Below are 111766 nucleotides of genomic sequence, written 5' to 3'. Positions count from 1 at the left end.
CGCGGGAACGAGTAGCCGTCGATGTAGGCCGTCTCGTCGATCTCGCGCGGAATGCCGCTCATGAAGCCTTCGAGAATCCACACCGCCAGCGGCACGTTGAACAGCAGGTGCGCCAGTGCCACACCCAGGTGCGTATCCATGAGGCCGACGGTGCTGTACAGCTGGAAGAACGGCAGCAGGAACACCGCGGGCGGCGTCATGCGGTTGGTCAGCAGCCAGAAGAACACGTGCTTGTCGCCCAGGAACGAATAGCGCGAGAACGCATAGGCCGCCGGCAGCGCCACGGTGAGCGAGATCACCGTGTTGATCGCCACGTAGATCAGGCTGTTGATGTAGCCCGAGTACCACGACTCGTCGGTGAAGATGCGCGCGTAGTTGGCCCAGGTGAGCTCGTTCGGGAAGAACGAGAAGCTCGACAAAATTTCCTCGTTCGTTTTGAAGCTCATATTGACCATCCAGTAGATGGGCAACAGCGCGAACAGGATGTACAGCAGCAAGAAGATGCTGCGCTTGTGGAAGCGTTTCTCGTTCATTGTTCTTTCTCCACCTCTTGCGTGCCCACGCGCTGCATCCAGTTGTAGAGCACGAAGCAGAACAGCAGGATGATCAGGAAATAGATCAGCGAGAACGCCGCCGCCGGCCCGAGGTCGAACTGCCCCACGGCCTTCTGCGTGAGGTACTGGCTCAGGAAGGTGGTCGCGTTGCCCGGTCCGCCGCCCGTCAGCACGAAGGGCTCGGTGTAGATCATGAAGCTGTCCATGAAGCGCAGCAGCACCGCGATCATCAGCACGCCGCGCATCTTGGGCAGCTGGATGTAGCGGAACACCGCGAACTTGCTGGCGCCGTCGATGCGCGCGGCCTGGTAGTAGGCATCGGGAATCGAGCGCAGGCCGGCGTAGCAGAGCAAGGCGACCAGCGGTGTCCAGTGCCACACGTCCATCACCAGCACCGTGAGCCAGGCGTCGGTCGCGCTGCCCGTGTAGTTGTATTCGATGCCCATGACCTGCAGCGCATGGCCCAGGAGGCCAATGTCGGCGCGACCGTAGATCTGCCAGATGGTGCCCACCACGTTCCACGGAATGAGCAGCGACAGCGCCACCACCACCAGCACCGCGGACGACTTCCAGCCGGTGGCCGGCATCGACAGCGCGAGCGCGATGCCCAGCGGAATTTCCACCAGCAGCACCGACAGCGAGAAGCCCAGCTGGCGCCACAGCGCCTGGTGCAGCTCGTCGTCGCGCATCACGGCGGCGAACCATTCGGTGCCGACGAACACGCGCCGCTCGGGCGAGATGATGTCCTGCACCGAGTAATTGACCACCGTCATCAGCGGCACGATGGCCGAGAAGGCCACGCAGATCAGCACGGGCAGCACGAGCCACCACGCCTTCTGGTTGATCGGCTTGTTGGTTGGGTTCATGCCACCAGTTCCTCGTCCTTGTAGTAGCAGGTGTGGGTGTCGAGCACCCGCAGCCACACCGTGTCGCCCACCGAGGGCGGCTGTTCGTCCGAATGCATGCGCACCTTGACCACGCCGCCGTCGACTTCGGCGCTGAGCATCGCGTGCGTTCCGACGTCCTGCACCTGCTTCACCACCGCCGGCACGGCACCCGCCGCGCCCGCGTTCGACAGGCGCAGGTACTCGGGCCGGATGCCGATCTTGAGCGCGCCGGGCGGCAGCTCGCGCGTGGGCACCAGCGGCGTGCCGGCCACTTCGAGCGCACCGTTGGCGCTGTGGGCCGACAAAAAGTTCATGCCCGGCGAGCCGATGAAGTGGCCGACGAAGGTGTGGGCCGGCCGCTCGAACAGCGCCTCGGCGCTGCCCACCTGCACGGCCTTGCCGCGCGTCATGACCACCACCTCTTCAGCGAAGGTCAGCGCCTCGACCTGGTCGTGCGTCACGTAGATCAGCGTGAGCTTGAGCTCGCGGTGGATCTGCTTGAGCTTGCGGCGCAGCTGCCACTTCAGGTGCGGATCGATCACGGTGAGCGGTTCGTCGAACAGCACCGCCGACACGTCGCTGCGCACCAGGCCGCGGCCCAGCGAGATCTTCTGCTTGGCGTCGGCCGCCAGGCCCGCGGCGCGCTGGTTGAGCTGGCCGCTCATGTCGAGCATTTCAGCGATCTCGCCGACGCGCTTCTTGATCTGGTCTTCGGGCACCTTGCGGTTGCGCAGCGGGAACGCGAGGTTCTCGGCCACGGTCATGGTGTCGTAGATCACCGGGAACTGGAACACCTGCGCGATGTTGCGTTCCTGCGGCGTGGCGCGCGTCATGTCGCGGCCGTCGAAGCTCACGCTGCCCTGCGAGGGCACGAGCAGGCCCGAGATGATGTTGAGCATGGTCGTCTTGCCGCAGCCCGAGGGGCCGAGCAAGGCATACGCGCCGCCGTCGCGGAAGCTCATCTTCAGCGGGAGCAGCGCGTAGTCGCTGTCCTGCGTGGGGTTGGGGCGGTAGGCGTGGGCCAGGTCGAGATCGATGCGTGCCATCTCAAGCTCCTTTGCGCCATGCCGGCGCCAGTGCCAGCTTTTCGCTGGCGTCGAACACATAGGCCTGCGATGCGCTGAAGTACAGCGTGATCGAAGCGCCCAGCTCGAAGCGGTGCACACCGGTGAGCTGCGCCACCAGTTCGCCCACCGCGGTCTCGACGTGCACGAAGGTGTCGGAGCCCGAAATCTCGGCCAGCTCCACCTTGCCGGGCAAGGCGATGTCGCCCTCCCCTGCGTCGACATTCAATGCGCTCGCGCGCAGGCCGACCGTGACCGCGCCCGAGGTGCTCTCGGGCAGGGCCAGCGCCAGCGCCGGGCCGCCCGCCAGTTGCACGCGGCCGGCTGCCGCCGTGCCCGCCAGCAGGTTCATCGGCGGATCGCTGAAGGCGCGCGCCACGCGCAGCGACTGCGGCGCGTGGAACACCTCGGCGGTCGGGCCGTACTGCAGCAGCTCGCCGGCGTCCATCACGGCCGTGTAGCCGCCCAGCAGCAGCGCTTCGCCGGGTTCGGTGGTGGCATAGATGACGGTCGAGTCGCCGGTGGCGAAGAGCTGCGTGAGTTCTTCGCGCAGGCCTTCGCGCAGCTTGTAGTCGAGGTTGACCAGCGGCTCGTCGAGCAGCATGAGCGGTGCGTTCTTGGCGAGCGCGCGCGCCAGCGCCACGCGCTGCTGCTGGCCGCCCGACAGCTCGGCCGGCAGGCGGTCCAGGAACATGCCGATGTGCAGCTTGTCGGCCAGCGCCCTCACGCGCGCATCGATGTTCGATTCGCCGCGCAGCTTCAGCGGCGAGGCGATGTTGTCGAACACCTTAAGCGAGGGGTAGTTGATGAACTGCTGGTAGACCATCGCGACATTGCGCTCGCGCACCGGCGTGCCGGTGACGTCCTTGCCGTCGACCAGCACACGCCCGGTGCTGGGCGTGTCGAGCCCGGCCATGAGGCGCATCAGGCTGGTCTTGCCGGCCTGCGTGGCGCCGAGCAGCACGGTCACCGCGCCGCTTTTCGGCGCAATGCTCTGCTCGTAGAGCCAGGTTTGCGCGCCGACCTTCTTGGTGACGCGCTCCAGAGTCAGCTGCATCAGCTCACCTCCACTTCCACTGCGTTGTTGTCTTTTGCATGGGCCTGCAGCCAGATCGCCACCTGCTCGCGCTCGGCGGGCGTGTAGTGCAGGCCGAGCTTGGTGCGGCGCCAGAGCACGTCGTCCGAGCTCACGGCCCATTCGCGCGCCTGCAAAAAGCGCAGCTCGCGCTCGTACAGGCCGGGCGCCACCTCGGCGCCCATGTCGGCCAGCGACTGCGCCTCGCCGATCAGTTCGGCCACGCGCGCGCCGTAGCCGCGCGCCAGCCGCAGCGCGACCTGGGTGTCGAGCCAGGGGTACTTCGCCTGCACGGCCGCCACGAAGCGGGCGAAGTCGTCGTCGGGGCGCTTGGGGGCGCCGATCCAGGCCGACAAATCGCCGCCGGCCAGGAAGGCACCGTCGGTCCAGGCCGGGCGCTGCGCGCTCGACTGGCCCAGCATCTTGCCGACCTCGTCGGCCGCGTCTTCGGCCAGCTTGCGGAAGGTGGTGATCTTGCCGCCCCACACCGACAGCAGCGGCGCGGCGGTGGTGTTCGACTCGAGCAGGTAGTCGCGCGTGACGGCCGAGGGGTCGCCCGAGGCGTCGTCCAGCAGCGGGCGCACGCCCGAGTAGGTCCAGACCACGTCGGCCGGCACGATGGCCTTGTCGAAGTAGCGGCTGGCCTGGGTGCACAGGTAGTCGATCTCTTCCTGCGCGATGCGCGCGGCGCCGGGGTCGTCGCCGCTGATCTCGATGTCGGTGGTGCCGATCAGCGTGAACGCGCCCTGGTAGGGGATGGCGAAGATGATCCGCTTGTCGGGGTTCTGGAAGATGTAGGCGTGGTCGTGGTCGAACAGGCGCGGCACGATGATGTGGCTGCCCTTCACGAGCCGCAGGCTCTTGGTGGCCAGCGCTTCGCCGCGCGCCGACTGGGCCACGCCGCGCAGGAAGGATTCGGCCCACGGGCCGGCCGCGTTCACCACGGCGCGCGCACGCACGGTGCGGTGCGCGCCGTCGGGGCCTTCGAGCGTGGCGACCCAGCCGTCGGCGCCGCGCTGCGCATGGATGCAGCGCGTGCGCGTGAGCACCTGGGCGCCCTTGGCGCGCGCGTCGATGGCGTTGAGCACCACCAGCCGCGCGTCGTCGACCCAGCCGTCGGAGTACACGAAGCCGCGCTTGTACTGCGCCTTCAGCGGCGCGCCGGCCGGGTGCTGTCGCAGGTCGATGCCGCGCGACGGCGGCAGCACCTCGCGTTTGGCGAGGTGGTCGTACATGAACAGGCCGATGCGGATCATCCAGGCCGGGCGCATCGAGGGGTCGTGCGGCATCACGAAGCGCAGCGGCCACATGATGTGCGGCGCGCTCTTGAGCAGCACTTCGCGCTCCTGCAGCGCCTTGCGCACCAGCGAGAACTCGTAGTACTCCAGGTAGCGCAGCCCGCCGTGGATCAGCTTGGTGGACGACGACGAGGTGTGCGAGGCCAGGTCGTCCTTCTCGCACAGCACGACGCGCCAGCCCCGGCCGGCCAGGTCGCGCGCAATGCCGCACCCGTTGATGCCGCCGCCGACGATCAGCACATCGCATTCGGTGGCCGGCTCGGCCGCTGGAGAGGAGAAATCGCTCACAGGATGGGGGTCCGTAGGTTCGTGACTTTTGTCAGCAAAGGCCGAGATTGTATTTTCGAGTTTTTTCATTTGGATTCCTTTTGGCGCGATTTTCCTCCGAGTTTTCCCTTACTCGGATTCGTTTTCTTTCGTTTTAAAGTGACGCGACCTGTACCCTCGACCCCAGTCTTTCCGCTTTCCACGACGCCTCTGTGAACTCCAACCCGCGCCAGATCAACCTCCTCGACACCGTGCGCGCGCGCGGTTCGGTCACCGTCGAACAGCTCGCCGACATGCTGGGCGTCACGCTGCAGACCGTGCGGCGCGACGTGCAGCGGCTGGCCGATGCGGGCTTGCTCACGCGTTTCCACGGCGGCGTGCGCGTGCCCAGCTCGACCACCGAGAACATCGGCTACCAGCAGCGCGAAACGCTCAATGCCGACGGCAAAGCGCGCATTGCGCGCCGCGTGGCCGAGCTGGTGCCCAACGACTGTTCGCTGATCCTGAACATCGGCACCACCACCGAGGCCATCGCCAAGGCGCTGATGCGCCACACGGGCCTGCGCGTGATCACCAACAACCTGAACGTGGCGACCATCCTGAGCGGCAACACGGCCTGCGAGGTGATCGTGGCCGGCGGCTCGGTGCGCCCGCGCGACCGCGCCGTGGTGGGCGAGGCCACCATCGACTTCATCCGCCAGTTCAAGGTCGACATCGCGCTCATCGGCGTGTCGAGCATCGAGGCCGACGGCTCGCTGCGCGACTTCGACCTGCGCGAGGTGAAGGTCGCGCAGACCATCATTGCCCAGGCGCGCGAGGTGTGGCTGGCGGCCGACGCGAGCAAGTTCAACCGGCCGGCCATGATCCAGCTGGGCACGCTCTCGCAGATCGACCGCCTGTTCACCGACGCCGCGCCGCCGCCGCCCTTCCCCGACCTGCTGCATGCCGCGCAGGTGCGGCTGGAAATCGCACGCGACGCATGAGCGCCGCCCGTATTTCTCCCTCCCCTTCCGGGGGAGGGTCGGGGTGGGGGCACGACGGCCTCGGCCCCTGCGCAGCGCTCGTTGGACGCTGCCCCCATCCCCGCCTTCCCCCGGAAGGGGAAGGAGCAAGACCAGAGGAACACGCCCCATGACCACCTACCTGCTCGCCCTCGACCAGGGCACCTCCAGCTCGCGCAGCATCGTGTTCGACCGCGAAGGCCGCATCGTCGCCATCGCGCAGAAGGAACTCACGCAGATCTACCCGCAGCCGGGCTGGGTCGAGCACGACCCGATGGAAATCTGGCGCAGCCAGCTGGCCACCGCGCGCGAAGTGCTGGCCAAGGCGAAGCTGCAGCCCGCCGACATCCACGCCATCGGCATCACCAACCAGCGCGAGACCACCGTGCTGTGGAACCGCACCACCGGCCAGCCGGTGCACCACGCCATCGTCTGGCAGGACCGCCGCGCCGAACCGCTGTGCGCGCAACTGCGCGAACAGGGCCTGAGCGACACCATCCGCGAGAAGACCGGGCTCGTCATCGACGCCTACTTCTCGGGCACCAAGCTGCGCTGGCTGCTGGACCACGTGCCCGGCGCGCGCGCCCAGGCCGAACGCGGCGAACTCGCTTTCGGCACGGTCGACAGCTGGCTCATGTGGCAGCTCACCGGTGGCAAGGTGCACGTGACCGACGTGAGCAACGCCTCGCGCACCATGCTCTTCAACGTGCACACGAACGAATGGGACGCCGACCTGCTGAAGGCGCTGGACATCCCCGCCGCGCTGATGCCGAAGGTGCAGCCCTCGAGCTCGCACTTTGCCGACACCGACGCCGCGCTGCTGGGCCACGCGCTGCCCATCGGCGGCGTGGCCGGCGACCAGCAGAGCGCCCTCTTCGGCCAGGCCTGCTTCGAGGCCGGCATGGCCAAGAACACCTACGGCACCGGCTGCTTCCTGCTGATGCACACGGGCGGCGCGTTCCAGCCCTCGCACAACGGCCTGCTGGTGACCAGCGCCGCGCAGGTCGACGCGACCCCGCAGTACGCGATGGAAGGCAGCGTGTTCGTCGGCGGCGCCGTGGTGCAGTGGCTGCGCGACGGCCTCAAGGCCATCAAGGGCAGCGCCGAAGTGCAGTCGCTCGCCGAGAGCGTGCCCGACGCGGGCGGCGTGATGATGGTGCCGGCCTTCACCGGCCTGGGCGCGCCCTACTGGGACGCGGACGCGCGCGGCACGATCACCGGGCTCACGCGCGGCACCACGGTCGCGCACATCGCGCGCGCGGCGCTGGAAAGCATCGCGTACCAAAGTGCCGCGCTGCTGCAGGCCATGAGCCGCGACGCGGTCGCCGCGGGCGGCAAGCCCGTGGCCGAGTTGCGCGTGGACGGCGGTGCGAGCGTGAACGACCTGCTGATGCAGTTCCAGGCCGACCTGCTGGGCATTCCGGTGGTGCGGCCCGAGGTGGTCGAGACCACCGCGCTGGGCGCGGCCTACCTGGCGGGGCTGTCAACGGGCGTCTACACCGACGCGCGCCAGCTCTCGAAGCTGTGGAAGATCGAGCGCCGCTTCATGCCCACCATGGGCCGCGCGCAGGCCGAGGAATCGATGGCGCGCTGGGAGCGCGCGGTGCGCCAGGCGACCGCGACCTGAGCGCCCTCGGGTTCACCAGCCCCAGAGGGAGCGCTTCAGCACCCAGCCGGTGGCGCCGCCTTCGTGGCGCACCTTCACCCAGTCGCCGCGGCGCTCGAGGGTGCGCAGCACGTCGCCGTACACGGCCTTCTTCACGACCGGGCTGCGCGCGCCGGGCGCGCGGCGCAGCTGCGCGGTCTTCGCCTTCACGACGTGGTGCGGCGTCTTGCTCGTCATCGAGCGGAAGACCCAGGCCTTGTCGTTCTCGAAGTCGGTGACCCGCAGCCAGTCGCCCTTGCGGCCGATCACGCGCAGCGGATAGCCCCGGCTCACTGTCCAGTGCGCCTCGGCGCGCTGGCTGGGGGCGGTGCGCATGTTCAGGGTCTTGACCGCGACACTGACCATCTGCGGCTGCGCGGCAAAGGCGGACGGCAGCACCATCCACGAGAAGAAGAATGCGAGCAGGAGCGCGGGCAGTCGGCGGCTGAATCGGGCCATGGGGCGAGGGTTCCTTTCGAGAAGACACGGGAGGTCCGGCAAACGCCGGTCGAAGCCCCCTCTGGGACGCTGAGCGCCGATAAGTTCCGCCGGGATATCCCTGAGGCGTGCCCCAAAGACCCCGCCAGGGTCGGGACACTGAACGCGTTGCCGCAGGGTGCGGGGCAGAATTCGCCCGCCTTTCGACTCCCCCACGCCGCGTTTGACACATCCTCACATCGACGCCCCGCGTCCCACCGCCAGCGCCCTGCTGGCTTGCGGCGTGGTCGGCGCCACGCTGCTGGCACTGATCGCCCTGGGCCACGACGGCCGCCGCATCGCCCAGCTCGCGGTGCTCGCCGCGCCGCCCGTGCTCTGGCTGCTGTGGCCGCTGCACAGCGCACGCCTGCGGCGCTGGCGCACGGCGCTGGTGTGGCTCTGGGTCATGGGCTTCGGCCTGGACGCCGTGGTCCGCGCCTACCTGCTCGACACCTACCAGGCCGCGCCCGACAGCGCCATGGTGCTGGGCGCGGCGGCCAACACCAACGCACGAGAAAGCGCCGAGTACCTCAGCATGCACTGGCGCTCCGCCGTCGTCTGGTCGGCCGCACTCGCGGCGGCAGGCGTGGTGGCGGGCCTGTTCGCGCGACGTGGCGCCGCGGCGCCACGTGCGCGGCGGCCGTTCTGGGTGCGCTCGCTGCTGCTGCTGATCCTGCTCGCGGCCTGCGTGGCCTATGTGAGCAAGCCCTGGCGCCGGCTGCACCCGGTCGTCTTCTGGACCCAGTGGTCGCAGTCGCTGCAGGACCAGCGCGCCGCCTGGGCCGGCCAGGAAAAAACCCGCGATGCGCAGATGGCCCAGGCGCGGCAGATCGCACCGGTGCTCTCGCGCGAAGGGCCGTCGACGGTGGTGCTGGTCATCACCGACAGCATCAACCGCGACAACATGGGCCTGTACGGCTACGGCCGCCCGACCACGCCGCGCCTGCAGGCGCACAAGGCCCAGGAAGGCGACCGCATGGCCGTGCTGCGCAACGCGTGGTCGGTCGACGCGAGCACCCTGCCCGCGCTGCGCAACATGTTCCATTTCGGGCAGCCGGCGAATGGAAACGGAAACGGCGACAGCCCGCCCCACCTGCTCGCCCTGGCACGCGCCGCCGGCTACAAGGTCTGGTGGATCAGCAACCACGACGACCTGGCCATCGAGCAGGAGCACGCGCGCTATGCCGACGTGGTCGACATGGTGAACCGCACGCCGGGCCGCGCCAGCGCCTCGCTCGACGGCGAGATCCTCGACTGCGTGCAGGAAGCCTTTGCCGACACGAGCAGCGAGCGCAAGCTCATCGTGGTCCACCTGATGGGCGCACACCCGCACTACAGCCTGCGCTTTCCCGAGAACGCCAACCCCTTCGACGACAACGTCGATGCCATCGAGACCGGCCTCGTGAAGGACGGTCGCTCGGCCTGGGTGCGGCACTTCCGCCAGCAATACGACGCCGCGCTGCTGTACCACGACTTCGTGGTGTCGGAGCTGCTGCAGCAGACCCTCAGCACGGGCCGCCCCGAGGACTACCGCGCCTGGATGTACCTGTCGGACCACGGCCAGGAAGTCGGGCACGGCAGCGACCGCGCAGGCCACAGCCCCGCGACCGCCTCGGGCTACCGCATCCCGGCCATCGTCTGGCGCAACCGCGAGCCGCTGCCCACCGGCGCCGCCACGCAGCAGCCCTTCCGCGCGGACTGGGCGGGCTGGAGCCTCATGGACCTGCTGGGCATCCGCTGGAGCGGGCAGAAGGCGCAGCGCAATGTGCTGGGCGACAGCTATGAGTGGCAAGCGCCGGAGATTCCGGTGGCTGTCGAGTCGTTCTCGAAGTAGATGCAGCTGAAGGTCAGCGATCGGCCACCGGCCGCACCGCATGGGTGGCCTCGGCCGCCTCGTTCTGGCCGATCCACGCATTGCTGAAGTCCACGGCGTAGAAGTGCTGCGCGGCCTCGCTGCCCGAGCCCGACCAGAACTTGCGCAGCGGCGTGTCGGGAAAGCGTGCGCTGTCGATGGTGGGAACGGAGGTTTCGCGGGCGCACCATCGTGGCACGTTGACGGGCTCCTTTTCGGGGCTCAGCTCGAGCGTGAACTGCTCGTCGACCAGGCCGTGGTCGCAACGCCGCAGCGCCGCCAACTCCACGATGGTCGGCAACCGCCATTGCGAGATGCCTTCATGGCCCTTGGCGTTGAGCGCCTGCACGCGCTCCTGCGCGTCCATCAGGCTCAGGGCTTCAGCCTCGCCGACACAACGACCACCCTGCCAGGTCTGCCCCAACGCGCAGCGCAGCCAGCGCAATCCCGTGGCGGCATCGACGACGACGGCCGTCGATGCCTGCGCCGAGGCTTGTTCTTTCGGTGACCCGGCCTGGTCGCAGCCGGCGAGCAGCACGACGGCCGCCAGGGCGGCGGCCATCCACTTGCCATCGTTGGCAAGCATTGATTTCTTCTTCATGGAACTCCCTGCGGTCAGCAATTTGGATCGAGATCGAACTCGAATGCTACCGCCCGCCATGCGAGGTCCTGGGGCCTCGATGGGCCCGCAGGACTCGGTGCCTTGTCAGTGCGCCGGCACCAGGAAGTCCTGGCTGATGCGCCCGCCCAACTCGTTCACGCGGTCGAGGAACTGCGTGAGATAGGCGTGCAGGCCCGTCGCCAGGATCTCGTCGACGCGCGCGTACTGCAGGTCGGCCAGCAGCTTGCCGGCGCGGCGCTGCGTTTCGGCGCTCTGCTCGTTCTGCACCTTCGCCAGGTTGGCGACCACCTCGGCCAGGCTCGCGTGCAGCGAGCGCGGCATGTCGGCGCGAAGAATCAGCAGCTCGGCCACGCGCTCGGGCTTGATCACGTCGCGGTAGACCTTGCGGTACACCTCGAAGGCCGAGACGCTGCGCAGGATCGCGCTCCAGTGATAGAAGTCGTACTCCTGGTCTTCCTCGGTGGCAGCACCGAAGAATTCGCTGTTGAGCGCATGGAACTTCACGTCGACCAGGCGCGCCGTGTTGTCGGCACGCTCCAAAAAGGTGCCCAGGCGCGAGAAGTAGAACGCCTCATCTTGGAGCATCGTGCCCAGCGTGACGCCGCGCGACAGGTGCGAGCGGAACTTGACCCACTCGAAGAACTGGCCCGGGTCGCGCTCAAAATCGCCGGCGCGCAGCATGCGGTTCACCTCGAGCCAGGTGGTGTTCTGCGTTTCCCAGGCTTCGGTGGTGAGCGCGCCGCGCACGGCACGCGCGTTCTCGCGCGCGGCCTTCAGGCAGGAGACGATCGACGACGGATTGCTCTCGTCCTTGACCATGAACTCCATGACTTCGTTGGGCGCGATGTGGTCGTACTTGTCGTTGTACAGCGGCAGCAGCTCGCTGATCGAGAGCACGCCCTGCCAGCCGTACTTGGCGACCTCGGCCGACTGCGGCAGCAGCGAGGTCTGGTAATTGACGTCGAGCATGCGCGCCGTGTTCTCGGCACGCTCGGTGTAGCGCGACATCCAGTAGAGGTGGTCTGCGGTGCGGGACAGCATCGTGGGTTCTCCTACTGCGATTGGCTTTGCGACTGCGTGGCCGCCTTCGGCTTGGCCGTGCGGTCCGCTTCGAGAATCCAGGTGTCCTTGGTGCCGCCGCCCTGCGACGAGTTGACCACCAGCGACCCTTCCTTGAGTGCCACGCGCGTGAGGCCGCCGGGCACCATCTGCACCTCGCTGCCCGAGAGCACGAAGGGACGCAGGTCGATGTGGCGCGGCGCGATGCCGGCGTCGACGAAGGTCGGCGAGGTCGACAGGCTCAGCGTGGGCTGGGCGATGTAGCCGTCGGGCTTGGCGATGACGGCCTTCTTGAAATCCTCGATCTCGGCCTGCGTGGCGGCCGGGCCGATGAGCATGCCGTAGCCGCCGGCGCCGTGCACCTCCTTGACGACCAGGTCCTTCATGTTGTCGAGCGTGTACTGCAGCTCGTCCTTGTTGCGGCACATGTAGGTGGGCACGTTCTTCAGGATCGGCTTCTCGCCGAGGTAGAACTCGATCATCTTCGGCACGTAGGGGTAGATCGACTTGTCGTCGGCCACGCCGGTGCCCACGGCATTGCAGATCACGACGTTGCCCGCGCGGTACGCGCGCATGAGGCCCGCGCAGCCGAGGGTGGAGGTCGGGCGGAACACGTCGGGGTCGAGGAAGTCGTCGTCGACGCGGCGGTAGATCACGTCGACCCGCACCGGGCCGCGCGTGGTGCGCATGTAGACGAAGTCGTCCTTCACGAACAGGTCTTGGCCTTCGACCAGCTCCACGCCCATCTGCTGGGCCAGGAAGGCATGCTCGAAGTAGGCGCTGTTGTACATGCCGGGCGTGAGCACCACCACCGTGGGCTCGGCCGTGGCCGGCGGCGCGCTGGCGCGCAGCGTTTCGAGCAGCAGGTCGGGGTAATGGGCGACCGGCGCGATGCGGTTCTGGTTGAACAGCTCCGGGAAGAGCCGCATCATCATCTTGCGGTTCTCGAGCATGTAGCTCACGCCGCTGGGCACGCGCAGGTTGTCTTCGAGCACGTAGTACTCGCCGTTGCCCTGGGCATCGGGGGCGCGCACGATGTCGATGCCCGAGATGTTCGAGTAGACGTTGTGCGGCACGTTCACGCCCATCATTTCGGGACGGAACTGGGCGTTGTTCAGGATCTGCTCGGCCGGAATGATGCCGGCCTTGATGATGTCCTGGTCGTGGTACACGTCGTACAGGAAGCGGTTGAGCGCCGTGACACGCTGCACCAGCCCCTTTTCCATGCTCTCCCACTCGTGGGAGGGAATGATCCGGGGCAGCAGGTCGAACGGGATCAGCCGCTCGGTGCCGGAGCCGTCCTCGTCCTTGGCGCCATACACCGCGAAGGTGATGCCGACCCGGCGGAAAATCATTTCCGCCTCTTCACGCCGCGATCGCATCACCTCACCGGGTTGCTTCGCAAGCCATTGGTCGTAGCGCTTGTAGTGCTGTCGGATTGCAGCGCCCGCATAGGGGAGCTGCTCATACATCTCGTCGAATTTGTGCATGGAACGACCAATCTCCTTGAGCCATAGCTTAGCAAGTTCAAGGCCAGTAGAAGCCCTAGGTTTGGGCGCAATGCGAGGGCATTTCGCGTTTCGGACCTTCAAGGCATGCGGTGGCGCCAGTAGCGCAGGTCGTGCGCGCGTTCACACTTCAGCTCGGCGGGCAGCTGGCTTGCCCAATGGGCGGCGCCGCAGCGCGGGCTGTCGACCACCTGCACACCGCGCTCGACGTAGCGCGCCACCACCTCGGGCGCCGGGTGGCCGAAGCGGCTGCGGTAGCCGGCCTGGACGAGGGCAATGCGTGGGCGCACGGCGTCGAGCAACGCCTCGCTCGACGAAGTCTTGCTGCCATGGTGCGGCACCAGCAGCAGGTCGGCCTGCAGCCCAGTGGTTCGTGACACCAGCGCGGCCTCCTGCAGCCGCTCGATGTCGCCGGCCAGCAGCACCGTGGCCCGGCCGTTGCCGATGCGCAGCACGCACGACACGGCATTGGGCCGCGTGAAGCCGAGGTAGTCGCTGTCGAAGGGAAACAGCACCTCGAAGTCGACGCCGTCCCAGCGCCACCGCTGCCCGGCCTCGCAGCGGCGCGCGGGGCGCAGCGCCTGCAGTGGATGCCCGGCCTCGATGGAACTCAGCAGCGCCGCCTGCGGCTGCATGGCGAGCACGGCGGGCGCGCCGCCGGTGTGGTCGATGTCGCGATGGCTCAGCAACAGCAGGTCGAGCCGCTCGCCCCGCGCGCGCAGCAGCGGCACGAGCACGCGGTGGCCCGCGTCGCTGTCGAGCCCGTAGCGCGGGCCGGCGTCGTAGAGCAGGCTGTGCGTGGCGGTGCGCACGAGCACCGCGTTGCCCTGCCCGATGTCGGCGGCGAGCAGGTCGAACTCGCCCACGGCGGGCCGCGCCGGCTGCCACAGCAGCACCGGCAACAGCAGCGGCAGGCCGAGCGCGCGCATCGACCACGGCAGGCGCATCGCCAGCAGCACACCGCCCACCACGCCGCCCGCGGCCAGCCACGGCGGCGGCGCGGCCATCGACAGCGTGGCGAACGGCAGGCCGGCGAGCGCCTGCAGCAACGAGGCGAACAGCTTCACCGCACCGGCCGCCACATCCCACAGCGGCGGCACCGCCACGCCGAGCATCGCCAGCGGCGTGATCACCAGCGTCACCCACGGGATCGCGATCGCATTGGCCACGAGCCCGACGGCCGACACCTGCTGGAACAGCAGCAGGCTCAGCGGCGCGAGCGCCAGCGTGATGGTCCATTGCTCGCGGAAGAAGCGGCCCAGTCGGGTGAGCGCGCCCACCCGCCCCTCGCCCGGCACAGCCGTGGCGGAGGCGAACAGCACCGCCACCGCCACGAAGCTGAGCCAGAAGCCGGCCTGCAGCAGCGCCCACGGGTCGGCGGCCACCACGACCGCCGCCGTCAGCAGCCAGACGTGCGGCCACGGCCAGCGCCGGCCGGTCAGGCGCAGCAGCGCCACGGCCGCAAGCATCCAGACCGTGCGTTGCGAGGGCACGCCCCAGCCGCTGAAGAGCGCGTAGAGCGCGGCCAGCAGCACGCCGCCCGCGAGCGCGGCCTGTTGCGCGGGCAGCCGCAGCATGAGCCGGCTGCTGCGCCGCCAGAGCGCGCCGACGACATGCGCCGCAAACCAAGCGAACAAGGTGATGTGCAGGCCCGAGATCGACATCAGATGCGCCACACCGGTGGCGCGGAACACGTCCCAGTCGGCGCGGTCGATGGCGCCCTGGTCGCCTGTGACGAGCGCGGCGATCACGCCGGCCTGGCGCCGGTCGTCCACGCGGGCGAAGACCGCATCGCGCACGGCTTCGCGCGCCCGCTCGATCGGGTGCAGCCAAGTGGTGCCCATCAGTTGCGGCGCAGGGTCGCGTGCGCCAACTCGCACATGGCCCTGCGCATGCACGCCCTGCTCCCACGCCCACAGCTCGCTGTCGAAGCCATGCGGATTGAGGTTGCCGTGCGGCGCGCGCAGGCGCACGGTCAGTTGCCAGCGCTGGCCGGCGTGCACCTCGCCCACGGTGCGTGCGACGGATGCGCGACGTTCGGCGGGCTGCTCCCACATCCCGCTGTATTCGCCGTACCAGGCGAGTGCGATGCGCGGTGGCACCGTCGGCGGTGCCTCATCGCGCGAGGCCTCGGCCCATTGCGCCGTCTCCACGTCGAAACGGAAGCGCGTTCCGATCTCGCCGGGTTGCGGCATCTGCGAGACCACGCCCGTGAGCCGCAGGTCGCGCCCTTCCAGTTGCGGCTCCAGCGCCCCGTTTGCATAAGCCGTCGCGCGCCATCCGGCGAGCCCCGCGCCGGCCATCGCACCGCAGGCCAGCGACAGCACCAGCACGATCGGCCGAGGCCCACGCCATCGCCACAACAGCCATCCGCCGCCGAGCCCCGCGAGCAACAACGCGACGTAAACGCCTGCGTGCCACAGCAGCGGCTGGCGCAACTGCAAGGCCGCGCCGAGCAGCGTGCCGCCGAGCACAACGAAGGCCCCCGCCCCACCCGCGACCGCCTCGGACGCACGCCGCGACTGCCCTCCCCACACCCCGGAATCCATGATGCAAACCCTCCCCCAACCCACGCTCGATGGCGCGTTAATTGCTTGGCAACTGGGCTAGTATGCGTCTCACCAGAGACATCTTTTCGATGCAACCTCGCTGCACTGCACGCCCCTACGCATGTCCATCCACGCCGCACTCCACCACGTCACCCACTACACATACGACCGCCTGGTGCAGTTGGGCCCGCAAGTCGTGCGACTGCGCCCCGCGCCCCATTGCCGCAGCAATGTGATCTCGTACTCGCTGCGGGTCGAACCGGCCGAGCACTTCGTCAACTGGATGCAGGACCCGTTCGCCAACTACCAGGCGCGGCTCGTGTTCCCCGAAAAAACGCGCGAGTTCAAGGTCACGGTCGACCTCGTGGTCGAGATGGCGGTCTACAACCCCTTCGACTTCTTTCTCGAGCCGCAGGCCGAGAACTTCCCCTTCAAGTACACGGCCTCGCAGGCCGAAGAGCTGGCGCCCTACCTCGTGGCCGATCCGGTCACGCCGCTGCTGGAGGCGTATCTCGACAAGGTCGACCGCAAGGAGCAGCGCACCATCGACTTCCTGGTCGGCCTGAACCAGCAGGTGCAGCAGGACGTCAACTACCTCATCCGCATGGAGCCCGGCGTGCAGACGCCGGAAGAAACGCTCACCAACGGCAGCGGCTCCTGCCGCGACTCGGGCTGGCTGCTGGTGCAGCTGCTGCGCCACATGGGCCTGGCCGCGCGCTTCGTCTCGGGCTACCTGATCCAGCTCACGCCCGACGTAAAAGCGCTCGACGGCCCGAGCGGCACCACGGTCGACTTCACCGACCTGCACGCCTGGTGCGAGGTGTTCCTGCCGGGCGCCGGCTGGATCGGCCTGGACGCCACCTCGGGCCTCATGGCCGGCGAAGGCCACATCCCGCTGGCCTGCACGCCCACGCCGTCGAGCGCCGCGCCCATCGAGGGCGGCGTCGACGAATCCGAGGTCGAGTTCAGCCACGAGATGACGGTCACGCGCATCTACGAATCGCCGCGCGTCACCAAGCCCTACACCGAAGAACAATGGGCCGAGGTGATCGCGCTCGGCGACGCCGTCGATGCGCGCCTGACAGCCGGCGACGTGCGCCTCACGATGGGCGGCGAGCCGACCTACGTGGCCACCGGCGACCGCGACGCGGCCGAATGGAACACCGACGCGCTCGGCCCCACCAAGCGCGGCTACGCCACCGAGCTCGTGCACAAGCTGCGCGCCGAGTACGGCCAGGGCGGCTTCCTGCATTTCGGCCAGGGCAAGTGGTACCCGGGCGAGCAACTGCCGCGCTGGGCGCTGTCGATCTTCTGGCGCGCCGACGGCCAGACGCTGTGGCACGACCCCGAGCTGTTCGCCGACGAACGCTTTCCCACCCACTACACGAGCGAGGACGCGCGCCGCTTCACCACCGTGCTGGCGCACAAGCTGGGCCTCACCGAGCGCTACATCCAGCCCGGCTACGAGGACACCTACTACTACCTGTGGCGCGAACGCCGCCTGCCGGTGAACGTCGACCCCTTCGACTCCAAGCTCGACGACGAACTCGAACGCGTGCGCCTGCGCCGCGTCTTCACGCAGAAGCTCGATGCGGTCATCGGCTACATGTTGCCCATCGAGCCCGGCAACGCCAACGGCGACGCGCCCGCGCTCGCCGGCCCCGGCTGGAAGACCGGCCCGTGGTTCCTGCGCGACGACCGCCTGTTCCTGATCCCGGGCGATTCGCCCATGGGCTACCGCCTGCCGCTCGACTCGCAGCCGTGGGCCAGCAAGGGCGACTACCCCTACCTCATCGAGCGCGACCCGACCGCGCCGCGCGCCGCGTTGCCCAGCGCGTCCGACTACCGCGCGCGCTATGCCGCTCCGGTCGCTGGCGCCGACCTGGGCGAGGTGCCCTACACCTTCGGCGCGCCGCCCGTGGTGCCCGCGTCGCTGCGCATGCAAAGCCCCGGCGATGCAGCGAAGGGCGATGCAGCCGCTGCGGCTGATGCCGCCACACCCGCCACGCGCCAGCCGCTGCGCGGCGAATCGGCCCACTGGGTCACGCGCACCGCGCTGTGCGTCGAAGTGCGCGACCCGCGCCGCGCCAACGGCCCGGCGGCCGAGAAGAAAGGCAGCGCCTCGGGCGTGCTCTACGTCTTCATGCCGCCTCTGGCGCGCCTGGAGGACTACCTCGACCTCGTTGCCGCCGTCGAAGCCACCGCGCAGCAGCTCGGCGTGCGCATCGTGATGGAAGGCTACCCGCCGCCGCGCGATCCGCGCCTGAAGATGCTGGCCGTCACGCCCGACCCGGGCGTGATCGAAGTCAACATCCACCCGGCCCACAACTGGAAGGAACTGGTCGCCCACACCGAGTTCCTCTACAACGCCGCGTTCGAGACGCGCCTGTCGGCCGAGAAGTTCATGACCGACGGCCGCCACACCGGCACCGGCGGCGGCAACCACTTCGTGATGGGCGGCGCCACGCCCGCCGACAGCCCCTTCCTGCGCCGGCCCGAGCTGCTGGCCAGCCTGCTGCTGTACTGGCACAACCACCCGTCGCTGAGCTACCTGTTCTCGGGCATGTTCATCGGCCCGACGAGCCAGGCGCCGCGCGTGGACGAGGCGCGCAACGACCAGGTCTACGAGCTTGAAATCGCGCTGAAGGAAATCGCCAAGAACCGCGAGATCTATGGCCAGAACATGCCTGCGTGGCTGGTCGACCGCACGCTGCGCAACATCCTGATCGACGTGTCGGGCAACACGCACCGCAGCGAGTTCTGCATCGACAAGCTCTACTCGCCCGACTCCAGCACCGGCCGCCTCGGCCTCCTGGAACTGCGCGCGTTCGAGATGCCGCCGCATGCGCGCATGAGCATCGCGCAGCAGCTGCTGATCCGCGCGCTGGTCGCCCGCTTCTGGGACGCGCCCTACCAGGCGCCCGTCACCCGCTGGGGCACCGAGCTGCACGACCGCTTCCTGCTGCCGACCTTCGTCAAGATGGACTTCGACGACGTCATCAGCGAGATGCGCCAGGCCGGCTTCGCGTTCGATGCCGACTGGTTCGCGCCGCACTTCGAGTTCCGCTTCCCGCTCGTGGGCCAGATGCAGTCGATGGGCGTGGAGCTGTCGCTGCGCAACGCGCTGGAGCCCTGGCACGTGATGGGCGAGGAAGGCTCGGCCGGCGGCACGGTGCGCTATGTCGACTCGTCGCTGGAGCGCATCGAGGTGCGCGTGACCGGGCTGAACGAAAGCCGCCACGTCGTCACCGTCAACGGCAAGGTGCTGCCGCTGCAGCCCACCGGCGTCACCGGCGAGTTCGTGGCCGGCGTGCGCTACAAGGCGTGGAACCCGCCTTCGGCGCTGCACCCGAGCATCCCGGCCCATGCCCCGCTGACCTTCGACCTCGTCGACACCTGGATGAAGCGCTCGCTGGGCGGCTGCCAGTACTTCGTCGCCCACCCGGGCGGCCGCAACTACGACACCTTCCCGGTCAACGCCTACGAGGCCGAGAGCCGCCGCCATTCGCGCTTCACGCGCACCGGCCACACCCCGGGCCTGCTGCGCACGCCGCCGGCCACCATCGAGCTGCCGGGCAGCCGAGAGTTTCCGTTCACGCTGGACCTGCGGCGCTGACCGGCCCAAGGACTCAGGGGGAACCCTGCCGCACCGCCGGATCGGCCCCGGTGACGGTGATGTGACAATCTCCCCCCTGTGGAACCCCTGAACGAATCCCTGTTCGACGCCCAGGCCCCGGAGCATCCGGCGGCCCTGGCGTCTTCGCTCGCGCCGGCGGCCCTGCCTGGGCATTTCGACGAATTGCGGGGACAGGCGACGCCCGCGGCGCCCTCGCGGCCGGTGTCGGGCGCGGCCCCGGCGCCCGCCGCGGCCCCGCTGCTGTACGACGCCGCCGAGGAACGACCGACCCAGTCGCAATCGCAATCGCAATCCCAGTCACAGTCCCCCTCGTCCTCCCAGTCGCAGTCGCAAGGACAGGAGTCCTCCCCGTCCAGCGACCAGCCCCCGCTCACCCCCGCCTGGAACGCCTTCTTCGAACAGCTCGGCCCCGGCGGCATCAACGACCTGCCGCGGCGCGCGGTCAGCCTGGAGCGGCAGATCCGCGACAACGGTGTCACCTACAACGTGTACGCCGACGCCAACGGCCCGCAACGGCCGTGGTCGCTCGACCTGTTCCCGCTGATCGTCTCGCCCGAGAGCTGGGCCCAGATCGAGGCCGGCGTGCAGCAGCGCGTGCGCGTGCTCGACCGCGTGATGGCCGACGCCTACGGCCCGCAGCAGCTGCTGGCCGAAGGCCTGCTGCCGCCGGCGCTGGTGCGCGGCCACCCCGGTTACCTGCGCGCGCTGCACGGCGTGAAGCCGGCGGGCGACACCTGGCTGCACATCGCCGCCTTCGACCTCGCGCGCGGCCCCGACGGCAACTGGTGGGTGGTCTCGCAGCGCACGCAGGCACCGTCGGGCCTGGGCTACCTGCTGGAGAACCGCCTCGCGATCACGCGGCAGTTTCCGCAGGCCTTCGAGGCGCTGCAGGTGCAGCGGCTGGCCGCCACCTACAGCGCCATGATGGAAGGCCTGCAGCGCATGTGCCCCTCGGGCTCGCCGCCGCACATCGCGCTGCTCACGCCCGGCCCGTACAACGAGACCTACTTCGAGCACGCCTACCTGGCGCGCTACCTCGGCCTGACGCTGGTCGAGGGCAGCGACCTCACGGTGCGCGACCAGCGCCTGTACCTGAAGACGCTGCAGGGCCTGCGCCCGGTGCACGGCCTCATCAAGCGGCTCGACGACCAGTTCCTCGACCCGCTGGAGCTGCGCCCCGACTCCACGCTCGGCGTGCCCGGCCTGCTGCAGGCGATCCGCGCGGGCAACCTGCTGGTGGCCAACATGCCGGGCTCGGCCTTCCTCGAATCGCCCGCGCTGCTGGGTTTTTTGCCGGGGCTGGCGCTGCGGCTCATCGGCGAGAAGCTCAAGCTGCCGGCGCTACCGACCTGGTGGTGCGGTGAACGCGCCTCGCTCGAGGCCGTGCTGCCGCAGCTGGGCGAGAGCGCCATCAAGCCGACCTACCCCGGCTTCCAGGGGCGCTCCAGCTTCGACGCCGTGTTCGGCAGCCAGCTAGGCCGCCGTGAAATCGACGAATGGGCCGGCCGTATCGTGCGCGAGGGCGACGTCCACACGGTGCAGGGCTACCTGCCGCTGTCGCAGATGCCGACCTGGGCCAGCGACCTCGGCCCCGGCCACATCGCGCCTCGCGCGCTGATGCTGCGCGTGTTCGCAGTGAGCGACGGCCCGCAGTCGTGGCGCGTGCTGCCCGGCGGGCTGGCGCGCCTGGCGGGCCCCGACGCACAGATCGCCTCGATGCAGCGCGGCGGCAGCAGCGCCGACGTCTGGGTGCAGACGCACGGCGAGGTCGACCGCACCACGCTGCTGCAACCGCACGCCACGCCGGCCTCGCTCGCGCGGCACCGCGCGCCGGTCACCAGCCGCGCGGCCGAGAACATGTTCTGGCTCGGCCGCTACACCGAGCGCGCCGAGAACGCGGTGCGTCTGGCGCGCCTCACGCTCAATCTGCTGGGCAGCGAAGACCAGTCCTCGCGCCCGCTGCTCGAATGGCTGCACCGCATGGCGGTGCGCAACGCGCTCGTGCCGGCCGAGGCGCCGAGCGCGCCGCAGTCGCGCCGCGTGTTCGAGCGCGCACTGATCGCCGAGCTGGGCGACGTCGACCACGGCGGCAGCGTCGGCTACAGCCTGCGCAGCATCCGGCAGGCCGCGGCGGCCGTGCGCGAACGGCTGTCGCAGGACAACTGGAACCAGATCGTGCGCGCCGAAAGCGACTTCCTGCGGCGCGCGGCCGAGCAGGCCGGCGAAGGCAGCTTTGCCGCCAGCGCCGCCTTGCGCGCACTCGAATCCGCCAGCACCGCGCTGGCCGCCATGACCGGCGCGCAGACCGACCGCATGACGCGCGACGACGCCTGGCGGCTGCTGTCGATCGGCCGCCACATCGAGCGACTGGGCTTTCTCTCGAGCGCGCTCGAGGCCGGCTTTGCCAACGGCGCCGTGCACGAGGTGAGCGGCTTCGAGGCGATGGTGGCGCTGTTCGACAGCACCATCACCTTCCATGCCCGCTACCAGCAGCGCCGCGACGTCGCCACGCTGGTCGACCTGCTGGTGCTCGACGCCGAGAACCCGCGCTCGCTGGCCTGGGTCACGCAGACGCTGCGCGGGCGCATCGCACGGCTCGCGGGCAGCGCGCCGGGCAAGCTCACCGCCCTGTCGTACGAGCTGCCCGACCCCGCCACCTGGACGCTCGAACACCTGTGCGCGGCCGGCCCCGGCGCCGACTACCCCGCGCTGGTCGAGCTGCTCGCCACCTGCGAGACGGCCGCGTACCACGTGTCGGACGCCATCGGCACGCGCTACTTCACGCTCACGTCCGAATCGCTGCGCTCCGTCGGCGCATGAACCGGTACTCCCCCATGCTGCGCGCACTTCGTGTCGCTTCGCACTCCCCCTCGCCGGGGGCAACGCCTGCAGCCCGGCAAAGCCGGTTCTGCGGCGTTCCACGAACAAACAAATCGGAAGGCTCTTCATGTTCATCCATCGTCGTCTCACCCTGACCGCCGCCAGCCTCCTGGTCGGCCTCGCGCTCGCCGGCTGCGGCAAGCAAGAACCCGCCGCGCCCGCGGCCGCTTCGGCACCGCCGCCCGCTGCCGCACCGCGCGTGCTGGTCGTGGGCACCGACGCGGCCTACACGCCCTTCGAATCGCAGAACGAAAAGGGCGAGGTCGTGGGCTTCGACATCGACGTGGTGAAGGCCGTCGCGCAGAAGGCCGGCATCGAGGTGAAGTTCGTCAACACGCCGTGGGAAGGCATCTTCAACACGCTCGAGCTGGGCGACCGCGACCTGCTGGTATCGGCCATCACGATCACGCCAGAGCGCCGCCAGACGATGGACTTCTCGCAGCCCTACTTCGAGGCCCGCCAGCTCATCGCGGTGAAGAGCGATTCGACGGTCGCGAAGTTCGACGACATCAAGAAGCTCAAGGTCGGCGTGCAGAATGGCACCACCGGCGACGAGGTGGTGGGCAAGCTGCTGGGCAAGTCGAGCACCGACATCAAGCGTTTCGAATCGACGCCGCTGGCGCTCAAGGAACTCGAGGCCGGCGGCGTGCAGGCCGTGGTGGCCGACAACGGCGTGGTGGCCCACTACCTGGCCAACAACCCGGGCGGCGGCTTCAAGACCGTGAGCGACGCCGGCTTCTCGACCGAGCAGTACGGCATCGCCGTGAAGAAGGGCAACGCCGAGCTGCTGGCGAAGATCGACAAGGGCCTGGCCGACATCAAGGCCGATGGCACCTACGCGAAGATCTACGCCTCGCACTTCGGCGCCGAGTCCAAGTAAACAGCGAGCCGCGCGATGCTGCTGCACGTCACCCACGAAACGCGCTACGCGTACGCGCCGGCGGTCGAGACGGCGCAGCACCTGGCCCACCTGCGCCCGCTGGCCACCGCCTCGCAGGAGCTCGTGAGCCACCAGCTCACGATCGACCCCGCGCCCGCGCAACGCAACGAGGTGCCCGACCTGTACGGCAACACGCGCGCCTTCTTCGCGCTCGAAAGCACGCACGACCACCTCATCGTCACGGCCGAGAGCGTGGTGAAAACGTCGGAGCCCGTGCTCTCGCCCGCCGTGGCACGCGAGCTGCCCTGGGAGACCGTGCGCGAGCGCTTCCGCTTTCGCAAGGACGCGCCCTTCGACCCCGCTTCGGAGTTCGTGTTTCCCTCGCCGTATGTGCCGCGTCACGACGACTTCGTTGCCTACGCGCGCGCCAGCTTCGTGCCCGAGCGTCCCACCTTCGACGTGGCGATGGACCTCACCGAGCGCATGTACCGCGACTTCGCCTACGACGCCGACAGCACCGAGATCAACACCCCCGCCGTCGAAGCCCTGGCGCAGCGCAAGGGCGTGTGCCAGGACTTCGCCCACATCCTCATCGCGTGCTTTCGCGCCATGGGCCTGCCGGCGCGCTACGTGAGCGGCTACCTGCTCACGCAGCCCCCACCGGGCCAGCCGCGCCTGGTCGGCGCCGACGCCTCGCATGCGTGGGTGTCGGTGTACCTGCCCGGCGAGGGCGAAGGCCCCGAGAGCGTCGGTGACTGGGCCGACTTCGACCCCACCAACGGCCGCCAGCCCGGCGAGGACTACGTCACGCTCGCCATCGGGCGCGACTACTCCGACGTCTCGCCGATGCGCGGCGTGCTGCATGGCGGCGCGCGCCACACGCTGCATGTCGGCGTGACCGTGCAACCCGTGGGGGAAGTGGTGCAGCTGCCGGCGTCGGCGGCGCAAACACAGACACAATCACCCCCGTCATCGTCATCATCATCCCCAGATCAGGAGTCTCCATGAGCGTTTACGACAAGCTTTCCAGCCTCGGCATTTCCCTGCCCCCGGTGTCCGCACCTGCCGCCGCCTACGTGCCCTTCGTGCAGACCGGCAACCTCGTGTTCCTGTCGGGCCACATCGCCAAGAAGGACGGCAAGGTCTGGGTCGGCCAGCTCGGCGCCAACATCGGCACCGACGAAGGCAAGCAGGCCGCACGCGCCATCGCCATCGACCTGCTCGGCACGCTGCACGCGGCCGTGGGCGACCTCAACAAGGTCAAGCGCATCGTCAAGGTGATGAGCCTCGTGAACTCGGTCGGCACCTTCACCGAACAGCACCTGGTGACCAACGGCGCCAGCGAGTTCTTCGCCGAAGTGTTCGGCCCCGAAAAGGGCGCGCATGCACGCAGCGCCTTCGGCGTGGCGCAGATCCCGATGGGCGCTTGCGTCGAGATCGAACTGATCGCAGAGATCGGCTGATCTTTCTCCCGGGCGGCACGGTCTCTGAAGGCGTGAAGAAACCGTAGCGAGCGGCCCGAGGTCGCATCGAGGACCGGAACCGTACACCCGTACGGTGAGGACCGCAGATGCGAGATCGGGACGCGCAGTAGGTTTATTCGCGCCTTCAGTGAATGAGCCGCCCTCCGTTGCCGATCATCGACAACGTCACCGGATGCGGGCGCACCCCAGGGTCGTCGCCACTCGACACCGGAATCCCCTCGATCTCACGCCGCAGCATCAGCTTCATGGCGTCCTGCATCGAGCGGCGTGGTGAAGCGGCCAGCGCGGTGCGCGCTGCCTCCACCGTCACCATCGCCACCACGTACCCTTCCAGCGAGAAGTAGCTGAACTCGTCGCGGCCCATGTGGCTGCGCATGTCCTGCTGGTAGCGCTGCACCAGCGGCGAAGTCGCCAGCCGCGGGTTCGGCATGACCTGCGAGATCACGGTACCGCGCGCCGCCGGCCCCACGCTCTTGGCGAGCACTTCGCCGTTGACGATCGAGAGCATGTACGGCGTCGGCCGTGCGATGCCACTCTCCGCCGCCAACCCCGACAGCAGCTTCACCCCGCACGGCGTCACGCACAGCGCGAACAGCGCATCGGGCTTCGCCGCGCGCACGCTCGCGGCCAGCGCGGCGCCGTCCATCTGCGCCAACGCCACGCCCTGCTGCCCCACGAGTTCGATGCCCGCACCGCGCAGCGCGATCTCGAGCGCCGCAAAGGCGTCGCGCCCCAGCCCGTCGTCCTGCCAGACCGCGAACACGCGCCGCTGCCGCACCGACACCGCCTGCGCGACCAGCTGGCGCACCTCGTCGGCGTAGCTTGCGCGCAGGTGGTAGATGAGCGCGCGCTGCGCGCCGTGCAGCGCCGAGGCGCCGGTCATCGCGCCGATCAGCGGCGTGCCCGCTTCGCGCATCGTCGGGTAGGCCGCGTCGATGTGCGAGGTGCCGGCCGACAGGCCCAGCGCATCGACCTTGTCCTGCACCACGAGCTGGCGGATGTTCTGCGTGTGGCGCTCCACCGAGTAGCCGTCGTCCAGCGCGCGCCACACCAGCTTGTGGCGCCCGAGCAGGCCCTCGCGCTGCACGCGCGCCAGGTAGGCGTCGATGCCGTCCTTCACGTTGCGCCCGGCCTCGCCGAGCGGCCCGCTCAGCGGCAGCGACTGCCCCACCACGATCTCGTCGGCGCGGCCCGGCAGGCCCAGGAGCATGAGGAGCAGAGGCGCAAGCCAGCGGTAGACCATCGTCGTGTCGTCCTTGCCGGCGTCGCCGGCCGTGGGGCAGCCTGAAGCAGGCGGGCCCCGATCTTGGCGGCGCACCGCACGCGGCGGCCATCGGACATTTCCGGCCGGCGCTACGGGGAACCCTGCTGCTCGCAAACCCTCGGGCGCGGGCTGCGTGGCGTGGCCCGCGACCTATCATGCAGCGCGCCACCGCCTGCCCCATGACCGATCCCTCACCCGAGCGCCAGCCGGACATTCCCTTCGACGCCATCGTCGAACAGATGGTCGCGGGCATCTACGTGATCCAGGACGACCGCTTCGTGTACTGCAACGCAACCTGGGCCGGCATCGTGGGCTACACCGTGGAAGAAGCGATCGGCATGTCGCTCGACCGCCTCGTGCCGCCCGACTTCCTGGAGGTGGTGCGCTCGCGCGTGCGCGCCCGGCTGGCGGGGCAGCCACCGAGCATGCACTTCATCACGCGCGGCCTGCACCGCGACGGCCGCGTGCGCTTCATCGAGGTCCATGGCTCGCGCATCACCTACCGGGGACAACCGGCCGTGATGGGCGTGGGCGTCGACGTGACCGACCGCCTGCGCAACGAAGAAGAACGCCAGCGCTCGCGCGAACAGCTGCAGGCCCTGGCCGCCTACACCGCCAACAAGCTCGAAGAGCAACGGCTGGCACTCTCGCGCGATGTGCACGACGTGCTCGGCGGCATGCTGACCTCGATCAAGATGGACGTCACGCGCATCCAGCGCCGCGCCGACAACCCCGAGGTGCAGGCACTCACGCAGGACCTGATCGCGCTCACGCAGCAGACCATCGACACGGTCAAGCAGATGTCCGAAGCACTGCGCCCCAGCGCACTCGACCATCTCGACCTGTCGGTGGCGCTCGCGAACGAGCTGCAGGCTTTCACGCGCCGCTCCGGCGTGCCCCATGCGCTGGACACCGACGCACCCGCACTGCGCCTCGCACCCAAGCACGCCACGGCGGTCTACCGCATCTTCCAGGAAGGCCTGACCAACATCTCGCGCCACTCGAAGGCACAACGCGTCGACGTGCGGCTGCGCGTGGACCGCGAGCGCCTGCAGCTCGCGCTGCACGACGACGGCTGCGGCTTCGACGCCGATGCCCCCGAGGGCAGCGCGCTGGGCCTCTTGAGCATGCGCGAACGCGCGCGCGAGATCGGCGGCGAGCTGCACATCCGCTCGGCACCCGGTGCGGGCACGCGGCTCGCATTGAGCGTGCCGCTGCACCAGGAGAACGGCCCCGCATGATCGACATCCTGATGGTCGACGACCACACGATCTTCCGCTCGGGCCTGCAGCGGCTGCTGCTCGACGAGACCGACCTGCGCACCACGGCCGAGGCCGGCAACGGTGCCGAGGCGCTCGAGCTGGTGCGCCAGCGCCGTTTCGACGTGGTGCTGCTGGACATCAACATGGAAGGCCGCAACGGCCTGGAAGTGCTGGCCTCGATCCGCGCGCTGCAGCCCGCGCTGCCGGTGCTCATGCTGTCGATGTACGCCGAGGAACAGTACGCGCTGGTCGCCATCCAGGCCGGCGCGCGCGGCTACATCGCCAAAGACGCGGAGCCCGCCGAGCTGGTGCGCGCGATCCGCTGCGTGGCGGCGGGCGGCCAGTACCTGAGCGCGCGCGCCGCCTCGCAGGTCAGCGGCCAGCTCGAGGGCCGCGACGACCGCCCCGCGCACCAGCGGCTCACGGTGCGCGAGCACCAGATCATGGGGATGATGCTCAAGGGCCTGTCGCTCACCGCCATCGGCGACGAGATGCTCATCAGCGTGAAGACCGTGAGCACGCACCGCAGCAACATCCTCGACAAGCTGGGCGTGGCCAGCACGGCGGAGCTGGTGCTCTATGCCGTGCGGCACGGGATCATCCAGTAGCTGGATTTTTCAGGAACTCAGCGAGTGCCGTTGCGCAGCGGATCGACCGAATCGGGCAGCGCGTTGAAATCGATCTGCTGGAACAGGAACTCCCGCTGCTGCGGCGACAGCAGCGAATAACGCGGCCAGAAGAACAGGTAGTCGTCGGCCGACATGCGCGGCTGGTTGTCGAAGATCATGCGCTTGCTGCACAGCAGGCACACGAAGTTGGTCCAGTTGTTCCAGGTCGTCTGGCCATCGAACATGCGGCTCGGTGCGCCGTAGCGGGCGAAGCTCGCCGCGTGGCCGATGAACTTGTCCGACAGCGCCTTGCGGCTGCTGGCGTTCGCGGGGCTCCAGGCAAAGCGCATGAAGTTCGGCTCGTCGGTCACGAAGTTGCCGAACAGCGCCGCCACGTCGATGCCGTGGAACGCACCGAAGGTGTCCTTCCAGGGCTGCGGCGTGTCGTCCCAGTTGTAGTTGTAGCGGTAGATGTCGCCGTTCTGCAGGCGCAGCACGCGGATCACGTTGTCGATCACGTTGTCCAGCGCGTAGCTGATCACTTCGTGCGTCTGCGTGTAGATCGGCCGGAACTCGGGCTTGATCAGCTGGTTGAAGGTGACGCTGCCGGGCGCCGCGTAGTTGGTCAGGTTCCACAGCTCCTGCTGCGTGGGCTGGCCCATGCCGAACAGGAAGGCGAAGTACGAGCCCTCGTCGTGCGTGGAGCCGATCATCAGCGGCATCTTGTTGTAGTTGCCCGCCAGCAGCCCGGGCAGCCCGCTCGCGCGGATCACGGTGCCGTCGGTGAAGTGGCCCGGCACCACGGGGCTGGGCGTGAACTTCATGATCTGCGCCGCGCTCGCACCGCGCAGCAGGGCGGCGATGTCGGCGGCGCTCATGGTCACGCGCTGCGCCGCGGCCTGCAGCGTGGTCGAGGCGCGGCCGGTGTCGACCAGCAGGTTGTCGATGAGCGAGTCGGCCGCCAGCGTGCCCACCACCGGCGGGTACGCATTGGGCACGCCCGACATGCACAGCGCGCGGTGGAACTTGCCGTCGGCCAGCGGCGACTGCAGCAGGCCCCAGGTGTTGATGCAGCCGGCCGACTGGCCCGCCACCGTCACCTGCCCGGGGTTGCCGCCGAAGGCACGCGCGTTGGCCTTCACCCAGTCGAGCGCGCGCACGAGGTCCAGCGTGGTGAAGTTGCCCGAGTCGTCCAGCGCGTTGCCGGTCTTCATGGCCGGGTGGTTCAGCCAGCCCAGCATGCCCATGCGGTACTGCACGGTGACCACCACCATGTTGGCCTTCTGCGCCAGGTAGGCGCCGTCGTAGGCCGGCTCGCGCGCCGAGCCCTTGGTGTTGCTGCCGCCGTGAATCCAGAAGAACACCGGCAGGTTCTCGGCGCTGGAGTTCGGCCGCCACACGTTCAGGTACAGGCAGTCTTCGGTGCCCACCGGCTGGCCGAAGGTGGCCGGGTCGGGCTCGCCGAAGGGGTTGCCGACCTGCGCGCACATGCCGGCCAGCGTGGTCACGGCACGCGCGCCGCTCCAGGGTTGCGGCGGCTGCGGGGCGCGCCAGCGCAGGTTGCCGACGGGCGGCTGCGCGAAGGGAATGCCCAGGAAGGCGTGCGTGTTGTTGGCTGCGACCTTGCCGTAGATCTGGCCGGCGTCCAGCGTGCGCGTGAGGCTCTGGTTGTAGGCGGCCAGCGCGGGCGCCGCGAGCATCGCGAGCGCCCACAGGACCGTGGTGCGAAGCAGCAGGCGAACGAGGCCTGCGAGAGAACGGGAGCGGTGCATGGTGGTTGTCTCCTCGAGGTGGATGCGGCGGGCTCTGACGGCCAGGGTCATGCATCGATTCTCGTGAGCACCCTGCCCCGCCCGCCTCGGTGTCATCGCAGGGGGGCGGCAAGAATCCTCCGATTGACATCCGCCCCGCAAAGGGCCATGCAACGCAGGGCGCGGCTACTTGCGCTTCCAGCTCGCCACGGTGATGAACACGCCGGTTTCCTTCGCGTCGCGCAGGCGCACGCTGTAGCGGCCCGCGCCGTCGGTGCCGTTGAAGACGACCTCGCGGCCCTCTTCGTCCAGCGTCGCGCCCTTGGCGAGTTCGCGGTAGGTGTCGACCAGCTTGGCGATCGGCTCGTAGCTGCGCAGCGTGACCTCGGCGTCGGGCAGCCGCGCCTCGGGACGCTGGGCGCTCTGGTAGGCCGTGCGCATCGGCAGGCCGGCCAGCCCCTTGGGCAGCACGATCTTGCCGGCGCTGGCGGTGCTGTTCACCTCGGCCGTCTGCACCAGCAGCGGATGCAACGACGCCGGGAAGCCCGGCGGCAGCTGCTCGGCGCGCCAGCCCGGCACGCCCGGCTGGCCGGTGATGTATTCGACGCTGGCGATCTTCTGCGCAGCGGCCACGTCCGCCGGATCGTCGCTCTCGGCCATGGCCGCGAGGAACGACGGCAGCTGCTTGCTCCAGGCCACGAGCGGCGCAGCATCGGCTTGGCTGGCACCCGCATGCTGGAAGACCGACAGCACGGTCTGCGGCAAGGGGTTGCACACCTTGGGGTCGTCGCGCTTCTCAGCCGCACGGCAATGGCCGTTGACCAGCCCCACCGCCTGCACGCGGCCGTCGGCGTCGATCAGCATCGCCGCGCGCTCTTCGCCGTGGCCGCCGCCGCTGACCGATGCAATGACCTGGCGGCCGTCGGGCCACACGGTGCGCGTGACGTCGAACTTCGAGCGCATGCCTTCGAGCAGTTGCTGCGCGATCAGCGTGTCGGGCTCGGTGTAGCTGCCGCGCGCGTAGCCGACCAGGCCGATCACGGCGCTGCGGATACGTGTCTGCTCGCTCAGGCGCAGCGCGGGCGGCGGCAGTTCCGTCGTGACGGGCGCCGCAGCGTCTTGTGCGTGGGCGGTGAGCGCGCAGGCGAACACCAGCGACGCGAGCGCCGACTGAATCAATGTCTTCTTCATTCGGAAATTTCCAGTTCGATGTTCGTGATCGCGGGCATGTCGCGCGGGACCGTCGTTTCGACGGAGAAGCGCAGGCCGTTGCGGCTGCCGACGATGAAGCCGTCGCCGGACTCGATGTCCTTCAGCGGCGGCGACAGCTGCTTGTAGAACGCCAGCACCTGCTCCGGCGTGTCGACGGTCTGCAGGCGCAGCACGCGCTTGGCCTTGGCGTCGCTCAGCGCGTCCTGCGCGGTGCCGTAGATCAGCGCCTTGGGGTACAGCGGCACCTGCGCGGAGAAAGCCTTGTTGGGCCGCACGATGGGACGCGCCGTGGTGCGCGCGGCGTCCATCGTGACGTACTCGGTCGTGGCGATCTTCTCGCCCACGCCCTCGCCGCCCTGCAGGCTCTCGGGCACCTGCTGGCTCCATGCGACCAGCGGCTGCGCCTTGGCGCGATCGAAGCCGGGGCGCAGGAAGACCGAGAGCACCGCGTGCTGGTCGTCGAGGCAGCCGGAGGACGACGAGTCCTTGCCGCAGCTGCGATGCACCAGCGCGGCGGCCAGCACGTCGCCACTGCGGTCGTCGACCAGCACGGCGGCGCGCTCGCTGCCGCCGTAGGGCCGGCGGTACGACGAAAGCAGTCGTTGGCCGTCAGGCAGCGCCTGCTGCTTGCGGTCGGAGCGCGAGGCCAGGCCCGAGATCAGTTGCTCGGCCAGCAGGCCTTCGGGCCAGTAGTAGGAGCCCGAGGCCATGCCCGCGAAGCGCGTCACGGCAAGGTCGAGTGCGGGGGCGTTGGATGTTTCCGGCGCGCGCTCGTGATGCGGCACGAGGACCAGCTGGGGTGTCGCGGTTTGTGCGACGGCGCCGAGGGAAGAGAGGAGAAGAAAAGCGAGGAAAGCGGAACGCGGTCGAAGGTGAGGCATGCAAGAAAGAAAACGAACGATGCGGCTTGCCCGATGTTTGCGGACAAGTGTGTCGTTTGATTCTAGAAGGCGTTCATCGCCAAAACGCCTCGCCTCTCACCGCCGCGACCATCGTCTCACGGTGTGACCGCGAGCTTCGAACACAGCAGTCGCATCGCGGCACCGATCGGTGCGATCACCGGCACCTCGAAGCGCGGTGCGAGCGCGAGCGCGGCCTGTCCGAGCGGACCGCCACCGATGATCACGGCCTGCGCGCCGTCGTCGTCGATGCAGCGCTGCACGGCCTGCGCCAGCGCTTCTTCGAGTGCCTTCGCATCGGCCGCGAGCGCACGCGGATCGCCCTGCGTGAGGCGGATGCCGCTGAACTGCGCGCGCAGCCCGAGCGCGGTGGCGCGCGCTTCGATGGGCGCCACGAGGTCGGGCGTGACGGTGGCGATGCCGAAGCGCCGCCCACCCTCGCCCGCCGCGAGCATCGAGGCTTCGGCGATGCCGACCACGGGCACGCCGGCCTCGCGCCGCAGCAGCGCCACGCCGGGGTCGCCGAAGGCGCTGACGATCACGCCGTCCCAGCCCTCGCCCGCCGCCGCGCGCCACACCTTCAGCACCTCGTGCGCGGCCGCGTTCAGCTCGTCTTCGTTGACGATCATCGGCGGGCCCTGCACCGCGGCGCGGCCGGTCACGCGGCAGCCGGCGGGCGCTTCGGCGGACGCGATGCCGACCATCATGTCGGTGGTGGCGACGGACGCGTTGGGGTTGATGAGCAGGATGTCGGGCATGCGGAAAAACGCTTTCTTTGGAGATCGTTCGTTGCGCGGTTCAGTTCGAGCGGGCCAGCGTCGCGCCCGGTGCGCGGTCTTCCGCCTCGGCTTCGCCGGGCAACGGCAGCGCATCGGGCGACTGGCCGTAGGTCTCGGGCACGCACTGCACGCTGGCGACGAACACCGCATACATCGCGGCGGCCAGGCCGAACACGCCGACCAGCCCGAAGCTGTCGAACAGGCGCCCCGCCACCAGCGGCATCAGCGCACCGGCCGCCGTGCCCGTGGCGAGGATGAAAGCCGTGCCGAAGGCGCGCACGCGCGTCGGGTACAGCTCGGGCGCGAAGATCCAGATGGTGGTGTTCAGCAGCAGTACGAAGAACTGGAACACCGCACCCGCAATGAGGATCACGACGATGCTCTTGGCGACGAAGCCGATGGTCAGCGCCGCGAGGCAGGCGCACACGGCGCCGGCCGTCAGCACGCGCTTGCGCGGAAAGTGAAAGCCCAGCAGCGAGGCCGCAATGGCGCCCAGCAGGCTGCCGCCCTGCATCACCATCGTGAACAGCAGGCTCTTGGACATGCTGTAGCCCAGCGTCACGAGGATGGTCGGCATCAGCGTGAGCACCGAGATCTGCGCGCCGTAGGTCATCCAGATCGTGATGCACAGCGGCACCGTGCGCCGCGCCAATGCGCCCCGGAAGATCTCGGTCACGCGCACCTTCGGCCGGGCGGCCTGCGCGAGCGTGCCATCGTCGGTGATGTAGGGATGCGGCGCTGCCGCCTTGCCCGACAGCCGCCCCGAGGCGAGGCGCGACAGCACTGCGTTCGTTTCCTTCACGCGGCCTTGTGACAGCAGGAAGCGCGGCGTCTCGGGGATGTAGCGACGGTAGAAGGCGCCCAGCAGCGCCGGCACCATGAGGCAGGCGAACAGCCAGCGCCAGGCGTTGTCGCCCGGGAACATCCAGAACACCAGCAGGCCGAAGCCCGGTGCGAGGAAGTTGCCGAGCCCGCCGGCGCCCACGTTGACCATCCCCACGGCCGTGCCGCGGAACTTGGTCGAGCAGAACTCGGCCAGCATGGTGACCGCAATGGCGATCTCGCCGCCCAGCCCGAAGCCCACCACCGCGCGGCCCAGCGCCATCACCGTGAAGTTGGGCGCCATCGCGCAGATGCCCGCGCCGAGCGTGAACAGCAGCAAGTCGATCGACAGCATCACGCGGCGGCCGTAGCGGTCGGCGATGAAGCCCGAAATGATCCGTCCGATGGCCGCGCAGGCAAAGGTGACAGTGTTCAGGAAGCCGATGTCCGACGCGCTCAGCCCCCACTGCTCGCGCAGCATCGGGCCGACGATGCCGACCGCGTTCTGCTCGAAGGCATCGAACAGGCAGCCGATGAGGATCAGGAAAATGATCGTGTGGTGCGAGCGCGTGACGCCGATGGTGTCGAGCGCGCGATCGAGCTCCGCGACGCGGGGCGAGTCGGGCCCGGAGGAGAGTGCAGGTCCAGCCATGGAAAAACCCCTTGAGAAGGAATGAAGTGCTTGCTTGCGCGGTGCAGCCCGGTGTCGCGGATCGCATCGTAGGCGGCATCGCGTTTGAATGGCATATGGATTTCACCTACTTCAAATAGTTGAAATTCAAATTTCATTCAGAAGCAAGCTCAAGCAAGCGGCATGCCGGGTGTTTTCCCCTCTTGAAGGCCGGATGTCGGGCCCGAACGCACGAACGCCCGCGGCAGGCGCACCTGCCGCGGGCGTTCGCGCACCGGCGCGGGGCGGCTCAGGACAAGGCCAGCGCCTCGACCTGGTCCAGCGCGCGCGAGGCACCGCCCAGGCGCGTCGCCAGGTGCTGCGCGCGCTTGAGGTACAGGTGCGCGTCGTGCTCCCAGGTGAAGCCCATGCCGCCATGCACCTGGATGGCCGTGCGCGTGGCCTGCTGCGCGCCTTCGATGGCCGTGAACTCGGCGGCGGCACAGGCAAAACGCCAGTCAGGCAGGCCGCCGTCGAGTGCGGCAGCGGCGTAGCGCACGGCCAGGCGCGCGTTGTCCACGCCCATCCAGGCGTTGGCGAGCTGGTGCTTGATGGCCTGGTAGCTGCCGATGGGCTTGCCGAACTGCACGCGCTCGCGGGCGTAGGCGCTGGCGAGGTCGAGTGCGGCCTGCGCGACGCCGACGAGTTCCGCCGACAGCGCGACGCGGTGGGCGGCGCGCACGCGGGCACGCGCCTCGGGTGCGATGGGGAGCGTCTCCCACGCGAGTGACGGCGCGGGAGCCGCCGGTGCTTGCCGCAACGTGGGATCGAGCGCATCGGATGCCGCGCCCTCGGGCATCGGCCGCAGCGCCACGCGCAGCGGCACGGCATCGTCATGCCAGCCCTGCACCACCACGAAATCGGAAGCCTGCCCCGCGTGGTCAATCCATGCATCGTCCTGCGCGATGCAATGGAAGGCGCGCTCACCCGCCATTGCCGCACGCACCCAGTCTCGCAGCGACTCGGGCGGTGCGTCGCCGCAGGCCTGCAGCCACAACGGCAACAGCACGGCGCTGCCGGCCAGTGGCAGGTTCAGCAGTTGCTGGCCTGCGGCCTCGGCCACGATGCAGGCCTCGCTCATGCCGAGCCCCAAACCGTCGTGCGCCTCGGGCACCAGCAGCGCCATCCAGCCCATGCCGGCCATGTCGGCCCACAGCGACTGCTGCGTGGCATCGGTCCAGGGCAAGGCGCGCCGTGCGCGCGCGAGCGGGTGGTGGTCGGCGAAGAAGCGGTGGGCCGACGCGTGCAGCATCTGCTGCTCGTCGTTCAATGCGAAATCCATGGCGGTCGTCGTGTCGTCGTCTTCAATCAGTTCTTGGGCAGGCCCAGCATCTGCTCGGCCAGGATGTTGCGCTGCACTTCGGAGGTGCCCGCCAGGATGGTTTCGGCGCGCGTCCACAGGTAGTCGCGCACCCAGGCCGCGGCCTGCGGGTCGGCACCCGTGGGCTCGGGGCCGGCCAGCGCGCGCTCGCCGAGCACTTCCATGGCGGTGGCAAGCAGCTTCTGGTGCGACTCGCTCCAGTGCAGCTTGGTCGACGAACCTTCGGGGCCCGGCGGGCCGCCGCGCATCGCATGCGTGAGCGCGCGGTACGACTTGAGCTTGAGCACATGGCTGTCGACCGCCAGCCGCGCGAGGTCGCGCCGCAGGTGCGGGCAGTCGAGCGCGGGGCGTCCGCCCCTTTGCACGCCGGCCGCCAGCCGCGTGAGTGCGCCCAGCTCCTGCGTGAAGCGCACCTGGCGCGGAATGAAGTAGGTGCCGCGCTCGAAGCTCGCGGCGGCCATCGCCAGGCGCCAGCCGCCGTTCTCTTCACCCACGAGCGCGTCGAGCGGCACCTTCACGTCCTCGAAGAAGACCTCGTTGAAGTCCGACTCGCCCGTGATCTGGCGGATGGGTTCCACGCGCACGCCGGGGCTCTTCATGTCGACCAGCAGGAAGCTGATGCCCTTGTGGCGCGCAGCTGTGGCGTCGGTGCGTGCGAGCACGAAGCAGTGGTCAGCAATGTGTGCGAACGAGGTCCACACCTTGTGGCCGTTGAGCACGTAGTGGTCGCCGCGCCGCTCGGCGCGCGTGGACAGCGCCGCAAGGTCCGAGCCTGCGCCGGGCTCCGAGTAGCCCTGGCACCAGATCTCGCGGTTGCTCAAGATTCCCGGCAAGTAGCGTGCCTTCTGCGCGTCGCTCGCGAAGTGGATCAGCGTGGGCGCCAGGATGCCGTGGCCGATGATGTTCACGCCCAGCGGCGCACCGATGCGGGCCTGCTCCTCATGGAAGATGGCCTGCCGCGTGAGCGGCCAGGCCTTGCCCCCGTGGGCCTCGGGCCAGCCCAGGCCCGACCAGCCGGCCTGGCACACGTGGTCTTCCCAGGCGCGACGCCAGGTCAGCTCGTTGGCGTCCGGCGCGCCGCCGGGCCAGGCCGCGACGAAGCGCGGATAGTGCGTCTCGAACCAGTCGCGCAACGTGAGGCGGAAGGCTTCGTCTTCCGCCGAGTAACCCACTTGCATGCTTGTCTGCTTTCTCGTTCTTGCTGATGGATCGCGCAGGTCAGTCGGCCTTTGCGCCCGAGTCTTTGATGACCTTGGCCCACTTGACGATGTCCTTGCGCAGGAAGGCGGCGAACTCCTCGGGCTTGTTGCCGATGATGTCCAGGCCCAGGCTGCGGAACTTGTCCTTCACCTCGGGTTCCTTGAGCACTTCCTGCAGCTCGTCGTGCAGCTTGTTCACGACCGCTGCGGGCGTCTTGGCCGGTGCGACCACGCCGAGCCACGGCATGGCTTCGTAGCCCGGCAGGCCCGACTCGGCGACGGTGGGCGTGTCGGGCAGCGACTGCGAACGCTGCGCCGTGGTCACGGCCAGCAGGCGCACCTTGCCGTCCTTGATGAAGGGGCCCGAGGACGCGTACGCATCGAACATCACCTGCAGCTGGCCGCCGATCATGTCGGTGAGCGCGGGCGCGCTGCCCTTGTAGGGGATGTGCTGCATCTTCACGCCGGCCACGCTGTTGAAGAGCTCGGCCTCCAGGTGCGTCGACGTGCCCGCGCCCACCGAGCCGTAGTTGGCCTTGTTGGGGTTGGCCTTGAGCCAGCTCACCAGCTCGCCCACGTTCTTCGCCGGAATGCTCGGATGCACCACCAGCACGTGCACCACCGAGGCCACCTGCGAGACCGGCGCGAAGTCTTTCACCGGGTCGTAGTTGACCTTGCTGTACAGGCTCGGCGCAATGCCCAGCGACGAAGCCGCGAGCAGCAGCGTGTGGCCGTCGGGCGCGGCCTTGGCGACGTACTCCGACGCGATCATGGTGCCGGCGCCGGGCTTGTTCTCCACCAGCACGGGCTGGCCCAGGCGCTTGTGCAGCCGCTCAGCGAGCAGGCGCGACATGATGTCGGCCGCGCCGCCGGGCGAGAACGGCACGACGAGCGTGACGGGCTTGGTCGGGTAGGTCTGCGCCACGGCGGTGCTGGCCGCCAAAGCGGCGGCTGCCAGGGCCACGCAGGCCAGTGCTTTCTTGAACATGGGATGTCTCCTGTCTCTGTCGATGGTTGTGGTTGTGTCTACGAAGCCAGGACCAGCGCGTCGAGCGCGCGCACGCCCTGGCCCTGTTCCTTCACGAGCAGTGGGTTGACCTCGACCTCGTCTGCCTGTTCCTGCAGCGCCAGCACGGCGCGTGAAAACCCGGCGATGGCGCGGCACGCGGCCTCGACGTCGCCCAGCGGCCGGCCGCGGTAGCCCGTGAGCAGCGGAAAGGCCTTGAGCTCGCCCAGCATGTCGCGCGCCATCGCTTCGTCGACCGGCAGCACGCGGTGGCTCACGTCCTTGTACAGCTCGGTGAGCACGCCGCCCAGGCCCACGGTCAGCGTCATGCCGAACACCGGGTCGCGCGTGGCGCCGAGGATGAGTTCGGCCTGCCCTGCTTCCATCTTCTGCAGCAGCGCGCCGTCGATCTGCGCCGTGGGCGCGTAGGCGCGTGCCGAGGCCATCACTTCGTCGAAGGCCTTGCGCACCTCTTGCGCATTGCCCAGGCGCAGGCGCACGCCGCCGGCTTCGGTCTTGTGCGCGATGTCGGCGCTGAGCACCTTCAGCACGACCGGAAAGCCCAGCCGCCCGGCCACGGCCGCAGCTTCGTCGGCCGTACGCACCACGGCCTCGTCGACCGGCTGCACGCCGAACTCGGCCAGGTAGCGCTTGGTGGTGTGCTCGTCGGCGCGGCCCGCCAATGCGACGCGCGCGGGCGCGGGCTGGCTGCGCACCTGCAGCCACGGGTTGTGCTTGCGCCGCTCCTGCCACAGCAGGAAGGGCGACAGCGCCGACACGGCCACGCCGATGTCCTCGAACACCGGCACGCCGCCTGCGCGCAACTGATCTCGCGTCTTCGCTGCGCCGGTGTCGATGGCGACGATCAGGCGCGGATGCTTCTCCGCCACGGCGCACAGGTCGTCGGCCATGCGGTCGAGCATGTAGCCCGGCGCGTAGACCACGATGGCGTCGATGGCGTCGGACACCGCCAGCGCTTCCATCGCGGTGCGCACGAAGCCGGGGTCGTTCACCACGTTGCCCGTCACGTCGACCGGGTTGGAGACCATGCCGTAGTCGGGAATGCCGGCGCGCAGCTGGTCCTGCAGCGGCTGCGGCAGCGTGGGCACGTCGAGCCCCTGGCCGATGAACTTGTCCGCCAGGATCGCGCCCAGCGCGCCCGAGATGGTGATGATCGCCACGCGCTTGCCCGCGCTGCGGTGCCGGTAGCCGGCCAGGTGCGCGAGCTGCGCCATCTGCGCGAAGTCGTGGCTCTGGATGATGTTGAGCTGGCGGAACGCCGCCTGGTAGATCTGCTGGTCGCCCGCCAGCGCCGAGGTGTGCGAGCGCACGGCCTCGGAGCCCTTCTCGGTCTCGCCGGCCTTGTAGAGGATGAGCAGCTTGTCGCGCCGCACGAACTCGGCCGCGGCCTCCATGAAGCGCGGGCCGTCGCGCAGCTCTTCGATGTAGCCGATGCCCACCTCGGTGGCGTCGTCCTGCGCCAGGTACTCGAGGTACTGCGCGAAGTCCACGCAGGCTTCGTTGCCGGTGTTGATGAAGTGGCTGAAGTCCACGCCCAGCCGGCGCGCAATGGCGTACACCGCAGCGCAGACGTTGCCGCTTTGCGTGAGCAGGCTCACGCGGCCCGGCCCCTGCTGCATCGGCGCGGTGTTGAACACCGAGGCGAAGTTGGTGTGGGCCTGCGTGTTGAGGTTGGCGAAACCCATGGCGTTCGGGCCCGCGACCACCATGTCGGTGGTGGCCACGAAAGCCTCCAGCTCGGCCTGCAACGCGGCGCCCGCGTCACCGGCCTCGGCGAAGCCCGCGGCATAGACGATGACAGCGCGCACGCCGCGCGCCTGGCAGCGCCTGAGCATCGGCGTGACCTCGGCCGCGGCCAGCGCGAGCACCACCAGGTCGGGCGCGGCGGGCAGTGCTTCGAGGTCGGGCCAGCAGCGCAGGCCGAAGACTTCTTCGTACTTCGGGTTGATCGGGTAGATCGCGCCCTGGTAGCCAAACTTCGTGAGGTGCGCGAGCGGCATGCCGCCGATGCGCGCGGCGTTGCCGCTGGCACCGACCACGGCGATGGAGGCCGGGTTCAGCAGGGGTTCGAGGCGGTGCAAGGTCATCGTTCAGGCGGAGGCGGGGTTCTTCTGGATGGCCGAGGCCAGGCCGCGGTCGCGGGCCGTGAGAAAGCCCTCGCTCAGGTGCGAGAGCTGGTGCGTGTCGAAGTGCGCGGCCAATGCGGTGCGCAGGCCCTGCGCGTCGAGCGTGCGGTTGATCGAGCGCTTGATCAGCCGCAGCCCGAACGGCGGCGCCTTGGCGATCTGCTGCGCGAGCGCCAGTGCGGCGTCGGCCAGCTCGGCATCGGGCACGACGCGGTTCACCATGCCGATGGCATGCGCCTCCTGCGCCGACAGCTTGCCGCCGGTGTAGAGCATTTCCTTGGCCTTGCGCGCGCCCATCACCCAGGGGTGGATCAGCACCTCGGTGGCCGCCGCGCCCAGCGTGTGGCCCACGGGGTCGCTGAAGAAGGCCGACTCGCCCGCGACCACCAGGTCGCACATGTTGGCGATCATGAAGCCGCCCGCCACGCAGGCGCCCTGCACCTGCGCGATGGTGGGCTTGGGAAAGTCCCAGATGCGCATCGAGTAGTCGAAGTAGCGCAGCTCTTCGTAGGCCCAGCGCTCTTCCACGGTGAAGTTCGCGCGCTCGGCCTGCGCCTGCTTGAGGTCGTGGCCGGCCGAGAAGTGCGCGCCCTTGCCGCCGAGCACCACGGCGTTCACCGTGTCGTCGCGCGCGGCGTCGTCGAAGGCGGCCATGAGCTCGTCCAGCATCTGCTGGCTCTGGGCGTTGCGCTGGGCGTCGCGGGCCAGCAGGATGCGGCGCACGGCGCCGTGGTGTTCGATTTCGAGGGTGTCGTAGGCCATCGTGTGTCTCCGGGTCGGTGTCTGGGGCGGGGTCAGTTTAGACTTCGAAATTCCTGCATCCCAAACACTAATTCCAATTTTTCCCACTATATGGACGAACCCAGAGAGACCGCCGGCGCCCAGAGCCTGCGGCGCGCCTTGCAGCTGCTGCGCCTGCTGGCCGAGCACCACGAGGAAGGCATCAAGCTCACCGAGGTGATCGCCGCCTCGGGGCTGGAGCGCTCCACCGTGCACCGCCTGCTGTCGTGCCTGGCCGAGGAGCAGTTCGCCGAGCGCGACCCCGACGGCAAGGCCTACCGCCTGGGCATCGACGCCATGCAGCTGGGCTTTGCCTCGATGCGCCGCGTGCCGCTGGTGGACTCTTGCCGCGCCCTCATGCAAAAGCTCGCGCGCATGTCGGGCGACACCGTGTTCCTCGTGATCCGCCAGGGCGACTACTGCGTGTGCCTGCACCGCGAAGAGGGGCACTTTCCGGTGAAGGTATTCACCACCGACGTCGGCGGGCGCCGCCTGCTCGGCCTGGGCGCGGGCGGGCTGGCGCTGATGGCCGCGCTCACCGATGCCGAGATCGACCGCATCCTCGAACGCCACACGGCCGAGTACGCGCAGGCCGGCTTCACCCGCGAGCGCATGAAGCAGGCCGTGAAGCGCACGCGCGCGGCGGGCCATGCGGACATCGTGGACACGCTCACCGAAGGGGTGTCGGGCGTGGGACGCACGTTTGCGGCGTCGGCCACGACGCTGGCGGCGATCAGCTTCGGCGCGATCACGCCGCGGCTGCCGCCGGCGCGCAAGAAGGAGATGGCGCTGTTGTTGAAGGCGCAGTTGCCTTCGGGTGACACAAACGCCCGGTAGGCTGCGCCCTGATGAAAAAGCCCGACCTCCTGTCCATCTTGAAGTGCGCTCTCGTTGCCGTCGCCTGCATGGGTGGCAGTCAGGCCCTGGCCTCGAGCAACAAGATCATCGGGGCGGCCGATGCACTGTTTCAACCGGGCGGTACCGCGATCACGCCTGCCAGCCAGGAGAAGCTCCTGCAGTTGGCGGAACGGGTCGATCAACAGGGCCAGATCGAGGTCATGATCATCCTGGGCCATGCCGAAGCCTCGGAGCCCGATCCGGTCGCGCTGAGCGAGCGCCGTGCGGCGGCGGCGCGCTTTCACATGATCCAGCTCGGGGTTCCGCCCCGGATGATCTACACGGAAGGGAAAGGGGCCACCCGGCCACTCGAGGGACAGGCTGCGGCGCTGCAGCGCCGCGCGGAGATCGAGTACGTGGGCCTCTACGACCAGACGCCAGGCACCAGCGGCTTTCGCCTGCTCGACACATGGCGGCGCATCGCTTCGAGTGCTGCGCCGCGAGACACGCAGACGCGGACGCACGACGCATGGGATGCGATGACGCCGCTGCAATTTCTGCCGCTCATCAAGGACGCAGCCCTGCGCGCGCGGTTCCTGCAGAAGTACCAGTTGCTCGCCATCTACCGGCAGGACGACGGCCTGCTCAGGCAACTGCAAGCCCTGGCCTCACCGGACGCGGTGCCCGACGTGCTGTCGCCCGCACTCATGGCCGCGGCCCTCGGCACACCCTACGCGCAGGCTTCGCTGGCAGCGGCACTGCCGCGCGTCGATGTCCGCACACCCGCGTCGCGCGATTTCGCGCGCGCCTTGTGGTGCGGTGCCCCTTTTGAATGGAGGCCCCTCATCGACCGGGCCACCATGCAGCGCATCCGGATTTCGCAGATGCTCGCCGACCTGTCACCCGCAGCCCAGCAAGCGTGGGTCGTGTGCGCTGCCCGGCGCGGCGGGCCGGAGGTGTCGGCGGAGGACCTGCGGTTCCTGATGTCGCACCGCCTGGCACTCGATGCCCCGGGCGGCCACGGCCGAACGGCGCTGCATGCGGCGGTTCTCTGGTCCGATCCGAGCGCGGTGCGGGCGCTGCTGGCCGCGGGGGCCAACCCGAACGCAGCGGACGCCGATGGGAAGACGCCGCTGCATCTGGTGCCTTCAGCAAGCCTCGGCCCCATGACCTTCACGACCTTGGAAACGAAACGCGCGCTCTGGGACGCACTGCTTGCCTCGGGCGCAAGCACCTCGATCGCGGACAAGCAGGGCACGCTCCCCATCCTCGAGCCGAAGTAGCGCACGCAGGCGCGCGAAGGCGCCCCCTCAGAGCTCGCCGTTTTCCTCGTGCCCCAGCTCGATCGCCGCCAGCCGTTTGCGCCCGGCCGAGCCGGCGGCCTCGATCACCATCGTGGCGATCAGGTCGCACACGCCCATCACGGCCGCGTGGTTGTCGAGCAGCCCCGGGCCGCGGCAGTCGCATTGCAGCGACCAGGTGGCGCCCGCGAAATCGGGCGAGGCGCGGTCGCTGATGTAGACGATCTTCGCGCCGACGCGCTGCGCGCCCGCCAGCAGCGTGTCGAGCTGGCGCGTCTGCCGGCGCGTGCCGAACACGATCACGCAGTCGCGCTCGCCCAGCCCCGCCAGGTGCTCGGCCAGCGTCTCGCCGGGGCCCGGAATGGCCGTGACGCGCGGCACCACCTGGATGATCTGCCAGCGCAGGTACAGCGCGAACGCGTGGCTGCTGCGCGTGCCGAAGATCAGCACCTGCCCCGCGCCGATGATCGCCTTCACGATCTCCGCCATCTGCTTGTCGCTCAGGCGCTCGAAGGTGCTCGCCAGGTTGGCCTGCGATTGCTGGAAGTGCGTGGCCACGAGGTGGCCGCGCTTGGAGGCTTCGGTCGCGTTCTGGAACAGCGGCGAGCCGGTCTGCTTTTCTTCGCGCACCTGGCGCCGCGCCTCTTCGTAGTTCTCGTAGCCGATGCGCCGGATGAAACGGCTCACCGTAGAGGGCGACACGCCCGCCAGCTCCGCCAGTTCGTTGCCCGCATAGCTGGCCAGCTCGCCGGGAAACTCCAGGACGAAATCGGCAAGCTGGCGTTCGGTCGCGGACAACTGGTCGAGCTGGCTGCGAACGCGGCGGACGAAGGAATCGGCGGACATGGGTGGGCGGTGGGAAGCGGCGCACGATGATGCCATGCGCGGCCTGCCGCCCCGCCCCGCACTCAGTAGAGATACACCGCGCCCGCAGCGGTCTTGCTGTTGTCGGCCAGGTCGCCGCCGATGCCGGTGGCGCCGCCACTCTCCCTGATCGCACCCACTGCCAACGTGCCGCCGTCCGCTGACAGGGCGAGGCCACAACCGAACAAATCCCCCGCATCCGTGTTCGATGCTTTCACGTAGGTTCGCTGAGTCCAAAGTCCGCCGCTGCGGGCATAAACGTAGGCGGCACCTGCAGACGGGGCGCTGTCGGCAGTGGCTCCCGCGGCGATGCCGATGGCGCCACCACCCTCGATAGGTGCTGCCACAGCCAGCAGGTTGCCGTCCGCCGACAGGGCGACGCGGAAACCGAAGGCGCTGTTCGCGCTCGCGTTCGGCGCCTTCACATAGGCCTGCTGCGCCCACGTACTGCTCCCGTCTTCGCGTGCAAACACATAGACCGCTCCGGCCTGCGGTGCGCTGTTGTCCGCCTGATTGCCGTCGATGCCGGAGGTACTGCTCGCCTCCATGTACGAGCCTACCGCCAGCGTCCGACCGTCTGCCGACAAGGCCAGGCCAGAGCCGAAGAGGTCGCCCGCCCCGGTGTTCGATGCCTTCACGTAGGCCTGCTGCATCCAGACGCTGCCAGTCCGGGTGTACAGGTAGACAGCACCGGAATCCCAGGCTGTGCTGTCCGCCTGATCACCGCCGACTCCGGTGGCGCCGCTGTCCTCTCCAAGCGAGCCTACCGCCAGCGTGTGGCCGTCCGCGGACAGCGCAATCGCGTGGCCGAAGCTGTCGCCCGCCTTCGTGTTCGACGCTTTCACGTAGGCCTGCTGTGACCAGCCGCTGCCAGTACGGACATAGACATACGCAGCCCCGGCGTAAGGCGCCGCGTTGTTCGACAAGCTGCCGTCGCCGATGCCGGTGGTGCTGCTGCCCTCCCAGATGGCGCTCACCGCCAGCGTGTGGCCGTCCGCCGAAATCGCCACGCCGTAGCCGAACCGGTCGTCCACCCCGGTGTTCGATGCCTTCACATACGCCTGCTGCGCCCAGGTCTGGTCCGAACGGGTGTACACGTACACCGCACCGGATTTCGACGCCGCGTTGTCCGACTGACTGCCATCGACGCCGGTGGCGCCACTCGATTCATGCGGCGCGCCGACCGCCAGCGTGTCACCGTTTGCAGACAGGGCCACGCTGAAGCCAAACCAGTCGTCCGCCTCGGTGTTTGACGCCTTCACATAAGCCTGCTGCGTCCAGAGGCCGTTCATGCGCCTGAACACATAGACGGCGCCAGCGTCGGCGGCGGCATCGCTCGTCTGATCACCATCGATGCCGGTTGCGTTGCTGTCTTCCAAATACGCCCCGACTGCCATCGTCCCGCCGTCGGCCGACAGCGCCAGGCTTACCCCCAACTGGTCATTCGCTGCGGGGTTCGAAGCCTTCAGGTAGCCGATGGCCTGCGTCGGGTCCGGCACGAGCGGCACCGAGTTCGCACTGCAACCCGCTGCATTGCAAGCGCGCACCGTGTAGCTCGCGTTGAGCCTGCGGTGCAGCGCGACGGTGTGCTGGAAGTTCGTCGCCTGCAGGTCGGTGGCGATCACGCCCGGCTCTGCCGGACCGGCGCCGTCGGGGTCCTCGGTCAGCTGATACGACGTCGCGCCGGACACCGGCAGCCAGCTGAAGTCGTAGCGCTTGGGCGCATAGCGCACCTGGAGGTCGGCGGGTGCATCGGCGGGTGCGGTTTCAGGTGTCGCGGGCACCTCGGGTACGGCGGGCGTCGCGGTCTGCGAAGGGGGGAGCGATGGAAAGAATCCTCCACCGCCGGAACCACCACCACCGCCGCATGCAGCCAGAGCAACCAACAGCCCCGACAGCACGCATCGGCTGGCAAGGCGCCACGGCGCGACAGCCCCTGAAGAGGTGCGCGAACTCGATTCGAAAGGCAGCATGAATGACCTTTGGGAATGACGACGGGCGCGATCCTAGGTTTGCTTTCGTGCGCGCGCATTGGACTAAAGTCCCATGACGCCCCCCACGCCACGCGTTACCTTGAGATCGCCACCTTCGGCGATCCCACCTCCTCCCCCTTCACACACCGATGAGCGCCACCCCACCCACGACGCCCGCCGACCCCGTCTTTGCCGCGCGCATGGCTGCCTTGCGACGCAACTTTCCGTTCTCGCTGCTCGGCGTGATGCTCACGGCGGGGCTGGTGGTCGCGGCGCTGTGGGGCGCGGTGCCGCACGAGCAGTTGCTGGCCTGGGTAGCCGCCAACGCGGTGCTGACGGCGGCGCGCGCCTGGCAGGTGGCGCGCTACCGGCAGGCCGAGCACGACCCGGGCGCGCTGCGGCGCTGGCGGCGCGGCGCGATGGTCGGCGCGGTGCTCGGCGGCTTGCTGTGGGGGCTGCCGCTGGCGGGGTGGATGCTGCAGGTGTCGCTGCCGCAGCAGATGTTCATCGTGGTGGCGATGCTCACCATGGGCACGGGCGCGATCTATGCCTACTGCATCGACCTGGGGCTGCTCTACGGCTTTCAGGTGACCTACTTCGCACCCGCGATCCTCGCGATGGGCACGCTCGACGACGTGCTGCTGCGCGTGATGTCGGCGGCCGGCGTGCTCTACCTGTTCGTCACGCTGGCCTTCGCGCAGCGCATGTACCGCACGCAGGTCGATTCGCTCGAGCTGCGTTTCGAAAACCTCTACCTGCTGCGCCAGCTGCGCCTGGAGAAAGACGCGGCCGAGCGCAGCGACCTCGCCAAGTCGCGCTTCCTCGCCGCCGCCAGCCACGACCTGCGTCAGCCGGTGCATGCGCTGAGCCTGTTCGTGGGCGTGCTGCGCGGGCAGGCGCTGCCGGCGGCGAGCCGGCACGTGGTCGACAGCATCGGCCGCGCCGCCGCGGCGATGGGGCTGCTGTTCGAAGGCCTGCTCAATGTCTCGCGGCTCGACGCGGGCGTGGTGCGCGTGAAGGCACGGCCGTTTGCGCTGGCGGGCCTGCTCGACCAGATCCAGCTGGAGTTCGCGCCGCAGGCGGCGGGCAAGGCGCTGTCGCTGCGCTTGCGCGCGGGCGATGCCGTGGTGCACTCCGACCCCGCGCTGCTCGACCGCGTGCTGCGCAACCTGGTGGAAAACGCGATCCGCTACACGGCGCGCGGCGGCGTGCTCATCGGCTGCCGCCGCGCGGGCGCCGACGCGCTGCGCATCGAGGTGTGGGACACCGGCCCCGGCATTCCGCCCACCGAGCAGGAGCAGGTGTTCTGGGAGTTTCATCAGCTCGGCAACCCCGAGCGCGACCGCACGAAGGGGCTGGGCCTGGGCCTGGCCATCGTGCGCCGCACGGCCGCGCTGCTGGGCCATCCGCTGGCGCTGCGCTCGCGCGTCGGCCGGGGCACGGTGTTCTCGGTGACGGTGCCGCTGGCACGCCAGGCGCTGCCCGCGCCCGAGGCGCCGCCCGCGCCGCTGCCGGCCGACACCGGCCGCCTCGTGCTCGTGGCCGAGGACGACGGCGAAAGCCGCCTGGGCCTGCAGCTGCTGCTCGAAAGCTGGGGCCTGCGCGTGATCGCGGCCGAAGGCGGCGACGAGCTGCTGGCGCTGGCCGCGCGCCAGCCCGGCAAGCCGGCGCTGATCGTGAGCGACTACCGCCTGCGCGCGGGCGAGACCGGCATCGACGTGGTCGACCGCCTGCACGAGGAATACAACGACGACACCATTCCCGCGCTGATCGTGAGCGGCGACACCGATCCGCGCCGCCTGAGCGACGTGGCGGCGCGCGGCTGGCAGATGCTGCACAAGCCGGTGGACCCGGCGCAGCTGCAGGCGACGGTGTCGCAGCTGATCGCGCCCTAGAAGCCGCGCGCGGCCAGGCGATTCCCCCGCATCGGCTGCTGCTGCGTCGAGCAGTGCACGGCGCCGCCGCCCCGCGAGATCGCATCGATGGGCAGCAGCTCGACGCGCCGGCCTGGGAACGCACGCGCGAACACCTCGCGCGCCTGCGCATCGCGCGGCACGCCGAAGGCGGTCGAGATCACCGCGCCGTTGACGAGGATGTAGTTCGAATAGAGGTCGCAAAAACGCGCGCTGCCGTAGGTGTGCACGTCGCGCGGCACGGGCAGCTCGAGGATCTCGAAGCGACGGCCGCACGCGTCGGTCGCCAGTTCGAGCGCGCGGCGGTTCTCCTGCATCGCGCGAAAGTAGTCGCCCTGGTCGGGGTCGGCCGCATTGAAAAGAATGCGGGCCGGCGCGATGAACGACGCGATGCCGTCGATGTGGCCGTCGGTCTCCACCTCGGCCGCGTGGCCCGGCAGCCAGACGATCTTGTGCACACCGAGCATGCGCCGCAGCTCGGCCTCGATCTGCGGCTTGCGCAGGCCCGGGTTGCGGTTCGGGTGCAGCAGGCAGCTCTCGGTGGTGAGCAGCGTGCCCTGCCCGTCCACGTAGAAGGCGCCGCCTTCGAGCACCATGTCCGAACGCACCAGCGGCACGCCGGCCAGCGCGGCGATGTCCGCGGCGGCGCGCTGGCAGCCGTCATGCGGGTGGTACTTCTCGCCCCATGCGTTGAAGCGGAAGCCCACCGCGGTCTGGCTGACCTGGTGCTCGTCGACGAGAAAGATCGGGCCGCAGTCGCGCAGCCAGTTGTCTTCGGCCGCGATGGGCACCACGCGCACCTGCGGGCCGCAGGCCGCGCGGGCCGCGTCGGCCAGCGGTGCATGCGCGGCCACGATGCAGCGCTGGTAGCGCGCGATGGTGCGCGCCAGCAGGCCGAACGCGCGGCAGACCGCGTCGTAATGCGCGCCCCACAGGGCTTCGCGGTGGTCGAGCACCGGCCAGCCCAGCCAGGTGGCGGCCATCGGCTCCCATTCGGCGGGCATGCGCAGGCCGGCGCGCCGGGCGTCGAAATCGTTGGAAATCAAAGGGTCCTTCAGAAGAAATTGCAGGGACGCCCACTCTGACTTGAATTCCTTCGATGAAAAAGCGACATTTCTTGGCTGAATTCATCGACTCCATTCATATGTCCAACACCCGGCTGCCCTCTTTCAAGTTCCTCATCGGCTTCGAGGCGGCGGCGCGCCTGGGCAATTACTCGCGCGCGGCGGAAGAGCTGTTCGTCTCGCAGTCCGCCGTGAGCCACCAGATCTCGCAGCTGGAGCAGCAGGTCGGCCAGCCGCTGTTCCGGCGCAAGGGGCGCGGCGTGGAGCTGACGGTGGCGGGCAGCCTGCTGCTGGACAGCGTGGGCAAGTCGCTCGAGCACATCCGCAACGGGCTGGCCCGCATCGAGACCTACATGGACGACCGGCTCGTCACGCTGGTGTGTCCCGCGCCCGTGGCCAGCGGCTGGCTGCAGCCGCGGGTCGACCGGCTGCTGCAGGCGCACCCCGACCTGTGCCCGATCATTTCGGTCGACGAAAGCGCGCGCTTCATCGACGAACTCGACGTGGACATCGCCATCACCCGCGCGCCGCTGCGGCAGGAAGGCGTGTTCGAGGTGCCGCTGCTCACCGACGAACTCGTGGCCGTCGGGCCGCCCGCCCAGAAAGAAGATGCCAACCTCGGCCTGCTGTGCCTCGAAGAAGACCTCACGAGCGACCGCATCGGCCCCTTCATCCGCACGCATTTCGGCGGCCTGCGCAAGGCCGCGATCTACGACGACCCGCGCCTGGTGCTCGACGCGGCCTTGCGCGGCCGGGGCATCGCGCTGGTCTCGCGCCTGCTGGCCGACGACGCCTTGCGCACGGGGCAATTGCGGCAGTGGCCGGACACCCCGAGCCTGCCGCTGGGCACCCTCTGGATCGCGTGCGCCGAAGGCCCCTCACGCCTGCCGCTGGTGCGGGAGGTGTTCAACAGCCTGCGGCGGTTTGCGCAGGAAGACGCTGGCGATATGAGCCAAATCGATCAATCCATTGAAAAGACATCAATTGTGTAGATAGATAGGCGTCGACAGAATCCGGGGCTTCCTAGAACTTAGTAGTAACCCTGATTCCAATGACAACGCGACGCACTCTCCTGAGCCTGGGCGGCCTGGGCCTTTTCGGTGGACTCGTGACCGCTTGCGGCGGCGGCGGTGGTGGTGGGGGCAGCGGCATGCTGCCGCCCTTCCCCGTGCCCATGCCCACCCCTTCGCCGTCTCCCGCACCCGCCCCGGCACCTGCGTCCGGCTGGCGCATGCCCGACGAAGGCGACGCCCACCGCGCCGTGTGGATGGCCTTCGCGGCGCGCGAATCCATCTGGACGGCCGAGATGCGCCAGCCGGTGTTCCAGGCGCTGGCGCGCATCGCCAATGCCATCAGCGTCTACGAACCGGTCAAGATGCTGGTGAATCCCGCGGATGTTTCCACGGCCCGCCAACTGTGCGGCTCCAACGTGCACCTGATCGAACACGCCATCGACGACCTCTGGATGCGCGACACCGGCTGCGTCTTCGTGCGCAACGCCCGTGGCGAGCGCGCCGCCGTGAGCTTCAACTTCAACGGCTGGGGCAACCAGCAGGCCCATGCACGCGACGCCACGTTGGCCGCGCGCATGGCCGAACTCACGGGCGTGCCGCTGCTGCGCAGCAGCCTCGTGATGGAAGGCGGCGGCATCGAGGTCGACGGCCAGGGCACGGCGATCATCACGGAGAGCTGCGTGCTCAACAAGAACCGCAACCCGGGCGTCAGCAAGGCCGATGCAGAGGTCGAACTCAAGCGCATGCTGGGGCTGGACAAGATCATCTGGCTGCCGGGCATCGCGGGCCGCGACATCACCGACGGCCACACCGACTTCTATGCGCGCTTTCTCAAGCCCGGCGTGGTCGTGGCGGCGCTGGACACCGACCCGAAATCGTACGACCACGCCGTGACACACCGCCACCTGGAGCTGCTGACCGGCGCCACCGATGCGCGCGGGCGCCCCTTGCAGATCGTCACGCTGAAGACGCCCAGCCAGGTGCGCCCCACCTTTGCGCGCAAGGAGTTCGCGGCCGGCTATGTCAACTTCTTCCTCACCGACAAGGCGGTGTTCCTGCCCGAGTTCGGCGACGCCGTGGCCGACAGCGCGGCCCGCACCGCACTGGCCGCGCACCTGCCCAGCCACCAGATCGTGCAGCTGGACATCGACGCCATCGCCGCGGGCGGCGGCGGCATCCACTGCACGACGCAACAGGAACCGGCGTGATGCCGCGCCCCCTCCCCTGATTCCGGAGACCGACATGCACCTTCCCCTGACCCGCCGCCGCCTGCTGCACGGCATGGGCCTGGCGCCCCTGGCCTCGTTGGGCCTGGTCGCCACGGCCACCGCTGCGGCGCCCGACACCTGGCACATGCCCGACGAGGGCGACGCGCACCGCGCCACCTGGATGTCCTTCGGCCCCAGCGAACGCGTCTGGGGGCGGCGCCTGCTGAAGCCGGCGCGCGAGCACCTGGCGCAGATCGCCCGCACCATCGCCGCCTTCGAGCCCGTGCACCTGCTGGTGCGCGAACAGGAGCACGAGCTGGCCGCGCGCCTGTGCGGCAACCGCGTGACGCTCGAGGTGCAGCCGGTGGACGACCTCTGGATGCGCGACACCGGCCCCGTGTTCGTGCGCAACGGCGCGGGCGAATGGGCCGGCGTCGATTTCAACTTCAACGGCTGGGGCAACAAGCAATCGCATGCGCGCGATGCCGAAGTGGCCGAGTACGTGACCGACGCCGCCGAGGTGCAGCGCCTGCGCACGCGGCTCGTGCTCGAAGGCGGCGGCATCGAGGTCGACGGCGCGGGCACGGCGATCATCACCGAGAGCTGCGTGCTCAACGCCAACCGCAACCCGGGCCTGCGCAAGGAGGCCTGCGAGGCCGAGCTCAAGCGCCTGCTGGGCCTGCGCAAGATCATCTGGCTGCCCGGCATCGCGGGCCGCGACATCACCGACGGTCACACCGATTTCTACGCGCGCTTTGCCGCGCCGGGCGTGGTGGTCGCGGGCCTGGACGACGACCCCGACTCCTACGACCACGCCGTGACCCGGCGCCACCTGGAGATCCTGCGCCAGGCCACCGATGCCCGCGGCCAGCGCCTGCGCGTGGAAGTGCTGCGCGGCCCGGAGACGGTGCGCAGCACCTACGAGTCGGACGAGTTCGCGGCGGGCTACATCAACTTCTATGTCTGCAACGGCGCCGTCATTGCGCCGCAGTTCGGCGACGCGCGCGCCGACGGCAACGCCCGTGCGCTGCTGCGCGAGCTGTTCCCCAAGCGGGAGGTGGTGCAGCTCGACATCGACGCCATTGCCGCCGGTGGCGGCGGCATCCACTGCACGACGCAGCAGCAGCCGCGCTGACCGCGTTGCGGCGCTAGCGCGGGCGCCCGAGCATCCCCGCGCGCCGCGCCGCGATCACGGCCTGCGTGCGGCTGGTCACGCCGAGCGCGCCGAAGATCGCCGAGATGTGCGCCTTGATCGTCTTCTCGCTGGTGGCCAGGCGCAGCGCGATCTCGGCGTTGCGCAGCCCTTCGCACAACAGCTGCAGCACCTCGGCCTGCCGCGCCGTGAGCGTGCTCAGCACGTCGGTGGGCGTCGACAGCACGGGCAGCGACGCACCGCCCGCCGGCGAGGCCTGCACCACGTTCTGCTCGCCCGCCATGACGCGGCGCAGCGCGCCCATGAGCTGCTGGCTGTCGGCCGACTTGTGCACGAAGCCCTGCGCGCCGGCATCGAGTGCGGTATCGATGTCCTGCGGATCTTCGGAGGCCGACAGCACCAGGATGCGCAGGCCGCCGCGCCGCCGGTGCAGCTCGGCCAGCAGGGCCGCGCCACCGAGGTCGGGCAGGTAGTAGTCGGTCATCACCGCGTCGAGCTGGGGCAAGGTGGCGAGCGCCTCGAGCGCTTCGGCGCCGTTGCGGGCCGTGGCGACGGTCATCGTCGGCTCGGCTTCGCGCAGCGCGAGGAACAGGCCTTCGCGAAACATCGCGTGGTCGTCGATCAACAGGATGGTGGCGGGCATCCTTCGATTCTGGCGGCAACCGGCGTCGAACCCCACGGTTCCCCGTGGGTGCCGGAGGAAACCCGCCGGGTATCGCCCTCAGCGGTCGGCAGGCGGACGGCGCGCCGCCGCCGTGCGCGAGCCCGGCCGGGGCGACATGCGCGATGCCGCGCGACGGTGGCGCAGCACGCGCGAACCCCGGCGCCCTGGCGGTGCCGACGTCGGTGCCTGCCGGTGGGCCTCGAACCGCGCTTCCTTCTGCTTCAGGTAGTGCATGAGCACGTGCGACACCATGTTCAGCCCGATGGTGCCGAACGCCGCCGGAAAGATGTACAGCGCGATCGACAGCTCCGATGAGAAGACAAGATCGTCCGCCAGCGAAGGCGTGGCCTGCGCCAGCCGCGCCAGTGCGCGCAGCAGGAAGATGTCCGCACCTGCCAGCACGATCAGCAGCAGGCCGAAGGCCAGCACGGTGGTCTTGGAGAACTCGCGCCGCACGAACAGCGTGACGAAGATCGCGGCGGGCAGCACCAGCGAGCACAGCACCAGCCCCCAGAAGCGGACCTCGGTGAATATCGTCGCGTCTGAAAGCAGGTGCATGGGCAGAGCGTTGAAGGGCGGGCGCAGGGTCGAGCGCTCCGAAGGCGCATTGGGCCACGGGGGGCGCGTTGCAATTTGTCCGCTGGGTGAAGCATCGGTAAAGCCCCCGGGGGGCCCACGGCAGGGGAAACCCGTGGAGTCCGACCCCGGGGACGCTGGCCACAATGCCGGTGCGCGCATCGGCGCACGGGCATCCTCACATCCAACGACAAGAAGGACCAGAAGCCATGGCGGAATTCGACTACGTGATCGTGGGCGGCGGCTCGGGCGGCGCCACGCTGGCCTCGCGCCTGAGCGAGGACCCGTCGGTGACGGTCTGCCTCATCGAAGCCGGCGGCGACGGCCGCGGCATCCTCGTGCGGGCGCCGGCCGCCGTGGTGGCGATGCTCCCGGGCCGTCCGCGCATCAACAACTACGCCTACCAGACCGTGCCGCAGCCCGGCCTGAACGGGCGGCGCGGCTACCAGCCGCGCGGGCGCTGCCTGGGCGGCTCCAGCGCGATCAACGCCATGCTCTACGTGCGCGGCCACCGCGAGGACTACGACGACTGGGCGCGCGCAGGCTGCGCCGGCTGGAGTTTCGACGAGGTGCTGCCGCACTTCCTGCGCGCCGAGGGCAACCAGCGCGGCGCCAGCGCGCTGCACGGCGCCGACGGCCCGCTGCAGGTGTCGGAGCAGCAAAGCCCGCGCGCCATCACCGAGGCCTTCGTGCGCGCCGCGGCCGAGTGCGGCATTGCGCGCAACGACGACTTCAACGGCCCCGAGCAGGAAGGCGCGGGGCTCTACCAGGTGACGCAGTTCCACGGCGGTGCGAAGAACGGCGAGCGCTGCTCGGCCGCCGCGGCCTACCTGCACCCGGTGATGGACCAGCGCCCCAACCTCTCGGTGATGACCGGCACGCAGGCCCTGCGCGTGGTGCTCGAAGACCGGCGCGCGGTGGGCGTCGAGGTGCGGCGCGGCGGCAACGTCGAAACCATTCGTGCGCGCCGCGAGGTCGCGCTGTGCGGCGGCGCCTTCAACTCGCCGCAGCTGCTGATGCTCTCGGGCATCGGCGACCCCGACGAGCTCGCGCGCCACGGCATCGCCGTGCGACACGCGCTGCGCGGCGTGGGGCAGAACCTGCAGGACCACTGCGACTTCATCGTCGCCTACAAGTCGAAGCAAACCGACATGTTCGGCATCGGCCCGGTCGGCGGGCTGCACCTGCTGAAGGCCATCGGCCAGTGGCGCCGCGACGGCACGGGACTGGTCGCCACGCCGTTCGCGGAAGGCGGGGCCTTCATCAAGTCGTCGCCCGAGCTGCGCCGGCCCGACCTGCAGCTGCACTTCGTGATCGCGATCACCGACGACCATGCGCGCAAGCTGCACGCGGGCTTCGGCTTCTCGTGCCATGTGTGCGTGCTGCGCCCCAAGGGCCGGGGCGACGTGCGGCTGAACGACGCCAGCCCCGACTCGGCGCCGCGCATCGATCCGCGCTTCCTGGCCGACCCGGAAGACATGGCGCTGCTGCTGCAGGGCGTGAAGAAGACGCGCGAAATCATGCGATCGCCCGCGCTCGAAAAGTACCGCCACCGCGAGGTCTACACCGCCGACGCCCACACCGACGCGCAGCTCGAAGCGCACATCCGCGCGCGCGCCGACACCATCTACCACCCGGTGGGCACCTGCAAGATGGGCGTGGATGCGATGGCGGTGGTCGACCCGCAGCTGCGCGTGCACGGCATCGCGGGCCTGCGCGTGGTCGATGCCTCGGTGATGCCGACGCTGATCGGCGGCAACACCAACGCGCCGACGATCATGATCGCGGAGCGCGCGGCCGGCTGGATGCGCGGGCCGGCCTCCTTCGCGGCATCCGCTACGGCAGCGCCGTCGATGAGCCTCGCACCATGAGTTCGCCGGGCAGCAAGAGCTGACGCGGCGCCGCGTCGAGCCCGCGCAGGCGCTCGATGAGGCAGGTGGCCGCGGCGCGGCCGATCTCGTCGGTCGGCTGCGCCACGGTGCTCAGGCCCGGCCCGATGAGCGAGGCCCATTCGGGATCGTCGAAGCCCACGAAGCCCAGGTCGGCGCCGAAGCGCCAGTCCAGCCGCGCCATGGCCTGCGCCACGCGCAGCGTGACCACGGCATTGCCCGCGACCACCGCCGCGCGGCGGCCCCGTTTGGCCCGCTGGCGCAGCGCGCGCAAGGCGTCGTCGAGCGCGTCGTTCTCGCCCTCGACCGATTCGAAGACCTCGCCCGCCACGCGCGGCTCGTGCGCGGCCACGCAGGCGCCGAAGGCGGCCGTGCGCTCGCGCCGCGAGCTCACGCCCTTCTGCGGCTCGGTGACGTACAGCAGCTCGCGGTAGCCGCCCTCGACCAGGTGGCCGCAGGTGTCGCGCATGGCGGCGTGGTTGTCGAGCGAGACGAAGTCGGTGTGCATGCCCGTGTGCCGGCGGTCGACCAGCACGGCCGGCTTGCCGTGCAGCGTGACCGCATCGACCACGTTGCTGCCGCGCCCCAGTGTGTTGAGGATGAAGCCGTCGACCTGGTAGCCCGCGAGCGCATCGATGGCCTCGCGCTCGCGTTCGCTCTCGTTGCCGAGGTTGAACAGCATCACGAGGTAGCCGGCGTCCTGGCAGGCCTTCTCGGCGCCGCGCAGCACGGCCACCGAGTACGGGTTGGTGATGTCGGCCACGATCAGGCCGATGAGCCGCGAACGGCCGTGGCTCAGCGCCTGCGCCATCGGGCTGGGCGAGTACGCCAGCTTGGCGATGGCGGCCTCGACGCGCGCGGCGATGTCGGGGCTCAGCAGGCGCTCGCGGTGGTTCAGGAAGCGCGAGACGGTGGCCTTGGAGACGCCCGCGGCTTCGGCGACGTCGGCGATGGTGGCGCGGCCTGTGGGCTTCATGTCAGGCGGCGGCGGTGTCGTAGGGTGCCGTGGGTTTCTGGCCGGCCAGCACCTGCAGCAGGTTGGTCGTGGCCAGCTCGGCCATGGCGTGCCGCGTCTCGTGCGTGGCCGAGCCGATGTGCGGCAGCGGCGTGACGCGCGGGTGTGTGCGCAGCGGCGACTCGGCCGGCAGCGGCTCTTTCGCGAACACGTCGAGGCCGGCGGCGCGCAAGGTGCCGTGGTCCAGCGCGTCGAGCAGCGCGGCTTCGTTCACGGTGGCGCCACGGCCGCCGTTGATGAACGACGCGCCCGGCTTCATGCGCGCGAAGAAGGCGGCGTCGATCATGCCGCGCGTGGCGTCGGTCAGCGGCAGCATCGCGAGCACGATGTCGGCGCGCGCGAGCAGGTCGTCCAGCGGCGTGTGCGTGGCGCGGCCTTGCAGCTCGGGCGCCTGCGCGGCCAGGTCGACCGGGCGGCGCGCGTGGTAGAGCACCGGCATGCCGAAGCCCAGCGCGGCGCGGCGCGCCACGGCCTGGCCGATGCGGCCGAAACCGAGGATGCCCAGCGTCTTGCCGTGCACGTCGGTGCCGAAGAATTCCTCGCCGATGTTCTTGGTCCAGCGGCCTTCGCGCACCATCGTCGACAGCTCGACCACCCGGCGCTGCGTGGCCATGAGGATCGCGAACACCGTGTCGGCCACCGTCTCGGTGAGCACGTCGGGCGTGTGGCACAGCACGATGTGGCGCTTGTGCAGTTCGGCCAGCGGGTAGTTGTCGACGCCGACCGACACGCTCGAAATCACTTCGAGCTGCGGCGCCGCATCGAGCAGCGCGGCATCGACCGGGTGGCTGGAGCCGATCAGGCCATGCGCGGTGGCGAGCGCAGTCGCAAAGGCCCCGGGCTCCTTGCGCGGATCAGCCACGGTGACGTGGTGCACCGACTGCAGGCGCGCGAGCTGATCCTCGGGCAGCGGCCGGAACACCAGCACATTCTTCTTGGTCATCAGAGTCCCGCTTCTTCGAGTTGCGCCCGCGTCGGCAGGCCTTCGGTGTCGCCGAGCACCTGCACGGCGCGCGCGCCGATCCAGGCGCCGCGGCGCACCGCGTCGGGCACGCTGCGGCCTTCGAGCAGCGCGCTCACCACGCCGGCCGCAAAGCCGTCGCCCGCGCCCACGGTGTCGATCACTTCCTTCACCGGGAAGCCGGCTACATGGCCGGTGCCGGCCACGTCGCTGTCGTAGTAGGCGCCGGCCGCGCCGAGCTTGACGACGACCAGCTTCGCGCCGCGTTCGCGGTAGAACTTCGCCACGTCTTCGGGCTTGTCGTGGCCCGTGAGCAGCAGGCCCTCTTCGATGCCGGGCAGCACCCAGTCGGCGCGCGACGCGAGTTCGTTCACCCAGTGGCGCATCGTTTCGGTGGACGACCACAGCGTGGGCCGCAGGTTGGTGTCGAACGAGATGGTGCGGCCTGCGGCGCGCATCACGTCCATCGACTTGAGCGCGGCCTGCAGGCTGGTCTCGGAGATGGCGGCGAACACGCCGGTGGCGTGCAGGTGGCGCGCCGAGCGCAGCCAGGTTTCGTCGACGTCGGCCGGGCCCATGTGGCTGGCGGCCGAGCCCTTGCGGTGGTATTCGATCGGCGGGTCGCTGCCGTCGGTGACGCGGCCCTTGAACTGGAAGCCGGTGCGCTGCGTCGCGTCGGTGATCACGTGCGAGCAGTCGATGCCTTCGGCGCGCATCGCGGCCAGCAGCGCGCGGCCCATGGAGTCGGTGCCCAGGCGGCTGGCCCAGCCGACCTTCAGGCCCAGGCGCGACAGGCCGATGGCCACGTTGGTCTCGGCACCGGCGGTGCGCTTGTGGAACGCCTCTGCGTCTTCCAGCGGGCCGGGCCGGTCGGCCACGAGCAGCAGCATGGCTTCGCCGAACAGCGCGACGTCGAAGGCGGTGGGTTGCGTCATGTGTGTGTTCCTACGCCCGTGCGGCGCGGATGAAGTCGATCTGCGCGCGGGTGACGGCCAGCAGGTCGTCGCCCACGAGCGGGTATTCGATGGCGTGCGGCACGTCGGCCGGCAGTGCGCGCAGCACCGCACGCCACGGCGCGACCGAGTCGCCCAGCGGCACCGCCACCCATTTGTGCGGCAGGCGCTGCGCGCCCTTGCAATGCACGTAGCGCACGCGGTGGCCGAGCGCCTGCGCGGCCTGCAGCGGGCACTCGCCGAGCCAGTGCCAGTTGCCCATGTCGAAGGTCATGCCCAGCGGCACGCCGGCGCGGTCGGCCACGTCGAAGAAGGTCTGCAGCGCGGCCAGCGTGCCGGCGCGCACGGTCTGGTCGTTCTCGATCAGCAGCTCCACGCGGGTTTCGGCCAGCGCGACTTTCAGGCCCCAGAGCGAACCGTGCGACGAAGCCTGGAAGTCGCCGATGGACATCTTGAGCCGCTTCGCGCCCACGCGCGTGGCGGCGGCGATGCCGCGTTGCAGCGCGGCGCTGTCGAGCCAGCCGCCTTCGGCCCACAGGCCCTCGGGGCTGGAGTACACGGAAGCAAGACCGTTCAGCGCAGGCAGTTCCGCATCGGCGTCGCGCAACATTTCGCCGCGCACTTCCACCGAATCGGCACCGGCCGCGCGCGAGAGTTGCGAGCACCAGAGCTGGCCGTGCCGCCCCACCTCGGCCGCACCGAAGGACGACAGAGAAATCAGAACTTCGAAGGCCATCAGTGGGCTTGGTGCGAGCTGAGAATTTGCCCGAGGAACTGGCGCGTGCGCTCGTCCTTGGGGTTGCCGAAGAACTCCTGCGGCGGCGCCTGCTCGACGATCTTGCCGTCGGCCATGAAGATCACACGGTCGGCCACGCTGCGGGCAAAGCCCATTTCGTGCGTCACGCACAGCATGGTCATGCCGTCTTCGGCCAGGCCGATCATGGTGTCGAGCACTTCCTTGACCATCTCGGGGTCGAGCGCGGAGGTGGGCTCGTCGAACAGCATGATCTTGGGCGACATGCACAGCGCACGCGCAATCGCCACGCGCTGCTGCTGGCCGCCCGAGAGCTGGCTCGGGTACTTCTTCGCCTGCTCGGGAATGCGCACGCGCGTGAGGTACTTCATGGCCACCTCTTCCGCCTGCGCCTTGGTCATGCCGCGCGAGCGCATCGGCGCCAGCGTGCAGTTCTCCAGGATGGTGAGGTGCGGGAACAGGTTGAACTGCTGGAACACCATGCCGACCTCGGCACGCACCGCATCCACGTTCTTGCCGCCCGCCGTGAGGTCGATGCCGTCGACCACGATGCGGCCCTTTTGCACCGTCTCGAGCCGGTTGATGCAGCGGATGAGCGTGGACTTGCCCGAGCCCGAGGGCCCGCAGATCACGATGCGCTCGCCCTGGCGCACCGACAGGTCGATGCCGGTCAACACCTGGAATTCACCGTACCACTTGTTGACCGCTTCCATGCGGATGATCGATTCCGTCGTCATGCCAGGATTCCTTCTTCTTCAGCCGCGGGGGCTCACTGCATCTTGGGCAGGTCGGCCTGCAGCCACTTTTGATAGAGCTTGTTCAGCTCGCCATTGGCGGTGTTCTTCTGCACGAAGGCGTTCACGGCCTTGGTGAGTTCTTCCTGGCCCGGACGCATCGCGATGCCCATCGACTGCTGCACCAGCGTGAACTTGTTTTCGAAGGTGTTGGCCGGCACGCGCTTGGCGATCTGCGCCGCCACCGTGACCGAGCAGCCGATCGCATCGACCTGGCCCGAGATCAGCGCCTGCATGGCCGAGGCGTCGTCGTCGAAGCGACGGATCTCGGTGCCTTCGGGTGCGGCCTTGGTCACGGCCACGTCTTGCGTCGACGCGCGGGCCACGCCCACGCGCAGGCCCTTCAGGTCGCCTGCGGCCTTGATGGAGGTCTTGGTCGCGCCGTACAGCACGATCGTTGCGGCCGCGTAGGGCTGCGAGAACTGCACCTGCTTGGCGCGCTCGGGCGTCACGGCCAGCGAAGCCACCAGCAGGTCGACCTTGTTGGTCAGCAGGAACGGAATGCGGTTCGGGCCGGTGACCGGCACGATGTTGGCCTTGACGCCCCAGTCTTTCGCCAGCAGCTTGGCCACGTCGGCGTCGTAGCCGTCGGGCTGGTTCTTGGCGTCGGTGGTGCCGTAGGGCGGGAAGTCGACCAGCATGCCGATGGTGATCTCGCCCTTCTTCTTGATGTCGGCCATGCTTTGCGCCGAAGCGAAGGGAGCGAACACGGTCAGCGCGGCGCCGAGGCCCAGGGCGGCGATGGCAGCGCGGCGGGTGGTGGTAACGGTCATTGGATGTGTCTCCTGAATAAAGAAAGGAAGCGACGAGAAAGGAAAAGCGAAAAGGGTCAACGTGCGAGCGCCTGGGCGCGCTTGCGCTCCATGCGGGCTGCCAGCAGCGACAACGGCCAGCAGATCACGAAGTAGATGGCGGCCACCACCGAGAACACGATGAGCGGCTGGAAGGTGGCGTTGTTGACGATCTGCCCGGCGCGCGTGATCTCGACGAAACCGATGATGGCCGCGAGCGACGTGCCCTTGATGATCTGCACCAGGTAGCCCACCGTGGGCGCCAGCGCGATCTTGAAGGCCTGCGGCAGCACCACGTCGCGCATGCGCGCCACGTAGTGCAGGTTCAGCGCCTGCGCCGCCTCCCACTGGCCGCGCGGAATGGCCTGGATGCAGCCGCGCCAGATTTCGCCCAGGAAGGCCGCGCTGTTCAGGACCAGCGCCACGCCCGCGGCGACCCACGGGTTGATGTCCAGCCCCAGCACCGGCGCGCCGAAGAACACCAGGAACAGCTGCAGCAGCAGCGGCGTGCCCTGGAAGATCTGGATGAAGGTGGTCGACACGGCGCGCGCCCACGTCGATTCCGACGTGCGCATCAGCGCGATGAGCAGCCCCAGGATGGCGCCGCCCACGAAGGCGATGGCCGACAACGCGAGCGTCCACTGGGCCGCTTCGAGGATGAAAAGGAATTCGGGAAAACCGAAGGTGCGCATGGTGTGTGCTCCGTCCGTCGTGGTCAGTCAGTTACCGGCGGTCCGGGTAGTTGAGCGTGCGCTTGTAGATCAGCTTGAACATGGCCGAAAAAGCCAGTGCCAGCGCGAGGTAGATGCCGGCCACGACGATGTAGATCTCGAAGCTGCGGAAGGTCTGCGACTGCAGGTTGGCGGCCACCGAGGTCAGGTCGTCGGCCGAGATGACCGACACCACCGCCGAGCTCAGCATCAGCAAAATGAACTGGCTCGTGAGCGCCGGGTAGATCGCCTTCAGCGCGGGCTTGATGATCACGAAGCGGAAGATCTCCCACGGCTTGAGGTTGAGCGCGCGGCCCGCCTCGATCTGCCCCTTGGGAATTGACTCGATGCCCGCGCGGATGATCTCCGTGGCGTAGGCGCCCAGGTTCACCACCATCGCCACCAGCGCGGCCGTCTGCGGCGACCAGCGCAGGCCGATGGCCGGCAGTGCGAAGAAGAAGAAAAACAGCTGCACGAGGAACGGCGTGTTGCGGATCACCTCGATGTAGGCATTGACGATGAAGCGCAGCCAGCCCGGCCCCGAGGTCTTGCCCCAGGCACAGAAGATGGCCACCACCAGCCCCAGCAAGGTGGCGGTGAGCGAGAGCTGCACCGTGATCCACGTGCCCTTGAGCAGCAGCGGCCAGGCGGCAAAGACGGCGTCGAATTGGAACTGGTAGTTCATGGCGGAGCGTGCACGGCCAGGCCGTGCGCAGACCCTGAAAGGAATGCTTGCAGCTTAAATGAAACCGGTTTCAGACCTAGCTAGGGATTCCCCTAGGTGGGCGTTTTGACTCACCCGCCTGCCTACACTGGCGCGATGCCGAACCCCCACGCGGACCCCACTTCTTCCCCGGCAGGCACCCCGGCCACCGGCCCCGTCGTGCAGCATTTCCGGCAGGCGCTGCTCTGGCCCTTGCGCCTCGTGCCGGCGCCCGGCGCGGCGCCCACGCACCACGGCCCCTGGCACGTGCTGCGCGACCTGGGCGAGGCCTCGCCCTGGCGCGAAGAGGTCGACGAATACACCGGCGACAGCGGCCGCTTCCACGAGCGCCACTACAACGAGTTCGTGAGCTTCCTGCCCTACGTGCAGCGCTTCCTGTACGGCGAAGGCCGATCGCGCGGCAGCACTGACGGCACGGGCAGCGACGGCGACTCGCCGATGCGCGTGTTCCGCCGCCGCGACATCGCGTCCGTGCGGCTGGTGGCGCACCCCGGCGAGGCGCCCGTCACGCTCGACGTGATTCACTGCGACCTGTACTTCTTCTTCGACATCGACGTGGTGCTGCTCAACCTCGAGGTCGGCACCGACCACCTGAGCCTGGCGCAGGCGCAGGACATCCTCTACCGCTTCGGCCGCGCCTACCCTTCGGGCTGGGAGCCCGACGGCGCCGCCCTGCACTGCATGGCCAGCGTCGAGTGGCTGGACGCCGACGGCCGCGTGCTCGCCGCCTCCGACGCACAGCAGCGCGACGCCTTCCTGTCGCACGTGGCCCAGCACCGCGCGCCGCGCATCGCCGCGCACTGGGCCTACCTGATGCAGCCGCTGGTGAGCGACCATTCGGACGACCCCGGCGTGCTGCGCTACCGCCAGATCGAGTACTACCGCATGCCGGTGATGGCGTACCTGTCGATGGACGACCCGCGCCGCCTCACGCGCGACGACTTCGTGCGGCTCGCGCTCGTCACCGGCGCGGGCGGGGCCGACGCCCACCTGCCCTATGCCGAGCACCACCTGGCCGACTTAGAGCACAAGTACTGCTACGACCGCTTCTGGGTGAACGCGGGCGCGGCGCCCAACACGCGCTACCTGTGCAACGGCCACGCGCTCATCGTGGTGGGCGACGCGCGCTCCGAGTTCTTCTGCTGCCGCGACCGCGGCGTGCTCGCGCAGTTCAGGCACCAGCACTTCCTGCTGTTCCTCATCGCGCATTTCCAGAAGGCCTCGCTGCTGATGTTCTCGGACCAGCTGGTCGAGGCGCTCAAGAAGCTCGACATCCGCAGCACGCCGAGCGTGAAGCAGTTCAAGCGCGCCATCCGCGCGAGCTTCGAGCGCTTTCTGCGCTTCACGCACCGCTACTGGTTCCACGAGATTTCGGAGCAGGCGCAGGTGCGCGCGCTCTCGCACATGTGCGCCGCGCACCTCGGGCTCGACCCGCTGTACGACGAGGTCAAGGCGCGCATCGCCGACATGAACACCTACCTCGATGCCGACAGCCTGCGCCGGCAGGCCAGCACCGTCGTGCGGCTCACGGTGGTCACGCTGTTCGGCCTCATCGGCACCGTCACCACCGGCTTCCTCGGCATGAATCTGCTGGCCGAAGCCGAGGCGCCGCTGTGGCGCAAGGCGATCTGGTTCGGCGTGGTGTTCGTGCTCACCACCTGGCTCACGATCTACACGATGGTGAAGTCGCAGCGGCTGTCGGACTTCATCGATGCGCTGTCGAACGACAAGCTGAGTTTGCGGGGCAAGCTGGCGGCGCTCGCGCGGGTGTGGCGGGCGGGGGCGGACTGAAGCTCGGGTTCAGGGCGGTCGTTGATCGGCTGCGCACGCACCCCGAACGCCATCCCGATCAATCGCCGAAAACAACGTCCGCACTGTCGATCGCGCGGATCGGCACACCGAAGCTCGTGATGTCCGACAGCGTCGCGTTGTGGTGCGCGCGGATGAAGGCGCCCTTGGCATGCGGCTTGTCGTGCGAGGTGTGGGCGTCGGCCGCCAGCACCACCTCGTAGCCCAGCGCGGCGGCGCGGCGCACGGTGGTGTCCACGCAGAACTCCGACGAATAGCCGCAGACCACCACGCGCCGCACGCCCTGCCCCGACAGCCAGGCCTCCAGCGGCGTGCGCAGGAACGAGTCGGGCGTGGTCTTGCGCAGGCGCGCGTCCGCCGGCGTCACCTGCAAGGCATCGGCCAGCTGCCAGCGCTCGGAGTCGAACTCCAGGTCGATCGCGTTCTCGTGCTGGACGAAGGCCACCGGCACGCCGGCCGCGCGGGCCCGCGCCGTGAGCGCGTTGATGCGGCCGATGACCGCTTCAGCCTCGTACGGCCGGGGCGGATCGTCGCAAAGGCCGCGCTGCATGTCGATGACGAGGATGGCAGTTTTCATGGCGATGAAAGGCTGTGGACGTGGATCGCCGGAGTATGCCGCCGGCCCGCGGATTGCCCCCGCCCGCCGAATGTTTCTGTCGCTGAAACCATTGAAAGGCCGACTCCCGCTAGTCTCGCGCCTCAAGACCAACACACACGCAGAGGGCTTTCCCATGGCTGACGAATCGGATTCGCAAGGCGCTTATTTACCCCGGCTGCTGCGCCGCAGCGCGGTGCTCGCCACGGCGGGCTGCGCGTTCGTGGCCGGCTGCAGCAGCGCCGGCGGCGGGGAAACGCGCTACGACAACTCACCGCAGTTCAAGGGTGGGGTGTTCCAGAACATGCCCAACCCCGAGCTGCAGCCCGCCGCCAGCACGTGGCGGATCTGGTCGCGCTTCATCGTCGGCAGCAAGGTCGATACCGTGCCGGTCGACCCCATTCCGGTGCGCGCCCTGACGCCCCAGGCGCTCGACACGCTCGCGGCCGACGCCAACCATGTGGTGCGCCTGGGCCACTCGTCGCACCTGCTGAAGCTCAAGGGCAAGTACTGGCTCATCGACCCCGTGTTCAGCGAGCGCGTCTCGCCCTTCACCTGGGTCGGGCCGAAGCGCTTCCACAAGCCGCCGATCCAGCTGGAGCAGCTGCCGCCGATCGAGGCCGTGATCCTCTCGCACGACCACTACGACCACCTCGACGTGGCCACAATCGAGTACCTGGCCACGCGCGTGCAGCGCTACTTCGTGCCGCTGGGCGTGCGCGCCCGGCTTATCGAGATGGGCGTGCCCGCCGAGCGCGTGACCGAGCTCGACTGGTGGCAAGGCGGCGAGCATGCGGGCGTGAAGCTCACGGCCACGCCCGCACAGCACTTCTCGGGCCGCGCGGTCACGCTGACCGACCGCGACCGCACGCTGTGGGCCTCGTGGGTGGTGCAAAGCGGCGACCAGCGCATCTTCTACAGCGGCGACTCGGGCTACTTCCCCGGCTTCAAGCAGATCGGCGAGCGCTTCGGCGGCTTCGACCTGGCGCTGATGGAAAACGGCGCCTACGACGCCTACTGGCCCGGCGTGCACATGACGCCCGAGCAGAGCGTGCAGGCCTTCGAAGACCTGCGCGGCAAGGTGCTCTATTCGGTGCACAACAGCACCTTCGACCTGGCCTTCCACACCTGGCACGACCCGCTGGACCGCATCGCCGACCTGGCGCAGGCCAAGAAGATCGACCTGGCCACGCCGGTGATCGGCGAGGTGCTCACGGTGGGCCAGGCGCGCACCAACGTGCGTTGGTGGGCCGGGCTGAAGTGAGGAGCGCACCGTTCACGCAGCGGTGTGCGTATCAAATGTTGCGCGCCACTTTTGGAAGGTTTACAGACAGTTAACCAGCGGCCGGTTCAATCGCCGTGTCGCCGCGACGAATCCCTCACCGGACGCCGATCGCGGACGACACCGTCATCTGCAAGGCAGCAGCCACAGGGAGCAAGGTGATCACAAGAAGAATCGGCAAGAAAGGAGGCGGCATCCCCGCCATCTCGACACGCGCCCCGAGGCGCCGCCTGGCGCGTATCGCCAGGGGTTTCGCCGCGGGGCGCGTGCTGGCATCGATCGCGGGCCACAAGGGCAAAGCGAAGGAGGCGCCCCCATGCGCCGCACATCGGCCTGAGCGTCAGCGACCTGGGCAACCCCTTCTGCCTCCAGGTCTGACGCTGCTGCCGCCCACGCTGCCTACCCGCGACAACATCGGCACCTACCGGGGCTGGTAGGTCCGTCCATTCACTCGCGCTTGCTGCCGCAGATCGCGGATGCGAGGCGGTGCGGAACATGTCATCATCCCCACCCCTTCACCGGCCCCTCTCGCAACGAGGCCCTCGCACCCATGCCCATGAAACGTCCCTGGCGCACCTGGCTGCTGGCCCTCCTCCTCGCCGCAGGCCCCGCGGGCAGCGCGCTCGCGACACATGCCAACCATGGCAAGGGCCCGTACGTCGGCGTGCTCGTGAGCGACCTGCGCAACCCCTTCTTTGCCTACATCGCGCGCGCGGTGGAAAGCACGCTGACCGAAGACAGTCGCGGCGCGGCGCACATCACGGTCGTGTCCAGCGGGTTCGATCCGCAGCGGCAGGACGAGCAGCTCAAGGAAATGATCCGCCAGCGCGTGCAGCTGGTGATCGTGACGCCGGTCGATTCGACCAGCCTGCACGCCCGCGTCGCGGAGGCGCGCGCCGCCGGCATCAAGGTGGTGGCGGTCGATGCGCTCGTGCAAGGCGCGGATGCAGCCGTGGTGACCGACAGCCGCGCGGCCGGCAAGCTCTCCTGCGAACACCTGGTGCGCAGGCTCGGCGGCAAGGGCGAAGTGGCGATCATCGACGGTCCGCCGAACACGGCCGCGGTGGGCCGTGTCGGCGGCTGCCGCGAGGCATTGAACGCCGCACCCGGCGTGCGCGTCGTGCCGATGGCATTGAACGGCGGCGCCACCAAGGACGGCGGCGTGGAACAGATGACGCGGCTGCTCGCGCAACATCCGAAGCTGTCGGGCGTGTTCGCCATCAACGACCTGTGCGGCATCGGCGCGGAGCTGGCGGCCCAGGTCGCGGGACGCCGGGACCTCGTGATCACCGCGATGGACGGCTCGCCGGAAGTGGTGCAGCGGCTGCGTGACCCCGCCACCTTGATCGCCGGCAGCGCCACGCAGTCGCCCACGTTGATGGGCCAGCGGGCAGCCGAGATCGGATTGAAGCTCCTGAAGGGCCAGGCACCGCCGCAGCGCGTGCTGCTGTTGCCGTCGAAGCTCGTGACGCGCGAGAACGTTGGCGGCTACGACGGCTGGTGAGGCCGCCCGCTTATTTGCCTTCCTGCTCGCGCCGCTCGCGCGCGCGCCGCACCTGGCGCGTCTCGTTGGCCTGCGCGATGGCGCGGTCTTTCGCGCGCCGCTTGCCCTGGCGCTTCTCGCGCATGCGGCGCCCCAGGATGTAGCTGCCGAAGCCCGTGACCACGGCGAGGATCACGCCGAGGATGCTGATGTCGATGCCGCCCAGCATCAGAGCACCCGCACGACGCTCGCCGGCGCGAACCCGAGGTCGGCCACCTTGCCCTTGCGCCCGCGGGTCCCCATCGCGTTGTTGAGCGAGCGGATCTCGAGCGTTTCCTCGCGCTCCTTGCCGCCGCGGGCGATGCCTTCGATCCGCACGCTGCGCGTGTAGGCCACCGCACCGGCCAGCGTGTCCTTGGCCTCCAGGTCGATCAGCGTCAGGCCGCGACCGCCCTTGGGCAGGCTCTTGAGCTCGGTGATGTCGAAGGTCAGGATGCGCTTGCCGCTCGAGGCGCAGGCCACGTGCGTGGCGGCCGGCATCGGCTCGGCGCCGCTCGCACCACCCACCAGCGACGGACGGCACAGCTGCTCGCCCTCGCCCACATCGATGAAGGCCTTGCCGCCGCGCTGGCGCGACATCATGTTCTCGACGGTGGCCATGAAGCCGTAGCCGCCCGTGTTGGCCAGCAGCACGCAGGCGCCCACCGGGCCCGCGAAGAAGTGCGTGACGTGCGTGCCGGCATCGAGCTCGATGAGCGTCGTGACGGGCTGGCCGTCGCCGCGCGCGCCGGGCAACGAGGCCACGGGCACGGTGTAGACGCGCACGCTTTTGTCCTTGGCGCTGCCGAAGACCAGCAGCGTGTCGACGCTGCGGCATTCGAAGGCGCCGTAGAGCGTGTCGCCCGATTTGAAGCTGTACTCGGGCGCGGTGCCGCCGTTGCCGGCCGCCTTCTCGCTGGCCCAGCCCTTCTGCGCGCGCACCCAGCCCTTCTGCGACACGATCACGGTGACGGGCTCGTCGACCACCTTCACCTCGGCCACGGCGCGCTTCTCGGCCTGGATGAGCGTGCGGCGCGGGTCTTCGAAGGTCTTGGCGTCGGCTTCGATTTCCTTCACCAGCAGGCGGCGCAGCGTGGCCGGGCTGGAGAGGATGTCTTCGAGTTTTTTCTGTTCCAAGCGCAACTCATCGAGTTGCTGCTGGATCTTGATAGCCTCCAGTCGCGCAAGCTGGCGCAGCCGGATTTCAAGAATGTCTTCCGCTTGGATTTCGCTGAGGCTGAAGCGCGCAATGAGCGCAGCCTTGGGGTCTTCGGCCGCGCGGATGATCGCGATCACCTCGTCGATGTTCAGCAGCACCAACTGCCGACCCTCGAGGATGTGGATGCGGTCCATGACCTTGTTCAGGCGGAACCGCGAACGCTTCTCGACGGTGATCTCGCGGAACGCGATCCACTCGTTGAGCATCTGGCGCAGCGACTTCTGCGTGGGTTTGCCGTCGATGCCGACCATCGTGAGGTTGATCGACGACGAGGTCTCGAGCGAGGTCTGTGCCAGCAGCGTGGTCGCGAACTCGTCCTGGCTGATGCGCGAGGTCTTGGGCTCGAACACGAGGCGCACGGCGGCGTCCTTGCTCGACTCGTCGCGCACCACGTCGAGCATCGACAGCATCGCGGCCTTCAGCTGGGTCTGGTCGGCGCTCAGCGCCTTCTTGCCGGCCTTGACCTTCGGGTTGGTGATTTCCTCGATCTCTTCGAGCACCTTCTGCGTGCTGACGCCGGGCGGCAGTTCGTTGACGACGAGCTGCCACTGGCCGCGCGCGAGGTCTTCGATCGTCCAGCGCGCGCGCACCTTGAGCGAGCCGCGGCCGGTGCGGTACGCATCGGCGATGTCGCTGGCGCCGCTGATGATCTGCGCGCCGCCCGGGTAGTCGGGGCCGGGCACGATCGCCAGCAGTTCTTCTTCGCTGAGCTTGCCGTTCGACTTGATCAGCGCCACGCAGGCGTCGGCAATCTCGCGCAGGTTGTGGCTCGGAATTTCGGTGGCCAGGCCCACGGCGATGCCGCTGGCGCCGTTGAGCAGCGTGAACGGCAGCCGCGCGGGCAGCAGGCGCGGCTCTTCGGTGCTGCCGTCGTAGTTGGGAATGAAGTCGACCGTGCCTTCGTCGATCTCGTCGAGCAGCAGGCTGGTGATGCGCGCCAGGCGCGCCTCGGTGTAGCGCATGGCCGCGGCGCCGTCGCCGTCGCGGCTGCCGAAGTTGCCCTGGCCGTCGACCAGCGGATAGCGCTGCGAGAAGTCTTGCGCCATGCGCACCAGCGCGTCGTAGGCGGCCTGGTCGCTGTGCGGGTGGAAGCGGCCGAGCACGTCACCGACGACGCGCGCGCTCTTCACGGGCTTGGCGCCCACGGTGCCGTTGGTGCCGCCGAAGCCCAGGCCCATGCGCGACATCGAATACAGGATGCGCCGCTGCACCGGCTTCTGGCCGTCGGACACATCGGGCAGCGCGCGGCCCTTGACCACGCTCAGGGCGTATTCGAGGTAGGCGGTCTGCGCGTAGTCGGCCAGCGTGAGGGTGGTGTCGCCGTCGGTGGGGCCTGCAAGGTCGAGCGGAGGTTGAGAGTCGTCCATGAAGAAGAGAGAAAGAAAACAGTTGCGTGGGGCTGCGTGCGTGGTGCGCTCAGCCCGAAGTGAAAGAGGGGTGCATCGCGGTCTTCGGCGTCAGGACAACGGAGACGGCGGCGACGCATCGCCCGGCTCGGCCGCGCTGGTCGGCACGTCGGACAGTTCAGGAACCTCGGGCATCGTCGGCACGTTGCGCGGCGACTCGGACGGCATGTTGCCGCGACCGATCGCACCGCCCTTGGGCACCGACATCTCCATGCGGATGCGCCCCGGCGTCTTGCCGCCGCTGCTGCCACTGCCGCTGCGCAGGTTGCCGCCCACGGTCACGGCCGAGGGTTTCAGGTACGCGTACAGCTGCAGCACGGTCTGCACGTAGTTCTGCGTTTCCTTGTAGTTCGGGATCTTGTTGCCCGCGCGCTGCACCGCGCCCTCGCCCGCGTTGTAGGCGGCCAATGCGAGCTCGATCTGGCCTGGGAACATGGCGATCAGGTCGCGCAGGTAGCGCGAGCCGGCGGCGATGTTGATGTGCGGGTCGAACAGCTTTTTCTCGATCGTGCCGCGCTTGTCCGTCGCCACGCCGTAGCGCTGCGCCGTGGCGGGCATGAGCTGCATGAGCCCCATCGCGCCCTTGGGCGACACGGCTTTTGCGTCGAAGCCAGACTCGGTGGCGACCAGCGCCTGCAGCAGCTCGTAGTCGATGGCGTGCTTGCTCGACGCATCGCGCAGCGCCGACTTGGCGGTCTTGTAGCCGGGCGAGGCCTCGAACATGGCCAGCAGGTTCTGCGAGGCCGGCGACACCTTGCCGTCGAGCCGGCGGTTGATGCCGCCGCCACGGCCCAGCGGCGAAATGCCCTTGGCGGTGTCGAAGCTCTGGCCGCCCTGGAAGAAGATCTTGTAGCGCTCGTCGACCTTCTCGGCCGCAAAGTGGGCCACGCCGTTGCTGTCGATGTAGCCGTAGATGTCGGCCGCGTGCGCGAGCCCCTGCTGCGTGCACAACAGAAAGGCCAACCACAGCGAACGCTTGAAAACCGACATGCGTGTGAGGAAAAAGAAAGAAAAGGTCAGACGTCGATGTCGACGTCGTCGGCGCGCAGTTCCATGAGCTCGCGCCGCGCCGCCGCTTCGCCCTTGCCCATCAGCTTGGTGATCTCGCCCTGGGTGGACGAAAAGTCGAACCGACCCAATTGGACCTTCATCAGGCGCCGGGTGTCCGGATTGAGCGTGGTTTCCCACAATTGTTCCGCGTTCATTTCACCCAAGCCCTTGAAGCGGCTGATGCTCCAGGCGCCTTCGCGCACGCCATCTTTACGCAATTTGTCGAGCGTGGCGGTGAGTTCGCCCTCGTCCAGCGCGTAGACCTTGGAGGCCGGTTTCTTGCCACGCGCGGGCGCATCGACCCGGAACAATGGCGGCTTTGCGACATACACGTGGCCGGCTTCGATGAGCTTGGGGAAGTGCCGGAAGAACAGCGTGAGCAGCAGCACCTGGATGTGCGAGCCGTCCACGTCGGCATCGGACAGGATGCAGATCTTGCCGTAGCGCAGGCCGCTCATGTCGGGCGAATCGGTGGGGCCGTGCGGATCGACGCCCACGGCCACCGAGATGTCGTGGATTTCGGTGTTGGCGAACAGGCGGTCGCGCTCGACTTCCCAGGTGTTGAGCACCTTGCCGCGCAGCGGCAGGATGGCCTGGCTTTCCTTGTCGCGGCCCATCTTGGCGCTGCCGCCGGCGGAGTCGCCCTCGACCAGGAACACTTCGTTGTGGCTGATGTCCTTGCTCTCGCAGTCGGTCAGCTTGCCGGGCAGCACGGCCACGCCGGAGCCCTTGCGCTTCTCGACCTTCTGGCCGGCGCGCTGGCGCGTCTGCGCGGCCTTGATGGCCAGTTCGGCCAGCTTCTTGCCGTAGTCGACGTGCTGGTTGAGCCACAGCTCGAGCGTGGGGCGCACGAAGCTGGACACCAGGCGCACGGCGTCGCGCGAGTTCAGGCGTTCCTTGATCTGGCCCTGGAACTGCGGGTCGAGCACCTTGGCGCTGAGCACGTACGAGGCGCGCGCAAACACGTCTTCAGGCAGGAGCTTCACGCCCTTGGGCAGCAGCGAGTGCAGCTCGATGAAGCTCTTCACCGCGGTGAACAGGCCGTCGCGCAGGCCGCTTTCGTGCGTGCCGCCGGCGCTGGTGGGAATCAGGTTGACGTAGCTCTCGCGCACCGGCTGGCCGTCTTCGGTGAAGGCCACGCACCAGTCGGCGCCCTCGCCTTCGGCGAAGTTGTCGGCGTTCTTGTCGGCATGGCCGCTGCCTTCGAACAGCGGAATGACCGGGTCGCCATTGAGCGTCTGCATGAGGTAGTCGCTCAGGCCGCCCTTGTAGAGCCACTGCTGGCTTTCGCCGGTCTTCTCATTCACCAGCGTGACGCTCACGCCGGGCATCAGCACGGCCTTGCTGCGCAGCAGGTGGGTGAGTTCGCCCATCGGCAGCGCGGCGGTTTCGAAATACTTGGCGTCGGGCCAGGCGCGCACGGTGGTGCCCTGCTTGCGTTCGCCCGCTTCGAGCCTGCGGATCTCGAGCGCCTCGATCACGTCGCCGGCGCTGAAGGCCAGCTTCGCGACCGAGCCTTCACGGTGCGAGCTGACTTCGAGGCGCTTGGACAGCGCATTGGTCACCGACACGCCCACGCCGTGCAGGCCGCCCGAGAAGCTGTAGGCGCCGCCCGAGCCCTTGTCGAACTTGCCGCCGGCGTGCAGCCGGGTGTAGACCAGCTCGATCACGGGGGCCTGTTCTTCAGGGTGCATGCCGAACGGAATGCCGCGGCCGTCGTCCTCGACGCTGACCGAACCGTCGGTGTGCAGCGTGACCTTGATCTTCTTGCCGTAGCCCGCCAGCGCTTCGTCGGCGGCGTTGTCGAGCACTTCCTGGATGATGTGCAGGGGGTTGTCGGTCCGGGTGTACATGCCCGGGCGCTGCTTCACGGGCTCGAGGCCCTTGAGCACGCGGATGGAGCCTTCCGAATAGCCGGAAGCGGAGTCTGAAGATGTCTTGGGGGAAGTCGCCATGGGGGCGGATTGTAGTCAGTTGGGTTGAAATGACTGGATACCCATACAGGCACCGGCGTCGGTCTTTTCGCACATCAGGCGTTGATTTCTACGGGCGGACCGAACATCCGCGCGCCCAGGAAGTCGATGAACGCCCGCAGCTTGGGCGACGGATGGCGCCCCGAAGGCCACAGCACGCGGAACGCGATGGTACGGGGCTGGCGCAGGTGGTCGGCCAGCACGGGTTGCAGCGCGCCCTCGGCCAGCGCGGCGCGCACGCTGAAGTCGGGCAGGCAGGCGATGCCGCGCCCGCGCAGGGCAAAGCACAGACGGGTCTCGATGTTGTTGCAGATCATCGAGACCGGCGGGCGCACCTCGCTGCCGTCGGGCCCGGGCGCAAGCGGCCAGACCTCCACCTTGCCGGTCGCCGGGTAGCGGTAATGCAGGCAGGCGTGGCGGGCCAGGTCGTCTGGCGAGGCGGGCGTGCCGTGGCGCGCCAGGTAGCCGGGCGAGGCCACGAGCAGCTGCGAGAACTCGCCGAGTTGGCGCGACGACAGCCGTGAATCCGCCGGCTCGCCGGTGCGCACCACGGCGTCGAAGCCTTCCTCGATGACGTCGACGAGCCGGTCGCTGAAGTCGAGGTCGAGCTCGATGGCCGGGTAGGCGGCCATGAAGTCGGCCAGCACCGGCAGCACCAGCGAGCTGACCAGCGGCAGGCTCACGCGCAGCCGCCCGCGCGGCGCCTCGGCGGCGTGCGACAGCTCCTGCTCGGCGGCCTCGATCTCGGCCAGCACGCGGCGGCTGCGCGCCAGGAACAGCGCGCCCTCGGCGGTGAGCGTGATGCTGCGCGTGCTGCGGTGGAACAGGCGCACGCCCAGCCGTTCCTCGAGCCGCGCCACGCGCTTGCCCACGGCCGAGGCCGACACGCCGAGCGCGCGCCCGGCCGCCACGAAGCTGCGGGTTTCGGCGACCTGAACGAAGACGGCAAAGCCGCTGAGGCTGTCCATGGGTAATCTCCATTGCGGACTCGAAGGTCCGCATTGAGCGGAACTGTAGCCGTCTTTATCCGAAGTCGGCTTCTTCCTATCGTGGGACGCATGACCCTTCTCCCCGACATTTCCCCTACTTTCACCCCGGCCTGGCCGGGCCCGGACCCGTCGCGCATCGACGCCGCCATCGACCGTGCGCTGGCCGAAGAGCGGTTGGTTGGCGCGGTGGTGCTGGTGCGCCACGGCGGCCGCCTCGTCCACCGGCGCGCCGCCGGGCTGGCCGACCGCGAGACCGGCCAGCCGATGCACGAAGACGCGCTGTTCCGGCTGGCCTCGGTGTCCAAGCCCATCGCCTCGACCGCCGCGATGGTGCTCGTGGACCAGGGCCGGCTCGACCTGGACGACCCGGTGACACGCTGGCTGCCGGACTTCCGCCCGCGCATGCCCGACGGCGGCGAAGCCGTCATCACGCTGCGGCAACTGCTGACCCACACGGCCGGCCTGGGCTACCGCTTCTTCGAAAGTTCGGACGACGGCCCGTACGCACGCGCTGGCGTGTCGGACGGCATGGACCGCGACGACGGCCTCACGCTGGCCGCCAACCTGCAACGCCTGGCCGGCGTGCCGCTGCTGTACCCGCCCGGCACCGGATGGTTCTATTCGCTGGCCATCGACGTGATCGGCGCGGTGGTCGAGGCGGCCAGCGGCCTGCCGCTGCCCGAAGCCGTGCGCACGCTGGTGACCGCGCCGCTGCAGATGCACGACACGGGCTTCGCCGTCGCCCCCGGCGACCCGCGGCTCGCCACGCCCTACGTGAACGGCCTCGGCGCCACGCCGCCGCAGCGCATGGACGGCCCCGTCGTCGCCACGTCGTTCGAGGGCGCCGTCGGCATCCGCTTCGACCCGGCACGCGCCTTCGACGCCAACGCCTGGCCCTCGGCCGGCGCCGGCATGGTCGGCAGCGCGGGCGACTTCCTGCGCCTGCTCGAAACGCTGCGCACCGGCGGCACCCCGCTGCTGGGCGCCGCCACCGTCGACACGATGGGCCGCAACCACACGGGCGACCGGGGCCCGGCGGACGCGCCGGGCTGGGGCTTCGGCCTGGGCTTCTCGGTGCTGCACGACCCGCAGCCCACGCAGACGCCCGAATCGCCCGGTACCTGGCGCTGGGGCGGCGCCTACGGCCACGCCTGGTTCGTCGACCGGGCGCGCGGGCTCAGCGTGGTGGCCTTCACGAACACGCTCTACGAAGGCATGTCGGGCCGCTTCGTCACCGACCTCCGGGACGCCGTCTATGCGTGACACGACCTCTTCTTCACCGCTGCCCCTCTCCGGCCTGCTGGCGCTGGCGGCCGGCGGCTTCATCACCATCCTCACCGAGGCGATGCCGGCCGGCCTGCTGCCGCAAATCGGCGCCGACCTGGGCGTCGCGCCCGCACTGGTCGGCCAGCTCGTCACCGTGTACGCGCTGGGCTCGCTGGTGGCGGCCATTCCGCTGGTGGCCTTCACGCGCGGCTGGCGGCGCCGGCCGCTGCTGATGGGCGCGATCGGCGGCTTCGCGGTGGTCAACACGGTGACGGCGCTGTCGCACGACTACACGCTGACGCTGGTCGCGCGCTTCTTCGCCGGCGTGTTCGCGGGCCTGCTGTGGGCACTGCTGGCCGGGCACGCGGCGCGCATGGTGGCGCCGTCGCAGCAGGGCCGGGCCATTGCGGTCGCGATGCTGGGCGCGCCGCTGGCGCTGTCGCTGGGCATTCCGGCCGGCACGCTGCTGGGCGCGAGCGTCGGCTGGCGGCCGGCCTTTTTGATCATGTCGGCGCTGTCGGTGCTGCTGCTCGGCTGGGTGCGCTGGCAGGTGCCCGACTTCCCGGGCCAGGAGGCCGGGCGCCAACAGAGCGTGCGCCGCGTGTTCCTGCTGCCGGGCGTGCGGCCGGTGCTGGCCGTGATGTTCGCCTTCGTGCTGGCGCACAACATCCTCTACACCTACATCGCGCCCTTCCTGGCGCACGCCGGGCTCGGCGCGCAGGTCGGGCAGGTGCTGCTGGTGTTCGGCGCGGCGTCGCTGGGCGGCATCTGGCTCACGGGCGTGCTGATCGACCGCTGGCTGCGCACGCTGGTGCTGGCCGGCACCGCCGCCTTCGCGCTGGCGGCGTTGATGCTCGCCGCGGCGGGCGGATCGGCGGCGGGCGTGTACCTCGCGGTCGCGGTCTGGGGCCTGGCCTTCGGCGGCGCGGCGACGCTGTTCCAGACCGCCTCGGCCCAGGCCGCCGGCGACGCGGCGGACGTGGCGCAGTCGATGGTCGTGACCACCTGGAACCTCGCCATCGCAGGCGGCGGGCTGGTGGGCGGCCTGCTGCTGCAAGGCGGCGGCGCGGGCAGCCTGCCCTGGTCGCTGCTGGCGTTGCTGGTGCCGGGGCTGATGCTGGCGTGGCGGGCCTGCGAGCACGGCTTTCCGGGCGCGCGCGGCGCGGCGGCGGCACCGGCGCGCTGACCCCACAGGCAGGCCGCGTGCCTGCCCTCTTTCTTTGATGCCGTGCGCGCATCGAAACCGCGCCCACAAATCATCAATGGCCTTGGCCGCCACGCCACCTGCCGCAGCATCCATTTCGCTACATTCGAAGGATGCAAGCCTCCCCCGCTCCCACCCTTTCGATCAAGCAGGTGCTGTTCTGCGGCGCCATGATCGTCACGCTCTCGATGGGCATCCGCCACGGCTTCGGCCTCTGGCTGCAGCCCATCACGCAGGCGCAGGAGTGGAACCGACAGACTTTCTCGTTCGCGCTGGCGGTGCAGAACCTGTCGTGGGGCATCTTCGGTGTGTTCGCGGGCATGCTGGCCGACCGCTTCGGCGCGTTCCGCGTGCTGATCGGCGGCGCGATCTTCTACGCGCTGGGCCTGTTCGGCATGGCGCATTCGCCGACGCCGCTGCTGTTCACCCTGAGCGCGGGCGTGCTGATCGGCGCGGCGCAGGCGGGCTCGACCTACGCCGTGATCTACGGCGTGATCGGCCGACAGATCCCCGCCGAGCGCCGCTCCTGGGCGATGGGCGTGGCGGCGGCGGCCGGCTCGTTCGGGCAGTTCCTGATGGCGCCCATCGAAGGCCGCCTGATCGGCGCCTTCGGCTGGCAGACCGCGCTGGCGGTGCTGGCGGTGGTGGTGCTCGTGATCGTCCCACTGGCTTTCGGCCTGCGCGAACCCAAGACCGCGGCGCTGGCCGGCCACCGCGACCAGTCGGTGCTGCAGGCCGTGGGCGAGGCCTTCCGCTACCCGAGCTTCGGGCTGCTGATGGCGGGCTACTTCGTCTGCGGCTTCCAGCTGGCCTTCATCGGCATCCACATGCCAACCTACCTGCGCGACCAGAGCCTGTCGGCCGACGTGGCGGGCTACGCGCTGGCGCTGATCGGCCTGTTCAACGTGTTCGGCACCTACACGGTCGGCCTGCTGGGGCAGAAGCTGTCCAAGCCCAAGATTCTTGCGGCCATCTATTTCGCGCGAGCGGTGTCGATCGCCCTCTTCCTGCTGGTGCCGATCTCGCCGCTCAGCGTGTACGTCTTCTCGGCGGCGATGGGCTTCCTGTGGCTGTCGACTGTGCCGGCCACCAACGCCATCGTGGCGGGCATCTTCGGCGTGGCGCACCTGTCGATGCTCAGCGGCTTCGTGTTCCTGAGCCACCAGGTGGGTTCGTTCCTGGGCGTGTGGCTCGGTGGTTTCCTGTATGACACGACGGGCAGCTACAACATCGTCTGGTACATCTCGATCGCGCTGGGCGTGTTCGCGGCGCTGATCAACCTGCCGGTCAAGGAAAGCGCCATTGCGCGCGCGGTCCGGCCGGCCGCCGTGGCGGGCTGACCGCCTCTATCAAGGAAGACCGCCATGACGCCCCGCACACGCAACCACTACCTGGCCCAGGCCGCCTGGCTCGCCGCCGTGCTGGCGGCGCTGGGCGGCGTGTTCGCGCTGTACGTGCATCCGGCGTTCCTGGTCACGCTGGTCGACCAGGTGTGGTCCTGTTTCTGAACGACTTCGCCCCGAACCGCCCGCAAGCCGGGCCCAGGCAGCTATGAAAGATGTAGCAATTCCCGTGCACACGAACACGGCACCCTCCGAATGGATCGTGCGCTGGTCGCACCTGCTCGCGCCGAACGCCACGGTGCTCGACGTGGCCTGCGGGTCCGGGCGGCACATGCAGTGGTTCGCCGGGCGCGGGCACGCAGCAACCGGCGTCGACCGGTCGCCCGAGGCCGTCGAGGCAGCCGGCGCCTTCGGACGGGTGGTGGCGGCCGACATCGAGTCGGGCCCCTGGCCCTTCGCGGCCCAGCGCTTCGGCGCGGTGGTCGTCACCAATTACCTTTGGCGCCCGCGCATGGCCGACATCGTGGCCGCCGTGGCGCCGGGCGGCGTGCTGCTGTACGAGACCTTCGCGGCCGGCAACGAGACCGTCGGCAAGCCCTCGCGGCCCGACTTCCTGCTGCAGCCGGGCGAGCTGCTCGGGGCCTGCGCCAGCCTGCAGGTGATCGCCTATGAAGACGGCTTCCTGCCGGAGCCGGCGCGCTTCGTCCAACGCATCGCCGCCGTGCGGCCCGGCGAAGCGGCCGCGGGCGCCTCGCCGCGCCACTTCCTGAAGGCCAGCTGAGCGCGCCGACACAACTGTCTCCGGCCCGGCCGGAGTCAGTAGAATGGCCGCTTTCGTCCACCGACAAAGAGATTCCCTTGGAGCAACTGACAGGCAGCATCGTCGCGCTCGTCACGCCGATGCACGACGACGGCAGTGTCGACTACCCCGCCCTGCGGCGGCTCATCGACTGGCACATTGACGAAGGCACCGACTGCCTTGGCGTGGTCGGCACCACCGGCGAATCGCCGACGGTCGATGTGGAAGAGCACTGCGAAATCATCCGCGTATCCGTCGAGCAAGCCCGGGGCCGCGTGCCCGTGATGGCCGGCTGCGGCGCGAACTCGACCAAGGAAGCCATCGAGCTCGCCAAGTTCGCCAAGGGCGTGGGCGCCGACTCGCAGCTGCAGGTCGTTCCCTACTACAACAAGCCCACGCAAGAGGGCCAGTACCAGCACTTCAAGGCCATCGCCGAAGCTGTCGGCGACCTGCCCGTCGTGCTGTACAACGTGCCCGGCCGCACTGTCGCCGATATGGCGCACGACACCGTGCTGCGCCTGGCGCAGGTGCCCGGCATCATCGGCATCAAGGAAGCCACCGGCAACATCGAACGTGCCCAGTGGCTCATCCGCGACCTGCCGAAGAACTTTGCCGTCTACTCCGGCGACGACCCAACCGCGGTCGCGCTCATGCTGTGCGGTGGCCAAGGCAACATCAGCGTCACGGCCAACGTGGCGCCGCGCAAGATGCACGAGCTGTGCGTGGCCGCGCTGGCCGGCGACGTGAAGCGCGCCATGCAGCTGCAGTTCGAACTGATGCCGCTGCACCGCAACCTGTTCGTCGAACCCAACCCGATCCCGCTCAAGTGGGCCATGGCCCGCCTGGGTCTGTGCGGCGGCGCCCTGCGGCTGCCGCTCACGGAACTCGGCGAAGCGAGCCGCCCGGCGGTCGAGGGCGCCCTGCGCGCCACCGGCCTGCTCAAGGACTGACCGAGCTTCCCACCGATCACACCGGTTCCCGCCTGCCCTTCTCCCTGCTCGCAACAAGGTCAAGCAACCTTTTGCCGCAACAGTGCTCAGAGAGGGCGGGGCGCTGGGGCCCATCGATTGACCGAACCATTCCACCAAGGAAGACGACGTTGAAGAACATTTCGCGATTCGCACTGCTGGCCCTCGTTGCCAGCCTCGCCGCCTGCTCCGTCCTCGAGAGCGACAAGATCGACTACAAGAGCGCAGGCAAGGCCCCGACGCTCGAAGTCCCACCCGATCTCTCCCAGCTCTCGCGTGACAACCGCTACGCGGTGCCAGGCGGCGCCGTCACCGCCAACGCCTACCAGGCGGGCGTCGCGAACGCACCGGGCATTCCCACCGCCGTGGCCAACATCGGCGACGTGCGCATGGAGCGCTCGGGCACGCAGCGCTGGATCGTCATCAACCGCACGCCCGACCAGCTCTGGGAGCCGGTCAAGGACTTCTGGCAGGAAAGCGGCTTCCTGCTGACCACCGACCAGCGCAACCTGGGCATCATGGAAACCGACTGGGCCGAGAACCGCGCCAAGCTGCCGCAGGACATCATCCGCGGCACGCTGGGCAAGCTGGTCGACTCGGTCTACTCGACCGGCGAACTCGACCGCTTCCGCACCCGCCTGGAACGCAACCCCAACGGCAGCACCGAGATCTTCATCAGCCACCGCGGCATGCAGGAGGTCTACAACAACTCCCGCCAGGACCAGACCGTGTGGCAGCCCCGCCCGAGCGATCCTGAACTCGAGACCGAATTCCTGCGCCGCCTGATGGTCAAGCTCGGCGTGACGCAAGAGCAGTCGAAGATTCTCGCCGCGACCACCGCGACGCCCAAGACCGCCACCGTGTCCACCATCGGCAACCAGCCGGTCGTGCAGATCAACGAAGGCTTCGACCGCGCATGGCGCCGTGTCGGCCTGGCCCTGGACCGCACCGGCTTCACCGTCGAAGACCGCGACCGCAGCGCCGGCATCTACTTCGTGCGCTACGTGACGCCGAACCCCGACAAGAAGGACGACGGCTTCTTCGGCAAGCTGTTCAGCAGCTCCAAGAAGGACGAAGCACCGATCAAGTTCCGCATCTCGGTCAAGAGCCAGGGCGAAGCCACCACGGTCTCGGTCCTGAACGACGCCGGCGCGCCCGAAACCTCGGCCAACGCGCAGCGCATCGTCAAGGTCATCGCCGACGACCTGAAGTAAGCCCCATGCTCCGCTTCCGAAGCCTCGGCAGCGGCAGCACGGGCAACGCCGCGCTGGTCGAAGCGACGACCAGCGCCGGCCGCACCACCCGCCTCCTCGTCGACTGCGGCTTCGGCATCCGCCAGCTCGACCGGCGCCTGGCCCAGGCGGGCCTGGCTGCCGCAGACCTCGACGCTGTCTTCATCACCCACGAGCATGGCGACCACATCGGTTGCGCCCATGCCCTGTCGCTGCGCGACCGCATCCCGGTCTGGATGAGTGAGGGCACCTGGCTCGCGACCGGCGGGCGCGACTATGAAGGTCGTCTGCACCTGGCGCGCGACGACGCCGAATTCAGCGTCGGCGACCTCTGCCTGCAGCCCTTCACCGTGCCCCACGACGCCCGCGAGCCGCTGCAGCTGCGCTGCACCGACGGCAACCGCACGCTGGGCGTGCTGACCGACCTGGGCCACGCCACCAGCCATGTGCTGGCCCGGCTGCGCGGCGCGCATGCGCTGCTGCTGGAGTTCAACCACGACAGCGACCTGCTCGCCGGCTCGGCCTACCCCTCGTTCCTGAAGCAGCGCGTGGGCGGCAACTACGGCCACCTGTCGAACACCGCGGCGGCCGAGATCGCGCGCGCCGTGCTTCACGACGGGCTGCGCCACGTGGTCGCGGCGCACCTGAGCGAACAGAACAACCGGCCCGAGATCGTGCGACGCCTGATGGCCGATGCGCTGGGCGGCGACGAAGCCGAGATGCTCACGGCCACCGCCGCCGAGGGCTCGCCCTGGCTCGACGTCTGAGCTTCGCCCTCCCCCAATGAAAAAGCCGCCCTGAGGCGGCTTTTTGCATGGTGCGGACCGCACAGCGGAATTACTGCTTCGGTGCCTCGCCCTTCTTGGCCGCTTCGGTCGCGGCATTGGCGGCGTCCAGGGCCGACGAGGCGGCGGCCGACGGTGCCGATGCAGGCGCGGCGGCCGGTGGAGCGGCGGGTGCGGGTTCGGTCACGGGAGCGGGCGGCGGGGTCACGACCGCAGGCGCGGCGTCCTCTTTCTTTCCGCAGGCCACCAGGGCGGCAGCGGCGATCAGCGAGGCAATCAGGACGGACGACGACTTCTTCATGAGGACTCCTTTGGCAATGAAGGTCTGGAACCAAAAAATTCTAGACCGCCAACCCCGCCCGGATATGTCGCGGGGGTGTATTTGCGGCATTGGCTTACAAGCCAAGCGTGGAGGCCGGAAAAGCCGGTCGCCCCTGGCGCCAGCACTCGTCGAAGCTTTCGCGCAGGTCGCGCCGTGCACGCGCCTCGCTGCTGCAGACGCCGCGGCTGCGCTCGGGGTCGATGCGGTGCAGGCACCAGGTGGGCGTCCAGAAGGCACTGGGCACCTCCTCGGCCGTGCCGGAGCGACCTGCCGCACGGCATTCGACGATGTGGTCCCAGGTGCGGCGCCATGTCACAAAGCGCGCGTGGCCGCGCTCCACCAGGTCGAAGCGCCGCGCCAGCAGCAACAGGCGGCGCCCGCTGGCCGACCAGGCCTGCAGCGCCTCGATGCTCGCGCGCTCGCCCAGGGGCCAGTCGGCGAAGTCGGGGTCGCTGAAGACGATCTCGTTCCAGCCCTGGTGCGCGGCGGCAGACAAGGCGTTGCGAACGAGGTCGGCAAACGCCTCCCGACCGTCGAAGCGGCCTTCGATCAGGACCGGGACGGCGCCTTCACCCGGCATGCAGCCAGCCCGCCTCGCACCAATCGCCCAGCAGCGCCCGCGCACCCTCGCTGGCACGGGCCAGGTCACGCGCGCCGAGCGCACGCTGGTCGGCCAGCCGCCGCATCAGCGTGGCGTCGGCCCCGCCGGCGCGGAAACTCTCGCCGTTGATGTAGACGTGCCGCGCGTCGTAGAGCATGCGCGTGCGGCGGTCGAGCGCGACTTCGCGCAGCACCTCGGGCGCCTGGGCGCCCTCGCCGAACCAGACGTTGGCCTTCGGCTCGGTGAGCGATTCGCCCAGCGCGCGGTCGATCGCGTCGGGGTCGCGCAGCGCGGCCTCGACCGCCTTGCGAGCGAAGTCCTGCAACGCAGCCGGCATCGCGGCCGGGGCTTCCACGGCAGGCTGCGACGGATCGCGGTAACGCGCCAGTTCGGCCGGGCCGGCGTCTTCCAGGTCTTCGGCATAGGCCTGCGCCACACGCGCCAACAGGTCGGCGCCCAGCTCGCCCACGGCGGACGAGCGCAGCCCGATCGAGTACGTCATGCAGTCGTCGCCCACCGCCACGCCGTCGTGGGCGTACTTGGGCGGCAGGTACAGCATGTCGCCGGGCTCGAGCACGAAGGTCTGCTCGGGCTCGAAGTTCTCGAGCACCTTGAGCGGCACGTCGGGCTGCAGCCGCAGATCGGACTGCTTGCCGATGGACCAGCGGCGCCGGCCCTGCGCCTGCAGCAGGAACACGTCGTAGCTGTCGAAATGCGGGCCGACCCCGCCCGTGTCGCTCGCGTAGCTGATCATCAGGTCGTCCAGGCGCGCGTCGGGCAGGAAGCGGAACTGCCGCAGCAGGTCGTGCACGCCGTCGTGGTGCAGGTCGACGCCCTGCACCAGCATCGTCCAGCCCGGCTGCTTCAGCGGCGGCAGCGCGCGACGGGGCAACGGGCCGTGCTTGAGCGACCAGCCGGCCTTGCCATGCCGGATCAGGCGCGACTCGACGCCCTCGCGCTCCGCCAGCGCAAAGAGCGCGGGGCGGTCGATCGGCGGCACCATCGAGGGAACGGCCTGCCGGATCAGCAGGGGTTTCTTTTGCCAGTACCGGCGCATGAACTGCGCGGGACTCAGGCCGCCAAGCAAGGGCAGCGGTTGATTGATCTCCATGGGAGAATTCTGCAATGGAAATCTCTGAACAATGCGTGGTCGGCCTGACCTGGACCATGAAAGACACGCTCGGCGATGTGCTGGACGTGCTCGACGAGCCGGTGGAATTCATGGTGGGCGGCGACGACCTCTTCGACGTGATCGAGGCCGCCCTGCAGGGCCATGAGCCCGGTGCGCGCGTCCAACTGCAGATCGAACCCGAGCAGGGCTTCGGCGACTTCAACGACCAGCTGCTCTTCCTGGAGCCGCGCACGCTGTTCCCCGAAGGCACCGAAGAAGGCATGACCTTCGACGGCTCCGCCCTGCCCAAGGGCGTGAGCGACGGCATCCCCAAGGATGCGATCTACACCGTGGCCGAGATCTACCCGGACCACCTCGTGCTCGATGGCAACCACCCGCTGGCGGGCATCGCGATCCGCCTGGACATCACGGTGCGTTCGGTGCGCGAAGCCACCGAAGAAGAAGTCGGCCGCGGCACGGCAGGCACGGCCTTCTTCAAGGTGCCGCCGATGGCGCCGGGCGGCCAGATGCTGCACTGAGACCCGCCACCCCACAAAGCAAAAGCCGGGCACTGCCCGGCTTTTTTCTTGGTGCGCGCGGCCGACCGCTTACATGCGCGAGATGTGCCCGTTGTCGATGCGCACGCGGTCGCCGATGCGCAGGTCGCCCGGGTTTTGCACGTCGAAGGCACGGTAGCCACCCCGGTCGGTCTGCACCGAGACGCGGTAGCTTTCGTAGGCGCGTGGGCCGTTCTGCTGGGCCTCGATGGTGTTGCCCAGCAGGGCGCCGCCCACGAGGCCGAGCGCCGTGGCTGCGGCACGGCCGTTGCCGCGTCCGAACTGGTTGCCCACCACGCCGCCGATGAGGCCGCCCGCGATGGCACCGCCACCCGTGGTGCCGACGCCTGCGGTTTCGCTGCGCAGCACCTCGATGTTGGCCACGTGGCCGTACTCGACGTAGGCCGCTTCCTGGTACTGGATCGCCCGTGGCGGGGCCTGGTAGGGGTAGCGCGAGGTCTGGTAGACCGGGGCCGGCGCGACACAGGCCGTGAGCGTGGCCAGTGCGAGCACGGACGCAGTGACGGAAATGAAGCGCATTGAGATGTTCATGAAAGAGGCTCCTCGAAGAAAACAGCACGCGCCCGGACGGGCCGCATGCCGGCCTGTGCCTAACGCCTCAGCCGAAGCCGCGATGACGAAAGACACACGCTGAAACCTTCGAGGCGAACCGCGCGCCGGCAGTTCCGCTCTTTACGCCTTGGATACTCAGGTGCCCTTCAGCTTTGCAGGGAGGCAAAAGCTCAGTGCTTGCCGGTCGAGCCGTAGCCGCCCTCGCCGCGTTGCGAGGCTGCAAATTCGGTGACCACCTGAAACTGCGCCTGCACCACCGGCACGATGACCAGTTGGGCGAGCCGCTCCATCGGCTGCAGCACGAAGGGCGTGTTGCTGCGGTTCCAGGCGCTGACCTTCAGCTCGCCCTGGTAGTCGCTGTCGATCAGGCCGACGAGGTTGCCCAGCACGATGCCGTGCTTGTGGCCCAGGCCCGAGCGAGGAAGGATCAATGCGGCGTAGGCCGGGTCGGCCAGGTGGATCGAGATGCCGGTGCCCACCAGTTGCCAGGCATTGGGTTCGAGCGTGACCGGTGCGTCGAGGCAGGCCCGCAGGTCGAGGCCGGCGCTTCCGGGGGTGGCATACGCGGGCAATTGATCCACCATGCGCGGATCGAGGATTCGGACGTCTACTTTCACTGACTTGCTGCCTTGGTTACTTCTGTTGCTGTTCTTTTTGCCTGCGCGCGGCCTCTTCGAGCACCTGCTGCCATTTGGCGACCCCGGGCCTCAGGTTGAGCCCCTTGAGAAAACGCTTGCCGAACCAGGCGGCCGCGGCCGCGCCCAGGACGAGCACGGAGAGCGGCACGCCGATGGCCCACAGCACCAGGAACATCGCCCCCATGCCGGCCAGCACCTTGAGCGTGCCCAGGGGGATGGCCTTGGTGCCGTCTGCCTTCGCGGCCTCGCCAGCCGGCGATTCGCGCCGCGCGGCGACGGTGCCCTGCGCGCCGGGCGAAGGCGTCATGCCGACGTCCAGCCCGTGCTCGGACTCCTTGCCGGGCACACGGGTGGACTGTCCCGCCCGCGCCGACAGCTGCTCCACATAGCGGGCGAAGTCGCCGTTGGGTGGTGTGTTCGATTCGGTGTTCATCAGGCCCTCCAATCGGGAAGTCGCGCGGCAATCTCCGTCATCAGCTCGCGCGCCAGCCGGAGCTTGGGCGCGCGGGGCAGCTCGCGCACACCCTTCGCGTCCACCAGCAGCAGCGCGTTGTCGTCCTGCCCGAAGGTCAGCGGGCCGATGTTGCCTACCAGCAGCGGAATGCCCTTGCGCTCGCGCTTGGCCTTGGCGTGTTCGGCGAGGTTCTCGCTCTCGGCGGCGAAGCCCACGCAGAACAGCTGCTTGGCCTGGGCGCGCTCGCTCTTGGCCACGGTGAGCAGGATGTCGGGGTTCTCGACGAAGTGCAGCACGGGCGTCTGGCCACTGCCGTCCTTCTTGATCTTCTGGTCGCTGTGCGTGGCGGGGCGCCAGTCGGCCACGGCGGCCGTCGCTACAAAAATGCTAGCTACCTGCGCAGCGCGCGTCGTCGCTTCGAGCATCTCCTGCGCCGACAGCACGTCGATGCGGCTCACGCCGCGCGGCGTCGGCAGGTGCACCGGGCCGGCCACCAGCGTGACCTCGGCACCGGCCTCGCGCGCCGCGCGGGCGATGGCGAAACCCATCTTGCCGGACGAATGGTTGGTGATGCCGCGGATCGGGTCCAGCGCCTCGAAGGTCGGGCCGGCCGTGACCAGCACCTTCTGCCCCGCCAGCAGCTTGGGCTGGAAGAAGGCCGTGATGTCCTCGAGCAGCTGCGCCGGTTCGAGCATGCGCCCGTCGCCGGTTTCGCCGCAGGCCTGCCAGCCGCTGCCCACGCCCAGCACGGTCGCGCCGTCGGCGGACACCTGCATCAGGTTGCGCTGCGTGGCCGGATGGGCCCACATCTCGCGGTTCATGGCGGGGGCGATCAACAGCGGCACGCGCTCGGTCGGACGCGCCAGGCACAGCAGACTGAGCAGTTCGTCGGAACGCCCTTGCACCAGCCGCGCAATGAAATCGGCGCTGCAGGGCGCCAGCACGATCGCATCGGCCTCGCGGCTCAGGTTGATGTGCGGCATGTTGTTCGGCTCGCGGGCGTCCCACTGCGAGGTGTAGACGGTGCGCCCCGAGAGCGCCTGCATCGTGACCGGCGTCATGAACTGCTCGGCCGCCTCGGTCATCACGACCTGCACCGTGGCGCCCGCCTTCACGAGCAGGCGGCACAGCTCGGCCGATTTGTAGCAGGCGATGCCCCCTGTGAGTCCGAGGACGATTTGTTTGCCGGCGAGATCTTGCATGGGACATATTGTTGCTCACATACCGACAAGATCAGGAACCGGATGGCCTTCGGCCGTGGAGGCACAAAGGGGACACCTATAATCGCAATTTCCCACTGCCCGGATTCACGCGTCCGGAACTGGCATGACCAAATTTGTCTTCGTCACCGGTGGTGTCGTATCTTCCCTTGGCAAGGGAATCGCCTCCGCCTCGCTCGCCGCGATCCTCGAATCGCGCGGCCTCCAAGTCACCCTCATCAAGCTCGATCCGTACATCAATGTCGACCCCGGCACGATGTCACCGTTCCAGCATGGCGAAGTGTTCGTCACCGATGACGGCGCCGAGACCGACCTCGACCTCGGCCACTACGAGCGCTTCATCAACACGCGCATGCGCAAGGCCAACAACTTCACGACCGGTCAGATCTACAAGACCGTGCTCGAGAAGGAACGCCGCGGCGACTACCTCGGCAAGACCGTCCAGGTCATTCCGCATATCACGAACGAGATTCAGGAATACATCAAGCGCGGCGCCGGCATCGGCACCCCGCACGAAGTCGACGTGGCCATCGTCGAAATCGGTGGCACCGTGGGCGACATCGAATCGCTGCCCTTCCTGGAAGCCGTGCGCCAGATGAGCCTGCGCAACGGCCCGAACAACTCGGCCTTCGTGCACCTCTCGTACGTGCCCTGGATCGCCGCCGCCGGCGAACTCAAGACCAAGCCCACGCAGCACACCGCCAAGGAACTGCGCGCCATCGGTATCCAGGCCGACGTGCTGCTGTGCCGCGCCGACCGCCCGATTCCCGACGACGAGCGCGCCAAGATCTCGCTGTTCTCGAACGTGCCCGAATGGGGCGTCATTTCGATGTGGGACGTGGACACCATCTACAAGGTGCCCCGCATGCTGCACGAACAGGGCCTCGACGGCCTGATCTGCGACAAGCTGCGCATCAATACGCCGCCGGCCAAGCTCACGCGCTGGGACGACCTGGTGTACGAGGTCGAACATCCGCAACAGGAAGTGTCGATTGCCATGGTCGGCAAGTACGTCGACCTGTCGGACAGCTACAAGTCGCTCAACGAGGCACTGCGCCACGCCGGCATGAAGAACCATGCGCGCGTGAAGATCGACTACATCGACTCCGAGACCATCTCGGCACAAGACGTGTCGCGCCTGGCCAAGTACGACGCCATCCTGGTGCCCGGCGGCTTCGGCCAGCGCGGCGTGGAAGGCAAGATCTCGGCCGCTCGCTTCGCCCGCGAATCGAAGGTGCCCTACCTGGGCATCTGCCTGGGCATGCAAGTGGCCACCATCGAATACGCCCGCCATGTGGCCGGCCTCAAGAACGCCAACAGCACCGAGTTCGACCCGGAAACGCCCACCCCCGTGATCGCGCTGATCACCGAGTGGAAGGACCGCGACGGCACCGTGAAGACGCGCGACGAGAAATCCGACCTCGGCGGCACCATGCGCCTGGGCGCGCAAAGCTCCGACGTCACGCCCGGCACGCTGGCGCACAGCATCTACGGCGACGTGGTCACCGAGCGCCATCGCCACCGCTACGAAGCCAACGTCAACTACCTCGACGAACTGCGCAACGCCGGCCTCGTGATCTCCGCGCTCACGCAGCGCGAGCACCTGACCGAGATCGTCGAGTTGCCGCAGAACGTGCACCCGTGGTTCATGGGCGTGCAGTTCCACCCCGAGTTCAAGTCAACGCCGTGGGGCGGCCATCCGTTGTTCAACGCCTTCATCAAGGCGGCGCTCGACCACAAGGACAAGGGCGCGGGCAGCACCAACAAGACGCTCAAGGCAGTGGCATGAAACTTTGCGGGTTCGACATCGGACTGGACCAGCCCTTCTTCCTGATCGCCGGCCCCTGCGTGGTCGAATCCGAGCAGCTGCAGATGGACACGGCCGGCACGTTGAAGGAAATCACGGCGTCGCTGGGCATCCCGTTCATCTTCAAGAGCAGCTTCGACAAGGCCAACCGCTCCTCGGGCACGAGCTTTCGTGGCCCGGGCCGCGACAAGGGCCTCGAGATCCTGGCCAAGGTGAAGCGCGAACTCGGCCTGCCGGTGCTGACCGACGTGCACACCCACGAAGACATCACCGAGGCCGCCAAGGTGGTCGACGTGCTGCAGACGCCCGCCTTCCTGTGCCGTCAGACCGACTTCATCCACGCTGCGGCGCAGTCGGGCAAGCCGGTGAACATCAAGAAGGGCCAGTTCCTTGCGCCGCACGACATGAAGAACGTGATCGACAAGGCCCGCGCTGCCGCCAAGGAAGCCGGCCTGGACGAAGACAGCTTCATGGCCTGCGAGCGTGGCGCCAGCTTCGGCTACAACAACCTCGTCTCGGACATGCGCTCGCTCGCGATCATGCGCGAGACGAAGGCGCCCGTGGTGTTCGACGCCACGCACTCGGTACAGCTGCCCGGCGGCCAGGGCACCAGCTCGGGCGGCCAGCGCGAAATGGTGCCGGTGCTCTCGCGCGCGGCCGTGGCCGTGGGCGTGGCCGGTCTCTTCATGGAGACCCACCCCGATCCGAACAAAGCCCTGAGCGACGGCCCCAACGCCGTGCCGCTCAAGCACATGAAGGCCCTGCTCGAAACGCTTGTCGCGCTCGACCGGGTCACCAAGAAAAACGCATTCCTCGAGGACAGTTTTCAAGCATGAGCAGCGGTTACGTCATTGCGCACGTCGAGGTCACGAACCCGACGCAGTACGAGGAATACAAGAAGTGGTCGAGCGTCGCGATGCAGGCGCACGGCGCCGAAGTCTGCGTGCGCGGCGGCCAGGTGCAGCCGCTCGAAGGCGACTGGAAGCCCACCCGCGTGGTCGTGCTCAAATTCCCCAGCTTCGAGAAGGCCAAGGCCTTCTACGAAACGCCCGAATACCTGAAGGCGCGTGAAGCGCGTGCCGGCGCCGCCATCATGAACATGATCGCGGTCGAAGGCCTTTGATTCCGTTTTTTGCCAGTCCACTCCACCAAGAGACCCAGAGAAAGAGATAGAGATGAGTGCAATCGTTGACATCGTCGGCCGCGAAATTCTCGACAGCCGAGGCAACCCCACCGTCGAGTGCGACGTGCTGCTCGAATCGGGCACCATGGGCCGTGCGGCCGTGCCCTCGGGCGCTTCGACCGGTTCGCGCGAGGCCATCGAGCTGCGCGACGGCGACAAGAGCCGCTACCTCGGCAAGGGCGTGCTGAAGGCCGTCGAAAACATCAACACCGAGATCTCGGAAGCCGTGTTGGGCCTGGACGCCAGCGAACAGGCCTTCCTCGATCGCACGATGATCGACCTGGACGGCACCGACAACAAGGCCCGCCTGGGCGCCAACGCCACCCTCGCCGTCTCGATGGCCGTGGCCCGCGCCGCGGCCGAAGAATCGGGCCTGCCCCTGTACCGCTACTTCGGCGGCATGGGCGGCATGCAGCTGCCGGTGCCGATGATGAACGTCATCAACGGCGGCGCGCACGCCAACAACAGCCTGGACCTGCAAGAGTTCATGATCATCCCCGTGGGCGCCAAGAGCTTCCGCGAGGCCGTGCGTTACGGCGCTGAAGTGTTCCACGCCCTGAAGAAGATCCTGGGCGACCGCGGCATCAGCACGGCCGTGGGCGACGAAGGCGGCTTTGCCCCCAGCGTCGAGAGCCATGAAGCTGCGATCCAGCTGATCCTGGAAGCCATCGACAAGGCCGGCTACGTTGCTGGCGAACAGATCGCCCTGGGCCTGGACTGCGCAGCCAGCGAGTTCTACAAGGACGGCAACTACGTGCTGTCGGGCGAGAACCTCACGCTGTCGGCCGGCAACTGGGCCGACATGCTGGCGACCTGGGTCGACAAGTACCCGATCATCAGCATCGAAGACGGCATGCACGAAGGCGACTGGGACGGCTGGAAGCTGCTCACCGACCGCCTGGGCAAGCGCGTGCAGCTGGTGGGCGACGACCTGTTCGTCACCAACACCAAGATCCTGCAAGAAGGCATCGACAAGGGCATCGCCAACTCGATCCTGATCAAGATCAACCAGATCGGCACGCTGACGGAAACCTTCGCCGCCATCGAGATGGCCAAGCGCGCAGGCTACACGGCCGTCATCTCGCACCGTTCGGGCGAAACCGAAGACAGCACCATCGCCGACATCGCCGTGGGCACCAACGCCGGCCAGATCAAGACCGGCTCGCTGTCGCGTTCGGACCGCATCGCCAAGTACAACCAGCTGCTGCGCATCGAAGAAGACCTCGGCGACATCGCCGTCTACCCGGGCCGCGGCGCGTTCTACAACCTCAAGTAGCGCCTCGCAGCCTGCATGCGCGCGCGCTTCGTCCCTCCTCTCATCCTGGTGCTGCTGCTGGTCATCCTGCAGTGGCAGCTGTGGAACGGGCGCGGCAGCGTGCGCGAGGTCGCCCAGCTCAGAACCCAGCTGGCCGACCAGAAGGACGCCAACGCCAAGGCCGCCCTCAACAACGAGCGGCTTGCGTCCGAAGTCAATGACCTGAAAGACGGCCTCGAGATGGTCGAGGAACGCGCCCGCGCGGAACTCGGCATGGTCAAACCGAACGAAGTCTTCGTGCAGATCGCGCACTGATCCTTTCCTTCGCCACCGCTTCTCGATGCCAGAGCTTCTCTCGGCCTCCGCCTTTGCGCTGTGGGGTTCTCCCGTCACCTGGCTCGAACTCGTCGCCGCCGTGCTCGCGCTCGCGATGGTCGGCTGCAACATGCGCGAGATCCACTGGGGCTGGCCGCTGGCCATCGTCAGCTCGCTGCTCTACGTGGTGGTGTTCGCCAACGCACGCATCTACGGCGACGCCTCCCTTCAAGTCTTCTTCGCTTTCGTCGCCCTGTGGGGTTGGGCGCAATGGCTGCGCGGCTTTCGCGCCGACGGCAGCGCCCTGCGGGTGAGCCGGTTGTCGCCGCGCGGCACCGTGTACGCCCTCGTGGCCTGCGCGATTGCGTGGCCCGTGGTCGCCCTCTTCCTGCGCCGCTTCACCAACACCGACGTGCCCTGGTGGGACGGCTTCGTCACCGGCCTGAGCCTGGTCGGGCAGTTCCTGCTCGGACGCAAGTTCATCGAGAACTGGCTCATCTGGCTGGCCGTGAACGCGGTCAGCGTGGGCCTGTTCATCCACAAGGGCCTGTGGCTCACGACGGCGCTGTACGCGGTGTTCGCCGTGCTCAGCGTGGCCGGCTTCCTGGCATGGCGCCAACGCCTGCCGAAGGCCACGGCGAAGGCGGTGCCCGCATGACACCGAACCTGCCGACCGGCTGCGTCATCGCGCTCGTGGGCGCCGAGAGCACGGGCAAGACCGAGCTCTCGCGCGCCATCGCGCAGCGCCTGCAAGACCGCGGCACGCCCGTCACGCTGGTGGGCGAGTACCTGCGCGAATGGTGCGAACGCGAAGGCCGCACGCCGCGCCCCGACGAGCAACAGGCCATCGCCGACGAACAGAGGCGCCGCATCGACACCGCTGCCGCCACGGGCGTGGTGGTGGCCGACACCACGGCGCTCATGACGGCGGTCTACAGCGAGCAACTGTTCGCCGACGTCTCGCTCTACGACAGCGCCCTGGCCGCGCAGCGGCGCTATGCCATCACGCTGCTCACCGCGCTCGACCTGCCCTGGGTGGCCGACGACATGCGCGACGGCCCGCACGCGCGCCAGCCGACCGACACGCTGGTGCGCGCCGCGCTCTCGCGCGCGGGGCTCTCGTATGCGGTGGTGCACGGCAGCGGCGGCGAGCGGCTGGCGAACGCATGGAATGCGATCAACACCATCGCCGGCAACGAAGGCCGCGCCCGCACGCGCACCCGCCGCGATGCCAAGCCCGCCTCGTGGACATGGCCTTGCGAGAAGTGTTCCGACCCGGAATGCGAACATAAGCTTTTCAGCGACCTGATGGCGCGCCGCGACCCCACCTGAGCCTTTCGGTTCTTGCGCGTTCGCGCGCCCTCTCCCCTTCACCGGAGACCCGATGCCCGTTTCGATTGCTGCGCGCCTTGCCTCGCGCGCTCCTGCCGCCGCCTTCCTCGCCCTGCTGCTGACCACTGGCGCCGCTTCTGCAGCGCCCGTGGCCGCCACCGTCGAGAACGCCACCACTTCCACGGCCTGCGCCGAAGAGGACAACGTGTCGATGGTGCTGCGCGGCGACGGCATCCGCCGCATGCGCATCGAAGCGCTGCAGCCCAGCTACCTCGGCAGCATCGGCAACGACGTCACCGCGCCCGATTTCTCGGGCTGCAATTTCGACGGCGGCGCCCACCCCACCGACCCCGCGCACCGCTTCAGGAAGCGCACCGTCGTGCTGCTCGACAACGCGCAGTGGCGCATCGTCGGCATGACGCTGCCGACCTTCTGGCGCCCGGCGCGCGTGCCGGTGCAGGTCGGCATGCGCCACGACCGCGGCTTTCACCTGCTGCAGGTGTTCAAGAAGGAAAAAGGCAAAGCGCTCGAGGCCATCGTGCTCTACCCCTCCGACGGCTACTGGCGCCTCAAGCCGCTGCCCGAGGCGCGCTTCGGCGACGGCGTGTACGGCTCGTCGTTCCTGCTCGGCCCGGTCGTGCAGGCCGGGCGGCCGGTGGTGAACATCGCGTCGATCCGCGTGGTGCCGAAGCCCCTCGCCATCCACCTGCGCTTCACCGACGGCGGCAAGGCGGTGGCGCGCGTGACCGAGATCAGCCGCACCCGCACCGCGCTCGACGTGACACTCTCCCACCCCACAGCAAGCGCGAAGCAGCCCTTTGCCGTGCTGCGTTCGATGTACGTGACGCCCGACAACGCCGACATGAGCGAGGTGCGCTGGCAGGCCTCGCCGCAAGCGGCCGAGCAGGTGCTGCCGCTGCCCGAGGTGAAGACGCTGAACGCCACGCAGGTGCGCTTCGGCCGCAGCCTGCCCTCGAAACACAACACCAGCGCGCCCGACATCGCATTCAGCGGCTTCGACGACGAAGCGCGCTGAACCCTACGCCGCGCGCCGCACCTCGCCGGGCGTGAGGCCCAGCACGCGGCGCATGCAGCGCGCCATGTGGCTCTGGTGCGAGAAGCCGCTCTCGAGCGCCACGAGGCTCGCGGGCATCTCGCTGTTCAGCAACAGGCTGCGCGCACGGTCGACGCGGCGGTGCACCACGTAGGCATGCACCGCCTGGCCGGTGGAGCGCTTGAACTGCGTCTTCAAATGCGAGGCGCTCAGGCCCGCGACCTCGGCCAATGCGGCCAGCGACAGGTCGCCATCCAGATGCGCCTCGATGAATTCCGTGACGCGTTTCAACTGCAGCCGCGTCAGCCCCTGCGCGGGTGACGGCGCCACCTGCGGGCCGGCCGCGATCAGCTGCACCGCGAGCGCGGTGCCCAGGCTGTCGGTGTAGAGACGGCCGTTGGGAAAGCCCGCGCGGCGCTCGGCGTCGAGCGCCCAGGCGATGTGCTCGATCTGCGGATTGCGGAACTGGTGGCGCTCGCCGAGCACCGCGCGCTCGGCCGGCAGGCCCATCTCGTCGGCCGTGCGCACGAGCAATGCGGGCGCCATGCGCACCACGACCGAGGTGCTCGGCGACTCTTCATGCCAGATGTCGGTGCTGCCGGCCGGCAGGATGTCGAGGTCGCCGCGCGTGTAGAGAAAGCGATGGAACTGGCAGGCGCCTGCCACCGGCGCGCCCGCGTGCAGCTTGAGGCGGTGGTCGGGCAGCGCCTCGTAGCCAACGACCCCGCCGGGGGTCTGGCGCACGTCGACGCGCAGGCTGTCGGTGGCGGGCGGCGCGACGAAGCTGTCGGCCGACAGCGCCACCTCGCACGCCACACCACCGTGCGCGTGCAGATCGGTGTCCAGATCGGTATCGCTCATCGAAACATTATGGGCCGCGCGCGGCGTGCATGCCGGCGACCGTTTGTGCTCCCCCACGGCTGAACGTGCGCGACCGGAAGCCTCGCGATCCGGATCATCGACGGCCATGAACACCACCCCACACACACCTTACGCAGGCAAGAAGGCCGTCATCACCGGCGGCACCCTCGGCATGGGCCTGGCCACCGCGCAGGCGCTGCTCGACGGCGGCGCCGACGTGCTCGTGACCGGCCGCAATCCGCAGAACCTGGAGGCCGCGCGCCGCGTGCTCGGCCCGCGCGCACATGTGCTGGCATCCGACACGGCCTCGCTGACCGACATCGACACGCTCGCCGCCACGGCGCGCGAGCGCTTCGGCCGCATCGACCTGCTGCACATCAATGCGGGCATCTCGTCGCTCGAACCCTTCGAGCAGGTGACCGAGGCCGGCTACGACCGCGCCTTTGCGGTCAACACCAAGGGCCCGTTCTTCACGGTTCAGCGCCTCGCACCGCTGATGCCTGCGGGCAGCGCCATCGTCTTCACCTCGTCCATTGCCGACGAAGGCGGCATGCACGGCATGAGCGTCTACAGCGCCACCAAGGCCGCATTGCGCTCGATGGCCTCGGGCTTCGCGGCGGAGCTCGTGACGCGCGGCATCCGCGTGAACGTGGTGAGCCCCGGCTTCATCGACACGCCCACGCTCGGCGTGTCCGACGCTACGGCCGAGGAGCGCGCCGAGTTCATGCGGCTGGGCGACCAGATCACGCCGATGCGGCGCCACGGCACCTCGGCCGAAGTCGCGCGCGCGGTGCTCTTCTTCGCCTTCGAGGCGACCTTCACGACGGGGGCACGCCTCACCGTCGACGGCGGGCTGGGCCAGGGCCTGACGCCGGGCGCCGCTTGATCCCATTTCTGAACAAGGACTTCACATGACCGACGTTTCCCTTATCGGCCTCGGCCCCATGGGCCTGGCCCTCGCGCGCGCCCTTCAATCTAAATTCACGCTGACGGTGTGGAACCGCACGGCCGAGCGCGCGAAGTCTCTGTTGAACCAGAGTACGGTGCTCGCACCCACGGCCCTGGCCGCCGTGCAGGCGAGCCCCGTGGTGCTGGTCTGCGTGGCCGACTACCCGGTGTCGCGCGCCATCCTCGCCACTCCCGGCGTTCACGACGCGCTGCGCGGCAAGGTGCTGGTGCAGCTGAGCACCGGCACGCCGCAGGACGCGCGCGACGACTGGGCCGCGCTCAGCGGCGTGGCTTATCTCGACGGCGCCCTGCTCGCCACGCCCAGCCAGATCGGCCGGTCCGACACGCCGCTCTTCATCTCCGGCGAGGCACACGCCCTCGCCGCCTGCCGGCCGCTGCTCGAAGCCATCGCCGGCAACATCCAGCACATGGGCGAGCCGATCGGCAACGCGGCGGCCTGGGACCTGGCCACGCTCTCGTGCATGTTCGGCGCCATGAGCGGGTTCTTTCACGGCGTGCGCATCTGCGAAGCCGAAGGGCTTCCGGTGGACGGGTTCTCGCAGATGATCGGCGCGATCTCGCCAGTGCTCGGCGAAATGATCCAGGCCGAGGGCGAGGCCATCCACGCCGGCCAGTACGGCGAGCCCGAGAGTTCGATGGCCACCTGCGCGGGCTCGGGCCGGCTGTTCGTGAAGCAGGCGCGCGAGGCGCAGCTCGACGCGAGCTTTCCGGAGTTCCTGAAGGGGCAGTTCGACCGCGCGCTGGGCGCGGGCCTGGGCAACGAGCGCCTGGCCGCGATGGTCAAGGTGCTGCGGCAGCCGGCCTGACCGGCTGCGCGGGGCCGCCTACTGGACGACCGGGCTGCCCGGCAGCTGGTCGCCCAGCGGCTTGAACAGCTGCGCGGTGTCGATCGCGTCGAAGCGGTACTGCTTGCCGCAGAAGTCGCAGCCGACCTCGATGTCGCCGCGCTCGGCGAGGATTTCCTCGGCCTCTTCCACACCGAGCCCGCGAATCATCTGCGCCACGCGCTCACGGCCGCAGGTGCACGCGAAGTGCGGGCCCAGCAGGCCGGCCTGCGGTTCGAAGCGCAGCAGCTTTTCTTCCCAGAACAGGCGGCGCAGGATGGTCTCGACGTCGAGCGTGAGCAATTCGTCGCGCGTGAGGCTCGACGCGAGGATCGAGATGCGGTTGTATTCCTCGTTGCGGCCGATGCGGTCTTCGCTGGCCTGGTCGCGGTCCTTGTCGGAGGTGCCTTCGAGGTTGCCCTCGCCCTTCACCGGCAGGCGCTGGATCAGCAGGCCGGCCGCCACCTTGTCGTCGGCCGCGAGCACCAGCGTGGTGTCGAGCTGCTCGCTTTGCAGCATGTAGTGCTGCAGCACGTCGCTGAGCTTGCCCAACTTCTGGCCGTCGTCGCCGAACAGCGGCACGACGCCCTGGTACGGCGTGGCGCCCGGGAGCTTGTCTTTCGGGTCGAGCGTGATCGCGCAGCGGCCCTTGTTGTTCACGTTGACCATGTCGGGCAGGCGCGCGTCGGCCGGCAGGTCGCCGATCACCTTGGCGGTGGCGCGCAGGCTCAGGTCGGGCTTGGCCTCGGCCACGGCCACCTTCACGGGGCCGTCGCCGAAGATCTGCAGGATCAACGCGCCGTTGAACTTGATGTTCGACTGCATCAGCGTGGCCGCGGCCGTCATCTCGCCGAGCAGTTCGGCCACCGGCGGCGGGTACGGGCCGGTGGCGGTGTTGGAGGCGCGCCGCGCAAGGATCTCCTGCCACGCATCCGTCAGGCGCACGATCATGCCGCGCACCGGCAGGCCATCGAACAGGAATTTGTGCAGCTCGCTCAAAACATCATCTTTCTCTTAATCAGGCTGTCTTCACGTGGAATACCGCGGAACCGGCTTTGCCGGGCCGCAGGTATTGCCCCCTGCAAGGGGGTAGGAGGCCACACGAAGTGGGCAAGCCTGGGGGTTAGCCAATTTTCTTCAGGCCCTTCGCGAAGCGATGGGCGTTTTCTACGTAGTGCTCGGCGCTTTGCCGCAGCTTGGCGGCGGCGGCATCGTCGAGCGTGCGCACCACCTTGGCGGGCGAGCCGATGATGAGGGAGTTGTCGGGAAACTCCTTGCCCTCGGTCACGACGCTGCCGGCGCCAACGATCGAATTGCGGCCGATCCTGGCGTTATTCAAGACCACCGCCTGGATGCCGATCAGCGAGTTGTCGCCGATGGTGCAGCCGTGCAGCATCACCTGGTGCCCCACCGTCACGTTGTCGCCGATGGTCAGCGGGCAGCCGATGTCGGCGTGCAGCACCGACAGGTCCTGGATGTTGCTGTTGCGCCCGATGGTCAGCACCTCGGTGTCGCCGCGCAGCACGGCGCCGAACCAGACGCTCGCGTTCTCGGCCAGTTCGACATTGCCCATGACCTGGGCGCTGTCCGCGACCCATGCGCCTTCGCCAAGGCGCGGGGCAATGCCATCCAATTCGTAAATCGCCATCGTGGTTGTCTCCGGAGGGGCAAAACTAGAATTGTAGGGATGCACCCCCGATTGAGCGCGCTGGCCGCGCTGCGCCTGACAGACCCCGACGACAAGGTGGCCGCCACGCGCGCCACGGCTGCACAGACAGCTACTGTTTCCATAGCACTCGAGCCCCTGCGCACGCCCGGCGACGATGAAGGCGTGCCCGGCCGTCCCGAGCGCCCGCTTCGCGTGGCCGCCACCGCCGTGCAGAAGCGCTCGCCCTTCACGCCCGAAGGCCGCGCCGCGCTGATCCATTCGATCTGCCACATCGAGTTCAACGCGATCAACCTCGCGCTGGACGCCGTGTGGCGCTACGACGGCATGCCCGAGCCCTACTACCGCGACTGGCTGCGCGTGGCCGACGAGGAGGCGCAGCACTTCACGCTGCTGCACACGCACCTGCAGGCCATGGGCTGGCGCTACGGCGACTTTCCGGGCCATGACGGCCTGTGGAACATGTGCGAGAAGACCAAGGACGACGTGCTCGCGCGCATGGCGCTGGTGCCGCGCACGCTCGAGGCGCGCGGGCTCGATGCCACGCCGCTGATCCAGTCCAAGCTGAAGCGCGTGAACACGCCCGATGCGCTGCGCGCCGTGGAAATCCTCGACATCATCCTGCGCGATGAAGTGGGCCACGTGGCCATCGGCAACCACTGGTACCGCTGGCTGTGCGAGCGCGCCGGGCTCGACGCCGAAGCCAACTACCCGGCCCTGGTCGCGCGCTACGACGCGCCGCGCCACAAGCCGCCTTTCAACCTCGAAGCACGCGGCCGGGCGGGCTTCAGCCCCGCAGAGCTGCGCGCGCTGACCGACTCCCGCCCCGAATGACCGATGTGATTTCCGACCAGACCTGGTCACGCGCCGAGCTGCAGGCCTGCCTGCAGGGCCGCGACGCGCCGCCGCATTTCGAACGCTGCCATTTCGACGAGGCCGACCTGTCGCGCCTCGATCTGCGCGGCGCGCAGTTCACGCTGTGCAGCTTCGCCGAAACCTCGTTCGACCGCGCGCAGCTGGCCGACACGCGCTGGACCGGTTGCCGTGCGCGCCAGGCCGACTTCGGCCTGGCCGACCTCACGAACGCGCGCTTCCAGGACTGCGACCTCAACAACACGCAGTGGGCGCGCGCCAAGCTGGCCTCGGCGCTCTTCACGGGCGTGAAGCTCACGGGCGCGCACTTCGGCGAAGTGTCGGCGCTGGGCATCGTGTTCAAGGATTCGCTGCTGGTCGACGCGCACCTGCGCGGCCTGTCGTTCCGCAAGCAGACGCTCGCGCAGCTCGACCTGTCGGAGGCCGACCTCTCGGGCTGCGATTTCCGCGAAACCGTGTTCGAAGGCGGCAGCCTGCGCAACGCGCACCTGAAGCTCGCGCGCTTCGAAGGCGCCGACCTGCGCGACGTGGACCTGGGCGGCCTGCGGCTGGCCAACGCCGCGCCGTTCAAGGGCGCGACCATCTCCCACCGGCAGGCCGCCGCGCTGGTCGAGGAGCTGGGCCTGCGCGTCGTCTGAGTTTGAGAGTCAGGACGTCGCGGTGCGGCTGTGCACCACCAGCTTCGGCGTGAAGTACTGCAGCACCTCGCCGCGCTGGTTGCGCGTCTGGCAGCGCATCGAGACCATCGCGCGGCCGGGCTTGGAGCGCGAGGGCGTGATGTCGACCACCTCGCTCACCACATGCAGCACGTCGCCGGGCCGCGTCGGCTTGGGCCACTGCAGCTCGCCGCCCGAACCGATGATGCCGTCGGCCAGCGGGATGCCGCTGTCGACCAGCAGCTTCATCGTGAGCGCCGCCGTGTGCCAGCCGCTCGCGGCCAGCCCGCCGAAGAAGGTGTTCTTGGCGGCCTCTTCGTCGGTGTGGAAGGGCTGTGGGTCGAACTGCTGCGCGAAGGCCTTGATCTGCGCCGCGTCGAGCAGGTGTTCGCCGCTCTGGAAACGGTCGCCGACCTTCAGGTCTTCGAGATACAGCTTGTCCATGGGAGTCTCCTTGTTGCGTTGCCCGTCATTCTCGGGCGATCAGACGCGCTCGAGGATGGTGGCGATGCCCTGCCCGCCGCCGATGCATTGCGTGGCCAGCGCATAGCGGCCGTTCTCGCGCGCCAGCAGCGCCGCCGCCTTGCCCGTGATGCGCGCACCGGTCGCGCCCAGCGGGTGGCCGATGGCCAGGCCGCCGCCGTCGAGGTTGACGGTGGCCGGGTCGAGCCCGAGGTCGCGGATGCAGGCCAGCGCCTGCGACGAGAAGGCCTCGTTGATCTCGACCACGTCGAGGTCGGCCACGCTCAGGCCCGCGCGTGCCAGCGCCTTGCGCGTGGCGGGAATCGGGCCGATGCCCATGACGGCCGGGTCGACGCCCACGGTCGCGAACGAACGGATGCGCGCCAGCGGCTTCAGGCCGTGCTTCACAGCGAAGGCGTCGCTGGTGACCAGCACAGCCGCCGCGCCATCGGTCAGCGGCGACGAGGTGCCGGCCGTCACCAAGCCGTCGGGGCGGAACGCGGGCTTGAGGTTGGCCAGCGCCTCGGCCGAGGTCGAGGGGCGGATGCAGCCGTCGGCATCGACCACCTCGCCGGAGGCCAGGCGCACGGGCACGATCTCGCCGGCCAGCCGGCCCTGCGCGCGCGCCTCGGTCGCCTTGCGGTGCGATTCGACGGCCAGCGCTTCCTGGTCGGCGCGGCTCACGTTCCAGCGCTGCGCGACGTTCTCGGCCGTCTCGCCCATGGAGATGTAGGCATCGCTGTTCGCCAGCAGCTCGGGGCTGGGCGAGAAGTTGAAGCCGCCTTGCGGCACCATCGTCATCGACTCCACGCCCACGCACAGGAAGGCGTCGCCCATGCCCGCCTCGATCTGCGCGGCGGCGATGTGCACGGCCTGCATCGACGAGCCGCAGAAGCGGTTCACCGTCATGCCGCCCACCTCGTGCGGCAGTCCGGCCAGCAACCCGACGATGCGCGCGAGGTTGTTGCCCTGCGACGCCTCGGGGTAGGCGCAGCCCAGGATGATGTCTTCGAGCAGCGCCGGGTCGAGGTCGGTGCGCTGCAGCAGGCCCTGCACCACGCCGGCGGCGAGCGTGTCGGGGCGCACTTCGGCCAGCGCGCCCTTCTTCGCGAAGTGGAACGGGGAACGGGCGTAGGCGGAAATCACGGCTTTCATGGGAACACTCCTTGGAGAAAAACTACCTTCCAATCGGTAGGCTTCGGGGTTCAAAAAAAGGCACGCCCGGCGTGCCCGTGGTGAAACGGATCGGTCAGTCCAGCGGCAGTGCGCGCCGCAGTTGGGCGATGGCGTCGTCGAAGTCTTCGACGCGCCCCGTCATGCGGGACGCGAGCAGCGCGCCCTGGCACGACGAGAACACGAAGGCCGCGAGCGAGGCCACGGGGTTGTCTTTCTGCGCCTGCGCCGGCACCAGCGCGCCGAGCACGCCGGTGAGCCACATCACCTGCGTGTTGCGCAGCGCCTGCACGGCCTGGCGCAGGTCCTCGTTGATGCAGTCCCAGCCCGGCGCCAGCGCGCCCGCCGGGCACAGGCCCGCGCCGGCCTTCAGCGTGTTGCGGTACATGCGGAAATAGGATTCGAGCGCGTCCTTGGGCTCGCGCGCGCGCGCCGCCACCCAGTCCTTGAAACCCTGCGTGGCGCCCTGGATCACCGCGATGCCCAGCGCTTCCTTGGTGGGAAAGTGGTGGTACAGGCTCGCCTTGCGCACGCCCACCGCGTTGGCCACGTCCTGGAAGCTGAAGCCCAGGTACGAACGGGTTTCGATGAGCCCGCGCGCCACCGCGAGGATCTGATCGCGGGTGCCGCCGGGGGCCAGGGTGGAAGCGTCGTTCATCTACCTACTATAAGGTAGGGAAACCCACCCCTGCAAGCGCCGGGGTCAATCGGCCTTGATGCCCGCGGCCTTCACGATGCGGCCGTTGCTCTCGAACTCGCTGGCGATTTCCTTGGCGAAGGCGGCCGGCGTGCCCGGGGCGGGCACGTTGTCGGTGGCCGTGAGCTTGGCGCGCAGCTCGGGGCTGGCGAGCGCCTTGTTGATCTCGGCGTTGTACTTCGCGACCAGCGCCGCCGGCGTGCCCGCGGGCGCGAACACGCCGAACAGCGAATGGATGTTGGCCGCGCTGTAGCCCAGCTCGGCCAGCGTGGGCACCTGCGGCAGACTCTCGAGCCGCGCGGGCGCACCGGCCGCCAGCGGGCGCAGCTTGCCCGACTGGATGTGCGCCGACAGCGTCGGGCTGGCGTTGGTCGACAAGATTTCGAACTGCCCGCTCAGCGCGTCGTTGAGCTGCTGGCCGCCGCCCTTGTACGGCACGTGCGTGATGTCCACGCCCGCCGTCGCCTTCACCTGCTCGAGCACGATGTGCCCGAGCGAGGCCGGCCCCGACGTGGCCCAGCGCACCGCGCCGGGCTGCGCCTTGGCCTCGGCAATCAGCGCGCGGAAATCTTTCGCCTTGCTGGTGGGCGTGGCCACCAACAGCACGGGCGAATACATCACGCTGGCCACCGGCACGATGTCCTTCAGCGGGTCGAACGACAACTTGCCCAGGTGCGGGCTCAGCACCAGCGGGCTGATGGCCGAGAAGCCCAGCGTCGCGCCGTCGGGCGCGGCCTTGGCCACGGCGTCCATGCCGATGGCGCCGCTCGCGCCCGCGCGGTTGTCGACGATCACCGTGGTGCCCAGCTGCGCGGCAAGCCGGTCGCCGAGCGCGCGCGCGACCACGTCGCTCACGCCGCCCGCCGGGTAGGCCACGATGAGCCGCACCGTGCGCGGCACGGCCTGCGCGTGCGCACCGCTGGCCGCGCACAGCGCCGCGGCGGCGAGCAGCCGGGTCGTGGTGCGTCGCGAAGGCTTGGAGGCGGCGAGGAAGTTCATGGTGTCGATGAAAGGCATGCGTCGAGGAGAAGAAGAAAGATCGGTCAGTCCAGCTGCAGCTTGCGCTCGCGGATCAGCCTGGACCACTTCTCATTGTCCGCCTTGACGAAAGCCGCAAAGGCCGCCGGACCGAGCGGATGCACCTCGGCGCCGGCCGTCGCGAATTTGGCCTTGATCTCGGGCGTCGCCAGTGCTTTCGCGAGCTCACCCGACAGGCGATCGACCACCTCCTTGGGCATGTTGGCGGGGCCGACCAGCCCCTGGAAGCCGACCGCCTCCATGCCTGCGAGGCCCAGCTCCTTCACCGTCGGCACGTCGGGCAGTTGCGGATCGCGCACGGGACCGGTCACGGCCAGCGCCTTGAGCTTGCCGCCCTTCACCTGCGGCAGCAGCACGCTGCCCGCGTCGATGAGGATCTGCGTCTGCCCGCCAAGCAGGTCCTGCACCGCAGGCGCGCTGCCCTTGTACGGCACGTGCGTCATGTCCAGGCCCGTCACCTGGTTCATGAGCTCGCCGTTCAGGTGCGTCGAGGTGCCGTTGCCGCCCGAGGCGAAGTTGACCTTGCCCGGCTGGCCCTTGGCCCACGCCACGAACTCCTTGAGGTTCTTCGCCGGATGGTCGGGCCGCGTCACGGCGATGTAGCTGCCCTGGCTGATCTGGCCGATGTAGGTGAACTGCTTGATCGGGTCGTACGGCGGCTTGCTCTGCAGGTACGGCGCGATCGCGAAGGGACCGGTGTTGGCCAGCAGCAGCGTGTAGCCGTCGGCCGGCTGGCGCGTGAGTTCGGTGGCCGCGATCATGCCGCTGGCGCCCGGCTTGTAGTCGACCACCAGCTGCTGCTTGAGCGCTTCCTGCAGCGGCACCTGCACCGTGCGCGCCGCGAAGTCGATGCCGCCGCCGGGCGGGTAGCCGACGATCAGGCGGATGGGCTTGGCGGTGGGAAAGCCCTGGGCGATGGCGAGGCCGGCGGTCGTGGCCAGTGCGAGGCCGGTGCAGAGTCTGCGAAGGTTCATGGATGTCTCTGGATCTCTCTTGAATGGGAGCGTCCATTTTGAAACATCCCGGGCCCTTGCAGCCCCTGCGCAGCTCAGGCTTCTTGCACCTGCACGTCGTTGCCGATGAAGTTGCGCCCGCGCGCCCCGCCCTGCGCATGGCGCAGCATCTCGCGCGCCTCGTCCTCGCCCACGCCGTAGTCGGCGAAGCGCGTCTTCACGCCCAGCGACTCGATGAAGGCCGCGAGCTGCGCCGGCGCATCGGCCAGCGGCATGCGCAGCGCCTGCGCCAGCACCGCGTCGCGGTCGGGCCGGCGGCCGATCGCGCGCGCCAGCACCATCGGCAGCGGGAACGAACAGGCGATGCCGTGCGGCAGGCCGTAGCGCAGCGTCATCTCGTAGGAGATGGAATGGGCGAGCGCGGTCTTGGTGTTGGAAAACGCCATGCCGGCCTTCAGCGCTGCGAGCGCCATGCGCCCGCGCAGGTCAACGTCGTCGAGCCGCGCCATGAGCTGCGGCAGCACCTCCAGCGTGTCCTGCACAGCTGCGACTGCGAAGGTGTCCGACAGCGGATTGGCGTTGACGTTCCAGATCGCTTCGAGCGCGTGCGACAGCGCATCGAGCCCGCTTTGCAGCGTGACCGCTGCCGGCAGCGACAGCATCAGCTCGGGGTCGATGACCGCATAGGTCGGCCAGGTCTGCGGCAGGTGCAGCGAGTACTTCTTCTGCCGCTCGCGGTCCCAGATGGTGGCCCAGGGCGTGACCTCGCTGCCGGTGCCGGCGGTGGTGGGCACGGCGATGAGCGTCTTGTGGCGCGTGGCCACGAAGGGCCGCTCGCCCGCGAGCCCCGCCACCAGATCGGCGAAGCGCCCGCCATCGTCGGCCACCATCAGCGCCTTCGCCGTGTCGATGGCGCTGCCGCCGCCGACCGCGACGATCACCTCCACGTCGGCATGCGTGCGCCAGAACCATTCGTAGGTTTCGGCCAGCTCCGCCACGTCGGGGTTGGGCCGCGTCTGGTCGAGCGTGCAGGCCAGCGCGTCGCCGAGCACGGCCTCCAGTCGGTCGAGCAGACCCAGCGCGCGCGCCTCGGGAAAGGTCACCAGCGCGGCGCGCCGGCCTTCGAGCAGCTTCGGCAGGGACAGCAGGGCCCCTGCCCCGTACACGCTGTGCACGGGGTTGTGGTAGTTGGCGCTCATGGAAGGGTTTCTTCAGGAGGCGGCGAACGCCGCGGGGAAAGACGCGAAGAGCGATCGGGTCACCGGTGCGCGCCCTGCTGGATCCAGCCACGCAGCCGGGTCGAGAGGTAGTCGGCCGTCATGACCATCACGACGATCACCAGGATGCAGGTGGCCGTGTCCTGGTACTGGAACAGCTTCATGCTGCCCACGAGCTCGAAGCCGATGCCGCCCGCGCCCACCATGCCCAGCACGGTGGCCTGGCGCAGGTTGGTCTCGAAGCGGTAGACGATCACGCCGATCCACGCGGTGACCACCTGCGGAATGACGCCGAAGATGATGGTCTGGATCGGTCCCGCACCAGTGGCGCGCAGCGCCTCGAGCGGGCCCTGGTCGATCTCCTCGATCGACTCGGCGAAGAACTTGCCGAGCATGCCCGCGCCATGCAGCGCCAGGGCCAGCACGCCGGGGAACGGACCGAGGCCCACGGCCGCCACGAAGATCAGCGCCAGGATGATCTCGTTGATGCCGCGCGTGATGTTCAGCACCTGCCGCATCGCGTGGAACACGGCGACGTTCGGCGAGATGTTGCGCGCCGCAAAGAAGCACAGCGGCACCGCCAGGATCACCGCGAGCAACGTGCCCCACAGCGCGATCTGCACGGTCTCGATGGCCGGACCCACGAGCTTCTGCATGAACTCCCAGTTGGGCGGCAGCATGCGCCCGAGGAAGTCGGCGATCCACGGCATGCCCTTGGCCAGTTCGCCGAAGCTCACCTGGCTGCCGATGGCGGCCCACCAGAGCACGCCGATGCCGGCGAGCACGGCGACGGCGTATTTCCACCACCCGGGGTTGCCGCCGCTCTTGGCGATCAGCACGTTGAAGCGTCCGATGGCGATCATGATTGCTCCATGGCGAGTTGCGGAGCGGTGCGCGCCGGCACCGCATGAAGGGCCGCGGCGGGCACGGTCGGCGTTGCGGTCTCGGGCTCTGCGCCTGCAACAGCGGCTTCGGTGCCCTCGTCCACGCCACCCGGATAGATGAGGTGCAGCACCTCGTCGGTCAGCTCGTCGGGCCGGCCTTCGAACACGATGCGTCCGCCCGCCACGCCGATCACGCGCTGCGCGAACTCGCGGGCGTAGTCGACCTGGTGCAGGTTGCAGATCACGGTGATGCCGTCCTGCCGGCTGGCCTGCTTCAGGTAGTTGAGCACCTTGCGCGAGGTCTTCGGGTCGAGGCTGGCCACGGGTTCATCGGCCAGGATCACCTTGGGCTTTTGCGCCAGCGCACGGGCAATGCCGACGCGCTGCTTTTGCCCGCCCGAGAGCGTGTCGGTGCGCAAGTCGGCCTTGTGGTCGAGCTCGACGCGGCGCAGGCATTCGCGGGCGATGGCGATGTCCTTCGAGGGGAACACCTGGAACCACGACAGCATCGCGGGCATGGAACCCAGCCGCCCCGTCAGCACGTTCTTGAGCACCGACAGACGCGGCACCACGTTGTAGTGCTGGAAGATCATCGCGACGTCGCGGCGCACCTTGCGCAGCCCGGCGCGGTCACCGCGCGAGCGCTCGCCGTCCACATGGATCTCGCCTTCGCTCGGCTCGGCCAGGTGGTTGATGCAACGCAGCAGCGTCGACTTGCCCGCACCCGACGCGCCGAGGATGACGACGAACTCACCCTTGGCCACCGTGAGGTCCACACGGTGGAGCGCGGTGAAGTCGCCGTAGCGCTTGCACAGCCCGCGGATCTCGATCATTTCATCTTCCTCAGGTCGAGGTTCAGCACCTTGGCCGTGTCGCGGATGATGTTGTAGGCCGCGTCGTTGGTCGGATGGAAACCGTTGAGCAGGCCCTGGTCGGACCAGGGGATGTCCTTCACCTGCAGGAAGGCGGCCTGCACGCGCGTCTTCAGGTCGGCGGGCAGGTCCTTGCGCCACACGGTGGGCGACTCGGGGATCGGGTCCGACTTCCAGACCTCGACCAGGTCTTCGCGCTTGACCAGGCCCTTGGACACGGCAGCATCGAGGATGCGGTCGGCGATGGCCGCGGCATCGACCTTCTTGTTCTGCACCGCGATCGCGCTCGAGTCGTGCGAGCCCGAGAAGATCACGCGGCCGAAATCCTTGTCGGGGTTGAAGCCCGCCTTGATCAGGCCGGCCTTCGGGAACAGGTGGCCCGAAGTGGAGCTGGGATCGACGAAGGCGAAGGTCTTGCCCTTGAGGTCGGCCACCGTCTTGATGCCGGTGTCCTTGTGGGTCACGATCTGGCTGTGATAGTAGGAGCGCCCGGCCTTCTTGGTCTCGGCCACTGCAAAGGCCTCGATGTCGGCCACCGTGGTGCCCAGCACATACGAGAAGGGGCCGAGGTAGGCCACGTCGAGCCGCTTGGAACGCAGCGCTTCGATCACCCCGTTGTAGTCGGCCGCCACGAAGGGCTTGACCGCGAAACCGAGGGCCTTGGACAGCATGTCCATCATGGCCTGGCTGTTGGCAATCATGGCGCGCGAGTCCTCGGAAGGAATCAGCCCGACAGTGAGAACCTGCTGTGCCCGTGCCATCGGCACGAAGGCGGACGCTGTCACGGCGGCAGTGCCGAGCAGCAGCTTTCTACGCTTCATCATGGTTGTCTCCAGTGGTCTGCGTTGCATGGAATCCTCAGGTCGTTTCGAAGGGCAAAAGTACCCGTCTCGAGTCTTCCAGTCGTGCGTGTCATGGTCATGACAACGCGAGGATTCGGGACGTCCGGCGTTTTTCTGTCGAGGCCTGGTCCGTCTTGAGCGCGAGTACATCACCGAGGCTCGCATCTATCCAATTCAAATTTTTTCGATGATCTATATACTGAACCTATAGATAAGAAAGACTCCCGCGATGCGCCTGACCCAGTTGCGTTCCTTCTATGCCGTGGCCCGCGAAGGCAGCTTCACGCGGGCTGCCGAGCACCTGCACGTGAGCCAGCCCACCATCACCACGCAGGTGCGCTTTCTCGAAGAGGCCTACCAGGTCGAGCTCTTTCACCGGCGCGGCCGGCGCGTGCAGCTCACCGAAATCGGCGAACAACTCATGCAGCTCGCGCAGCAGATCTTCAGCCTCGAAGGCGATGCGGTGGCGCTGCTCGGCGACGCCGGCAAGCTGCGCACCGGTCACCTGCGCGTGGCGGCCGTGGGCCCGTACCACGTGACCAAGATGCTGGTCGACTTCAGCCTGCGCTACCCCGACGTGAAGGTGACGGTGAGCACCGGCAATTCACAGGACGTGCTCGACCGCCTGCTCGACTACAGCGCCGACGTGGGTGTGCTTGCGCAGTTGGTGCGCGACGACCGCTTTCTGTCGGTGCCCTTCAGCCAGCACCCGGTCGTGATGTTCGTGCCCTCCACGCACCGCTTCGCGAAGCGGCGCAACATCCGGCTCGCGGAGCTGCAGGGCGAACGGCTCATCCTGCGCGAGCAAGGCTCGACCACGCGCAAGGCACTCGAGCTGGCGCTCACGAAAGCCAAGGTCGAGGTCGACGTGGTGATGGAGATCAGCAGCCGCGAAGTGATCCGCGAAGCCGTGGCGCAAGGCCTTGGCATCGCGGCCGTGTCGGGCGTGGAGTTCGTGCCGGGGCCCAACCTGCACATGGTCGGCTTCAGCGACACCGAAATTTTTACCTACGCCCACGTGCTGTGCCTGGCCGAGCGGCGCGAGATGCGCATGGTCAGCGCCTTCTACGACACGCTGGTGCCCGCCATCGAAGCGCGCAAACGCAAGAGCTGAAAACGCCGCGTCAGCCGCGCGGATGGTGCGCCGCGTGCAGCTGCTTCAGGCGCTCGCGCGCCACGTGCGTGTAGATGGTGGTGGTCGAAATGTCTGCATGGCCCAGCAGCAGCTGCACCGCGCGCAGGTCGACACCATGGTTCAGCAGGTGTGTCGCGAACGCATGGCGCAGCGTGTGCGGCGACAGCGGCACGTGGATGCCGGCCGCCGCGGCCTGCTTCTTCACGATGACCCAGAACATCACGCGCGTCATGCCCGCGCCGCGCGCCGTCACGAACAGGTCGGGCGTCTGCTGGCCGTCGAGGATCACGGGGCGCGACTCGTCGAGGTAGCGCTCGATCCAGCGCCGCGCCTCGCCGCCGAAGGGCACGAGGCGTTCCTTGTTGCCCTTGCCGAGCACGCGCAGCACGCCGTCGTTCAGGCTCATGTCGATGGCCTTCAGCGCCACCAGTTCGCTCACGCGCAGGCCGCTCGCGTACATCAGCTCCAGCATGGCGCGGTCGCGCAGGCCGAGCGGGCTCTCGACATCGGGTGCGGCCAGCAGGTCGTCGACCTGCTTTTCGGACAACGTCTTGATCGCGCGCGGCATCTGCCGCGCGGGCATCAGGCGGATGCTCGGGTCGGCCGTGATGCGCCGCTCGCGCAGCGCCCAGCGGTAGTAGCGCTTGAACACCGTGAGCCGCCGGTTCGCCGACGTCGCCTTGCCCTTGGTGGACAGGCGCACGCCCATGTAGGCCTGCAGGTCGGTCTCGCGCGCGGCGTCCAGCCCCATGCCATCGCGCTGTTCGCGCAACCACTGCGCGAACAGCGCGAGGTCGCGGCGGTAGGCGGCCAGCGTGTTCTTCGACAGCCCGTCCTCGAGCCAGAGGGCGTCGATGAAGGTGTCGATGTCGGCGGTGGGGGGAGCGGCGGCGGCCTCGGTCATGCGGTGCAAGATAACAAAAGAAAAAGCCGCCCGGAACGCGGGCGGCTTTTATTGGGAGCGAAGCCGGTCAGTCGAGCTTGAGGTTCTGCTTCTTCACGACCTGCTTGTACACGTCGAACTCGGCCTTGATCTGCGCGGCGAACTGGTCGGGCGTGTTGGCCACGATCAGCGAGCCGGTGTCTTCGATGCGCTTCTTCACGGCCGGATCTTCCACCGCCTTCTTCACGCCGGCGTTGATCTTGTCGACCACTTCCTTCGGCAGGCCCTTGGGGCCGAGGATGCCGTAGTAGGCCATGCGGTTCACCGGCTCCAGGCCGACTTCCTTGAAGGTCGGCACGTTCGGCAGGCCGGCCACGCGCTGGGGCGCCGACACCACGATCGGCACCAGGCGTCCGCTCTGGATGAAAGGCATCGCCGAGGGCAGGTTGTCGAAGATGATCGGCACCTGGCCGGCCACCACGTCGTTCAGCGCCGGGCCTGCGCCGCGGTACGGGATGTGCGTGACGAAGGTGGTGGTCAGGCTCTTGTACAGCTCCATCAGCAGGTGGCCGATGCCGCCCGTGCCCGACGAGGCGTACGAATACTTGCCCGGGTTCTTCTTCAGCTCGGCCACGAACTCGGCGTAGTTCTTGGCGGGGAAGCTCGGGTTCACCGCGATCACGTTCGGCGTGGCCGCGATGTTGATGATCGGCGTGAAGTCGGTGATCGGGTCGTACGGCGTCTTCGGGTTGATGGCCGGGTTGGCCGCCGTGCTCGACACCGTGGCCACGCCCAGCTTGTAGCCATCGGCCGGTGCGCGCGCCGTTTCGGCCGCGCCCACGATGCCGCCGCCACCGGCGCGGTTGATCACCACCACGGGCTGGCCCAGCACCTTGCCCAGCGGGTCGGCGATCACGCGCGCCACGATGTCCGTCGTGCCGCCGGGTGCGAACGGCACGCTCAGTTCGACCGGCTTGTTGGGATAGCCTTGCGCAAAACTCTGGCCTGCCACTGCGACCAGCGCGGCGGCGCCCGCAAGCGCGCTCCATTGACGACGTTGCATCGATAACTCCTTGACTAGACGGGACCGGCCGGGGCGGCCGGAAAAAAGCGAAGCCCGGATGCTAGCGGGTCGGGGCTTTCCGTCATGCTGTGGAATACCCACGGTTGTGCCGGTTTATGCTCGAAGCGGTGAACTACGCGCAGCTGCTCTTCCCCGATTTCTCCCTCATCGCCATCGGCTGGCTCCTGTGCCGCTACACCGCGCTCGACCGCCGCGTGTGGGACCAGGTCGAGAGCCTGGTGTATTACTTTCTATTTCCCGTCCTGCTGTTCCATTCGATCGTGCGCAGCCCGCTCGACTTCGGTGCGACCTCGAGCCTGCTGACCGCGGGCGTCGGCGTCGGGCTGGCCGGCATCGCGATGGCCTACGCCCTGCCCTTCGTGCCGGGCCTGCGATCGCACATCGACCGGCACGACCATGCCGCGAGCGCGCAGATCGCGTTCCGCTTCAACTCCTTCATCTGCCTGGCGCTGGCCGAGCGGCTGGCCGGGCCTGAAGGCCTGCTGCTGATCGCGGTGCTGATCGGCGTGTGCGTGCCGATGTTCAACATCGCCGCCGTGTGGCCGATGACGCGGCATGCGCAGACGGGCTTCGTGCGGCAGCTGGTGCGCAATCCGCTGATCGTGGCGACGCTGGCGGGGCTGCTGGCCAATGTGCTGGGGCTCACGGTGCCTGGCTGGTTGACGCCGACGCTCACGCGGATCGGGGCTGCGTCGCTGGCGTTGGGGCTGCTGGCGGCCGGGGCCGGCATGCAGTTCGCGACGCTGGGGCGCGGGAAGGTGCTGGCGGTGTCGGTGTTGGCGATACGGCATTTCTTCTTGCCGCTGGTGGCCTGGGGGTTGTCGCTGGCTTTGAAGCTGGACGTTACGCAGGCTTCGGTGTTGATGGCCTTCTCAGCCGTGCCGACCGCGTCGAGTGCCTATGTGTTGGCGGCGCGGATGGGCTACAACGGACCGTACGTCGCGGGGCTGGTGACGCTGTCGACCATCCTTGGGGTGGTTAGTTTGCCGTTTGCATTGGCGCTACCTCGGTAGTTGGACGTCTTCAGGGATTTGCTTCCCGAGGCCGGGTCTCGCCCCGGCAGGCGACCTACTTTTCTTTGCTTCGCCAAAGAAACGTAGGCAAAAGAAAGGCGACCCTGCTGTCTGCGTCCCTCCGCTTCGCTACGGGCAACCTGCGGTGCTCACGTTTCGCGGGGTCTCGCCCAAACTCGCTTCG

General features: G+C 68.8%; 104 protein-coding genes (1 of these 104 cut by a window edge). 43 read left to right on the top strand and 61 right to left on the bottom strand.

The genetic code is table 11. The features are described from left to right. The 5 genes in view from AC3WQM_RS08985 to glpD are tightly spaced (at most 1 nt apart) and all read right to left on the bottom strand, a layout consistent with a single transcriptional unit that may run on beyond the window. A protein-coding gene (locus AC3WQM_RS08985; protein WP_139706315.1) for a carbohydrate ABC transporter permease crosses the window boundary here: on the bottom strand, window positions 1-533 show its 5' portion. It extends 280 nt beyond the left edge of the window; 533 of the gene's 813 nt are visible here — the first part of the coding sequence; its start codon is at window positions 531-533; its stop codon lies beyond the left edge, outside the window. Next, the gene (locus AC3WQM_RS08980; RefSeq protein WP_119553390.1) at window positions 530-1420 is read right to left on the bottom strand and encodes a carbohydrate ABC transporter permease; all 891 of its coding nucleotides are present in this window, start codon (window positions 1418-1420) and stop codon (window positions 530-532) included. Before AC3WQM_RS08980 ends, AC3WQM_RS08985 begins: the two co-directional genes overlap by 4 nt. Then, window positions 1417-2487 (bottom strand): ABC transporter ATP-binding protein, encoded by a 1071-nt coding sequence (locus AC3WQM_RS08975; protein WP_489057303.1) that lies wholly within the window; start codon window positions 2485-2487, stop codon window positions 1417-1419. The genes AC3WQM_RS08980 and AC3WQM_RS08975 overlap by 4 nt, the downstream gene beginning before the upstream one ends. Window position 2488: 1 nt before the next feature. Continuing rightward, window positions 2489-3562 (bottom strand): ABC transporter ATP-binding protein, encoded by a 1074-nt coding sequence (locus tag AC3WQM_RS08970; RefSeq protein ID WP_492678086.1) that lies wholly within the window; start codon window positions 3560-3562, stop codon window positions 2489-2491. Next, entirely contained in the window at window positions 3562-5235 is a 1674-nt protein-coding gene (gene glpD, locus AC3WQM_RS08965; RefSeq protein ID WP_492678084.1) for a glycerol-3-phosphate dehydrogenase, read from the bottom strand. The genes AC3WQM_RS08970 and glpD overlap by 1 nt, the downstream gene beginning before the upstream one ends. 122 nt (window positions 5236-5357) lie before the next feature. Here glpD and AC3WQM_RS08960 point away from each other — a divergent pair, with 122 nt between their 5' ends. Further along, entirely contained in the window at window positions 5358-6128 is a 771-nt protein-coding gene (locus AC3WQM_RS08960) for a DeoR/GlpR family DNA-binding transcription regulator (RefSeq protein ID WP_492678082.1), read from the top strand. A gap of 148 nt (window positions 6129-6276) precedes the next feature. Then, entirely contained in the window at window positions 6277-7773 is a 1497-nt protein-coding gene (gene glpK, locus AC3WQM_RS08955) for a glycerol kinase GlpK (protein ID WP_492678080.1), read from the top strand. 12 nt (window positions 7774-7785) lie between these two features. Here glpK and AC3WQM_RS08950 read toward each other — a convergent pair whose 3' ends face one another. Then, window positions 7786-8250, bottom strand: coding sequence for an SH3 domain-containing protein (locus AC3WQM_RS08950; protein ID WP_095744792.1), 465 nt, complete (start codon window positions 8248-8250; stop codon window positions 7786-7788). A 202-nt stretch (window positions 8251-8452) separates the two neighbouring features. Here AC3WQM_RS08950 and AC3WQM_RS08945 point away from each other — a divergent pair, with 202 nt between their 5' ends. Then, window positions 8453-10102: a phosphoethanolamine transferase gene (locus AC3WQM_RS08945; protein WP_492678078.1), complete on the top strand. Its 1650-nt coding sequence runs from the start codon at window positions 8453-8455 to the stop codon at window positions 10100-10102. Between the two features lie 13 nt (window positions 10103-10115). Here the strand turns inward: AC3WQM_RS08945 and AC3WQM_RS08940 are convergent, their stop codons facing one another. The 4 genes from AC3WQM_RS08940 to AC3WQM_RS08925 all read right to left on the bottom strand — a co-directional run bounded on the left by AC3WQM_RS08940 (window position 10116) and on the right by AC3WQM_RS08925 (window position 15858). Next, window positions 10116-10706 carry an Lcl C-terminal domain-containing protein gene (locus AC3WQM_RS08940; RefSeq protein WP_492678076.1) on the bottom strand — a complete coding sequence of 197 codons (591 nt, stop codon included), beginning with the start codon at window positions 10704-10706 and terminating at the stop codon, window positions 10116-10118. A 120-nt stretch (window positions 10707-10826) separates the two neighbouring features. Next, window positions 10827-11783: an alpha-E domain-containing protein gene (locus tag AC3WQM_RS08935; protein WP_153284960.1), complete on the bottom strand. Its 957-nt coding sequence runs from the start codon at window positions 11781-11783 to the stop codon at window positions 10827-10829. A gap of 11 nt (window positions 11784-11794) precedes the next feature. Beyond that, window positions 11795-13291, bottom strand: a complete 1497-nt coding sequence (locus tag AC3WQM_RS08930; protein WP_489057311.1) for a circularly permuted type 2 ATP-grasp protein — start codon at window positions 13289-13291, stop codon at window positions 11795-11797. A 98-nt stretch (window positions 13292-13389) separates the two neighbouring features. Then, window positions 13390-15858 (bottom strand): DNA internalization-related competence protein ComEC/Rec2, encoded by a 2469-nt coding sequence (locus AC3WQM_RS08925; protein WP_492678074.1) that lies wholly within the window; start codon window positions 15856-15858, stop codon window positions 13390-13392. A 121-nt stretch (window positions 15859-15979) separates the two neighbouring features. On the opposite strand from AC3WQM_RS08925, the gene AC3WQM_RS08920 reads away from it, so the two are divergent. From AC3WQM_RS08920 to AC3WQM_RS08900, 5 genes are all read left to right on the top strand, one after another. After that, the gene (locus AC3WQM_RS08920; RefSeq protein WP_492678072.1) at window positions 15980-19474 is read left to right on the top strand and encodes a transglutaminase family protein; all 3495 of its coding nucleotides are present in this window, start codon (window positions 15980-15982) and stop codon (window positions 19472-19474) included. Window positions 19475-19552: 78 nt separating this feature from the next. Continuing rightward, the gene (locus AC3WQM_RS08915; RefSeq protein WP_492678070.1) at window positions 19553-22315 is read left to right on the top strand and encodes a circularly permuted type 2 ATP-grasp protein; all 2763 of its coding nucleotides are present in this window, start codon (window positions 19553-19555) and stop codon (window positions 22313-22315) included. Between the two features lie 127 nt (window positions 22316-22442). After that, complete coding sequence (locus tag AC3WQM_RS08910; RefSeq protein ID WP_492678068.1) at window positions 22443-23255, top strand: basic amino acid ABC transporter substrate-binding protein; 813 nt, start codon at window positions 22443-22445, stop codon at window positions 23253-23255. Between the two features lie 15 nt (window positions 23256-23270). Then, window positions 23271-24263 (top strand): transglutaminase family protein, encoded by a 993-nt coding sequence (locus tag AC3WQM_RS08905; protein ID WP_492678066.1) that lies wholly within the window; start codon window positions 23271-23273, stop codon window positions 24261-24263. After that, on the top strand, window positions 24260-24718 hold the full coding sequence (locus AC3WQM_RS08900) for a RidA family protein (protein ID WP_062476784.1): 459 nt from the start codon (window positions 24260-24262) through the stop codon (window positions 24716-24718). Before AC3WQM_RS08905 ends, AC3WQM_RS08900 begins: the two co-directional genes overlap by 4 nt. A gap of 145 nt (window positions 24719-24863) precedes the next feature. Here the strand turns inward: AC3WQM_RS08900 and AC3WQM_RS08895 are convergent, their stop codons facing one another. Next, window positions 24864-26057 carry an ABC transporter substrate-binding protein gene (locus tag AC3WQM_RS08895; protein WP_492678064.1) on the bottom strand — a complete coding sequence of 398 codons (1194 nt, stop codon included), beginning with the start codon at window positions 26055-26057 and terminating at the stop codon, window positions 24864-24866. Window positions 26058-26182: 125 nt separating this feature from the next. On the opposite strand from AC3WQM_RS08895, the gene AC3WQM_RS08890 reads away from it, so the two are divergent. Both AC3WQM_RS08890 and AC3WQM_RS08885 read left to right on the top strand, forming a co-directional pair. After that, window positions 26183-27244 carry a sensor histidine kinase gene (locus AC3WQM_RS08890; protein WP_492678062.1) on the top strand — a complete coding sequence of 354 codons (1062 nt, stop codon included), beginning with the start codon at window positions 26183-26185 and terminating at the stop codon, window positions 27242-27244. Beyond that, entirely contained in the window at window positions 27241-27873 is a 633-nt protein-coding gene (locus tag AC3WQM_RS08885; RefSeq protein ID WP_307694114.1) for a response regulator, read from the top strand. Before AC3WQM_RS08890 ends, AC3WQM_RS08885 begins: the two co-directional genes overlap by 4 nt. Before the next feature lie 17 nt (window positions 27874-27890). On the opposite strand, the gene AC3WQM_RS08880 is transcribed toward AC3WQM_RS08885, so the two are convergent. From AC3WQM_RS08880 to AC3WQM_RS08835, 10 genes are all read right to left on the bottom strand, one after another. Further along, window positions 27891-29645 (bottom strand): carboxylesterase/lipase family protein, encoded by a 1755-nt coding sequence (locus tag AC3WQM_RS08880; RefSeq protein WP_492678060.1) that lies wholly within the window; start codon window positions 29643-29645, stop codon window positions 27891-27893. A 165-nt stretch (window positions 29646-29810) separates the two neighbouring features. Continuing rightward, window positions 29811-30815, bottom strand: a complete 1005-nt coding sequence (locus AC3WQM_RS08875) for a hypothetical protein (RefSeq protein ID WP_492678058.1) — start codon at window positions 30813-30815, stop codon at window positions 29811-29813. Beyond that, window positions 30812-31621, bottom strand: a complete 810-nt coding sequence (locus AC3WQM_RS08870; RefSeq protein WP_492678056.1) for a hypothetical protein — start codon at window positions 31619-31621, stop codon at window positions 30812-30814. Before AC3WQM_RS08870 ends, AC3WQM_RS08875 begins: the two co-directional genes overlap by 4 nt. A 212-nt stretch (window positions 31622-31833) precedes the next feature. Beyond that, window positions 31834-32493: an aspartate/glutamate racemase family protein gene (locus AC3WQM_RS08865; RefSeq protein WP_492678054.1), complete on the bottom strand. Its 660-nt coding sequence runs from the start codon at window positions 32491-32493 to the stop codon at window positions 31834-31836. 40 nt (window positions 32494-32533) lie between these two features. After that, complete coding sequence (locus tag AC3WQM_RS08860) at window positions 32534-33988, bottom strand: MFS transporter (protein ID WP_492678052.1); 1455 nt, start codon at window positions 33986-33988, stop codon at window positions 32534-32536. Window positions 33989-34256: 268 nt separating this feature from the next. Further along, window positions 34257-35288, bottom strand: coding sequence for an acyl-CoA dehydrogenase family protein (locus tag AC3WQM_RS08855; protein ID WP_492678050.1), 1032 nt, complete (start codon window positions 35286-35288; stop codon window positions 34257-34259). Window positions 35289-35314: 26 nt separating this feature from the next. After that, window positions 35315-36505: an acyl-CoA dehydrogenase family protein gene (locus AC3WQM_RS08850; protein ID WP_492678048.1), complete on the bottom strand. Its 1191-nt coding sequence runs from the start codon at window positions 36503-36505 to the stop codon at window positions 35315-35317. A gap of 40 nt (window positions 36506-36545) precedes the next feature. After that, the gene (locus tag AC3WQM_RS08845) at window positions 36546-37514 is read right to left on the bottom strand and encodes a tripartite tricarboxylate transporter substrate binding protein (RefSeq protein WP_492678046.1); all 969 of its coding nucleotides are present in this window, start codon (window positions 37512-37514) and stop codon (window positions 36546-36548) included. A 38-nt stretch (window positions 37515-37552) separates the two neighbouring features. Next, on the bottom strand, window positions 37553-39640 hold the full coding sequence (locus AC3WQM_RS08840) for an acetate--CoA ligase family protein (RefSeq protein ID WP_492678044.1): 2088 nt from the start codon (window positions 39638-39640) through the stop codon (window positions 37553-37555). A 3-nt stretch (window positions 39641-39643) separates the two neighbouring features. After that, complete coding sequence (locus AC3WQM_RS08835; RefSeq protein WP_070059491.1) at window positions 39644-40441, bottom strand: enoyl-CoA hydratase; 798 nt, start codon at window positions 40439-40441, stop codon at window positions 39644-39646. A gap of 90 nt (window positions 40442-40531) precedes the next feature. Between AC3WQM_RS08835 and AC3WQM_RS08830 the strand changes: the two genes are divergently transcribed. Both AC3WQM_RS08830 and AC3WQM_RS08825 read left to right on the top strand, forming a co-directional pair. Then, the gene (locus AC3WQM_RS08830) at window positions 40532-41296 is read left to right on the top strand and encodes an IclR family transcriptional regulator (RefSeq protein WP_070059492.1); all 765 of its coding nucleotides are present in this window, start codon (window positions 40532-40534) and stop codon (window positions 41294-41296) included. Window positions 41297-41307: 11 nt separating this feature from the next. Next, window positions 41308-42579 (top strand): OmpA family protein, encoded by a 1272-nt coding sequence (locus tag AC3WQM_RS08825; protein WP_492678042.1) that lies wholly within the window; start codon window positions 41308-41310, stop codon window positions 42577-42579. A gap of 27 nt (window positions 42580-42606) precedes the next feature. Here the strand turns inward: AC3WQM_RS08825 and AC3WQM_RS08820 are convergent, their stop codons facing one another. Both AC3WQM_RS08820 and AC3WQM_RS08815 read right to left on the bottom strand, forming a co-directional pair. Continuing rightward, window positions 42607-43443, bottom strand: coding sequence for a MurR/RpiR family transcriptional regulator (locus AC3WQM_RS08820; protein WP_062480494.1), 837 nt, complete (start codon window positions 43441-43443; stop codon window positions 42607-42609). A 62-nt stretch (window positions 43444-43505) separates the two neighbouring features. Continuing rightward, the gene (locus tag AC3WQM_RS08815; RefSeq protein WP_492678040.1) at window positions 43506-45434 is read right to left on the bottom strand and encodes an FG-GAP repeat protein; all 1929 of its coding nucleotides are present in this window, start codon (window positions 45432-45434) and stop codon (window positions 43506-43508) included. Window positions 45435-45583: 149 nt separating this feature from the next. Here AC3WQM_RS08815 and AC3WQM_RS08810 point away from each other — a divergent pair, with 149 nt between their 5' ends. Continuing rightward, complete coding sequence (locus AC3WQM_RS08810; protein WP_492678038.1) at window positions 45584-47329, top strand: ATP-binding response regulator; 1746 nt, start codon at window positions 45584-45586, stop codon at window positions 47327-47329. Here the strand turns inward: AC3WQM_RS08810 and AC3WQM_RS08805 are convergent. After that, complete coding sequence (locus AC3WQM_RS08805; RefSeq protein WP_492678036.1) at window positions 47326-48393, bottom strand: agmatine deiminase family protein; 1068 nt, start codon at window positions 48391-48393, stop codon at window positions 47326-47328. The two genes, AC3WQM_RS08810 and AC3WQM_RS08805, sit on opposite strands and share 4 nt — an antisense overlap. Window positions 48394-48491: 98 nt before the next feature. Between AC3WQM_RS08805 and AC3WQM_RS08800 the strand changes: the two genes are divergently transcribed. Genes AC3WQM_RS08800 through AC3WQM_RS08790 form a run of 3 tightly spaced genes read left to right on the top strand, consistent with a single transcriptional unit; the run spans window position 48492 to window position 51767 of the window. Continuing rightward, window positions 48492-49403 (top strand): LysR family transcriptional regulator, encoded by a 912-nt coding sequence (locus AC3WQM_RS08800; protein WP_492678034.1) that lies wholly within the window; start codon window positions 48492-48494, stop codon window positions 49401-49403. A gap of 59 nt (window positions 49404-49462) precedes the next feature. Next, complete coding sequence (locus AC3WQM_RS08795; protein WP_492678032.1) at window positions 49463-50632, top strand: agmatine deiminase family protein; 1170 nt, start codon at window positions 49463-49465, stop codon at window positions 50630-50632. Window positions 50633-50666: 34 nt separating this feature from the next. Next, a complete protein-coding gene (locus AC3WQM_RS08790) occupies window positions 50667-51767 on the top strand; it encodes an agmatine deiminase family protein (protein WP_492678030.1) in 1101 nt (366 codons plus the stop codon). 13 nt (window positions 51768-51780) lie between these two features. Here the strand turns inward: AC3WQM_RS08790 and AC3WQM_RS08785 are convergent, their stop codons facing one another. Together AC3WQM_RS08785 and AC3WQM_RS08780 are read right to left on the bottom strand one after the other, a co-directional pair. Next, complete coding sequence (locus AC3WQM_RS08785) at window positions 51781-52428, bottom strand: response regulator (protein WP_492678028.1); 648 nt, start codon at window positions 52426-52428, stop codon at window positions 51781-51783. Between the two features lie 78 nt (window positions 52429-52506). Next, window positions 52507-53007, bottom strand: coding sequence for a hypothetical protein (locus AC3WQM_RS08780; RefSeq protein ID WP_492678026.1), 501 nt, complete (start codon window positions 53005-53007; stop codon window positions 52507-52509). Between the two features lie 227 nt (window positions 53008-53234). Between AC3WQM_RS08780 and AC3WQM_RS08775 the strand changes: the two genes are divergently transcribed. Then, entirely contained in the window at window positions 53235-54896 is a 1662-nt protein-coding gene (locus AC3WQM_RS08775) for a GMC family oxidoreductase (protein ID WP_492678024.1), read from the top strand. On the opposite strand, the gene AC3WQM_RS08770 is transcribed toward AC3WQM_RS08775, so the two are convergent. From AC3WQM_RS08770 to AC3WQM_RS08735, 8 genes are read right to left on the bottom strand one after another with little or no spacing between them, the layout of a single operon-like run. Next, window positions 54862-55890: a LacI family DNA-binding transcriptional regulator gene (locus AC3WQM_RS08770; protein ID WP_492678022.1), complete on the bottom strand. Its 1029-nt coding sequence runs from the start codon at window positions 55888-55890 to the stop codon at window positions 54862-54864. The two genes, AC3WQM_RS08775 and AC3WQM_RS08770, sit on opposite strands and share 35 nt — an antisense overlap. A 1-nt stretch (window position 55891) precedes the next feature. Beyond that, complete coding sequence (locus AC3WQM_RS08765) at window positions 55892-56872, bottom strand: 2-hydroxyacid dehydrogenase (protein ID WP_492678020.1); 981 nt, start codon at window positions 56870-56872, stop codon at window positions 55892-55894. After that, window positions 56872-57825 carry a sugar kinase gene (locus AC3WQM_RS08760; protein WP_492678018.1) on the bottom strand — a complete coding sequence of 318 codons (954 nt, stop codon included), beginning with the start codon at window positions 57823-57825 and terminating at the stop codon, window positions 56872-56874. The genes AC3WQM_RS08765 and AC3WQM_RS08760 overlap by 1 nt, the downstream gene beginning before the upstream one ends. Window positions 57826-57835: 10 nt before the next feature. Continuing rightward, entirely contained in the window at window positions 57836-58579 is a 744-nt protein-coding gene (locus AC3WQM_RS08755) for a sugar phosphate isomerase/epimerase family protein (protein WP_492678016.1), read from the bottom strand. Further along, window positions 58579-59334, bottom strand: coding sequence for an amino acid ABC transporter ATP-binding protein (locus AC3WQM_RS08750; RefSeq protein WP_056583293.1), 756 nt, complete (start codon window positions 59332-59334; stop codon window positions 58579-58581). The genes AC3WQM_RS08755 and AC3WQM_RS08750 overlap by 1 nt, the downstream gene beginning before the upstream one ends. Window positions 59335-59366: 32 nt before the next feature. Further along, a complete protein-coding gene (locus AC3WQM_RS08745; protein ID WP_307694136.1) occupies window positions 59367-60164 on the bottom strand; it encodes a transporter substrate-binding domain-containing protein in 798 nt (265 codons plus the stop codon). Window positions 60165-60220: 56 nt separating this feature from the next. Further along, window positions 60221-60874, bottom strand: coding sequence for an amino acid ABC transporter permease (locus tag AC3WQM_RS08740; RefSeq protein ID WP_369647600.1), 654 nt, complete (start codon window positions 60872-60874; stop codon window positions 60221-60223). A gap of 31 nt (window positions 60875-60905) precedes the next feature. Beyond that, window positions 60906-61577 (bottom strand): amino acid ABC transporter permease, encoded by a 672-nt coding sequence (locus tag AC3WQM_RS08735; RefSeq protein WP_056583288.1) that lies wholly within the window; start codon window positions 61575-61577, stop codon window positions 60906-60908. A gap of 135 nt (window positions 61578-61712) precedes the next feature. Between AC3WQM_RS08735 and AC3WQM_RS08730 the strand changes: the two genes are divergently transcribed. After that, window positions 61713-63407, top strand: a complete 1695-nt coding sequence (locus tag AC3WQM_RS08730) for a hypothetical protein (protein WP_492678014.1) — start codon at window positions 61713-61715, stop codon at window positions 63405-63407. Between the two features lie 58 nt (window positions 63408-63465). Here AC3WQM_RS08730 and AC3WQM_RS08725 read toward each other — a convergent pair whose 3' ends face one another. After that, window positions 63466-64002, bottom strand: a complete 537-nt coding sequence (locus AC3WQM_RS08725; protein ID WP_492678012.1) for a cysteine hydrolase family protein — start codon at window positions 64000-64002, stop codon at window positions 63466-63468. 154 nt (window positions 64003-64156) lie between these two features. On the opposite strand from AC3WQM_RS08725, the gene AC3WQM_RS08720 reads away from it, so the two are divergent. Both AC3WQM_RS08720 and AC3WQM_RS08715 read left to right on the top strand, forming a co-directional pair. Further along, entirely contained in the window at window positions 64157-65284 is a 1128-nt protein-coding gene (locus AC3WQM_RS08720; RefSeq protein WP_492678010.1) for an MBL fold metallo-hydrolase, read from the top strand. A gap of 568 nt (window positions 65285-65852) precedes the next feature. Then, window positions 65853-66806 carry an ABC transporter substrate-binding protein gene (locus AC3WQM_RS08715; protein WP_492678008.1) on the top strand — a complete coding sequence of 318 codons (954 nt, stop codon included), beginning with the start codon at window positions 65853-65855 and terminating at the stop codon, window positions 66804-66806. Window positions 66807-66816: 10 nt separating this feature from the next. On the opposite strand, the gene AC3WQM_RS08710 is transcribed toward AC3WQM_RS08715, so the two are convergent. The 5 genes from AC3WQM_RS08710 to AC3WQM_RS08690 all read right to left on the bottom strand — a co-directional run bounded on the left by AC3WQM_RS08710 (window position 66817) and on the right by AC3WQM_RS08690 (window position 73440). Further along, complete coding sequence (locus AC3WQM_RS08710; RefSeq protein ID WP_225617000.1) at window positions 66817-67014, bottom strand: hypothetical protein; 198 nt, start codon at window positions 67012-67014, stop codon at window positions 66817-66819. Further along, complete coding sequence (gene parC / locus AC3WQM_RS08705; protein WP_492678006.1) at window positions 67014-69410, bottom strand: DNA topoisomerase IV subunit A; 2397 nt, start codon at window positions 69408-69410, stop codon at window positions 67014-67016. The genes AC3WQM_RS08710 and parC overlap by 1 nt, the downstream gene beginning before the upstream one ends. A gap of 90 nt (window positions 69411-69500) precedes the next feature. Then, a complete protein-coding gene (locus tag AC3WQM_RS08700) occupies window positions 69501-70439 on the bottom strand; it encodes a lytic transglycosylase domain-containing protein (protein WP_489057349.1) in 939 nt (312 codons plus the stop codon). 26 nt (window positions 70440-70465) lie between these two features. Further along, window positions 70466-72454, bottom strand: a complete 1989-nt coding sequence (locus tag AC3WQM_RS08695; RefSeq protein WP_492678004.1) for a DNA topoisomerase IV subunit B — start codon at window positions 72452-72454, stop codon at window positions 70466-70468. Window positions 72455-72528: 74 nt separating this feature from the next. After that, complete coding sequence (locus AC3WQM_RS08690) at window positions 72529-73440, bottom strand: LysR family transcriptional regulator (RefSeq protein ID WP_492678002.1); 912 nt, start codon at window positions 73438-73440, stop codon at window positions 72529-72531. A gap of 90 nt (window positions 73441-73530) precedes the next feature. On the opposite strand from AC3WQM_RS08690, the gene AC3WQM_RS08685 reads away from it, so the two are divergent. The 8 genes from AC3WQM_RS08685 to AC3WQM_RS08650 all read left to right on the top strand — a co-directional run bounded on the left by AC3WQM_RS08685 (window position 73531) and on the right by AC3WQM_RS08650 (window position 81040). Further along, window positions 73531-74724, top strand: a complete 1194-nt coding sequence (locus tag AC3WQM_RS08685) for a serine hydrolase domain-containing protein (protein ID WP_492678000.1) — start codon at window positions 73531-73533, stop codon at window positions 74722-74724. Continuing rightward, complete coding sequence (locus tag AC3WQM_RS08680) at window positions 74717-75913, top strand: MFS transporter (RefSeq protein ID WP_492677998.1); 1197 nt, start codon at window positions 74717-74719, stop codon at window positions 75911-75913. The genes AC3WQM_RS08685 and AC3WQM_RS08680 overlap by 8 nt, the downstream gene beginning before the upstream one ends. 131 nt (window positions 75914-76044) lie before the next feature. After that, on the top strand, window positions 76045-77271 hold the full coding sequence (locus AC3WQM_RS08675) for an MFS transporter (RefSeq protein ID WP_492677996.1): 1227 nt from the start codon (window positions 76045-76047) through the stop codon (window positions 77269-77271). Between the two features lie 24 nt (window positions 77272-77295). Beyond that, on the top strand, window positions 77296-77439 hold the full coding sequence (locus tag AC3WQM_RS08670) for a hypothetical protein (RefSeq protein WP_192196102.1): 144 nt from the start codon (window positions 77296-77298) through the stop codon (window positions 77437-77439). Between the two features lie 43 nt (window positions 77440-77482). Continuing rightward, on the top strand, window positions 77483-78055 hold the full coding sequence (locus AC3WQM_RS08665) for a class I SAM-dependent methyltransferase (protein WP_492677994.1): 573 nt from the start codon (window positions 77483-77485) through the stop codon (window positions 78053-78055). Between the two features lie 71 nt (window positions 78056-78126). Continuing rightward, window positions 78127-79023, top strand: coding sequence for a 4-hydroxy-tetrahydrodipicolinate synthase (dapA, locus tag AC3WQM_RS08660; protein ID WP_370869904.1), 897 nt, complete (start codon window positions 78127-78129; stop codon window positions 79021-79023). 149 nt (window positions 79024-79172) lie between these two features. Continuing rightward, on the top strand, window positions 79173-80255 hold the full coding sequence (bamC, locus tag AC3WQM_RS08655) for an NlpB/DapX family lipoprotein (RefSeq protein WP_492677992.1): 1083 nt from the start codon (window positions 79173-79175) through the stop codon (window positions 80253-80255). Between the two features lie 5 nt (window positions 80256-80260). Next, window positions 80261-81040 carry an MBL fold metallo-hydrolase gene (locus AC3WQM_RS08650; RefSeq protein WP_492677990.1) on the top strand — a complete coding sequence of 260 codons (780 nt, stop codon included), beginning with the start codon at window positions 80261-80263 and terminating at the stop codon, window positions 81038-81040. A 70-nt stretch (window positions 81041-81110) separates the two neighbouring features. On the opposite strand, the gene AC3WQM_RS08645 is transcribed toward AC3WQM_RS08650, so the two are convergent. From AC3WQM_RS08645 to AC3WQM_RS08635, 3 genes are all read right to left on the bottom strand, one after another. Next, window positions 81111-81359 (bottom strand): hypothetical protein, encoded by a 249-nt coding sequence (locus AC3WQM_RS08645; RefSeq protein ID WP_056583267.1) that lies wholly within the window; start codon window positions 81357-81359, stop codon window positions 81111-81113. Window positions 81360-81453: 94 nt separating this feature from the next. Beyond that, window positions 81454-81960, bottom strand: coding sequence for a hypothetical protein (locus AC3WQM_RS08640; RefSeq protein ID WP_492677988.1), 507 nt, complete (start codon window positions 81958-81960; stop codon window positions 81454-81456). Further along, window positions 81950-83092: a JmjC domain-containing protein gene (locus tag AC3WQM_RS08635; RefSeq protein WP_492677986.1), complete on the bottom strand. Its 1143-nt coding sequence runs from the start codon at window positions 83090-83092 to the stop codon at window positions 81950-81952. Before AC3WQM_RS08635 ends, AC3WQM_RS08640 begins: the two co-directional genes overlap by 11 nt. Window positions 83093-83106: 14 nt before the next feature. Here AC3WQM_RS08635 and AC3WQM_RS08630 point away from each other — a divergent pair, with 14 nt between their 5' ends. Then, the gene (locus AC3WQM_RS08630) at window positions 83107-83631 is read left to right on the top strand and encodes an FKBP-type peptidyl-prolyl cis-trans isomerase (protein ID WP_369647612.1); all 525 of its coding nucleotides are present in this window, start codon (window positions 83107-83109) and stop codon (window positions 83629-83631) included. A 69-nt stretch (window positions 83632-83700) separates the two neighbouring features. On the opposite strand, the gene AC3WQM_RS08625 is transcribed toward AC3WQM_RS08630, so the two are convergent. From AC3WQM_RS08625 to coaBC, 4 genes are all read right to left on the bottom strand, one after another. Next, window positions 83701-84201: a glycine zipper 2TM domain-containing protein gene (locus tag AC3WQM_RS08625; RefSeq protein ID WP_062474665.1), complete on the bottom strand. Its 501-nt coding sequence runs from the start codon at window positions 84199-84201 to the stop codon at window positions 83701-83703. Window positions 84202-84392: 191 nt separating this feature from the next. After that, window positions 84393-84839 (bottom strand): dUTP diphosphatase, encoded by a 447-nt coding sequence (gene dut, locus AC3WQM_RS08620; RefSeq protein ID WP_390345028.1) that lies wholly within the window; start codon window positions 84837-84839, stop codon window positions 84393-84395. A gap of 16 nt (window positions 84840-84855) precedes the next feature. Beyond that, entirely contained in the window at window positions 84856-85293 is a 438-nt protein-coding gene (locus AC3WQM_RS08615; protein ID WP_492677984.1) for a hypothetical protein, read from the bottom strand. After that, the gene (gene coaBC, locus AC3WQM_RS08610) at window positions 85293-86516 is read right to left on the bottom strand and encodes a bifunctional phosphopantothenoylcysteine decarboxylase/phosphopantothenate--cysteine ligase CoaBC (protein ID WP_492677982.1); all 1224 of its coding nucleotides are present in this window, start codon (window positions 86514-86516) and stop codon (window positions 85293-85295) included. Before coaBC ends, AC3WQM_RS08615 begins: the two co-directional genes overlap by 1 nt. Before the next feature lie 124 nt (window positions 86517-86640). Between coaBC and pyrG the strand changes: the two genes are divergently transcribed. From pyrG to AC3WQM_RS08570, 8 genes are read left to right on the top strand one after another with little or no spacing between them, the layout of a single operon-like run. Next, window positions 86641-88323, top strand: a complete 1683-nt coding sequence (pyrG, locus tag AC3WQM_RS08605) for a CTP synthase (protein ID WP_099796286.1) — start codon at window positions 86641-86643, stop codon at window positions 88321-88323. Next, window positions 88320-89177 carry a 3-deoxy-8-phosphooctulonate synthase gene (gene kdsA, locus AC3WQM_RS08600; RefSeq protein WP_062474657.1) on the top strand — a complete coding sequence of 286 codons (858 nt, stop codon included), beginning with the start codon at window positions 88320-88322 and terminating at the stop codon, window positions 89175-89177. Before pyrG ends, kdsA begins: the two co-directional genes overlap by 4 nt. Next, window positions 89174-89464 carry a DUF1330 domain-containing protein gene (locus tag AC3WQM_RS08595; RefSeq protein ID WP_062474654.1) on the top strand — a complete coding sequence of 97 codons (291 nt, stop codon included), beginning with the start codon at window positions 89174-89176 and terminating at the stop codon, window positions 89462-89464. The genes kdsA and AC3WQM_RS08595 overlap by 4 nt, the downstream gene beginning before the upstream one ends. Window positions 89465-89516: 52 nt before the next feature. Then, window positions 89517-90800, top strand: a complete 1284-nt coding sequence (gene eno, locus AC3WQM_RS08590; protein ID WP_099796284.1) for a phosphopyruvate hydratase — start codon at window positions 89517-89519, stop codon at window positions 90798-90800. A gap of 15 nt (window positions 90801-90815) precedes the next feature. Next, window positions 90816-91094, top strand: coding sequence for a cell division protein FtsB (ftsB, locus tag AC3WQM_RS08585; protein WP_070059525.1), 279 nt, complete (start codon window positions 90816-90818; stop codon window positions 91092-91094). 25 nt (window positions 91095-91119) lie between these two features. Beyond that, window positions 91120-91752, top strand: a complete 633-nt coding sequence (gene pnuC, locus AC3WQM_RS08580; protein ID WP_492677980.1) for a nicotinamide riboside transporter PnuC — start codon at window positions 91120-91122, stop codon at window positions 91750-91752. Continuing rightward, window positions 91749-92426, top strand: coding sequence for an AAA family ATPase (locus AC3WQM_RS08575; protein ID WP_489057363.1), 678 nt, complete (start codon window positions 91749-91751; stop codon window positions 92424-92426). Before pnuC ends, AC3WQM_RS08575 begins: the two co-directional genes overlap by 4 nt. Before the next feature lie 52 nt (window positions 92427-92478). Further along, complete coding sequence (locus AC3WQM_RS08570; RefSeq protein ID WP_492677978.1) at window positions 92479-93462, top strand: hypothetical protein; 984 nt, start codon at window positions 92479-92481, stop codon at window positions 93460-93462. Window positions 93463-93465: 3 nt separating this feature from the next. Here AC3WQM_RS08570 and AC3WQM_RS08565 read toward each other — a convergent pair whose 3' ends face one another. After that, window positions 93466-94341, bottom strand: a complete 876-nt coding sequence (locus tag AC3WQM_RS08565; RefSeq protein ID WP_492677976.1) for an AraC family transcriptional regulator — start codon at window positions 94339-94341, stop codon at window positions 93466-93468. Between the two features lie 106 nt (window positions 94342-94447). Between AC3WQM_RS08565 and AC3WQM_RS08560 the strand changes: the two genes are divergently transcribed. Further along, window positions 94448-95227 carry an SDR family oxidoreductase gene (locus tag AC3WQM_RS08560; protein WP_492677974.1) on the top strand — a complete coding sequence of 260 codons (780 nt, stop codon included), beginning with the start codon at window positions 94448-94450 and terminating at the stop codon, window positions 95225-95227. A 25-nt stretch (window positions 95228-95252) separates the two neighbouring features. Next, window positions 95253-96116, top strand: a complete 864-nt coding sequence (locus AC3WQM_RS08555; protein WP_492677972.1) for an NAD(P)-dependent oxidoreductase — start codon at window positions 95253-95255, stop codon at window positions 96114-96116. An 18-nt stretch (window positions 96117-96134) separates the two neighbouring features. Here AC3WQM_RS08555 and hslO read toward each other — a convergent pair whose 3' ends face one another. Both hslO and AC3WQM_RS08545 read right to left on the bottom strand, forming a co-directional pair. Then, window positions 96135-97133 (bottom strand): Hsp33 family molecular chaperone HslO, encoded by a 999-nt coding sequence (gene hslO / locus AC3WQM_RS08550; protein ID WP_492677970.1) that lies wholly within the window; start codon window positions 97131-97133, stop codon window positions 96135-96137. Window positions 97134-97257: 124 nt separating this feature from the next. Next, the gene (locus tag AC3WQM_RS08545) at window positions 97258-97782 is read right to left on the bottom strand and encodes a gamma carbonic anhydrase family protein (RefSeq protein WP_489057369.1); all 525 of its coding nucleotides are present in this window, start codon (window positions 97780-97782) and stop codon (window positions 97258-97260) included. Between the two features lie 39 nt (window positions 97783-97821). Between AC3WQM_RS08545 and AC3WQM_RS08540 the strand changes: the two genes are divergently transcribed. Further along, window positions 97822-98634, top strand: a complete 813-nt coding sequence (locus tag AC3WQM_RS08540) for a ferritin-like domain-containing protein (RefSeq protein WP_492677968.1) — start codon at window positions 97822-97824, stop codon at window positions 98632-98634. After that, window positions 98631-99311, top strand: a complete 681-nt coding sequence (locus tag AC3WQM_RS08535) for a pentapeptide repeat-containing protein (protein ID WP_492677966.1) — start codon at window positions 98631-98633, stop codon at window positions 99309-99311. Before AC3WQM_RS08540 ends, AC3WQM_RS08535 begins: the two co-directional genes overlap by 4 nt. A gap of 9 nt (window positions 99312-99320) precedes the next feature. Here the strand turns inward: AC3WQM_RS08535 and AC3WQM_RS08530 are convergent, their stop codons facing one another. The 9 genes from AC3WQM_RS08530 to phnD form a co-directional block, all read right to left on the bottom strand. Further along, complete coding sequence (locus AC3WQM_RS08530) at window positions 99321-99773, bottom strand: MaoC family dehydratase (protein ID WP_062474638.1); 453 nt, start codon at window positions 99771-99773, stop codon at window positions 99321-99323. Between the two features lie 39 nt (window positions 99774-99812). Further along, window positions 99813-100946 (bottom strand): thiolase family protein, encoded by a 1134-nt coding sequence (locus AC3WQM_RS08525; RefSeq protein ID WP_492677964.1) that lies wholly within the window; start codon window positions 100944-100946, stop codon window positions 99813-99815. A gap of 94 nt (window positions 100947-101040) precedes the next feature. Beyond that, window positions 101041-101622, bottom strand: a complete 582-nt coding sequence (locus AC3WQM_RS08520; protein WP_492677962.1) for a TetR/AcrR family transcriptional regulator — start codon at window positions 101620-101622, stop codon at window positions 101041-101043. Window positions 101623-101667: 45 nt separating this feature from the next. Further along, window positions 101668-102660 (bottom strand): Bug family tripartite tricarboxylate transporter substrate binding protein, encoded by a 993-nt coding sequence (locus AC3WQM_RS08515; RefSeq protein ID WP_492678867.1) that lies wholly within the window; start codon window positions 102658-102660, stop codon window positions 101668-101670. A gap of 44 nt (window positions 102661-102704) precedes the next feature. Beyond that, window positions 102705-103673 (bottom strand): Bug family tripartite tricarboxylate transporter substrate binding protein, encoded by a 969-nt coding sequence (locus tag AC3WQM_RS08510; RefSeq protein WP_492677960.1) that lies wholly within the window; start codon window positions 103671-103673, stop codon window positions 102705-102707. 74 nt (window positions 103674-103747) lie between these two features. After that, window positions 103748-104851, bottom strand: coding sequence for an iron-containing alcohol dehydrogenase PsrA (psrA, locus tag AC3WQM_RS08505; protein ID WP_492677958.1), 1104 nt, complete (start codon window positions 104849-104851; stop codon window positions 103748-103750). Window positions 104852-104910: 59 nt separating this feature from the next. Continuing rightward, entirely contained in the window at window positions 104911-105732 is an 822-nt protein-coding gene (gene phnE / locus AC3WQM_RS08500; protein WP_099796268.1) for a phosphonate ABC transporter, permease protein PhnE, read from the bottom strand. Further along, window positions 105729-106586 (bottom strand): phosphonate ABC transporter ATP-binding protein, encoded by an 858-nt coding sequence (gene phnC / locus AC3WQM_RS08495; RefSeq protein WP_492677956.1) that lies wholly within the window; start codon window positions 106584-106586, stop codon window positions 105729-105731. Before phnC ends, phnE begins: the two co-directional genes overlap by 4 nt. Beyond that, complete coding sequence (gene phnD, locus AC3WQM_RS08490) at window positions 106583-107446, bottom strand: phosphonate ABC transporter substrate-binding protein (RefSeq protein ID WP_489057662.1); 864 nt, start codon at window positions 107444-107446, stop codon at window positions 106583-106585. The genes phnC and phnD overlap by 4 nt, the downstream gene beginning before the upstream one ends. Window positions 107447-107696: 250 nt before the next feature. Between phnD and AC3WQM_RS08485 the strand changes: the two genes are divergently transcribed. After that, window positions 107697-108581 carry a LysR substrate-binding domain-containing protein gene (locus AC3WQM_RS08485; RefSeq protein ID WP_487849210.1) on the top strand — a complete coding sequence of 295 codons (885 nt, stop codon included), beginning with the start codon at window positions 107697-107699 and terminating at the stop codon, window positions 108579-108581. A 10-nt stretch (window positions 108582-108591) separates the two neighbouring features. On the opposite strand, the gene xerD is transcribed toward AC3WQM_RS08485, so the two are convergent. Next, window positions 108592-109506 (bottom strand): site-specific tyrosine recombinase XerD, encoded by a 915-nt coding sequence (gene xerD, locus AC3WQM_RS08480; RefSeq protein ID WP_492677954.1) that lies wholly within the window; start codon window positions 109504-109506, stop codon window positions 108592-108594. A 67-nt stretch (window positions 109507-109573) separates the two neighbouring features. Further along, window positions 109574-110548, bottom strand: a complete 975-nt coding sequence (locus tag AC3WQM_RS08475; protein WP_095947283.1) for a tripartite tricarboxylate transporter substrate binding protein BugE — start codon at window positions 110546-110548, stop codon at window positions 109574-109576. Window positions 110549-110664: 116 nt separating this feature from the next. Here AC3WQM_RS08475 and AC3WQM_RS08470 point away from each other — a divergent pair, with 116 nt between their 5' ends. Then, window positions 110665-111582 (top strand): AEC family transporter, encoded by a 918-nt coding sequence (locus AC3WQM_RS08470; RefSeq protein ID WP_492677952.1) that lies wholly within the window; start codon window positions 110665-110667, stop codon window positions 111580-111582. The last annotated feature ends 184 nt before the right edge of the window (window positions 111583-111766 follow it).

The sequence above is a fragment of the Variovorax sp. FW301-JW7 genome, assembly GCF_058788795.1.
This window is presented reverse-complemented; position numbering and strand designations above follow the sequence as displayed.

Bases quoted from the DNA above. Each gene is read 5' to 3' on its own strand.
- AC3WQM_RS08980 (WP_119553390.1), bottom strand. From the start codon at position 1,420: ATGAACCCAACCAACAAGCCGATCAACCAGAAGGCGTGGTGGCTCGTG.
- AC3WQM_RS08975 (WP_489057303.1), bottom strand. From the start codon at position 2,487: ATGGCACGCATCGATCTCGACCTGGCCCACGCCTACCGCCCCAACCCC.
- AC3WQM_RS08970 (WP_492678086.1), bottom strand. From the start codon at position 3,562: ATGCAGCTGACTCTGGAGCGCGTCACCAAGAAGGTCGGCGCGCAAACC.
- glpD (WP_492678084.1), bottom strand. From the start codon at position 5,235: ATGAAAAAACTCGAAAATACAATCTCGGCCTTTGCTGACAAAAGTCAC.
- glpK (WP_492678080.1), top strand. From the start codon at position 6,277: ATGACCACCTACCTGCTCGCCCTCGACCAGGGCACCTCCAGCTCGCGC.
- AC3WQM_RS08950 (WP_095744792.1), bottom strand. From the start codon at position 8,250: ATGGCCCGATTCAGCCGCCGACTGCCCGCGCTCCTGCTCGCATTCTTC.
- AC3WQM_RS08940 (WP_492678076.1), bottom strand. From the start codon at position 10,706: ATGCTTGCCAACGATGGCAAGTGGATGGCCGCCGCCCTGGCGGCCGTC.
- AC3WQM_RS08935 (WP_153284960.1), bottom strand. From the start codon at position 11,783: ATGCTGTCCCGCACCGCAGACCACCTCTACTGGATGTCGCGCTACACC.
- AC3WQM_RS08930 (WP_489057311.1), bottom strand. From the start codon at position 13,291: ATGCACAAATTCGACGAGATGTATGAGCAGCTCCCCTATGCGGGCGCT.
- AC3WQM_RS08925 (WP_492678074.1), bottom strand. From the start codon at position 15,858: ATGGATTCCGGGGTGTGGGGAGGGCAGTCGCGGCGTGCGTCCGAGGCG.
- AC3WQM_RS08920 (WP_492678072.1), top strand. From the start codon at position 15,980: ATGTCCATCCACGCCGCACTCCACCACGTCACCCACTACACATACGAC.
- AC3WQM_RS08910 (WP_492678068.1), top strand. From the start codon at position 22,443: ATGTTCATCCATCGTCGTCTCACCCTGACCGCCGCCAGCCTCCTGGTC.
- AC3WQM_RS08905 (WP_492678066.1), top strand. From the start codon at position 23,271: ATGCTGCTGCACGTCACCCACGAAACGCGCTACGCGTACGCGCCGGCG.
- AC3WQM_RS08900 (WP_062476784.1), top strand. From the start codon at position 24,260: ATGAGCGTTTACGACAAGCTTTCCAGCCTCGGCATTTCCCTGCCCCCG.
- AC3WQM_RS08890 (WP_492678062.1), top strand. From the start codon at position 26,183: ATGACCGATCCCTCACCCGAGCGCCAGCCGGACATTCCCTTCGACGCC.
- AC3WQM_RS08885 (WP_307694114.1), top strand. From the start codon at position 27,241: ATGATCGACATCCTGATGGTCGACGACCACACGATCTTCCGCTCGGGC.
- AC3WQM_RS08880 (WP_492678060.1), bottom strand. From the start codon at position 29,645: ATGCACCGCTCCCGTTCTCTCGCAGGCCTCGTTCGCCTGCTGCTTCGC.
- AC3WQM_RS08875 (WP_492678058.1), bottom strand. From the start codon at position 30,815: ATGAAGAAGACATTGATTCAGTCGGCGCTCGCGTCGCTGGTGTTCGCC.
- AC3WQM_RS08865 (WP_492678054.1), bottom strand. From the start codon at position 32,493: ATGCCCGACATCCTGCTCATCAACCCCAACGCGTCCGTCGCCACCACC.
- AC3WQM_RS08860 (WP_492678052.1), bottom strand. From the start codon at position 33,988: ATGGCTGGACCTGCACTCTCCTCCGGGCCCGACTCGCCCCGCGTCGCG.
- AC3WQM_RS08855 (WP_492678050.1), bottom strand. From the start codon at position 35,288: ATGGATTTCGCATTGAACGACGAGCAGCAGATGCTGCACGCGTCGGCC.
- AC3WQM_RS08850 (WP_492678048.1), bottom strand. From the start codon at position 36,505: ATGCAAGTGGGTTACTCGGCGGAAGACGAAGCCTTCCGCCTCACGTTG.
- AC3WQM_RS08845 (WP_492678046.1), bottom strand. From the start codon at position 37,514: ATGTTCAAGAAAGCACTGGCCTGCGTGGCCCTGGCAGCCGCCGCTTTG.
- AC3WQM_RS08840 (WP_492678044.1), bottom strand. From the start codon at position 39,640: ATGACCTTGCACCGCCTCGAACCCCTGCTGAACCCGGCCTCCATCGCC.
- AC3WQM_RS08835 (WP_070059491.1), bottom strand. From the start codon at position 40,441: ATGGCCTACGACACCCTCGAAATCGAACACCACGGCGCCGTGCGCCGC.
- AC3WQM_RS08830 (WP_070059492.1), top strand. From the start codon at position 40,532: ATGGACGAACCCAGAGAGACCGCCGGCGCCCAGAGCCTGCGGCGCGCC.
- AC3WQM_RS08825 (WP_492678042.1), top strand. From the start codon at position 41,308: ATGAAAAAGCCCGACCTCCTGTCCATCTTGAAGTGCGCTCTCGTTGCC.
- AC3WQM_RS08820 (WP_062480494.1), bottom strand. From the start codon at position 43,443: ATGTCCGCCGATTCCTTCGTCCGCCGCGTTCGCAGCCAGCTCGACCAG.
- AC3WQM_RS08815 (WP_492678040.1), bottom strand. From the start codon at position 45,434: ATGCTGCCTTTCGAATCGAGTTCGCGCACCTCTTCAGGGGCTGTCGCG.
- AC3WQM_RS08810 (WP_492678038.1), top strand. From the start codon at position 45,584: ATGAGCGCCACCCCACCCACGACGCCCGCCGACCCCGTCTTTGCCGCG.
- AC3WQM_RS08800 (WP_492678034.1), top strand. From the start codon at position 48,492: ATGTCCAACACCCGGCTGCCCTCTTTCAAGTTCCTCATCGGCTTCGAG.
- AC3WQM_RS08795 (WP_492678032.1), top strand. From the start codon at position 49,463: ATGACAACGCGACGCACTCTCCTGAGCCTGGGCGGCCTGGGCCTTTTC.
- AC3WQM_RS08790 (WP_492678030.1), top strand. From the start codon at position 50,667: ATGCACCTTCCCCTGACCCGCCGCCGCCTGCTGCACGGCATGGGCCTG.
- AC3WQM_RS08785 (WP_492678028.1), bottom strand. From the start codon at position 52,428: ATGCCCGCCACCATCCTGTTGATCGACGACCACGCGATGTTTCGCGAA.
- AC3WQM_RS08780 (WP_492678026.1), bottom strand. From the start codon at position 53,007: ATGCACCTGCTTTCAGACGCGACGATATTCACCGAGGTCCGCTTCTGG.
- AC3WQM_RS08775 (WP_492678024.1), top strand. From the start codon at position 53,235: ATGGCGGAATTCGACTACGTGATCGTGGGCGGCGGCTCGGGCGGCGCC.
- AC3WQM_RS08770 (WP_492678022.1), bottom strand. From the start codon at position 55,890: ATGAAGCCCACAGGCCGCGCCACCATCGCCGACGTCGCCGAAGCCGCG.
- AC3WQM_RS08765 (WP_492678020.1), bottom strand. From the start codon at position 56,872: ATGACCAAGAAGAATGTGCTGGTGTTCCGGCCGCTGCCCGAGGATCAG.
- AC3WQM_RS08760 (WP_492678018.1), bottom strand. From the start codon at position 57,825: ATGACGCAACCCACCGCCTTCGACGTCGCGCTGTTCGGCGAAGCCATG.
- AC3WQM_RS08755 (WP_492678016.1), bottom strand. From the start codon at position 58,579: ATGGCCTTCGAAGTTCTGATTTCTCTGTCGTCCTTCGGTGCGGCCGAG.
- AC3WQM_RS08750 (WP_056583293.1), bottom strand. From the start codon at position 59,334: ATGACGACGGAATCGATCATCCGCATGGAAGCGGTCAACAAGTGGTAC.
- AC3WQM_RS08745 (WP_307694136.1), bottom strand. From the start codon at position 60,164: ATGACCGTTACCACCACCCGCCGCGCTGCCATCGCCGCCCTGGGCCTC.
- AC3WQM_RS08740 (WP_369647600.1), bottom strand. From the start codon at position 60,874: ATGCGCACCTTCGGTTTTCCCGAATTCCTTTTCATCCTCGAAGCGGCC.
- AC3WQM_RS08735 (WP_056583288.1), bottom strand. From the start codon at position 61,577: ATGAACTACCAGTTCCAATTCGACGCCGTCTTTGCCGCCTGGCCGCTG.
- AC3WQM_RS08730 (WP_492678014.1), top strand. From the start codon at position 61,713: ATGCCGAACCCCCACGCGGACCCCACTTCTTCCCCGGCAGGCACCCCG.
- AC3WQM_RS08725 (WP_492678012.1), bottom strand. From the start codon at position 64,002: ATGAAAACTGCCATCCTCGTCATCGACATGCAGCGCGGCCTTTGCGAC.
- AC3WQM_RS08720 (WP_492678010.1), top strand. From the start codon at position 64,157: ATGGCTGACGAATCGGATTCGCAAGGCGCTTATTTACCCCGGCTGCTG.
- AC3WQM_RS08715 (WP_492678008.1), top strand. From the start codon at position 65,853: ATGCCCATGAAACGTCCCTGGCGCACCTGGCTGCTGGCCCTCCTCCTC.
- AC3WQM_RS08710 (WP_225617000.1), bottom strand. From the start codon at position 67,014: ATGCTGGGCGGCATCGACATCAGCATCCTCGGCGTGATCCTCGCCGTG.
- parC (WP_492678006.1), bottom strand. From the start codon at position 69,410: ATGGACGACTCTCAACCTCCGCTCGACCTTGCAGGCCCCACCGACGGC.
- AC3WQM_RS08700 (WP_489057349.1), bottom strand. From the start codon at position 70,439: ATGTCGGTTTTCAAGCGTTCGCTGTGGTTGGCCTTTCTGTTGTGCACG.
- AC3WQM_RS08695 (WP_492678004.1), bottom strand. From the start codon at position 72,454: ATGGCGACTTCCCCCAAGACATCTTCAGACTCCGCTTCCGGCTATTCG.
- AC3WQM_RS08690 (WP_492678002.1), bottom strand. From the start codon at position 73,440: ATGGACAGCCTCAGCGGCTTTGCCGTCTTCGTTCAGGTCGCCGAAACC.
- AC3WQM_RS08685 (WP_492678000.1), top strand. From the start codon at position 73,531: ATGACCCTTCTCCCCGACATTTCCCCTACTTTCACCCCGGCCTGGCCG.
- AC3WQM_RS08680 (WP_492677998.1), top strand. From the start codon at position 74,717: ATGCGTGACACGACCTCTTCTTCACCGCTGCCCCTCTCCGGCCTGCTG.
- AC3WQM_RS08675 (WP_492677996.1), top strand. From the start codon at position 76,045: ATGCAAGCCTCCCCCGCTCCCACCCTTTCGATCAAGCAGGTGCTGTTC.
- AC3WQM_RS08670 (WP_192196102.1), top strand. From the start codon at position 77,296: ATGACGCCCCGCACACGCAACCACTACCTGGCCCAGGCCGCCTGGCTC.
- AC3WQM_RS08665 (WP_492677994.1), top strand. From the start codon at position 77,483: ATGAAAGATGTAGCAATTCCCGTGCACACGAACACGGCACCCTCCGAA.
- AC3WQM_RS08650 (WP_492677990.1), top strand. From the start codon at position 80,261: ATGCTCCGCTTCCGAAGCCTCGGCAGCGGCAGCACGGGCAACGCCGCG.
- AC3WQM_RS08645 (WP_056583267.1), bottom strand. From the start codon at position 81,359: ATGAAGAAGTCGTCGTCCGTCCTGATTGCCTCGCTGATCGCCGCTGCC.
- AC3WQM_RS08640 (WP_492677988.1), bottom strand. From the start codon at position 81,960: ATGCCGGGTGAAGGCGCCGTCCCGGTCCTGATCGAAGGCCGCTTCGAC.
- AC3WQM_RS08635 (WP_492677986.1), bottom strand. From the start codon at position 83,092: ATGGAGATCAATCAACCGCTGCCCTTGCTTGGCGGCCTGAGTCCCGCG.
- AC3WQM_RS08630 (WP_369647612.1), top strand. From the start codon at position 83,107: ATGGAAATCTCTGAACAATGCGTGGTCGGCCTGACCTGGACCATGAAA.
- AC3WQM_RS08625 (WP_062474665.1), bottom strand. From the start codon at position 84,201: ATGAACATCTCAATGCGCTTCATTTCCGTCACTGCGTCCGTGCTCGCA.
- AC3WQM_RS08615 (WP_492677984.1), bottom strand. From the start codon at position 85,293: ATGAACACCGAATCGAACACACCACCCAACGGCGACTTCGCCCGCTAT.
- coaBC (WP_492677982.1), bottom strand. From the start codon at position 86,516: ATGCAAGATCTCGCCGGCAAACAAATCGTCCTCGGACTCACAGGGGGC.
- pyrG (WP_099796286.1), top strand. From the start codon at position 86,641: ATGACCAAATTTGTCTTCGTCACCGGTGGTGTCGTATCTTCCCTTGGC.
- kdsA (WP_062474657.1), top strand. From the start codon at position 88,320: ATGAAACTTTGCGGGTTCGACATCGGACTGGACCAGCCCTTCTTCCTG.
- AC3WQM_RS08595 (WP_062474654.1), top strand. From the start codon at position 89,174: ATGAGCAGCGGTTACGTCATTGCGCACGTCGAGGTCACGAACCCGACG.
- eno (WP_099796284.1), top strand. From the start codon at position 89,517: ATGAGTGCAATCGTTGACATCGTCGGCCGCGAAATTCTCGACAGCCGA.
- ftsB (WP_070059525.1), top strand. From the start codon at position 90,816: ATGCGCGCGCGCTTCGTCCCTCCTCTCATCCTGGTGCTGCTGCTGGTC.
- pnuC (WP_492677980.1), top strand. From the start codon at position 91,120: ATGCCAGAGCTTCTCTCGGCCTCCGCCTTTGCGCTGTGGGGTTCTCCC.
- AC3WQM_RS08575 (WP_489057363.1), top strand. From the start codon at position 91,749: ATGACACCGAACCTGCCGACCGGCTGCGTCATCGCGCTCGTGGGCGCC.
- AC3WQM_RS08570 (WP_492677978.1), top strand. From the start codon at position 92,479: ATGCCCGTTTCGATTGCTGCGCGCCTTGCCTCGCGCGCTCCTGCCGCC.
- AC3WQM_RS08565 (WP_492677976.1), bottom strand. From the start codon at position 94,341: ATGAGCGATACCGATCTGGACACCGATCTGCACGCGCACGGTGGTGTG.
- AC3WQM_RS08560 (WP_492677974.1), top strand. From the start codon at position 94,448: ATGAACACCACCCCACACACACCTTACGCAGGCAAGAAGGCCGTCATC.
- AC3WQM_RS08555 (WP_492677972.1), top strand. From the start codon at position 95,253: ATGACCGACGTTTCCCTTATCGGCCTCGGCCCCATGGGCCTGGCCCTC.
- AC3WQM_RS08545 (WP_489057369.1), bottom strand. From the start codon at position 97,782: ATGGCGATTTACGAATTGGATGGCATTGCCCCGCGCCTTGGCGAAGGC.
- AC3WQM_RS08540 (WP_492677968.1), top strand. From the start codon at position 97,822: ATGCACCCCCGATTGAGCGCGCTGGCCGCGCTGCGCCTGACAGACCCC.
- AC3WQM_RS08535 (WP_492677966.1), top strand. From the start codon at position 98,631: ATGACCGATGTGATTTCCGACCAGACCTGGTCACGCGCCGAGCTGCAG.
- AC3WQM_RS08530 (WP_062474638.1), bottom strand. From the start codon at position 99,773: ATGGACAAGCTGTATCTCGAAGACCTGAAGGTCGGCGACCGTTTCCAG.
- AC3WQM_RS08525 (WP_492677964.1), bottom strand. From the start codon at position 100,946: ATGAAAGCCGTGATTTCCGCCTACGCCCGTTCCCCGTTCCACTTCGCG.
- AC3WQM_RS08520 (WP_492677962.1), bottom strand. From the start codon at position 101,622: ATGAACGACGCTTCCACCCTGGCCCCCGGCGGCACCCGCGATCAGATC.
- AC3WQM_RS08515 (WP_492678867.1), bottom strand. From the start codon at position 102,660: ATGAACTTCCTCGCCGCCTCCAAGCCTTCGCGACGCACCACGACCCGG.
- AC3WQM_RS08510 (WP_492677960.1), bottom strand. From the start codon at position 103,673: ATGAACCTTCGCAGACTCTGCACCGGCCTCGCACTGGCCACGACCGCC.
- psrA (WP_492677958.1), bottom strand. From the start codon at position 104,851: ATGAGCGCCAACTACCACAACCCCGTGCACAGCGTGTACGGGGCAGGG.
- phnE (WP_099796268.1), bottom strand. From the start codon at position 105,732: ATGATCGCCATCGGACGCTTCAACGTGCTGATCGCCAAGAGCGGCGGC.
- phnC (WP_492677956.1), bottom strand. From the start codon at position 106,586: ATGATCGAGATCCGCGGGCTGTGCAAGCGCTACGGCGACTTCACCGCG.
- phnD (WP_489057662.1), bottom strand. From the start codon at position 107,446: ATGAAGCGTAGAAAGCTGCTGCTCGGCACTGCCGCCGTGACAGCGTCC.
- AC3WQM_RS08485 (WP_487849210.1), top strand. From the start codon at position 107,697: ATGCGCCTGACCCAGTTGCGTTCCTTCTATGCCGTGGCCCGCGAAGGC.
- xerD (WP_492677954.1), bottom strand. From the start codon at position 109,506: ATGACCGAGGCCGCCGCCGCTCCCCCCACCGCCGACATCGACACCTTC.
- AC3WQM_RS08475 (WP_095947283.1), bottom strand. From the start codon at position 110,548: ATGCAACGTCGTCAATGGAGCGCGCTTGCGGGCGCCGCCGCGCTGGTC.
- AC3WQM_RS08470 (WP_492677952.1), top strand. From the start codon at position 110,665: ATGCTCGAAGCGGTGAACTACGCGCAGCTGCTCTTCCCCGATTTCTCC.